This window comes from Streptomyces sp. NPDC093984, from assembly GCF_044764595.1.
GTDB classification, from domain to species: domain Bacteria; phylum Actinomycetota; class Actinomycetes; order Streptomycetales; family Streptomycetaceae; genus Streptomyces; species Streptomyces cynarae.
Window position 1 is genome coordinate 1 of sequence record NZ_JBIWIM010000012.1, and the last position, 113,949, is coordinate 113,949.

A 113,949-nucleotide genomic window follows, 5' to 3' on the forward strand; every position below is an offset into this window, starting at 1 on the left:
CCGACAGTTCCACTCCAAGGCAGCTGCGGCCAGTTGTCGCACGGGTCAGGCTCCGGCCCCCTGCGACACACCATGATCCTCACAGTTGTCGCAGATCACGTGGACCGCCAGGCCGGGATCGGTCTGGCGGTCGATCTGGTCGAGGAAGTCACGAAAATCGACTGCCCGGTGCTGCGCGGACAACTTCCCGATCACCTTGCCGGTTGCGGTGTTCAGGGCGGCGAAGAGGTCCACGGTGCCGTGCCGGACGTAGTCGAAGCTGCGGCGCTCAGGGGTGCCGGGCACCATCGGCAGCACCGGAGCAGTGCGCTCCAGGGCCTGGATCTGCGGTTTCTCATCCACCGCGAAGACCGCGGCGTTCGCCGGCGGGGCGAGATACAGCCCGACCACGTCGCGGATCTTGTCGATCAGCAGCGGGTCGGGAGAGATCTTGAAGTCCTGCGCGCGCCAGGGCTGCAGGCCGAAGGCCCGCCAGATCCGCAGCACGCTCGTCGGTGAGATCCCCACCCGCCGGGCCAGCTCCCGCTTCGACCAGTGCGTGGCACCCTCGGGGACCTCTCCAAGGGTGCGCACCACCACCTCCTCCACCTGGGCATCGGTGATGGTGCGCGGCACCCCCGGACGCGGTTCGTCGGACAAGCCGTCCAGCCGGTCTCTCAGGAACCTGGTGCGCCACCGCGCCACCGTCTTGCGGTCCATCCCCAGCCGCGCGGCAACGGCCGTGTTGTTCCCGCCCGCAGCGCAGGCGAGCACGATCCGCGCCCGTTTCGCCAGACCTTGGGCCGTGGACCGCCGCTTGGCCCAGTTCTGCAACGTCAGCCGCTCAGCCTCCGATAACACCAGCGGCTCCAGCCTGGTATCGCCCATGCCCACAGAACAGCGCGCCAGGACGTGCCGCGTCAGGCACATCCCATGATCTGAAACAGAACACGACTCACGAGGCGACCAAAGACCTCAAGACCGGATCACTAGGCGACCGCGCCCCGTACGGACCGGAGCCGCCTCCCGCGCTGATGAACAACCGGTCTCGCCGTTCTGAGGCTGCCTTCCGCTGCCACGGTGACCGCTGCTGTCACTCGTGAACGAAACCCGCGGTGAGCGAACCACCGCCGCTCAGCCGCAGCGCCAGGCGCCACGGGGCCGACGCTCACCCCAGTCGGGCGGCGAGCCCCCCGGTGCACCGCACCTCGTCCCCGGCGGTGATCAGCAGCGCCTCCACGTCCGGCAGGGACTCCAGCCAGGCCAGCCCCGCCCGCGACCCCATCGCGAACGCCGCCGTGGCCCAGGCATCCGCCCAAGTCAGGCTGGGGCCCACCACCGTCACCGCCACCAGGTCGGTCACCGCGGAGCGCCCCGTGCGCGGGTCCACGATGTGCGCGCCGCGCTCCGCGGTACCCGAGGTGGCCACGGCGAGCTCCTCCGCGCCGGCCGCGGACACCACCGCCGCCAGCCCGCCGGGCCGCAGCGGATCCGACACGCCGACCCGCCAGGGCCGGTGCGGTTCCGGCATGCCGTACATCTGCACGTCCCCGCCGCCGTTGACGCTCACCCCGCTCGCCCCGGCCGCCGCCAGACGCCGGGCCGCGCGCTCCACCGCCCAGCCCTTCACGATCCCGGTCGGATCGATCCGGCCCGCGAACCGGGTGCTGAACCAGCCGTCGCTGACCCGTTCCGCCTGCGCGCCCAGGGCGAGCACCTCGGCGACCTCCGGGTCACAGTCCTGCGCACTCACCTCACCGCGGGCGAGCCGCGATATCTGGCTGTCCTTCCGGTAGGGGCTGAACACCTCGTCCACCCGGTGGAGATGGGCGATCGCCTCCTCCAACGCGGTCTGTACCGCCTCGGGTTCGCCGCCGCGCACGTCGAAGGAGAAGACGGTGCCCATCACCTCCTCCGCGTGGCGCAGCACGGGCGGTGCCTCGGGGTCGGTCACCTGGTCCGCCACTCAGCCACCGGCCTTGTCCAGGGCCGACTGCAGGGACTGCTTGTATCCGGTGCTGGTATAGGTCGCGCCGGAGACCGCATCGATGTTCGCACTCTGTGCGCTCACCGCCTCCTGGTTGAGCTTGGGCACGGCCATGGCGGTCTTCTGGTCGCTGAGCCCGCCCTTGGGCGCCTGCACCGCCTCGGCCCTGGTGATCTTTCCGCCGCTCACGGTCACGCGGACCTGGACGGGGCCGTACTGGGTCTGCGCCACGTTACCGGTGACCGTACGCGCCTGGGCCGCCGCCCCCGAGGACCCCGCAGCCCCTGACGACCCCGACGCCCCGGAGCCGCCCGCGGACCCGGACGAGGCCGCGCCGCCGGAGGTGGCCTTCGCCTTGTCGAGCGCCGACTGCAGGGACTGCTTGTACCCCCCGCTCGTGTACGTGGCGCCGGAGACCGCGTCGATCTGCGCGCTCTGCGCGGCGACCGCCTCCTGGTTGAGTTTGGGGACGGCCATGGCGGTCTTCTGGTCGCTGAGCCCGCCCTTGGGTGCCTGCACCGCCTCGGCCTTGGTGATCTTCCCGCCGCTCACGGTCAGGCGCACCTGGACCGGGCCGTACTGCGTCTTGGCCACCTCACCGGTGACGGTCCGGGTGCCGGTCTGCTGTCCACTGCCGCCCTGCGGCGACTCCTGGGCGGCGGCGGTCTGCTGCGGTGCGGCACCGCCCGCCGCCTGGGCCGAGGCGGGACCCGAGGCCGGCTTCAGGGACAGCAGCAGCACGATCCCGGACACGGTGGCGGCGGTGGCGAGCACGACACGCCGTACGGGGTGGCTCTTCCTCATCTTCTTCCAGGCTCCTGGTTTCCCGTCGCTCACATCTCGAACGACTCGTGATGGATGCGGCGGGCGGGGACCCCCGCGCCGCGCAGTGCTTCGTACACCTGCTGCGCGAAGCCGGGCGGCCCGCACATGAAGACGTCGTGGCGGTCGATGTCCGGCAGCTTCCGGCTCAGGGTTTCCGCCGAGATGTCGGGACGCTCCCCGTCCGGGCTGTTGACCGCGTACATCAGCCGGGCGCCGCGCTCCTCCGCGATCTGCGCCAGCTCGTCCCACAGGGCCAGGTCCTGGGTGGTGTTGGCGCGGTAGAGGAGCGTGATGTCGCCGGGGGCGCCCGGCAGCGTCTCGAACAGGGCCCGCATCGGCGTGATGCCGACACCGCCGGCCACCAGCAGCACCTTGCCCCGGCTGCGCCGGTCGGCGGTCAGCGCTCCGTACGGGCCCTCCGCCCACACCCGCGTCCCGGGCTCGAGGTCCCGCAGCGCGGAGCTGTGGTCACCGATCGCCTTCACCGTGATCCGGAGCATGTTCGGGCGGGGCGCCGCCGACAGCGAGTACGGGTGCGAGCTGAACCGCATCCCGGGCGCGAGGAACCGCCAGCGGAAGAACTGCCCGGCCTCCGCACCCATCCGGTGCAGCTTCCGCCCGGTCATCAGCACCGACACCACTCCGGGCGTCTCCTCGACGACCGCCTCCACCCGCAGCCGGTGCCGCAGGTTGAGCCGGATCGGCGCGAGGATCCGGTACCAGATCACCAGCGCGGTCACCGACCCGTACAGCGCGTACCAGGCGGTCTTCGCCTCCGGCTGCACGGCGAACTCGTTGCCCGTCGACAGCTGGTGCCAGAACGACAGGTACGTGGCCGCGTAGGTGAGCAGATGGACGTGGTACCAGAGGTCGTAGGAGATCCTGCGCCGGACCGGTCCGACCGAGAGCAGGCCGATGAGGACCAGCAGGCCCGTGCCGATGGCGGCCTTGCCCACGTCCGGCAGCTGGTCGATCGAGTCGATGGTCTGCTGGACGATCCCACCGAGCCCCTTGCCGCTCTGCAGGGCGTAGCCCCACATGGTCAGGAACAGGTGGGCGAGGACCAGGCAGATGGTGTACCGGCCGGTCATGGCGTGCCAGCGGGCGACCCGGTCGGAGCCGACCCGGCGCTCCAGCGCGGGCACCCGGGCCATCTGCAGCACCACGAGGGCCATCAGATAGCCGGCGAGCAGGCCGGTGATCCGCCCCGCGTTGAGGATTCTGCTGTTGTTGTCGGCGATGGACGGCGTGTTCATCCACCACAGCCAGATGACGCCCGCCGCGCCCGCCCAGACGGCGAGCAGCAGCGGGACGGCGGGGGAGCGGCGTGGGCGGATGGCGCGCATCGTCTGGCGCCGCGCGGCGCGGCCACCGGCGATCGTGGACACGGTCTCCTCCGTGTTCCTCCATGGGACGGGTGAGGCCAGTGGCCCCCTTGGCCCAGAGGTACGCAGCGGAGGCGCCGTGCGTTCAACCCTTCACGGAGTCCAGCGCCGACTGGAGTGACTGCTGGTAACCCTGGCTCGTGTAAGTGGCACCGGAGACCACGTCGATGTTCGCGCTCTGCGCCGCCAGCGCCTCCCGGTTCAACTGCGGCACGGCGTAGCTGTTGATCTCCTGGTCCCTCGGGTTGTCCCGGGGGTATTCCACGGCGGTGACGTCGGTGAGCTTGCCGTTCTTCACCGTGATCCGCACCTGGACGGGGCCGTAGCGGGTCTGGGCCTCTTCTCCCGTGACGGTCTTTGTGCCGGTGGATCCGGCGGATCCGCTCGTACCGCCCGAGCCACTGGAACCGGTGGATCCACTGGAACCGGTCGATCCGCTGGACCCACCGGACCCGCTCGATCCGCTCGACCCGCTCGACACGCCCGCACTGCTCGACGGCGCGGGCGCGGCCACGGCGATGCCGGGCGACGAGTGCGGCTTCATCGACAGCAGCAGCACCATCCCGGAGACGGTCGCGGCGCTCGCCAGCACGATCCGGCGCAGCGGGCTCTTCCTCTTCAACGTGTGCATGACGGCCTCACAGCTCGAACGACTCGTGGTGGATACGGCGGTCGGGGACCCCGGCCGCCCGCAGCGCCTCGTACATGTCCTCCGCGAACCCGGGCGGGCCGCACAGATACACGTCGTGGTCGGCGAGCTCGGGCACCGCGCCGTGCAGCGCGCCGGGGGTGAGGCGGGGCCGCGAGCCGTCCGCACCGTTGAGGGCGTACAGCACCTTGGCGCCGCGCCACCGGGCTATGGACTCCAGCTCACCGCCGAGCGCCAGGTCCTCCGCCGAGCGCGCCCGGTACAGCAGCGTCACCTCACCCGGCAGCGTCTCGAACAGGGCGCGCAGCGGGGTGACCCCGACGCCGCCCGCGATCAGCAGGGACCTGCCGGTGGTCTGCCGGTCGGCGGTCAGCGACCCGTACGGGCCCTCCGCCCACACCCGGGTGCCCGGCCGCAGCAGGGCCACCGAGGTGCTGTGGTCCCCGAGCGCCTTGACGGTGATACGCAGCTGGGTGCGGCGGGGCGGCGCCGACAGCGAGTACGGCGTGGACGTCCAGCGCAGCCCGTCCGTGAGGAACCGCCAGCGGAAGAACTGCCCCGGCTCGGCGCCCAGTTCGTCCAGGTGCCGGCCGCGCATGACGACGGACCACACGCCCGGCGCCTCCTGGTGCACCGACTCCACCCGCAGCCGGTGCCGCAGGTTCAGCCGGACCGGGGTGAGGAGCCGGAACCACACCACCAGGGCCGCGACGCCCAGGTACAGCGCGTACCAGGCGGCCTGCGCGACCGAGTTCCCGGTGAACTCGGCGCCCAGCGCCAGCTGATGACCGAAGGCGAGGAACACCGCCGCATACGTCAGCAGGTGCACGTAGTACCAGAACTCATGGCCGACCTTGCGGCGCACGGCCCGCGCCGAGGTGATCCCGACGGCGAACAGGATGATCGTGCCGATGGTGGCCTTCAGCATCTCCGGGTAGTCCAGGACCACCGTGACCGTCTCGTGCACGAGCGAGGCCCGGTCCTGGGCGGCGTACCCGGTCAGGATCAGCACGATGTGCGCGACGAGCAGACAGACCGTGTACCGCCCGGCCATGGCGTGCCAGCGCGCCACCCGGTCCGAGCCGATCCGCCGCTCGAGAAGCGGCACCCGGGCCATCAGGCCCACGAGCACCGCGCAGGAGTACCCGCACAGCAGCCCCGCGATCCGCCCGGCCCCGGTCAGCCAGCCCGCCGTGCCCACCACCGAGCCGGTGCTCTGCCACCACAGGGCGACCACGGCGGCGGCCCCGGCCCACAGCAGGGCCAGCAGGGGGGCCGCCGGGGAGCGCCGGACGACCGGCGACAAAGGTGGCGCCTGCTGCTGGTGGACCGTGGTCATGATCTGTTCCTTTCGGGCGTTTCGACGCCGCAACTGTGCAGGCGGAACTTCTGAGGCGGCTCTGAGGAGTCTGAGCCTGCGCTGAAGACGGCGGCGGAGAAGCGCCCTGGTCAGGGAAGTCGCCCCGGGGGCGACCCGGGCACTCATAGGGAACTCAGAGCGGCCCGCGTCCTCGGCCGCCGCCGGCAGAGTGGATCCTGGTAAGCGCGATGAACACACCCCGCTCCGGTCGCCCCGCCCTCGCCCGCCCCGACGGCACGCCCCTGCGCGTCCTCGTCGTCGACGACGACCCCGACCTCGCCGAGGTGCTGTCCGGGGCCCTGCGCTACGAGGGCTGGGAGGTGCGCACCGCCGGTGACGGCGCCGCCGCCGTCGCCGAGGCCCGTGACCTGATGCCCGACGCCGTCGTCCTGGACGTGATGCTCCCCGACACCGACGGCTTCGCCGTGCTGCGCGAGCTGCACCAGGTGAAACCGGACGTCTGTGTGCTCTTCCTCACCGCCCGCGATGCCGTCGAGGACCGCATCGCCGGCATCACGGCGGGCGGCGACGACTACGTGACCAAGCCGTTCAGCCTGGAGGAGGTCGTCGCGCGACTGCGTGGCCTGCTGCGCCGGGCCGGCATGGCCCGGCAGCTGGAGGACGGGCCCCGGCTGACCGTCGGCGACCTGGTCATGGACGAAGAGGCCCGCGAGGTCACCCGGGCCGGCGAGCTGATCGAGCTGTCACCGACCGAGTTCGAGCTGCTGCGCTTCCTGATGCGCAACCCGCGGCGCGTCCTCAGCAAGGCCCAGATCCTCGACCGGGTCTGGTGCTACGACTTCGGCGGCCAGGCCCACGTCGTCGAGCTGTACATCTCCTACCTGCGCAAGAAGGTGGACGCGGGCCGCGAGCCCATGATCCACACCGTGCGCGGCGCCGGGTACGTGCTGAAGCCGGTGGTCCGGTGAGGGCCCGGCTGCGCGAAGCGGCACGGCGCCTGCCCCGGCCGCGCACCCTGCGGGCCCGGCTCACCGCCGGGCTCGTCCTGCTGCTGGCGCTCAGCTGCGCCGCCGTCGGGGTGGCCGCAGTGGTCGAGCTGAACGGTTTCCTCACCGGTCGGCTGGACCAGCAGCTGCGGGACGTCGGCCCGCGGTTCGCGGCGAGCCTGGAGCACGGCGTCAAACCGTCGGACCACGACGGCGACGAGCACGCCGACACCCGCAAACAGTCCTCCGGGACCTTCGGCGCCCGGCTGGTCGGGGGCAGGGTCACCAACGTGGGGCTGGTGCACCCCGGCAGCGACAGCACCGATCTCAGCGCCCCGCTGAACCCGGGGGACGAGCGCACGCTCGCCGCGGTGCCCGTGGACGGCAAAGGCCACAGCGTCTGCCTGTCCTCGCTCGGTGAGTACCGGCTGGTGGCGAGCGGCGGCATGGACGGTGACGTACTGATCACCGGACTGCCGCTCGAGCCGGTGGACGCCGCGGTGCACCGCCTGGAACTGGTCGCCGCGGTCGTCTTCGGGGCTGCCCTCGCGGTCACCGGCGTCGCGGGCGCCCTGTGGGTGCGATGGTCCCTGCGTCCGCTCAGCCGGGTCGCCGCGACCGCCACCCGGGTCAGCGAACTCCCCCTCGCCAGTGGCGAGGTTGCGTTGCCACCGCGCGCCCCCGAGAGCGACCCGCGCAGCGAGGTGGGCCGGGTCGCCGGCGCCTTCAACCGCATGCTCGGCCATGTCGAGGACGCGCTCACCAAGCGGCACGCCAGCGAGGAGCGGCTGCGCAGCTTCGCCGCCGACGCCAGCCACGAGCTGCGCACGCCGGTCGCCTCGGTCCGGGGGCACGCCGAGCTGGCGCTGCTGCATCCGGGTCCGGTGCCGCCGGAGGTGACCCGCGCCCTGGAGCGGATCGCCGCGGAGTCGGGGCGCATGGGCGAGATGGTCGACGATCTGCTGCTGCTGGCCCGCCTGGACGCGGGCCGCCCCCTGGAGCGGCGCCCTGTCGACCTCACCCGCCTGGTCCTCGACGCGGTCACGGACGCGCGGGCCGCGGGTCCCGGCCACGGATGGACGATGGAGCTGCCGGAGGAGCCGGTGACGGTGACGGGGGACGCGTACCGCCTCCATCAGGTGCTGGCGAACCTGTTGGCCAACGCGCGTTTGCACACACCTGTGGGCACCAAGGTGACCGTGTCCCTGGAGACGGACGGCACGGCAGCCGTCCTCACGGTCCACGACGACGGACCGGGAGTCCCCGCCGAGATCCAGCCGGGGGTCTTCGAACGCTTCACCCGGGCCGAACACCGCCGCCGCCCGGAACACCGGGGCAGCGGAGCGGGGCTGGGCCTGTCCATCGTGGCGGCGGTGAGCGAGGCGCACGGGGGGAGCGTGGGCCTGGAGAGCCGCCCGGGGGCGACGACGTTCACGGTGCGCCTGCCTGTCGGCGGCCCGGTCCGCGCTAGTAACGAGTGATCGCTGTCTCCCCGCTTGCCGTCCCGATCGCGATGTGCGGCCGGCGCCCGGGAACCGCCCACGTCAGGATCCGCTCCATCGCGTCCTTCGGCACCGAGACACAACCCTCCGTCGCCCCCTTGCCGTTGACGTGCAGGAAGATTCCGGCGCCACGGCCCCGCACCGGCAGGCGGTAGTTGAACCCGATGACGAGGGCGTAGTCGTACTGCGGGTCGTACGCGATCAGGTGTTCCGACTCCGAGGCGCGGCAGTCGGCCGGGAGGGGCTCCGTCCAGCGGTTGTACGAGAGCGAGTCGTTGTCCTGGCACCACCAGGTGTCCTGACGCACCCGCCGGTAGGGCGCCCGCGCACCCGAGGGCGCGGCCTTGATGCCGAACGCGAACGGCAGGTCGTACAGGCCCGTCGGCGTCGTGCTGGTGCCCTGGCGGCGTGAGCCGCCCTCCACGAGCCCCTTCGCCCCGAAGCGCGCGGGTGCCGAGCCCGCCTTCACCCAGCGCCCGCCGGTGCGGTCCCACCAGCTGACCGTGCCCGAGGTCGCGCCGGTCGTGGCGGCCTCCGCGGTGATCAGCTGGGTGCCGCCGCCGGTGTCCGCCATCCGCTCGGGCAGCGGGGCGTCCTCGGCGGGGTCAGGTGCGGCACCGAGCAGGAGGAGGGAGGCGGAGGCGAGAGTGGCGACGACACCGGGGCGCATGCCTCAGAACGTAGACGGAGGCAGGGGCAACGGCAGTCCCGGCAGGCCGTCCAGACTCGTTCGGACGTGTTCTTTCCTCCGGAAGTACTCATCGAGGGAGGCGTCGTCCTCGCGCGCGAAACGCTTGGCGTGCAGGTCGCGGTCCTCTTCATAGGCCATGAAGGGCACCGCGTAGCCACAGGTGTCCCGGATGAGCTCGGCCGTCACGACGATGACGGCGCGCAGACCGTGCAGGGTGGGGTCGATGTCCGGGAAACGCGCGAGCAGTTCCTTGAAGCGGGGGTCGTCGCGGAAGACCGGCTCGCCGCGGCCGTGCACGCGCACGATGTTCGGCGGGCCCTGGAAGGCGCACCACATGAGGGTGATCCGGCCGTTCTCGCGCAGGTGCGCGATCGTCTCGGCGTTGCTTCCGGCGAAGTCCAGATACGCCACGGTGCGTCCGTCGAGCACGGCGAACGAGCCCTTGAGGCCCTTGGGGGAGAGGTTGACCGTGCCGTCGGCCGACAGGGGAGCGGTCGCGGTGAAGAACACGGGTTGTGCCTCGATGAACGTGCGCAGTCTGCCGTCTATGCGCTCATAGGTCTTTCCCATGTTCCCGAGTATCGGGTCCGTATCGTTCGGCTGTCTAAGGAATTCAGGAATGACGGGGGACCGCCCTCGAAGGGCTGCGTCCGGTCGCTCGTGGCCGCCCCGGCCGGCGCGCGGGGCGGCCACGACGCCTGTCACGTCACTTGGTGAGCGTGCAGGCGGCCAGGGAGTCCAGGCCCTGCGGCTTGGCGGACGTCCGGCCGATCGCGATGGCGATGCGGTCGATGGTGGACTTCCGCTTGTCCGCCAGCGGGCCGAGGATCGCGTTCTGGACGAAGTTCGGCCCGCCCTGGCCCACCGAGGAGGCGAGGCGCTTGTCGGCCTCGGTGATCTGGGTGTCGAGCAGCTGGAGGTTGCGGTCGACCTCGGCCTGCGCGGATGCGGGGATCGCGGGCAGCTTCGACTTGACGTCGGGGCAGGAGATGGTGCCCGCGGCGCTGGTGCCGCCGGCGGCGTTCCCCTTGCCGGCGTTGCCTGCGTTCCCGTTGCCCGCGTTCCCGCTGTTGTTCTTCCCGCCGGCCTGCTGGGTCGCCGTCGCGCCCGGCGCGGCGGTGTTCGTGCCGCCGCTGCTCGCGGCTCCGCCGGCGTTGAGGGTGCACGGCGCCAGCGCGTCCAGTCCCTGCGGCTTGGCGGCGGTGCGGCCGATCGCCGTCGCGATGCGGTTGATCGTCGCCACCCGCTTGTCCTTGAGGGGACCGAGGATCGCGTTGTTGACGAAGTTGGGTCCGCCCTGGCCCACGGTGTCCACCAGGCGCTTGTTGGCCTCGGCGATCTGGGTGTCGAGCAGCTGGAGGTTGCGGTCCACCTCCGCCTGAGCGGATGCGGGGATCGCGGGGAGCTGTGACTTCACGTCCTGGCAGGTGATCGTGCCGGGCCCCGCCGCCAGGGTCCGGGCGCCGTTGCTCTTGGACGTCTCCCCGGCGAGGGCGGAACCGGCGATGACCGCGCCGGAGAGCGCCACTGCGGCGGCGCCGCCGATGATCGCCACGCGGCGCTTGTTGTACTTCGGAAGAGCCCTGGACATGAAGATGCCTCACTCGGGTCGGGGTGACTGCTGTGACGGACACGGCAGTCACGGCGTGACTGCCGTGAGATTGCCTGACTGCCGTGAAACGCGGCGCCTGCGTTCGGCGAGAGATACGGGAAAGCGATTGCTCCCGTTCAACGGATTCGCAAAGAACGGGTCGCACGGCGGGTCGCGAGCGCGTCGCATTGACGAATCATGCAGAGTTCTGCATACTCATGCATGTCAGTGAGCGCAGTGTGAGGAGAACCCCGTGACCGAGCGCGTCGTACTCGCCTACTCGGGCGGTCTGGACACCTCCGTCGCCATCGGCTGGATCGCCGAGGAGACGGGCGCCGAGGTCATCGCCGTCGCGGTGGACGTCGGCCAGGGCGGCGAGGACCTGGACGTCATCCGCAAGCGCGCGCTCGCCTGCGGTGCCGTGGAGGCCGAGGTCGCGGACGCCAAGGACGAGTTCGCCGAGGAGTACTGCCTCCCGGCGATCAAGGCCAACGCCCTCTACATGGACCGCTACCCGCTGGTCTCCGCGCTGTCCCGGCCGACGATCGTCAAACACCTCGTCGCCGCCGCCAAGAAGCACGGCGCCACCACGGTCGCCCACGGCTGCACCGGCAAGGGCAACGACCAGGTCCGCTTCGAGGCCGGCATCGTCGCCCTCGCGCCGGACCTGAAGTGCATCGCCCCGGTCCGGGACTACGCGATGACCCGCGACAAGGCCATCGCGTTCTGCGAGGAGAAGAACCTCCCCATCGCGACCACCAAGAAGTCCCCGTACTCCATCGACCAGAACGTCTTCGGCCGCGCCGTCGAGACGGGCTTCCTCGAGGACATCTGGAACGCCCCGATCGAGGACATCTACGAGTACACCTCCGACCCGGCCGCCCCGCGCGAGGCCGACGAGGTGATCATCACCTTCAAGGAGGGCGTCCCGGTCGCCGTCGACGGCAGGCCCGTCACCGTCCTGCAGGCCATCCAGCAGCTCAACGAGCGCGCCGGAGCCCAGGGCATCGGCCGGATCGACATGGTCGAGGACCGCCTCGTGGGCATCAAGTCCCGCGAGGTGTACGAGGCTCCGGGCGCGATCGCGCTCATCACCGCCCACCAGGAGCTGGAGAACGTCACCGTCGAGCGTGAACTCGCCCGCTACAAGCGCCAGGTCGAGCAGCGCTGGGGCGAACTGGTCTACGACGGCCAGTGGTTCTCCCCGCTCAAGCGCGCCCTGGACGGTTTCATCGACGAGGCCAGCCGGCATGTCTCCGGCGACATCCGGATGACCCTGCACGGCGGTCGCGCGGTCGTCACCGGCCGCCGGTCACAGGAGTCGCTGTACGACTTCAACCTCGCGACCTACGACACGGGCGACACGTTCGACCAGTCCGCGGCCAAGGGCTTCATCGACATCTACAGCCTGTCGTCGAAGATCGCGGCACGGCGTGATCTTGCAGGCGAAGCCTGACGCGGATCCGGCCCGACCGGCCCGCCGGCCCGACGACCGCCTCCTCACCGGCCGTGGGGAGGCGGTGGCACACCGACACCCTCTCTAGGAGCGACCCAAGTGAGCAGCAACACCGGTGACGTACGGCTCTGGGGCGGCCGTTTCGCCGACGGCCCCGCCGAGGCCCTGGCGAAGCTGTCCGCGTCCGTCCACTTCGACTGGCGGCTCGCGCCGTACGACATCGCCGGCTCCCGGGCCCACGCGCGCGTGCTGCACAAGGCGGGGCTCCTCACGGACGACGAGCTGACGCGGATGCTGGCGGGGCTCGACCGGCTCGAGGCGGACGTCGCCGACGGCTCCTTCACCGGCACGATCGCCGACGAGGACGTCCACACGGCCCTGGAGCGGGGTCTGCTGGAGCGCCTCGGTCCCGAGCTGGGCGGCAAGCTGCGCGCGGGCCGCTCCCGCAACGACCAGGTCGCCACGCTGTTCCGTATGTACCTGCGCGACCACGGCCGGATCATCGGCGGTCTGATCGCCGACCTCCAGGACGCCCTGATCGGCCTGGCGGAGGCCCACCCGGACGTGGCGATGCCCGGCCGCACCCACCTCCAGCACGCCCAGCCGGTGCTCTTCGCGCACCACGTGCTCGCCCACGTCCAGTCGCTGTCCCGGGACGCCGAGCGGCTGCGCCAGTGGGACGAGCGGACGGCGGTGTCGCCGTACGGCTCCGGTGCCCTGGCCGGATCCTCCCTCGGCCTGGACCCGGAGGCGGTCGCCGAGGACCTGGGCTTCGAACACGGCAGTGTGGCCAACTCCATCGACGGCACGGCCTCCCGTGACTTCGTCGCCGAGTTCGCCTTCATCGCCGCGATGATCGGCGTGAACCTCTCCCGGATCGCCGAGGAGGTCATCATCTGGAACACGAAGGAGTTCTCCTTCGTCACGCTCCACGACGCCTTCTCCACCGGCTCGTCGATCATGCCGCAGAAGAAGAACCCGGACATCGCCGAGCTGGCCCGCGGCAAGTCCGGCCGCCTGATCGGCAACCTGACGGGCCTGCTGGCGACCCTCAAGGCCCTCCCGCTCGCGTACAACCGCGACCTCCAGGAGGACAAGGAGCCGGTCTTCGACTCCATCGACCAGCTGGAGGTCCTGCTCCCGGCCTTCACCGGCATGATGGCCACGCTCACCGTGCACCGCGAGCGCATGGAGGAGCTGGCCCCGGCAGGGTTCTCGCTCGCCACCGACATCGCCGAGTGGCTGGTCAAGCAGGGCGTGCCGTTCCGGGTGGCGCACGAGGTGGCCGGTGAGTGCGTGAAGGTCGCCGAGGCCGAGGGCAAGGAGCTGGACGAACTCACGGACGAGCAGTTCGCGAAGATCAGCGCCCACCTCACCCCCGAGGTGCGCTCCGTCCTCAACGTCCCCGGCGCCCTCGCCTCCCGCAACGGCCGCGGCGGTACGGCCCCCGAGGCGGTCGCCGTGCAGCTCGCCGAGGTGAAGGCGGACCTCGCCGCGCAGCGGAAGTGGGCCACGGCCAAGCAGGCGTAGCAGGACCTCCCTCCGAAGGGCCCGGACATCGCGTCCGGGCCCTTCGTGCTGTCCGGTCCCGCTGTCCGGTCGAGCCGGGTAACAGATGGGTTTCAGCCACTGTCCGGATTCTTGACCCTCGCCTACTCGGAGGTAACTATTCCGGTTGCGGTCGGCATTGCCGAACAACGATCGGCCGGTACCGAGCACGAAAGGGACATCATGCGCGGACCAAGAGGAACAAGTAGGACACGTAGGGCACCTGCGACACGTGGACGGCGAACAGCTCGGCTTCTCGCCGCTGCCGCTACCGCGGCGCTGTGCACCATCGGTCTGGCCGCCCCGGCCGGCGCGGACACCGTCGACATCGCGCCACCGGGCGCCAACGGCTGGTCCTGCAAGCCGGACTCGGCCCACCCGCAGCCCGTGGTCCTGGTGAACGGCACCTTCAAGACCTCGTACGAGAACTGGCTGACCCTCTCGCCCGCGCTGGTGAACGCCGGTTACTGCGTCTTCTCCTTCGACTACGGCGACATGGAGACCGCCCCGATCCCGGACTCGGCGGCCCAGCTGCGGGACTTCGTGAACGCCGTGCTCGGCGCGACCGGCGCCAAGAAGGTCGACATCGTCGGCCACAGCCAGGGCGGCATGATGCCCCGCTACTACGTCAAGTTCCTCGGCGGTGCGACCAAGGTCGACGACCTCGTCGGCATCGTCCCCTCCAACCACGGGACCACCAACCCGCTCGCCCTCGCCGCCGGCGCCACCGTCTGCCCCTCCTGCGTCGACCAGACCGCCGGCTCGGCCTTCCTGGCGAAGCTCAACTCCGACCCGGAGACCCCGGTCGGCCCGGACTACACGGTGATCACCACCCGTGACGACGAGGTCGTGGTCCCGTACACCAGCGCCTTCCTGGACGGCCCGGCCTCGTACCTCACCAACGTGCTGCTCCAGGACCGCTGTCCGCTGGACACCACCGAACACGACCAGGCCCCCAAGTCGCCGCTCGTCGAGCAGTGGGTGCTCAACGCCCTGAACCGGAAGGGTCCGGCCGACCCGGCCTTCGCACCGCGCTGCGTCAGCGCGGGCTGAATCGGAGCGCCGGTAGATTGGGGCGGGTTCCCGGGGCCGCCCAGAGTGCAAGGAGCCCGCCATGCCGTTCAGCCTTCCCCGAGCTCTCGGCGTCGCTCGAGCAGGGGAGACCCCAAAGGCCGCCGCCACCACGCCCACCGCGCACATCGGACTCGGACTGGCCGCCGTCGGCCGCCCGGGCTACATCAACCTCGGCCGTGACCGGGACCTTCCCGCCGACCGCACGGTCGACGCCCTGCGCGGGCGCACGCATGAACTGCTCGACGCCGCCTACGCGCAGGGCGTCCGCTACTTCGACGTGGCCCGTTCCTACGGCCGTTCGGAGGAGTTCCTCGCCGAGTGGCTGTCCGCCCACCCCGGCATCGACGACGTGGTGGTCGGCAGCAAGTGGGGCTACACCTACACCGCGCAGTGGACGACCGACGCCGAGCAGCACGAGGTCAAGGACCACAGTGTCGCCACCTACGAGCGGCAGCGCGCCGAGACCGCCGCTCTGCTCGGCGACCGGCTCGACCTCTACCAGATCCACTCCGTCACCCCTGACAGCCCGGCCCTGACCGACAAGGAACTCCACGCCCGGCTGGCCGAGGCCGCCAGGCAGGGGCTCACCATCGGCTTCTCCACCAGCGGCCCGACGCAGGCCGACGCGATCCGCGCCGCGCTCGCCGTGACGGTCGACGGCGAGCCCCTCTTCCGTACCGTCCAGTCCACGTACAACCTGCTGGAGACCTCCGCCGAGCCCGCCCTCGCCGAGGCCCACGACGCCGGGCTCACGGTGATCATCAAGGAGGGCATGGCCAACGGACGGCTGGCGGACCCGCACGCGCCGGACGCCTTGAAGGCCGTGGCCGCTCAGACGTCCCTCGGCTGCGACGCGGTCGCCCTCGCCGTGATCCTGCGGCGGCCCTGGGCGGGCGTCGTCCTCTCCGGCGCGGCCACCGCCGGCCAGCTCGCCTCGAACCTGCACGCCGTCGCCGTCGACCTCGACGAGGGCCAGCTGGCCCGCCTCGAGACGCTCGCCGAGGACCCGCGCGTGTACTGGGAGCGGCGCGGGCAGTTGCCCTGGCACTGAGATCACGCCGAGGTCGGCCCGGGTGAGACGAGCACGCCTGTCGTGAGACAGAGATGTCTCACATGGTCTATGGTTGTCTCATGGCCGTCGATCGTGACCACGTGCTGCGCAGCGCAGCCGCCCTGCTGACCCGCAAATCCACCGCGACCATGGACGAGGTCGCCAAGGCGGCCGGGATCAGCCGGGCCACGCTGCACCGCCACTTCGCCGGGCGCGACGCGCTCGTACGGGCCCTGGAGGTGCTCGGTATCGAGGAGTGCGAGGCGGCGCTGGACGCGGCCCGGCTGGACGAGGGCTCGGCGACCGACGCCGTACGCAGGCTCGTGCGCGAGATCCAGCCCGCGGCCGGGCTGCTGGCCTTCCTCTACGGCGAGAACCAGCTGTGGGAGGGCGAGGGCCAGAACGAGGGCTGGTTGCGGATCGACACCCGGATCACCGCGGTCTTCCAGCGCGGCCGGCACAGCGGCGAGTTCCGCGTCGACCTCCCCCCGGCCTGGCTCACCGAGGCGCTGTACGGACTGATCGCCTCGTGCGCCTGGGCCGTACTGGACGGCCGTGTGGCCGCCAGGGACTTCCCCATCATGATCGCCGAGCTGCTGCTCGGCGGCGCCCTACGGAGAGAGGAACCATGACCAGCACCCTGCAGCGTGGGGGTGCCACCTGCTCGAGCGCAGCCGAGAGCTCGGGGGAGAGGACGCCGCTGGCAGAGAAGCGCCCGGGCCGGTGGCTCGCGCTCTGCGTCCTCGTGCTCGCCGTGCTGCTGGTGGCCGTGGACGCGACCGTCCTCGGCCTCGCGACCCCCTACATCAGCGAGGACCTGAAGCCCTCCGGCACCCAGCTCCTGTGGATAGGCGACGTCTACTCCTTCGTCATCGCCGGTCTGCTCGTCTCCATGGGCAGCCTCGGCGACCGCGTCGGCCGCAAGCGCATCCTTCTCGTCGGCGCCACGGCCTTCGGCGCGATATCCGTCCTGAACGCCTACGCCCGGTCGCCGGAGACGATGATCCTGGCCCGGGCGCTCCTCGGTGTCGCGGGCGCGACCCTGATGCCCGCCACGCTCGCCCTGATCCGCAACATCTTCCACGACCCGCGCGAGCGCAGCCTCGCCGTCGGCATCTGGGGCGCCACCGCCTCGGCGGGCACGGCGGTCGGCCCGATCGTCGGCGGTCTGCTGCTCGAGCACTTCTGGTGGGGCTCGGTCTTCCTCATCAACCTGCCGGTGATGGCGGTCCTGGTCCTGGTCGGCATCAGGACCCTGCCCGAGTCCCTCGACCCGGACCCGGGCCCATGGGACCTGCCGAGCGTCGCCTTGTCGCTCGTCGGGATGATCGGCGCGGTGTACGCCGTGAAGGAGGCGGCCGCCCACGGATTCACCTGGCCGGCCTTGGGCGCCGGACTCCTCGGTGCCGCCGCGCTCCTCGGCTTCGTACACCGTCAACTGACACTGCCGGTCCCGCTGCTGGACATGCGGCTGTTCCGGCGCCGGGGCTTCAGCGGTGCGGTGCTGGCGGACCTGCTGACCGTGCTCGGCATGTCCGGACTGGTCTTCTTCCTCTCCCAGTACCTGCAACTCGTCCAGGGCAGACGCCCGTTCGAGGCCGGTCTCGCCGAACTGCCCGCCGCAGTCGGCGCGGTGGCGGCGGGCCTGGTCGCGGGCGCGGCGGCCCGGCGCTTCTCGGTACGGGCGGTGGTCTCGGGCGGCCTCGCCGCGGTGGGCCTGGCGCTGGCCGGCCTCACCCTGCTCGACCGGAGCACAGGCTACTCGCTGATCGGGACCGCGCTGCTGGTCGTGGGCATCGGCGCGGGCCTGTCGTTCACCGTCACCGCGGACGTGATCCTCGCCGGTGTGCCCAAGGACCAGGCGGGCGCCGCCTCCGCGGTCTCGGAGACGGCGTACGAACTCGGCGCGGCCCTGGGCATCGCCCTGCTCGGCTCGATCGTGACCGGGATCTACCGCGACTTCCCGGCGCCACCGGGCACCCCGGCCACGGCCCACGCATCACTGGGCGGGGCGGTGGAGACGGCAGCTCACCTCCCACCGGCCACCGCCGAGACACTGCTCACGTCGGCCCGCGAGGCGTTCGTGGAGGGCCTCAGGCTGGCAACGGCAGCGGGCGCGGCGGTCCTGCTGGTGACGGCGGTGGCGGCGTGGTTCCTGCTGCGGGGCCAGAAACTCGAGGGAGAGGACGCGCCCCGCTAGGGGCGCGACCCCTCAGGGGTGCGGGGAACTGCGCGACCAGCCACAGAACACCCGCACCCGCCGGACAGCAGGGAGCCCGACGGCGAGTGGGCGCCCCAGGTTCCGGCTACGCCGCCTTCGCCTTCGTGGCGTACATGTCCACGTACTCCTGGCCCGAGAGCCGCATGACCTCCGTCATCACGGAATCGGTGACGGCCCGCAGCACATAGCGGTCCCGGTCCATCCCCTCGTACCGAGAGAACTCCATCGGCTCACCGAACCGCACCGTGACCCGCCCCGGACGGGGGATCCCCCGCCCGCCGGGCTGCAACTTGTCCGTGCCGATCATCGCGAACGGCACCACCGGCGCCCCGGTCATCAGCGTCAGTCGCGCGATACCGGTGCGCCCCCGGTACAGCCGCCCGTCGGGCGAGCGCGTGCCCTCCGGGTAGATGCCGAAGACCCTGCCCTCCTCCAGCACGCGGCGCCCGGTCATCAGCGCGGCCACACCGCCGCTCGCGCCGTCCCGGTCGACCGGGATCATGCCGACGCCCGTGAAGAACCAGGCCATCAGCCGGCCCTTGAGGCCCTTGCCCGTGACGTACTCGTCCTTGCCGATGAAGAACACCTGCCGCTTGGTCACCAGCGGCAGCACGATCGAGTCGATGAACGTCAGGTGGTTGCCGGCCATGATGACCGGCCCGTCGGCCGGGATGTGCTCAGCGCCCTCCACCTGTGGGCGGAACATCAGGCGCATGATCGGTCCGAGCACTGCCTTGATGAGCGCGAAGCGGGACAACGGGCCCTCCGGTGTCAAGGGATGCGGTATGAGTCTGTGCAGGTGAGGACGATACTCGTGACGCCCGGGGTGTCGCACACCGGGTTCACCGAGTGGATACGCGTCATTGACGAGTGTTTACCTGCGGTGGCGGTTCTGTTGCACGTTCGTCATCCGCCGGACGGGTGTGGCGAACGCCGCACCGACGGTTGACGGGCCGTCAGTCCGGGTATCCGCCAACGCCGTCGCCAATCACCCAGGAGGACGTTCCCCGTCCGCCGCGCGTTCCCGCACACGTCTCCCGGCCGTCACCCGTCCGCACCTACGATCGAGCCGCTTCGAGTAGGTGTGGCGAGAGGAACACATGGGCGCGCAGGAGTCTTACGGGCAGGGGCAGGGGCAGGGGCAGGGGCAGGGAACGGGCCGGCGGGCGCTGCTCGGGGCCGCGGTGCTCGGCGCCGGCGGAGCGGTCCTCGGACTGCCCGGTGTCGCGAGGGCGGATTCGCGGCACACGGGCGGCGGGCTGAAGGGCCTGCCCGTGCCGACGATCATCGGTCACCGCGGAGCCAGCGGCTACCGTCCCGAGCACACGTTCGGCTCCTACAACCTGGCGCTCGACCTGGGCGCCGACATCGTGGAGGCCGGTGACCTGGTGCCCACCAAGGACGGCCACGTGGTGTGCCGGCACGAGCCGGAGATCGGCGGGACCACCGACGTCGCCGACCACCCCGAGTTCGCCGACCGCAGGAAGACCAAGGTCCTGGACGGTGTCTCCACCACCGGCTGGTTCACCGAGGACTTCACGCTCGCCGAGCTGAAGACGCTGCGCGCGATCGAGCGCATCCCCGCCACCCGTCAGCACAACACCCTCTACAACGGCCGCTGGGAGATCCCCACCTTCGAGGAAGTCCTGAAGTGGCAGGACGAGCAGACCCGCAAGCGCGGCAAGCAGGTGTGGATCTACCCCGAGACCAAGCACCCCACCTACTTCCGCAAGCAGGGTCTCGACATGGAGGCGTTGCTCTCCAAGGCCCTGCGCAAGCACGGCAAGGACCGGAAGAACTCACCGGTCATCATCCAGTCCTTCGAGCCGAGCAGCATCCAGCGCCTGAACAAGCTCGTCGACAACCCGCTCGTGGTGCTCCTGTCCGCCGCGAACACCCGCCCCTTCGACTTCGTCGAGTCGGGCGACCCGCGCACGGTCGCCGACCTCATCACCCCGAAGGGCCTGAAGGAGATCGCCTCCTACGCCCAGGGAATCGGCCCCACCCTCGACCTGGTCATCCCGAAGGACGCGAAGGGCAACCTCACCAAGCCCTCCACCCTGGTCGCCGACGCGCACGCCGCGGGCCTGATCCTGCACCCGTACACGATGCGCGACGAGAACACCTTCCTGCCCACGAACTTCCAGAAGGGCACCGACCCGACGGCCTACGGCGACGTCTTCGGCGCCTTCCGGACCTACTTCGCGACCGGCATCGACGGCGTCTTCACCGACAACGCCGACACCGGCGTGCTCGCCCGCGAGGACTTCCTGCGCGGCTGAGCGGTCGACGCGCGCCACGAGTACCCCGTCGGGGTGACTCGCCTCCGCCCCGGCAACCCGTCGCCGGGGCGGACGCGTCCCGTCGCGTATGAGGCACGAGATGGTCAGCACCCTCCGTCCACTGCTTACCGCCGAGGCCTCGGCGGAGGCGCACGCGGCCGGGATGGAGCCGAGCGATCTGGAACAGGCGGTGTGGCTACGGCTCCTGGAGCGGCTGGAGGCCGACCGGCCGCTCGTCGACCCGCAGGAATGGCTGCGCCGCGCGGTGCGTCTGGAGGCACGCCGCGGCCGACGCGCCGCCCGCCTCGAACTGCCGTACCGCGGTGACCCGGCCGACGACACCCGACCCGGCCCCGAGCAGCAGGCGCTCCTCGCGGCCCGCCGCCGGGCACTGCACGCCGCCGTACGCCGCCTCCCCGGCCGCTGCCCCCGCCTCATGGCGGCGTTGCTCTCCCCGCACGACCTGACCTACCGGGAAATCGCAGGGGAGTTGGGTATCTCACAAGGGAGTCTTGGTCCGGAACGCTCCAAATGCCTGGGATGTCTGCGTCGATTGCTTGCGGCGGAGGTTGCGGCGCTCGAACCGCGGGGATAGGAGTGAGGGACGACCGGTGATCAGGTGAGCGGGAGGCGTGCGCACATGGGCATGAGCGTGACCATCTCTGTGGCGACCGAGCAGGACGCCGAGCAGATCTTCAGGCTGCAGTACCTGTGCTTCCAGAGCGAAGCCGCGCTGTACGGCAACTACCGCATCGACCCGCTCGTCCAGACCCTGGACTCGGTCCGCGAGGAGGTCGCCTCGGACTGCGTCTTCGTGGCGCGGCTGGGCGAGGAGGTGGTCGGTTCGGTACGCGGCAGCGTGACGGAGGACGGGGCCGCCTCGATCGGCAAACTCTGCGTCCACCCGCGGCTGCAGGGCCACGGCATCGGCGCCCGGCTGCTGCGCGCGGCGGAGGCGGCACTGGTGGAGCGGCACGGCGCGAAGAAGTTCCGCCTCAGCGCCGGCCACCGCAGCGAGGGCAACCTGCGCCTGTACCGCCGGGTCGGCTACGAGACGGTGGGCACGGCTCAGGGAGCGGACGGCGTACCGATGATCGTCCTGGAGAAGCCGGCGAGTACGTACGCCACGACGGCGTAGGGAAGAGCGCCCCGAAAGGGGCGCGTCCCGCCGGGCTCAGGCCGCCTCCGCCTGACGCGCGGCGCCCTTCCGCAACCAGTACATGGCCGACAGCGGCAGCAGCACCGGAATGAAGACGTACCCCATGCCGTAGTCCGACCACACGGTCGCGTCGGGAAACGCGGACGGCTCGACCAGGGTCCAGGTCCCCACGGTGAGCACACCGACCAGCTCGGCCGCACAGCACACCAACGCCGCCCGGCGGGCCCTGTCGCCGCCACGCACCAGCGAGTACGTGATGAATCCGTAGACGACGCCGGCGACCGCGGACAGGGAGTACGCGAGCGGAGCCTTGTCGAACTGCGTCGAGATCTGTACGACCGACCGCGACACCGCCCCGACCACCATCACCCCGTACAGCCACACCAGCAGCATGCCGGGCCCGCCGATGAGCCGCGTCCTGGCCGGCTTCTCCTGCGTGGCCGTCATCTCAGCCTCCCCAGATGTCATAGAGCCGCACCTCCAGCACGGCGAGGACCACACCGCCGGCCGCGACCGTCACCGAACCCCACCGTGTGCGCTCGGCCAGCGACATGAAGCCCGCCGCCGGGATGCACGCGAAGGCGCCCAGCAGATACGCCACGAAGATCGTCGTGCCCTGCGCCGGCTTCTCGCCCCGCGCCAGCTGGACGATGCCGACGACCAGCTGGAGGAGGGCCAGCAGCGTCACCACGGCCATGCCGATGAAGTGCCAGTCCTTCGTGGGCTGATCACGGTAGGCGGCCCAGCCGCACCAGGCGGCGAGCAGCAGCGCGGCGACACCGGTCGCCAGCGTCAGGGCATCAAGCATGCCGCGACCCTATTACGGGCCAAAAGCACTGATGTCCCCGCCCCCGTGGCCGACCGCGGCATCGCCCCGCCGGCCGTGGCGTTGACCACAGCCGGCGCCACTCGTCCGCTATTCGGACAGTCGTGTCAGGTCCCGGTCCGGCGTCTGCTTTACTTGCATCCATGACCACGACGAGCTGCCGCACTGTTGCGACCGAGGCGACCATGACGCCCGGTGCTCGTTGTATGTGTCGAATGTGCGCCTGCTAGAGGGCCCCCGCACCACCTAGACCTCGCGCCCCGAAGCGAGACCGCCGTGGCATGTCCGTACGCACGCGTCGTACGCGACTGACCCCCCGCGCACACGTTCTCCCCGGTTCCATCGCCCTTGCGAGAACCGTGCCGCGTTGCCATGCACGCATCCGTGCCCGGCGCACACCCACGCCCTGCACTCGACAGTGACGGAAACCCAGTGATCACCACATCGGGCCTGACGAAAATCTACCGGGCCGACCGTTCGCGCGGCCGCGAGGTCACCGCCCTCGACGGCGTCGACCTGCACGTACGCGAGGGCGAGGTGTACGGCGTCATCGGCCAGTCCGGCGCCGGCAAGTCCTCGCTCATCCGCTGCGTCAACCTCCTGGAGCGCCCCACCTCCGGCACGGTCACCGTGGCCGGCCAGGACCTGACCGCGCTCGCCGGCCGCGGACCACGCGCCGGCAGGGAGCTCCGCGCGGCGCGCAGCCGGATCGGCATGGTCTTCCAGCACTTCAACCTGCTGTCCTCGCGCACCGTCCAGGACAACGTCGAGCTGCCCCTGGAGATCCTCGGCAAGTCCGGGAAGGAACGGTCCCGTAAGGCCCTCGAGCTCCTCGACCTCGTCGGTCTCGCCGACAAGGCCAGGGCCTACCCGGCCCAGCTCTCCGGCGGCCAGAAGCAGCGCGTCGGCATCGCCCGCGCCCTCGCCGGCGACCCCAAGGTGCTGCTCTCCGACGAGGCGACCAGCGCCCTCGACCCGGAGACCACCCGTTCCATCCTCCAGCTGCTGCGCGACCTCAACCGGCAGCTCGGCCTGACCGTCCTGCTCATCACCCACGAGATGGACGTCGTCAAGAGCGTCTGCGACTCGGCGGCCCTCATGGAGAAGGGCCGCATCGTCGAGTCCGGCACGGTCGGCGAACTGCTCGCCACCCCCGGCTCCCACCTGGCCTCCGCACTCTTCCCGGTCGGCGGCCAGGCATCCGGCGACGACCGGACCGTCGTCGACGTCACCTTCCAGGGCGAGGCCGCCACGCAGCCCGTCATCTCCCAGCTGTCCCGCACCTACAACATCGACATCTCGATCCTGGGCGCCGCCATCGACACCGTCGGCGGCCTCCAGGTCGGCCGGATGCGCATCGAACTGCCCGGCCGCTACGAGGACAACGTCGTGCCGATCGGCTTCCTGCGCGAGCAGGGCCTGCAGATCGACGTGGTGGGCCGCCAGGACGCCCCGCTGGTGAAGGAAGGTGCCAAGTGACCTGGACCGACTTCTCGGAAATGCAGCCGCTGCTGTCCCAGGCCTCCTGGGACACCCTCTACATGGTCGGCTGGTCCACCCTCATCGCCGTCGCCGGCGGCCTGCCGCTCGGCGTGCTGCTGGTGCTGACCGACCGCGGCGGACTGCTCCAGAACGTCGTGGCCAACAGGGTCCTCGGGCAGGTCGTGAACATCGCCCGCTCGATGCCGTTCATCATCCTGATGGTCGCGCTGATGAGCTTCACGCGCTGGGTCACGGGGACGACGATCGGCCGCGAGGCCGCCATCGTGCCGCTCGCCATCGGCGCCGTACCGTTCTTCGCGCGCCTGGTCGAGACGGCTGTCCGCGAAGTGGACGGCGGCCTCGTCGAGGCCGTGCAGGCGATGGGCGGCAACACCTGGACCGTCGTGCGCAAGGTCCTCGTACCGGAGGCCCTGCCCTCCCTGATCTCCTCCGCGACCACCACCGTCGTCGCCCTCATCGGCTACTCCGCGATGGCCGGCACGGTCGGCGCCGGCGGCCTCGGCGACATCGCCATCCGCTACGGCTACCAGCGCTTCGAGACCCAGCTGATGTGGATCACCGTGGCGGTCCTGGCGGTCGTCATCGCGCTCATCCAGTTCGCCGGCGACTTCGCGGCCCGCGCCCTGCACCGCCGCGGCGGCCGCTCCGGACCGGCGCCGAAGCTGCGGCTGCTGAAGGCGAAGGAGCCCGCGACGGCCGATGTGAGCAAGGTCGCCTGAGCCGCGCCGCCCCGGCGTACCCCCTGAACTCCCCGTGAACCATGACGGGGTCGCACCACCCATAAGGAAAGGCACTTTTCGTGCGTAACACCGCCAAGATCACCACCGCCGTCCTCGCCGCGGGAGCCCTCACCTTCGGGCTCAGCGCCTGCGGCTCCGGCAAGAGCAGCTCCGCCTCCTCCGGCTCCGACGGCCCGCTCGTCGTCGCCGCGAGCCCCACGCCGCACGCCGAGATCCTTGACTTCGTCAAGGACAACCTGGCGAAGAAGGCGGGCCTGGACCTCCAGGTCAAGGAGTTCACCGACTACGTCACGCCGAACACGGCGACCGAGGACGGGTCGGTCGGTGCCAACTACTTCCAGAACCAGCCGTACCTCGACGACTTCAACAAGAAGAAGGGCACCCACATCGTGCCCGTCGTCACGGTGCACCTGGAGCCGCTCGGCCTGTACTCCCACAAGATCAAGAAGGCCGACGAGCTGAAGAGCGGTGCGACCGTCGCCATCCCGAACGACACGGTCAACGAGGCGCGTGCGCTCAAGCTGCTCGACGCGAACGGTCTCATCACGCTCAACAGCGGCGTGGGCAACGAGGCGACCCCGCAGGACATCGCCAAGAACCCGAAGAACCTCAAGTTCAAGGAGCTGGAGGCGGCCCAGACCCCGCGCTCCCTGGACGACGTGGACGCCGCGGTGATCAACGGCAACTACGCCATCTCCTCCGGCCTCAAGCCCGCCAAGGACGCCCTCGTCCTGGAGTCCGCGAAGAACAACCCCTACGGCAACTTCCTCGCTGTCAAGAAGGGCAACGAGAACGACCCGCGGGTCAAGAAGCTGGCCAAGCTCCTCGTCTCGCCCGAGGTCAAGAAGTTCATCGAGGACAAGTACCAGGGATCGGTCATCGCCTCCTTCTGATCCCGCCCGTCGACTGCCGTCGGCGCCGCGTGCACCGCGTATCGCCACGCACGGGGTCCGCTCCCTCACCGGGTGTGGACCCCGTGGTGCGTTTCGCCGCCCCCATGCTGCATGCTGGGCAGTTCAGCAGGCCCTGACGGTTTTTCGAAGGTTACGGAGCGGCGCAATGACGAGCACCTTCCCCAACGTCTCCATCAGCACGGAGCGTTTGGTCCTGCGCCCTCTCGACGAGGACGACGTCCCCGCGCTGGCCGAGATGATGAACGACGAACTGGTCGGCGCCTGGACCGACGTGCCCCAGCCGTTCACCGAGGAGGGCGCCCGCACCTGGATCACCGAGTACGCGCCCGCCGAACGCGCCTCGGGCCGCGGCCTCGACCTCGCCGTCACCGAGTTCCTCACCCAGCGCCTGGTGGGCGTCATCCAGCTCACCAAGACCAACTGGCATGTGCGGTCGACCGAGCTGTCGTACATCATCGCGCCCTGGGCACGCGGCGAGGGCTACGCCTGTGAAGCCGCGCTCGCGACCGCCCAATGGCTCTTCCGTGACCAGAACTTCGAGCGGATCGAACTGCGCACCGCGGCCGACAACACCGCCTCCCAGCAGGTCGCCCAGAAGATCGGCTGCATCAGCGAGGGCGTCCTGCGCAACGCCTGCATAGCGCACGTCCGTGCGGAGGACGGCACCTGGACGGACGTACGGACCGACTTCATCGTGTGGAGCCTGCTGCCGGAGGACCTCGACGGGGTCAGCGACGAGTTGGCCGACACGGGGGGTTTCACGTCGTTCTCGCACTGGAACTGACAGCGAGGGACCGCTCCCACGGGCCTGGCCCGGGGCGAGTGCACCCAGCCGAACGGGATACCCTCACGGAGCCCACCGTACGGGCTGCCCCCTGACGACCTGCGCGAAAAACCTGGAGACTGACGACGATGGCCGACCGGGTCACGGTGATCGGCTGGGACGGCTCGCCGCTGACCGCCGCGGCGCGCTCCGCCCTCGGGGCCGCCACGCTCGTCGCCGGCGCGGCCCACCACCTCGCCCTCCCCGAAGTGCCTCCGGCCGCCGAGCGCATCCGCCTCGGCAGTGTCGCCCTCGCCGCCCGCCGTATCGCCGCCCACCGCGGCACCGCAGTCGTCCTCGCCGACGGCGACCCGGGCTTCTTCGGTGTCGTACGCACGCTGCGCGCCCCCGAGTACGGCCTGGAGGTCGAAGTCGTCCCCGGCGTCTCCTCCGTGGCCGCCGCCTTCGCGCGCGCCGGGATGCCCTGGGACGACGCACAGGTGGTCGTCGCACACCGCCGCACCCTGCGACGCGCGGTCAACGTATGCCGCGCCCACGCCAAAGTCGCGGTCCTCACCTCACCGGGCGCCGGACCCGCCGAGCTCGGACTGCTCCTCGACGGCGTCCACCGCACCTTCGTCATCTGCGAGGAACTGGGCACCGAGCGCGAACAGGTCACCGTCGTCACCTCGGACAAGGCCGCCGACCACACCTGGCGCGACCCCAACGTCGTCATCGTCATCGGAGGACCGGTCACCGCCGCCGACGGCTGGATCGCCGGACGCGACCCGGGCGCGGGACCGCGCGGCTGGGCCCTGCCCGCCGAGGCGTACGGCGGGGGACTCGGCGAAGGGGAGACTGAGCTGCTGCGGGCCGCCCAACTCGCCCGCCTCGGGCCCAGGGTGGGCGACCTGGTGTGGGACATCGGCAGCGGCAGCGGCGCGTTCGCCGTGGAGGCCGCCCGCTGCGGGGCCGCCGTCATCGCCGTCGACCAGGACCCCGACGCATGCGGCCGTACCACGGCAGCCGCACGCCACTTCGGCGTCCAGCTCCAGGTCGTGCACGGCACCGCACCGCACATTCTGGAGAACCTGCCCGAACCGGACGTCGTCCGCGTCGGCGGCGGGGGAGCGGCGGTCGTCTCCGCCGTCGCCGACCGCCGCCCGCAGCGCATCGTCACCCACGCCGCGACCCGCGACGCGGCCGAACTCGTCGGCAGGGATCTCACGGAACACGGCTACGACGTCGAGTGCGCCCTGCTGCAGTCCGTCGAACTCGACACGCGGGCCTGGACGGAGAAGGAGCGGAGCGTCGCGTTCCTGCTCAGCGGCCGATTGGCCGAACGCTCCCCGTGATCCGGTTGTCGTACCGGCGCGGTAGGCTGGCCGACCGTCGTACCGTACTCGGGTGATCCGGCATTCATCAGTCAATGTCCGGAAAGCGCACCCCTTTTGGGGTGGATGCGGTACGGCCGGACCGGAGGGCGCGCAACGTGGCGCAGTCCACAGCGGGCCGTCGCGGATCACCCTGTCGCGACGGCGGAACGACCGCGACAATGCCGTTCAATGGCTTTGTCGTCATTGTGGGCGGGTCGTTCGTGCCGCTGGGCACGCACGCTCGTTCTTCACTGCGGGCGGTCGGCGTGCCGTTCCGGGCCAGCTGGTCGTAGAAGCACTAACCGATGGGCGAGGGGTACGCATGACCGACACCGGCCAGGTCCCGGGCGAGGGGCTGCCGGAGAACGCAGGCATGGTGGAGCAGCCGGGCGTCCTCGCGCCGGGCGCGTACACCTACCTCGACCCTTCCGGCAGCGCTCCCGAGGACGACGACCTGCTCCTGATGCCGGGCCAGCAGGGCGCGTGGGGCAACGAGATGCCGCAGCACGCCCCGGCTCCGGCGCCGTATCCCCACGAGCCCGGTCCGCACGAGGCGGCCGGCCGGGACAGCGGCTCCATCGACGTCGGCGCGGTCCGTACGCCGCCCCCGGCGCCCGCGCCGCAGCAGACGCCGCGCCGTCCGCTGCACCTCGGCCCGCCCATCCCGGACACCTCCGCGAGCCCGGTGCGCACGCTCTCCGACCGCGGTCCGGCGGACGCCCCGATGCGCCCCTCCGGGCCGCCCACCACCGGTCCCGAGTACCTCGACGTGCCGCAGCAGGCGGAGAACCCCCCACAGGGAGCGGTGCCCTGGGGGCCGCCGCCGCAGCAGCACACCGTGCCGCCGGTGGGCACGGAGGGGACGGCCGCAGAAACGGTCGTTCCGGCACCGGCGCCCGAGCCCGCGCCGACGGTTCAGCCGACCGCCGCGCCGGTCGCCCCGGAGGCCGCGCCCGTGACCGCCGAGGCCGCGCACGAGGCCCCGCAGGGCTACGGCCTGCTGGTCGACTCGGAGCCGCAGCAGATGCCGCAGCCGACGCCGGAGGCGCCGCAGGCCGCGCACGGCGTGCCGGCCCCGGAGGGCGCGCTCGGCATGCCCGAGCAAGGCCAGGCCGAGGCGGCCGACGACGCCGGACACGTCCTGCCGGACGGGGCGCTGAACGACGGCTCGCAAGGCGGCGCCTGGCAGCACGACGGCTCGCAGCATCCCGGAGCCGTACCGGCGCCGGATGCCGCACCGGCGCAGGACGCGACCCCCGCCGGGTTCGCTCCGCAGGTCCCGGACGTCGTGCCCGTGGCGGACACCGCCCCGGACCTCGGGGCCGTACCGCCCGTGGACGGCGAGCCGCACATCGGCGTGCCCGCGCCCGCGGCCGAGGCGGGGTCGGCCCCGCAGGCCGCGGAGGCCCACGTTCCGGCGCCCGCCGCGCACCCGACGGCTCCCGCCCAGGACCACCAACCCGTGGCCGACGCCCCGGCCGAGCAGGAGGTCCACGATCCGGGCCAGGCCCCGGCCGAGCAGGTCCACGACACCAGCCTCACCCCGGCCGAGCAGGTCCACGACACCAGCGGGACCCCGGCCGCGGCACCGGCAGCGGAGGAGCACGCGCCCCTGACGGACACCGAGGCCCAGGCCCCTGACACCCCGGCACTGTTCGCCGAGCCCGCGCCGCAGCAGGCTCCCGCCCCCGAGGAGGCGCAGCCCGCGGTCGCCGAGCCCGCGCCGGCCGTGCCGGTGGGCGGACCCGCCCAGGAGCACGGCGAGCAGGAGGCGGGCGGCGAGCCCGCCGCCGTACCCGGTGTGCCCTCCGACGCGCCCGGCGTCCCGGCCGATACCGCCGGTGTGCAGGCCGACGCGCCCGTGGAGCCCCAGGCGGACCAGTCGTTCGGCCGGTTCGTGCCCGTCGAGGGCACCGTGCCGACCACCCCGCACCTGGCCCCCACCCCGCCGCACGCGCTGACCGTGCCGCCCCTGCCCGTCCAGGAGCAGCCGCCCGCCGAGGAATCCGCTCCGGCCGCCGCTCAGCAGGAGGAACCGGCGGTGCAGGAGCCCTTCGCGATGGTTCCCGGCCCCCGCGAGGGTGAGGCGCCCGCCCCGGAGCCGGATGCCGAGGACCCGGAGCCGGTGGTCGCACAGCAGGCGGACGACCTCGACACCCGGGCCGCTGACCAGGAAGAGAGCACGGCCGCCGTGGAAGAAGCACGACAGTCCACCGGCCCGGCGGCGCCCGGATACGACGACGCCGAGCGCGAAGCCGTCCTGCGCGTGATGCGCGAGCGCCGCGACATCCGCAACGGCTTCCGCAGCGACCCGATCCCGCACGACGTGCTGCTGCGCGTGCTGGAGGCCGCCCACACGGCACCCTCCGTGGGCCACTCCCAGCCCTGGGACTTCGTCGTCATCCGCTCCGCCGAGACGCGCCGCACGATGCACGAACTGGCCATGCGCCAGCGCGAGGCGTACGCCAAGTCGCTGCCCAAGGGCCGGGCGAAGCAGTTCAAGGAACTGAAGATCGAGGCCATCCTCGACACACCGGTGAACATCGTGGTCACCGCCGACCCTACCCGGGGCGGCCGCCACACCCTCGGCCGGCACACCCAGCCGCAGATGGCGCCGTACTCCTCCGCGCTCGCCGTCGAGAACCTGTGGCTCGCGGCCCGCGCCGAGGGCCTCGGTGTCGGCTGGGTCAGCTTCTTCGACGAGCGTGAGATGGTCCGCGCCCTCGGGCTGCCCGAGCACCTGGAGGTCGTGGCCTACCTGTGCGTCGGGTACGTCGACGAATTCCCGGAGGAGCCCGAGCTGATGCAGGCGGGCTGGTCCAAGCGCCGCCCGCTGTCCTGGGTCGTGCACGAGGAGACGTACGGCCGTCGCGCGCTGCCCGGCGAGGAGCCGCACGACCTGCTCGCCGAGACCGTCGCCGGCATCCGCCCGCTGGACGCCAAGGCGCTCGGCGAGGCCTGGGAGCGGCAGAAGCGGATGACCAAGCCCGCGGGCGCCCTCGGCATGCTGGAGATCATCTCCGCGCAGCTGTCCGGTCTGTCCCGGCAGTGCCCCCCGCCGATCCCGGAGCCCGCGGCCGTCGCCATCTTCGCGGGCGACCACGGCGTGCACGCCCAGGGCGTCACCCCGTGGCCCCAGGAGGTGACGGGCCAGATGGTCGCCAACTTCCTCGGCGGGGGAGCGGTCTGCAACGCCTTCGCGGGCCAGGTCGGTGCCGAGGTCTGTGTCATCGACGTGGGCGTGGCCGCCGACCTGCCCGCCACCCCCGGCCTGCTGCCGCGCAAGGTCCGCGCCGGCACGGCCGACATGACGACCGGTCCCGCGCTCACCCGCGAGGAGGTCAAGCAGGCGATCGAGGTCGGCATCGAGACGGCCCGCGACCTGGTGGCGGCCGGCAACCGGGCGCTGCTCACCGGTGAGATGGGCATCGCGAACACGACGGCCTCGGCCGCCCTGATCGCCGTCTTCACGGATACCGACCCCTCCGAGGTGACGGGCCGCGGCACCGGCATCAACGACGAGACGCTGGCCCGCAAGACCGAGGTCGTGCGCCGCGCCATCGAACTCCACCAGCCGGACCCGGCCGACCCGATCGGCGTCCTGGCGGCGTTCGGCGGCCTGGAGCACGCGGCGATGGTGGGCCTGCTGCTCGGCGGCGCGTCCCTGCGCACGCCGGTCATCCTGGACGGCGTCAGCGCAGGCGCCGCCGCCCTGGTGGCGCGCGCCATCGCCCCCGAGGTGCTCGCGGCGTGCATCGCAGGCCACCGCAGCGCGGAGCCGGGCCATGTGGCCGCCCTGAACAAACTGGGCCTTCGCCCCCTGGTCGACCTGGACCTCCGCCTGGGCGAGGGCACGGGCGCCCTGCTGGCCCTGCCGCTGGTCCAGAGCGCGGCGCGGGCGATGCACGAGGTGGCGACGTTCGACTCGGCGGGGGTCACCGAGAAGTAGCGCCGCTCCATGTCCGCGCAGGGGCGGCTCAGCCTTCGACCAGGTGAGCCGCCCCTGACGTCCGCACCATAGAATCCGCACGTCGGGCCCCTCCAAAGCCGCAGAGGCCGCCGTCCCCCACCGCCGCACGAGGAGCCGCACCTCCATGGCCGAACACCCCCCGTACCCCGTAGGGCTCCGCCTGACCGGACGCCGCGTCGTCGTCATCGGCGGCGGCCAGGTCGCCCAGCGCCGCCTCCCGGCGCTGATCGCGGCAGGCGCGGACATCGTCCTCGTCTCCCCGGAAGCGACCCCCTCGGTCGAAGCCATGGCGGACGCGGGGGAGATCACCTGGGAGCAGCGCCCGTACGAGGACGGCGACCTCGCCGACGCCTGGTACGCCCTGATCGCCACCAGCGACCCCGAAGCGAACTCCCGGGCCTCGGCGGAGGCAGAGGCGAACCGGGTGTGGTGCGTCCGCTCCGACGACGCCGACGCGGCCACCGCGTGGACCCCCGCTACCGGCCACAGCGAGGGCGTCACGGTCGCCGTGCTCACCACCGAGGCCAGGGGCCGCGACCCCCGGCACACCGCCGCCATCCGTGACGCCGTGGTGGAGGGCCTGCGCGACGGCACCCTGGTCGCCCCGCACCACCGCACCCGCACCCCCGGTGTGGCGCTCGTCGGCGGCGGCCCCGGCGACCCGGACCTGATCACCGTCCGCGGGCGGCGGCTGCTCGGCGAGGCGGACGTGGTCATCGCCGACCGTCTCGGCCCTCGCGACCTGCTCGCCGAACTCCCACCGCACGTCCAGGTGATCGACGCGGCGAAGATCCCGTACGGCCGTTTCATGGCCCAGGAGGCCATCAACAACGCGCTGATCGAGCACGCCAAGCAGGGCAAGTCGGTCGTTCGCCTGAAGGGCGGCGACCCGTACGTCTTCGGCCGTGGCATGGAGGAGGTGCAGGCGCTCGCCGAGGCGGGCATCCCGTGCACGGTCGTCCCGGGCATCTCCAGCTCGATCTCCGTGCCGGGCGCGGCCGGCATCCCCGTCACCCACCGCGGTGTCGCACACGAGTTCACGGTGGTCAGCGGGCATGTCGCCCCTGACGACGAGCGTTCCCTGGTCGACTGGCCGTCCCTGGCCCGGCTGACGGGCACGCTCGTGATCCTCATGGGTGTCGACAAGATCGGGAAGATCGCCGAGACGCTCGTCGCCCACGGCAAGGCGCCCGACACCCCCGTCGCCCTGGTCCAGGAGGGCACGACGGCCGCCCAGCGCCGGGTCGACGCGACGCTGGCGACGGTCGCGGAGACCGTACGGGAGAAGGACGTGAAGCCGCCGGCCGTCATCGTCATCGGCGAGGTCGTGACGGTGGGGCCGCGGCCGGTCGAGTAACCCGGGGTAACACGTCCCGTTCCAGCCGTTGGCACCGCTCCCCCGACAAGGCAGTATCACCCTGTGGCCGATCTCATCACCGTTGAGGACCCCGACGACCCGCGCCTCACCGACTACACGGGTCTGACCGACGTGGAGCTGCGCCGCAAGCGCGAACCCGCCGAGGGACTGTTCATCGCCGAGGGCGAGAAGGTCATCAGACGGGCCAAGGCGGCCGGCTACGAGATGCGCTCCATGCTGCTGTCCTCCAAGTGGGTCGACGTCATGCGGGACGTCATCGACGAGCTCCCCGCCCCGGTGTACGCGGTCAGCCCGGAACTGGCCGAACAGGTCACCGGCTACCACGTGCACCGCGGCGCGCTCGCCTCCATGCAGCGCAAGCCGCTGCCGGCGGCGGACGAACTCCTCGCCTCCGCCCGCCGGGTCGTGATCATGGAATCCGTGAACGACCACACCAACATCGGCGCGATCTTCCGCTCCGCCGCCGCCCTCGGCATGGACGCGGTCCTGCTGTCACCCGACTGCGCCGACCCGCTGTACCGGCGCAGCGTGAAGGTGTCCATGGGCGCGGTCTTCTCGGTGCCGTACGCACGCCTCGACACCTGGCCGAGGAGCCTGGAGTCGGTCCGCGAGGCCGGCTTCACGCTCCTCGCGCTCACCCCCGACGAGAAGGCCAAGACCCTCGACGAGACGGCTCCGCACAAGATGGACCGGGTCGCGCTGATGCTCGGCGCGGAGGGCGACGGACTGTCCACCCAGGCGCTGGTCGCCGCGGACGAATGGGTCCGCATCCCCATGGCCCACGGGGTCGACTCCCTCAACGTGGGCGCGGCGGCCGCGGTCGCCTTCTACGCGGTCGCCACCGGCCGCCCCCGGTCCTAGGGTTCCGTCTTTCGGGTCAGCCCGGTCGTCCGCCGGTCGTCCCCTGTGCCCGGTCAGCCGTCCCGGTCGAGCTCGCTGTGGTACTGCTCGGCCATCCGGTCTCCGGTCAGGGGCGTGTACGACTGCTCCGGTCGTACGTCCTTGCGTACGTGTCCGTCGTCCATGCCGCGCGCCGGCCCCTGGCACCCCTGGGCCGCCGCGATGCCCAGCGCCACCAGCAGCGTCACCACCACGAACACGAAGATCCGCTGGCGCAGCAGCCGCGGGTTGGCCGGGCGCCGCCCCGTCCCGGTGGTACGGGGCGCGGGCCGTCCCGCGCCACTGCGCGGTGCGGGACGGCCGCCCGAGCGGGTCGAGGTGCCGCGCTGCGCGGGCGTCGGTCGCGACCCCGGCCGGGAGCCGCTGCTGCGGGGCGGGGGAGTGCCCGGCCCCTGCGGGCGGCGCACGGTGGGCTGCTCCGCGTACTGCTGCGCGAGCCGCCCCGACGGCCGGTCCGGGTCGCCGCGCCGGTCGGACGGCCGCACGTCCGTGAGGCCCTGGGTCTCCCGGGCCGCGATCTCCTTGAGCCGGAGCGAGAGTTGGAGGGTGCTCGGCCGTTCGTCGGGGTCCTTCGCGAGGCAGGCGCGGACGAGCGGAGCCAGGGCGTCCGGCACGCCGTGCAGTTTCGGCTCCTCGTGCACCACGCGGTAGAGCATCACCTCGGAACTGCCGTGTCCGAAGGGCGAGTCTCCGGTCGCCGCGTACGCCAGCGTGGCGCCCAGCGCGAACACGTCCGTGGCCGGCGTGACGGCGGCCCCCCGCACCTGCTCGGGGGCGAGGAAACCGGGCGACCCCACGGCCGTGCCGACGTGGGTGAGCGTCGAGGCACCGGTCGCCCAGGCGATGCCGAAGTCGATGATCCGGGGCCCCTTCGGGGACAGCAGGATGTTGGACGGCTTCAGATCACGGTGCACGACCCCGGCCTCGTGCACCGCCACGAGCCCCTCGGACAGGGCGGCCCCGACGGCGGCCACCTCGGCGGCCGTGAGGGGGCCCTCCTCGGCGACCTTGTCGTGCAGCGACGGCCCGGGCACGTACTGCGTGGCGAACCACGGGCGATCCGCCTCCAGATCGGCGGCCACCAGCCGCGCCGTACACCCGCCACGAATCCGCCGTGCCGCCGAGACCTCACGTGCGAACCGCGACCGGAACTCCTGATCCTCCGCGAGATCCGGCCGGATCACCTTCAGCGCGACCCTCTGGCCCCGCTTGTCGGAGCCCAGGTAGACGACGCCCATCCCGCCCGCGCCGAGCCGCCGGTGAAGCCTGAACGAGCCGACGACACGCGGGTCCTCACGCCTCAGGCGCATCATCGCCATGTCCATCCCCGCTGCCCGGTCCGTTTGACGAGCCACAGCTTACGTTTCCACGGCCGGGTGCGCGCAGAGGCCGCGCCCTCTCGCCCCGATCGATTGTCAGTGCCCCGTGGGAGACTTGAGAGGTGGTCAGGACAGGGGCCGGAAGGTCCGCAGCGCGCTGTCCATGATCCCAAACACCCGCTGGGGAAGGGGGATTGAACTCGTGAAGGGTGATCGTGTGGAGATAGTCGTGGACGCGGGGGACACGACGCGTACGTACGAGGTGGTGGCGAGCAGGGCGGGCCGCCGGGTGGAGACGGCGGTGCGCAGGGGGGTGGTGGAAGTGAGCGAAGTCACGCGTTCCGGGACGGTCGTACGGACGGCCCGCTTCATGGCGAACCGGGTGCTGGCGCTGGTGGAGCAGCCGGTCCCACGGGAAGACGGGTCGGAGCAGAAGGGGTACACCGGGCGTCCCCTCCGGGAAGACCCTGAGACGTAGGACCTCGTCTCCACCCAGGGGAGTACGCCGCAGGTCATCGCTCCTCCTCGGGGAGGCCAGGGAATCGATACGAGGGCATGACGACCGGGGATCGCCCGAAGCCTAGATTTGAGGTCAAGCGGCGGGTGCAGCACTCGTCCCCCGAGGTCAGGCACCCGCCGCTGCCAACGACAACAGCACCACGGTCAGGAGAGGGACCATGGCCCATACGGCACCGCGGACAATGATCCGCACACAGGGGCGCAGGGCGTACGCCGCGTTCGGCACCCGTCGCCAGGGCCGCCGCCACCCCCTGGTGGCGACCGCGATGGTCCTCCCCCTGGCGGCCCTGCTCGTGTACGCCTTCGGCGGCTGGGATGCAGTGGTCACACAAGCGTCGTCCGTGGGCGTGATGCTGGGGCGCTGAGCGGCGCCCCAGGCCCGGAAGAGCGGTCCGGGCGGGGACATCCACCCATGCAACCCCGTGGGGACGGGGGTCCGGCGGACGGCACCAACGCCCGCGCAGCTGGGGAGCTGCGCGGGCGTTATTTTTGCGCCTGAACCGGCGCCGCTCTCGCGGACCTGGTTGCTCGCGCCTTTTGCGCCTGAACCGGCGCCGCTCTCGCGGACCTGGTTGCTCGCCGTCGTGGTTCCTCAATTGATAGTTGTTGTGATCTTGGGTGAAAGACCGCGGGCTCCGGTGGGGTGCGTACGCTCTGGGCCGAGTGCTGTACTGCCCCAGGGAGACCCGTGACCGCCGACGTACTGTCCGCCCTCACCGCCACAGCCCGGTATGCGGCTCATCCTCGAGGAGGAGGCTGTGGGCATCCGGACGCCGTGCTGGCCGAGCGGGAGGACGGCACGGTGGTGCGGCACGGTGGCACGGTGGCCAAGGCGCATGCCCCGGGTACGGGCCTCGGGGAGCTCTCCCTCCGTCTGGCCGTCGCCGCCGACCTCCCCGAGATCTTCCTGGCGCCCCTCCGGTCCGTGCCTGCCGACCTCCACGGTCGCCTGGTGACCTTCTGGCCGTACGGCACCCCCGTGGATCCCGACGCTCCGGACGCCGCCCCGTGGGAGGCCGCCGCCACCCTTCTCGCCCAGCTGCACCTGGCCCCCGCCCCCACCGGCCTCCCCGCCATGCGCGGCCCAGCCAAGGCCGCCCGCGCCATCCAGCGTCTCCACGCCGCCGGTCCCCACCCGGCCGCCGCAAGCGTCCTCCGCGCCTGGGCCGGCCTGCCGGGGTGGGCCCGGGACGAGGCGCCCATGCCCTCCGCGCGTTCTCTCTGTCACGGCGACCTCCACCTCGGCCAGCTCGTACGCCACCCCGCGGAGATGGGTCCCTGGCTCCTCATCGACGTCGACGACCTGGGCCTCGGCGAACCGGCCTGGGACCTGGCCCGCCCGGCCGCCTGGTACGCCTGCGGTCTGCTCCCACCGGAGGAGTGGGCCCGGTTCCTCGACGCGTACCGCGGGGCGGGCGGTCCTGCGGTCCCCTCCACCGGCGACCCCTGGCCGGCCCTGGACGTTCCCGCCCGCGCCCTCACCGTGCAGACGGCCGCCCGGGCCGTCGCCAAGTCCGCCGCCGCAGGCCGCGCCTTGGACGAGGTGGAACAGGCCGTGGTCGACGCCTGCGCCCGAATGACCCCGATTCCTCCGCAGTTGGCGCAGTGATCTGCGCCCCGTCTTGCAACCGTTCCAGCCCCTACCGAGTCCCTATCAGGCGAAGCCCCACCGACCGGCGAGGAGTTGAGCCGAGCATGCAGTGTCCGAAGTGCCATGCGCCGATGCACACGTACAACCGCAACGGCGTCCAGATCGAGCAGTGCAGCGGCTGTCGCGGCATCTTCCTCGACTACGGCGAGCTTGAGGCGCTCACCCGTCTCGAGGCCCAGTGGGCACAGCCCGCCCCGCCGCCCCCACCCGCGTACCCGTCCGCTCCCGCCTGGGGCGCCCCGCACGGCGGCCACCAAGAGGGCCATCACGGGGGCCACGGTCACTACGGCCACCACCGCCACAAGAGCTTCGGTCACATGCTGTTCTCCAGCTGAGAGCTGAGCCCACGAAGAAGCCCCCGGCCGTGCGGGCCGGGGGCTTCGAGGTGTGGACGATACTGGGATTGAACCAGTGACCTCTTCCGTGTCAGGGAAGCGCTCTCCCGCTGAGCTAATCGTCCTCGGGACCGTGATCCGAAGATCACAGACGGTGCGTGCGCGATACTGGGATTGAACCAGTGACCTCTTCCGTGTCAGGGAAGCGCTCTCCCGCTGAGCTAATCGCGCGGGGGATCCGAAGATCCAGTGGACGATACTGGGATTGAACCAGTGACCTCTTCCGTGTCAGGGAAGCGCTCTCCCGCTGAGCTAATCGTCCTTGGAGGTGGAGACGGGATTTGAACCCGTGTAGACGGCTTTGCAGGCCGTTGCCTCGCCTCTCGGCCACTCCACCAGGAGTGCAGGGGCTCGGGAAGATCCCCTGGTTCCTTCGAGCGGACGACGAGGCTCGAACTCGCGACCTCAACCTTGGCAAGGTTGCGCTCTACCAACTGAGCTACGTCCGCTTGTCGTTTGTCGGTCCGCTTCCGCGTCCCGGCGACGTGTTGAACTCTAGCGGATTCCCGGGCCAGTACAAAAACGCGTTTGCGCAGCGTGCTGCCTTGCGCCTGGTCAAGGACACGGCCGGACCACCGCCAGGACACTCGCGGGCCACCCTCGTGACACCCGCCCTAGACTCGACAGCGTGCCCGACCTGCCTCCTCTCGCCCGTTTCGGCGACCGCGTAGCCACCGGTCTCCTAGATGTCACCAGTGACCCGGCCGCCCTCGACTCCACCGGTTTCTGGGCGGTCTGCGCGGATTACGAGGGGCGTGTGACCTGCGCCCGCTTCGCGGACGTACGGAAAGAGCCGGTGCCCGCGCCCGTGCCCGGCGGATGGCGGGGCCCCGAGGTCGGTGACTGGGAGTCCTCCCTCGACCGCGCCGCGTACACGGCGGGCGTGCGCCGGATCCGCGAGCACATCGCCACCGGGGAGGTCTACCAGGTGAACCTCTGCCGTGTGCTGTCCGCGCCGGTCGCGCCAGGCGCCGACGTGGACGCCCTGGCCGCCGTGCTGGCCCGAGGCAACCCCGCCCCGTACGCAGGAACGATCCGCCTGCCGGAGCACGGCGTGGAGATAGCCACCGCGTCCCCCGAGCTGTTCCTGCGCCGCGCCGGCCGCACCGTCGAGTCCGGCCCGATCAAGGGCACCGCCCGCACCGAGGCGGAGCTGCTGGAGAAGGACTACGCGGAGAACGTGATGATCGTGGACCTGGTCCGCAACGACCTCGGCCGCGTCTGCGTCACCGGCAGCGTCACCGTCCCCGACCTGTGCGCCGTCGAGAAGCACCCCGGCCTCGTCCACCTCGTCTCCACCGTCCGCGGCGAGCTGCGCCCGGACGCCGGCTGGCCGGAGCTGCTCGCCGCCGCCTTCCCGGCCGGCTCGATCACCGGCGCCCCCAAGTCGAGCGCGCTGCGGATCATCGACGCCCTGGAGACCGCGCCCCGCGGCCCCTACTGCGGCGGCATCGGCTGGGTCGACGCCGACCGGGGCGTGGGCGAGCTGGCCGTTGGCATCCGCACCTTCTGGATCGACCGGAGCGCCGAGGGCGCGGCCGTCCTGCGGTTCGGCGCCGGCGCCGGCATCACCTGGGACTCCGACCCGGAGGGCGAGTGGCGCGAGACCGAACTGAAGGCCGCCCGGCTGCTCGCGGTAGCGTCGGGGGAGTACCAGGACCTGGGGCCGGAATGACCCTTCATACGCGGCACACGTCCAGGGCCCCGCGGCTCGGCCACGGGCCCGACGACATGTCGCGCGACGCTTTCGCCACGATCTTGCGAGGTAAAGACCAGTGAAGCTCTGGCTCGACGGCGGGCTGCAGGACATCGAGTCCGCCCGCGTCTCCGTCTTCGACCACGGACTGACCGTCGGCGACGGCGTCTTCGAGACCGTCAAGGCCGTCGAGGGCCGGGCGTTCGCACTCACCCGCCACCTCGACCGGCTCACCCGCTCCGCCCGCGGACTCGGCCTTCCGGACCCGGACCTGGACGAGGTCCGCCGCGCCTGCGCCGCCGTCCTCCAGGCCAACCCGATGCCGCTCGGGCGCCTGCGCATCACGTACACCGGCGGCCACGGCCCGCTCGGCTCCGACCGCGGCGACCAGGGCCCCACCCTCGTCGTGGCCCTCGGCGCGACCACCCGGCGCCCCGACTCCACGGCCGTCATCACGGTGCCGTGGACCCGTAACGAGCACGGTGCGCTGACCGGCCTGAAGACCACCTCGTACGCCGAGAACGTCGTCGCGCTCGCCCGGGCGACCGGGCAGGGCGCGACCGAGGCCCTCTTCGGCAACACGGCCGGCCGGCTCTGCGAGGGCACGGGGTCGAACGTCTTCGTCGTCCTCGACGGCGAGATCCACACCCCTCCGCTCTCCTCCGGCTGTCTCGCGGGCATCACGCGCGCGCTCACCGTGGAGTGGACCGGCGCCAAGGAGACCGATCTGCCGCTGGACGTCCTCGAGCGCGCGGACGAGATCTTCCTCACCTCCACGCTGCGGGACGTACAGGCCGTGCACCGGGTCGACGGCCGGGAACTGGCGGGGGCGCCGGGTCCGGTGACCGCCAAGGCCATGCGGATCTTCGACGAGCGGTCCGGGAACGACCTGGATCCGTGAGCCTCGGGAAAACCGGCTGACGCGGGTCGCCGCCGCGGGTAGAACACCCGTGATGACCACGACCCTGCGGCCGACCGAGCCGCTTCAGCATCACACCGACGGGACGCGTTCACGTCGCTACCAGGTGTGCGTGAACAGCCGTCCCGTCGGTGTGATACACCTCGGCACCTCGCCCTCCCTGGGCGAGTCGGTGGCCCGCATCATCGAGCTGCGCATCGGGGAGTCCGACCGCCGGCGCGGTCGGGGCACCGTGGCCGCGCTCGCCGCGGAGGAGGTGGCGCGGGGCTGGGGCTGCGGGCAGATCGAGGCCCGGGTCCCCGCCGATGCACGGGTCGCACTGCGGCTCACCGAGACGCTCGGTTATGTCCTGCGCAACCGCGGCATGGAGAAGCGGCTCGGTGACACCCCGCCCCCGCTGCCCGAGGGCAGCCGCGCACGCCCCATGACCGAGGCGGAGTTCACGGCCTGGCAGGAGTACCAACGCGAGCACTACGCGCGCACGTGGATCGAGCGGGGCGTACCCGAGGCCGTGGCGCACGCCAAGGCACGACGCGACCACGAGCAGCTCCTGCCGCGGGGCATGCGCACCGAGGGCATGACGTTCAGCGTGCTGGAGCACGAGGGCATACGCGTGGGCACGCTGTGGCTGGCGGTGCGCGAGGACAATGCGTTCGTCTTCGACGTGGAGGCCGACGCGGCCCACCGCGGGAGGGGGCACGGCCGCACGCTCATGCTCCTGGCGGAGGTCCAGGCGCTCACCGCCGGCCGGCAGGTCCTCGGACTGAACGTGTTCGCGGGCAACACCCCGGCCGAGCGCCTCTACGAGTCACTCGGCTACCGGACGACGGAGTACGCCCTGTACAAACCCCTGTTGTAGGACCGGGCGGGATCAGGCCTCCTGCCCGGCCAGCAGCCGGTCCGCGATCTCCTCGATGCGCTCGCGCAGTCCCTCCTGGCTCTTGCCGCCGTCGAGGCGCTCACCGCCGATCACATAGGTCGGAGTGCCGGTCACCCCGATCGCCTTGCCCTCGGCCTGGTCGGCGTCGACGATCAGGATGTGCCGGCCGTCGATCAGAGCCGTGTCGAACTCCTCGGCGTCCAGCCCGAGATCGCGGGCCACCTCGATGAGGAACGCCTCTCCCTGGCGGTCCAGCTCCTCGACCCGGCCGAGCACGGCCTCCACGTACGGCCAGCCCTGCCCCTGCGCCAGCGCCTCCTCGGCGGCCTGCGCCGCGGCGAAGGCGTGCCGGTGCTTCTCCAGCGGGAAGTGCCGCAGCCGCAGCTCCAGCCGGTCGCCGTAGCGGTCGCGCAGCGCGCGCAGATCATCGAGGGCGGTGCGGCAGTCGGGGCACTGGAGTTCGCACCAGACGTCCAGGACGGGGACGGCTGCGTGGGCCGGGGAGGAGTCACTCATGGTCACAGTCTCCCAGCACCCGCGACGGCCCCCAAACGGGATCTCCGCACCCGGAGGTGGAGGCCTGGAGAGTGCCGGCGAGGTCAGGGGTGGAGACGGGGCCGCACCCTGGGGAGGAGCCGACCCCGAGATGTCCCGGAGATGTCCCTGAGGTCTGTTCGGACCGTGGCCCGCGGGGCGTGGGGCGGTGCAGGATGGAAAGGACGAACCGCCCCCCACCCGACCGATCCCCCCCACCCGACCGATCCCCCCCACCCGACCGATCTCCGCTTGGAGGACCGGATGATTGCCGAGACAGTCTGTTCCGCCGTCTCCGCGGCCGGCCTCGGCATCGCCGCGGTCACGGCCTTCCGCAAGCGTTTTCTGGCGGCGGCCCGTATCGCCGCGTACGCGCTGGTGCCCATCGGCCTGGTGATGACGGGAGTGGTGGGCTGGCTGGCCGACACCGCCTTCAGCCCCACGGCCTGGGCGGGCTTCGGCGTGCTCGGGGTCGCCTGGCTGCTGTTCATGACCACCCGGGCCGTGGAACGCAGGCGCGGCGGCACCCGCAAGGAGCGCAGGGCGGCGCGTGCCGCGCGGCGGGAGGCGACGGCTCCCTCGTCCTCCGCGCCGGCGCTCGGCGCCGGGGGCCCTCCCGCGGTTCGTCCCACGGCGGGCCCCCGGGCGGCCGACTCCGCAGACGACTTCAGCGACATCGAGGCCATCCTGAAGAAGCACGGCATATGACGCCTCGCCCGGCGCGGGGCGAAGGGGAAACGGCCGATCGGTCGGGTCACGGCTCCCTGGCGATCAAGGGTGGGCACACCTAGATCATCTTCGCTCCGCACCTCGCGGAATCGGCGATCACATCGTCATCCCGTGCGTGTTGATCGCACGGCGGGTGCGGGCTACGTCATCATCACCGCGAGATGCTGGACACAACCCAGAGCGACACCGCCGCTCCTCCCGAGGATCGTCGGGGTTGTCTCTTCGCGCTTTCCCAGCCACCGCTGATGATCTTCCTTGCGGTGATCGGCTGTCTGCTGCTCATGGCATCGCTGCACGACCTGCTGCTGCTGTGAGCCGTATGCGGAGCCCCTGGCGCCACCCGCCGAGGGCTCCGTCAGCCCACTGGGGAGCGACGATGGCGGAGCGCATGTCCGGTCACGGACGGTGAGTGTCTGCGCGTGTCCGGCTCCTCGGTGCCTCGGCCTCTCGACTTCCCCGAGCCCTCGCGGTCGGCCGCGCGTGCCTCCGGCCTCGCGACTTCTCCCAGCCCCTCGCGGTCGGCCGCGCCCGTCCCTCCGGCCTCGCGGCTTCCCCGAGCCCTTTGCGGTCGGCCGCGCCCGTCCGCCCTCGCGGTGCGAAGGCGCCTCACTCAGCCGGCCGCCTCCTTGCGGCGTGCCCGGTAGGCGGCCACGTGGAGGCGATTGCCGCAGGTACGGCTGTCGCAGTAGCGCCGTGAGCGGTTGCGGGAGAGGTCCACGAAGGCGCGCCGGCAGTCGGGCGCCTCGCAGCGGCGCAGCCGCTCCTGCTCCCCGGCCACCACGAAGAACGCCAGCGCCATCCCGCAGTCCGCGGCGATGTGGTCGGCCAGGGAGGCACCGGGGGCGAAGTAGTGCACATGCCAGTCGTAGCCGTCGTGGTCGGTCAGCCGGGGCGTGGTGCCCGCCGCCGCGACCAGTTCGTTGATGAGGCCCGCCGCGGTCCGGGCGTCCGTCGCGGCGAAGACCGCGGCGAACCGTCCGCGGATCTTGCGCACCGCCGACAGGTCGAACTCCGACAGGACCCCGAGATCGCTCACCGCGTGTCTGCGCGCGAAGTCGTCGAGGGCGGCGACATCCGGGAGCCCGTCCGGCTCGTCGCCCTCGGGTGCGGTGTTCACGAGATCCACCACGAGGTCGAGCGCGCACCGGGTGTCATGGGTGATCAGCACGTGTCGCTCCCTGGCCTGGGGTCGGGCGGACGCCCGCCGATGCTGGCCGAGCCTAGCGGCTTCCCGCCCCGAGAGGACCGCCGCAGGGTCGGCTTCGGACACGTCACACAGCGCAGGAAAAGCGTCACTCTCCGTAGTAGGCCGACGCGCCGCCTCCGCGAGGGCTCGCGGCGACGGCGCCCGGGTGTGCCGTATGCGGTTGTCCTGACCCGTGCCGTCTCCCCGAGTGGACGGCGCCGGGTGGTGTGGCTGTCTTGCGCTAGCTCTCGGCCAGGATGTGGGAGAGCTCCGTGTCGAGATCGAAATGGCGATGCTCCGTGCCGGGCGGCACGGCCGCATCGGTCCGCTTCAGGAACGACTCCAGTGCCCGCGCCGGGGCCTCGAGCAGGGCCTCGCCCTCCGGAGAGCTCAGGGCGATGCAGACGACGCCCTGACCGTGGCTGCGGGACGGCCAGACGCGGACGTCGCCGGTCCCTGTGGGCCGGTGCAGGCCCTCCGCCAGGAGGTCGCGGGCGAACACCCACTCGACGGTCTCCTCGGCTCCGGTGTGGAAGGTGGCGTGCACGGCGTAGGGATCGGCCGTGTCATACCGCAGTCCCGCGGGTACAGGCAGTGAGGACTCGCTCGACACAACGAGGCGCAGGTGCAGCTCGCAGCTGACCGTGGTGTTCATAAGCGCCAGGGCCTTTCGCTCAGTGTGCGCTCGGGGATTCGCACGTCGGCGAAATCGACATGCCACCTACGGTGCCGTTGTAAACCCCTCTGAGTGTTTTGCCTGTCTTTACGTAGCTCATCCGGCCGAGACATCGTTCGTGCGATGCGGCCATTCCGGTGACTGGTTTCTCTCGGGTAGGTTTGGCTGTATGAATACGCGGAGTGACGAGCGGGGTGAGGCCGCCGTGGCCGCCGAGGGGCCGAAGACCGAGCGGGGGCTCGGGTCCAGGGCGCCGGAATTCATCAAGTCCCGACGGGCGCTGCACCTCAGCTGGCAGGTGGCCGTTTTCGTGATCGGCCTCGCGGTGGTCGCGGGCGGCGTGCTCCTGCTTCCGCTGCCGGGCCCGGGCTGGCTGGTGATCTTCGCCGGCATGGCGATCTGGGCGACCGAGTTCGTCTGGGCCCAGCTGGTGCTGCGCTGGACGAAACGGAAGGTCACGGAGGCGACACACCGCGCGCTCGACCCCAGGGTGCGGCGCCGCAACCTCCTGTTGACGACCGCGGGCGTGGCGATCGTGGCCGCGCTGGTCGGCGTGTACGTCTGGAAGTACGGCTTCGTGACGCCCTGGAACATCAGGGAGGAGTGACCGGCCCGTGGTCGGAGGCATCCGCTGACATGCGGTAATGTTCTTCCTGCGCCCGGGCGATTAGCTCAGCGGGAGAGCGCTTCGTTCACACCGAAGAGGTCACTGGTTCGATCCCAGTATCGCCCACAAGATCAAGGGCGGCGCCGCTCAGGAGATGAGCGGCGCCGCCCTTGGCGTATGCCCGTATGGGGCCCCTTCTGCTGGGCAGCGCTTCCTCGCGCCCGTCTCCGGTGTGCCGCCGCGCGGCGGAGCCGGACGTCCGGGCCTGCCGCCGCACCGGCCGGATCCGGCGTCCGGCCCTCGGCGGCGGCACCGGCCGAATCCGGCGTCGGGCTCTCGGCGCCGCACCGGCCGACCTCCGTGGCGCCGCCCCTCGCGACCTGCGCGCTTGTCGTTCCGGGCCCGAACTCGCCCCCCTGTGATGCCTGTTACCGCCCAACCCCACTCTCACCAATTCCTGTCCGAATCATTGACGAGGCCGGAGGGCCTCCGTACCTTGTGCCAGCAAGCGCTTACTTGAAACGATTCATGAGCGGCGGCTTTGCTGCGGGGAGGGGCCTGACTGTGGGTACCGGCAATGTTGAAAGGCGCACGATCCTGAAGGCGGCGGGAGCCTCGGTGGCCACCCTCGGGCTGGCCGCGACGACGGGTTGCGGTGGGGACGGCGGCACCTCCGCCGACGGGACCGTGACGATCCGTTACTCGTGGTGGGGTGCCGACGAGCGGGCGAAGAAGATCAATCAATCCATCAAGCTCTTCGAGAAGAAGTATCCGAAGATCAAGGTCAAAACGGACTTCCAGGACTACCAGTCTTTCTGGGAGAAGTTCCAGACGCAGGCGTCCGGTGGAAATCCCCCGGACGTTTTCCAGAACGCCGTCACATTCCTTCGGAAGTACGACAAGAGAGGCGTCCTCCTCGACCTCAAGTCACAGATCGACGCGGGCGATATCAGCCTGAGCAACTTCCGCGCCGGTGTCACGAAGGTCGGCGAGGTCGACGGCAAGCAGCTCGGCATTCCCGTCGGCTCCAACACCATGGCGCTCGTCGTCGACAAGAAGGTCTTCCAGAAGGCCGGCATCGAGCCGGCGGCGGGCTGGACCTGGGACGAGTACTTCAAGGCCCTCAAGACCATCCACGACAAGACCAAGGTCCCCGGGGACACGGGCTACTTCAGCATCATGTACCTGTACGACCTCTACCTCCGGCAGAACGGCAAGGCGTTCTACACCGAGGACGGACTCGGTTTCGACAAGGCCGACCTGACGGAGTGGTGGCAGGACGGCTACAACCGCGTGAAGGCCGGGATCGTCACCGACCCGAAGATCGTCGCCCAGGACCGGCCCAAGTCCTCGCTCTCGGCCGGGCACGGGGCATCCGAATTCACCTGGGACAACTTCACGGTCCGTTACACCGCCGAGGGGAACAGCACCTACGGTCTCGCGCCGATCCCCACCATGGACGGCAAGCACACCGGCCAGTACCTCGCCTCCCTGATGCTGAGCGCCTCCGCGCGCACCTCGCACCCGAAGGAAGTCGCCCAGTTCATCAACTTCATGGTCCACGACCCCGAGGTCGGCAAGATCATGGGCTACGACCGCGGCATCCTCGCCAGCACCGAACAGTACGAGGCCTTCAAGCCGACCGACGAGGTCAACAAGGAGATCGCGCAGTACGAGGACAACACCGCCAAGGCCGGTGTCCTCGGCACGATCACCCCGCACCCCTCCGGCGCCGACACCATCGAGGCCGCTTTCCTGCGCATCGGTGGCGACCTGGGCCTGGGCAAGGTCAAGGTCGCCGACGCGGTGAAGCAGTTCTTCGACGAGTCGCAGGCCGCGTTCCAGGCCTGACCGGAACCGACCGGAACCGACCGGAACTGAAATGGGAACCCCCGTGACGCTCGTCAAGGACTCGCCTCTCGACACCCGGAAGACCCGTTCCGCCGCTCCCGCCGCCCGCAAGCGGCGGGGCCGCCGGGAGAATCTCGCCGGCTACCTCTTCATGTCCCCGTGGATCGCCGGCTTCGTGCTCCTGACCGCGGGACCCATGGTCGCCTCGTTGTACTTCGCGTTCACCGACTACAACCTCTTCAACACGCCGAAGTGGGTCGGCCTCGACAACTTCACCAGGATGTTCGACGACCCCCGGTGGCAGAAGTCGGTGGAGGTGACGGCGAAGTACGTCGTCATCGGCACGCCGCTGAAGCTGCTGCTCGCCCTCGGTGTCGCTCTGCTCCTCGCGCAGAGCCGTCGCGGACAGGCGTTCTACCGGGCCGCGTTCTACGCCCCCTCGCTCATCGGCGCCAGCGTCTCGGTCGCCTTCGTATGGCGGTCGATCTTCTCCGACGACGCCATCGTGGACCGCACGATGTCCGTCTTCGGTATCCACGTGGGCGGCTGGGTCGGCAACCCCGACTGGATCCTGTACTGCCTGGTGGCGCTCACCGTCTGGCAGTTCGGGGCGCCCATGGTCATCTTCCTGGCCGGGCTCAAGCAGGTGCCCAGGGAGCTGTACGAGGCGGCGGCGATGGACGGCGCCGGAGCCTTCCGCAGGTTCTGGAACATCACGCTGCCGTTGATCTCCCCGGTGCTCTTCTTCAACGTGCTGCTGGAGACGATCCACTCGTTCCAGATCTTCGCCTCGGCCTACGTCGTCTCCAACACCTACTGCGGTCCGGCCGACGCCACGCTCGTCTACACCTGCTACCTGTACCAGCAGGGGTTCAAGAACGCCCAGATGGGCTACGCCTCCGCGATGGCCTGGATGCTGCTGCTCGCCGTGGCCCTCGTGACGGCGGTCCTCTTCTGGTCCCAGAAGAAGTGGGTGCACTACGAGGAGGACGCCCGATGAGCACCACCACGACCACCGTTCGCACGCCGCTCGGCGGCCCCGGCCGCAGGCGCGCCGGTTCGCTCGCCTGGCACATCGGCGCCCTGCTGGTCCTCGCGGTCGTCCTCTATCCCGTCCTCTGGGTGATCGGAGCGTCGTTCAAGCCCAGCAAGGACATCATCAACAGCCTGCAGCTGTTCCCCGTCCACCCCATCCTGGACAACTTCAAGGGCCTGGCCAAAGGCATAGCCGACATCGCCATCTGGACCTTCTTCCAGAACTCCCTCCTGTACGCCGGCGGCGCCGTCGTCGGCATCCTGATCTCCTGCTCGCTGACCGCGTACGCCTTCGCACGGATCAGGTTCGCGGGCCGCAACCTGCTGTTCTCGCTCATGATCGGCACGCTTCTGCTGCCCTATCACGTGCTGCTCATCCCGCAGTACGTGATGTTCCAGAAACTGCAGCTGATCAACACCTATGTGCCGCTGCTGCTCGGCAAGTACCTGGCCACGGAGGCGTTCTTCGTCTTCCTCATGGTGCAGTTCATGCGGAGTCTGCCGAAGGAACTCGACGAGGCCGCCAGGATCGACGGCTGCGGGCACCTGAGGATCTACTGGTCGATCGTGCTGCCGCTGTGCCGTCCGGCCCTCATCACCAGCGCGATCTTCACGTTCATCAACGCCTGGAACGACTTCATGGGCCCGCTGATCTACCTCAACGACCCCGGCAAGTACACCGTCTCCCTCGGCATGATGATGTTCCGCGACTCCGACGGCGTGGCCGCCAACTACGGCGGCATGATCGCGATGTCCCTGGTCGCGCTGCTGCCCGTGCTGCTCTTCTTCCTCGCCTTCCAGCGCTACCTCATCGACGGCATGGCGACCTCCGGACTGAAGGGCTGACATGGCCACCGACCACGCCCGCCCGAAGGCCCGCCGCGAGTCGCTGCTCGCCGAGAGGTTCGCCCTCTTCGCCGAGTGTCTGCTCACCGGTGTCTGGATCGCCGTGGCCTCGCTGCCGCTCGTCACCTACCCCGCCGCCTTCGCCGCCGGCGCTCGCCATCTGCGCCGGCGCACGGCCCACGAGGGCGGCGGCTGGCGGGAGTTCGCCGCCGACTTCGGCGCGGCGGCGCGCCGGGGCTGGATCGTCGGAATGGCCGGCTGGGCGGCGGCGGCCGCGGTCTGGGTGGACGTCCAGGCCGTGCGCGCCGGACTGCCCGGGGGGCCGCTCGTCGGCGCGGTCGGCGTCTTCGCCCTGATCGGCGCCGCCGTCGCCGGGCTGCGCGCGGCGGCGGCCTGGACACCGGGCGCCTCCTGGCGGGCCCTGCTCGCGGCGGCCGGACGCCGCACCGTCCTCGACCCTGCCGGGTCCTTCCTCCTCGTCGGCGGAGCGGCCCTGGTGCTCTGCTCGGCCTGGTTCGTCGCACCGCTCGCGGTCCCCGTCCTCGGGGCCGTGGCGGCGGCCGCCGTCGCCGTCGAGGAGCGACACCGGCGTCGCTGACGCCGGCCGGCACATCCCCTCGGGTCGGCGCCCCGGCGCCGCACCTCGGCACATCCCCTCGGGTCGGCGCCCCGGCGCCGCGCCTCGCTCTGTCATGCCCCTGACCGCCCTGCATCACCCGCCAGGAAAGGAAGGCTGCATCTCCCATGTCTCCCATCCCCCGCAGGTCCCTCCTCAAGGCCGCCGCCGTCGCCGGAGCCGCCGCCCGGTTCAGCTGGGCGCTAGGGGCCAGGGACGCGCAGGCGGCGCCCAGAGCCGAGGCGGCCGACGCCGACCCGGTGACCCTCGACTGGCTCGAGGACGGCGGTCTCGGCGCCGCGCCCGGCTCCACGGTCGGCGTGCCCTGGCCGAAGGGCGCCTACCAGGAGGACCAGACGTTCGCGCTGACGGACGAGAACGGCAAGGCCGTGGCCGTGCAGTCCTGGCCGCTCGCGTACTGGCCGGACGGCTCCCTCAAGTGGACGGCGCACGCCGTGACTTCCGGCTCCGGCAAGCTCACGCTCACCGCTGGCGCGCCCGCCGCGCCCGACAAGAAGGTCACCGTCGACGAGAGCGGCGGCACCATCGCCATATCGACCGGCGTCATCACCGCCAGGATCGGCAAGGCCGGTTCCACGCTGATCAAGTCCGTCACCCGCGGCTCCACCGAGATCGCGAAGAACGGCCGTCTCGTCCTCATCCGCCAGCCGGAGATCGAGGACGAGGACCAGGGGACGGTGAAGACCGAGCGCTTCGACGGCGCGATCTCCGAGGTCACCGTCGAACAGGACGGCCCCGTCCGGGCCGTCGTCCGCATCGACGGCAAGCACCGCAAGGGCGACCGCGGTTGGCTGCCGTTCTCCATCCGGCTCTACTTCTACGCGGGTGCCGACTCCTTCCGCATGGTGCACACCATCACCTACGACGGCACGCAGGAGCCCGGCAAGGCGAGCGGGGACTTCATCCGCGGGCTCGGCGTGCGCTTCACCGTGCCGATGAGGGACGCCGCCTACGACCGGCACATCCGGATCGGCGGCGAGGGCACCGGTCTGCTGCGCGAGGCCGTGCAGGGCATCACCGGGCTGCGCCGCGACCCGGGCGCGGCGGTGCAGGCGGCGCAGTACGCCGGGCAGAAGCTGCCCGACCCCTCGACATGGGACCAACGGGTGACGACCCGGCTCCAGTACATCCCGCACTGGGGCGACTACACCCTCTCGCAGCTCTCCGCCGACGGCTTCACGCTGCGCAAGCGCACCAAGAAGGGCTACGGCTGGATCGGTGCCGGCGGTGGCAAGCGGGCTTCCGGCTTCGGCTACGTCGGCGGACCGAGCGGCGGATTCTCCTTCGGCCTGAGGGACTTCTGGGAGAAGTTCCCCGCCCAGCTCGACATCCGCGGCGCCCACACCGACGAGGCCGAGGTCACCCTCTGGCTCTGGTCGCCCGAGGCGCAGCCCATGGACCTGCGCTTCTACCACGACGGCATGGGCCAGGACACCTACGCCAAGCAGCTCGAGGGCCTCAACATCACCTACGAGGACTACGAACCCGAGTTCGGCACCCCCTACGGCATCGCCCGCACCTCCGAACTCCTCTTCTGGGCCAACGCCGCAACGCCGACCCCCGACCAGCTCGCCGACCAGGTCAAGGCCGTCCGGACGCTGCCGCAGCTCGCCGCCCCGCCCAAGCAGCTCATCAAGGCCAAGGTCTTCGGCCCGGGCCTGTACTCCGAGCCCGACCGCTCCACCCCGGCCAAGGCGAAGATCGAGGACCACCTCGACTTCCTCTTCACCTACTACAAGGACCAGGTGGAGCAGCGCCGCTGGTACGGCTTCTGGGACTACGGCGACATCATGCACACCTACGACACCGTCCGGCATGTGTGGCGGTACGACATCGGCGGCTACGCCTGGGACAACTCCGAGCTGTCGCCCGACCTGTGGCTCTGGTACGCCTACCTGCGCAGCGGCCGCGCGGACATCTTCCGCTTCGCCGAGGCGATGACCCGGCACACCGGCGAGGTCGACGTCTACCACATCGGCAAGTGGGCCGGCCTCGGCACCCGGCACGGCGTGCAGCACTTCGCCGACAGCGCCAAACAGCAGCGCATCGCCAACACCACCTACCGGCGCTTCTACTACTTCCTCACCGCCGACGAGCGGGTCGGCGACCTCATGCGGGCCAACGTCGACTCCGACGAGACGTTCCTCGTCCTCGACCCGCAGCGCAAGGTACGCACCGACCCCTACACCCCCGACCGGCACGCCCTGTCGATCGGCTTCGGCACGGACTGGAGCGGCCTGGTGTCGGCCTGGCTGACCGAGTGGGAGCGCAAGGGCCCCAAGTGGGAGAAGGCCAAGGCGCGCGTCCTCTCCACGATGGAGGGCATCGCCGCCCAGCCCAACGGCTTCGTCCAGGGCAGCGGGCTGTACGACCTCGACACCGGCAAGTTCGCCGTCGCCGACAAGCCGGTGGTGTCCGTCTCCCACCTCTCGGCCGTCTTCGGCCTCAACGAGCTGTGCGCCGAACTCAACTACCTGGTCGACATGCCGAAGTTCAAGGAGGCGTACCTGGACTACTGCCGCTACTTCAACGCCACCAAGGCCGAGCAGAAGGCCCGCTACGGCTCCGACTTCGGCAGCCTGCTGCTCTTCCAGGGCCACTCGCGCCTCGACGCGTACGCCGCCGTCCAGACCGGCGACGCGACGCTCGCCAAGCGGGCGTGGAGCAAGTTCTACAACTCCGACGGCTACAGCGAGTCCTCGCCGTGGAAGACGGAACCGCTGAGCGGCCCGGCCACGCTCGTCGCGGGCAGTGAGGCGGCCTGGGTGTCCACCAACGACACCGCGCTCTACGGTCTCGCCGCCATCGAGGTCCTGGCACTGCTCGGGGACAAGATGCCCTCGTAGGCGGCCGGTGGGGGAGCGCCGCCGCACGGGCGGCGGCGCTCGCATCCGTCAGTGTGGCGCCCGTCACGTCCTACGGCATGAGTACACGTACTCAGATACCGGGGGCCGACCCGGGAAGACTGTGCGCATGGACCGGAGCCATTACCGCTTCCGCAGCCTGTGGGCCCTGCCCGCGCCGCCCGCCGCCGTGTACGCGGTGCTGGAACGGCCCGAGGAGTACCCGCGGTGGTGGCGCCAGGTGCGCGCGGTGACCCGGCTCGACGACACGGCCGGCGTCGTCCGGGTCCGCTCCCTGCTGCCGTACGACCTGACCTTCACCGTGCGTGAGGTGCGGCGCGACCCGGCGGCCGGGATTCTGGAGGTCGCGCTGTCCGGTGACATCGACGGCTGGGCACGCTGGACGGTCGACGCGGCCGGTTCCGGCACCCTCGCCCGCTACGACCAGGCAGTTCACGTGAACAAGCCGCTGATAAGGAGGTTCGCCGTGCCGGGGCGGCCGGTCTTCCGCGCGAACCACTGGCTGATGATGCGGTCGGGTCGGCGCGGACTCGTCGCCTACCTGGAAGCGGTTTGAAGGAACCCGTCGGAGGCCTGTATTGTTCAGTGCGTTCCCGGGCGATTAGCTCAGTGGGAGAGCGCTTCGTTCACACCGAAGAGGTCACTGGTTCGAACCCAGTATCGCCCACCGGGAGAGAGCCGGTCCGCATGACGCGGACCGGCTCTTTTTGTTCGCCCGTGACCGGGATACGCTTCCGATCTTCGCGGGGGCTGGGGAGGCGCCCGCGGCGAGGGGGGCATTTCCTTGAGTGCTGCAAACGGTGGCAGGGCCAAGCCGATCGGGACCCTGACGAGGGGACGCAGGAGCTTCACCTGGCTCAAGGTCTTCTTCGTCGCGCTGCTGCTCGGCGGTGTCGTCGCGCTCTTCCGGACGGGCGGGAACGTGGAGCGCGTCACCACGATGTGGGTGGGCGCCGAGGTCGCTGCCGACGGCAGCATCCGCGTCACCGAGGTCATCGACTACGACTTCGGACACCCCGACACCACCCGGCACGGCATCTACCGCGATCTGCCGGACCTGATGGACGACCAGGAGTACGCCAAGGTCGCCGCCACCATGGACGGCCACCGGGTTCCGTGGGAGTTCGACGTCGGCGACTACTACGAGGCGCCGGACGGCCAGCGGGAGATCGCCACCCGGATCAAGGTGGGCGACCCGGGCGGCTCGGTCACCGGCCTGCACCGCTACCGCCTCCAGTACACGCTCACGGACGTCGTGAAGAAGGGCAGGATCGCCTGGGACGCCGTCGGCACCGGATGGCGGGTCGACCGTTCGAACGTGCAGATCCACGTCGTGGCCCCGTACGAACTCACCGGCACACGCTGCGTGCAGGGCGCCAACGGCTCCGAGGACCCCTGCACCGCCCGCGAGGACGGGCCCGGCCGCCTCGATGTCACCCTGGACCGGCTCAAGGGACACCAGGGCGTCACCCTGTACGCCACCGGTGGCGGGAAGCTGACCGGAGCGACGCCCGCCCTGCCCGCGCCGCCTTCCGGGAAGGCCGTCGGCACGACCGTGGGGAGCCCGTGGCGGGTGGCCCTGCTCGCGTTCGCCCTCACGCTGGTCGGCGCCGCCGCCATGATCTGGCTGCTGCGCCTCCTCGGCCGCGACCGGATCGCTGAGGAAGCACCCGACGGCACGCCCGGCCGCGTGCGGCGCGTCGCCCTCGAACGGCGCGCCGCCTCACTCACTCCGTCCCCCGTGCCCCCGGAGGGGCTCGCCCCGGCCAAGGGCGGGATCCTGCTGGCCGAACGCGTCGAGAGCCACCATCAGGTGGCCTGGCTGCTCGGCGCTGCGATCGAAGGGCGCATCGCGATCGAGGGGAGCGAGGAGCATCCCACCCTCAGACGCCGCGATCCGGCCGACGCGCCCTACGACCCGGTCGCCAGAGTCGTGCTGGGCAGCATCTTCTCGGGACGCGACTCGGTCACCCTGGGTCTGCGCGACGCCCGCTTCAGGTCGGCCTGGCAGAGCCTCCACCACGAGCTGACGGCCTGGCACGAGAACAGCGACCTGTGGGACCAGACCTCAGCGCGCCTGGCCCGGGCCGGACGCCCCGTCGGCATCGCCGCCACCCTGCTCGGCTTGGTCACGACGGCCGTCGGGGCCTGGCTGGGCGGCGGCCGGAACGCGGCCGGCTGGCCGGTCCTCGCGGCGGGCGTGATCGTCGTGGCCGTCGGCCTCGCGTTGTGGCAGTGCTCCTGGGAGCTGTACAGCCGCACCCCCCGCGGCAGCGCGCTCTGGCTCCAGGTGGAGGCGTTCCGGCGCTACCTCATGGACCCGTCCTCCCATCAGCGCGACGAGCCCCTCGACGAGGGACGACTGGAGCTGTACACAGCGTGGGCGGTGGCCCTGGGCGTGGCGTACGCATGGGACAAGGCCGTCGCCGGCTCGACGGTCGCTCCCCGGCGCCGGTCCACGGCGACGTCGGGGTTCGTCACCGGTTACGCCCTCGGCCTGATGACCGCCTCCTCGTCCTCCAGCGCCGCCCCGCCCTCCAGCAGCGGCGGCGGTGGAGGAGGCGGCGGTGGAGGAGGCGGGGACGTCGGCGGAGGCAGCGGAGGCGGGGGCGGAGGCTCCTGGTGACGTCGGCCGTGTGACGCCGGGCGCCTGTCCCCGGCAGGCGCCTTCCACTGGTTGCTACGCCGCCGCCGGCAGGTCCGGCCGCAGCGGCCACTCCGTGCTGACGACCTCCTCCGAGCCGCTGCGCGCGAACCACGCCTGAAGCCCGCGCGCCTGCGCCGCATGCCAGTTGGCCTGGAGCGTGTGCAGCTCCGCGGGGGAGAGGCGTTCCAGCCGGGTCGCGAAACGGCGGCCGAGGGCCCGCACGACCTCCATCGCGGCCAGCGCGTCCGCCGCCGCGTCGTGCGCCCCCTCCAGCGCCACCCCGTAGTGGGCGCACAGGTCGGTGAGCGTGCGGCGGCCCTTGCGGTAGCGGTCCAGGTGCTTGTCGAGCACCCGCGGGTCGAGCACACGCAGCGGCGCCGACGCGAACCAGCGCTCCAGCGAGGACGCCCGATGGCGCCGCAACTCCCGGTCCAGCAGCGTCAGATCGAACGGCGCGTTCATCACCACCAGCGGCCGGCCCCGCATCGCCTGCTCGCCCAGCTCCCGGGCTATCTCCTCCATCACCGGCGACGGCCAGCGGCCGTTGCGCTGCAGGTGCTCCTCCGTCAGCCCGTGCACGGCCGTCGCCTCCGCGGGCACCGGCACCCCCGGGTTCACCAGCCAGCGGCTCACCCGCGGCCGGGTCCCCGGAGCGTCCTGGACGACGACGGCGGCCGACACGATCCGGTCGGTCTCGACGTCCACGCCGGTGGTCTCCGTGTCGAACGCGGCGAGCGGGCCCTCGTACCAGAACGTCATGCCTACCCAACTCCTCGTTCACCCGTGGCAGCTGACGTACCGTCTTCTGCCCGTTTGGTGATACCCGGGCTGTTTGCGCCGTACGCCGGGAGGAGACAACAGGAGTACGGGTCTTTGCAGTTCAGGAGGCTCGGGCGGGGATTCACTGCGCAGGGAAGGCTGTTGGTCATGGCGATAGCGCAGCCCGAGCGGGGCGGGCTGCTGCCCGAGCGGACGGCACCCCATCGCGGCACACTCGCGACCACCGCCTGCATGGAGACACTGCAGGTGGGCTATCTGCACGCGGTCGCCGCGGCGGCCGGCTGCTCGCTGTCCCAGCCCTTCCCCGACAACGGCATCGACTGGCACGTCAGCCACAGCGCGCCCGGTCACACGGTCGACGACGAGGTCACCATCAAAGTGCAGCTGAAGTGCACGTACCAGATACCGCCGAACCCCCCGGGCCGCTTCTTCTCCTTCACGCTCGACAACGAGCACCTGCGGAAGCTCGCCCGCACCCCCGTCTCCGTGCACAAGATCCTCGTCGTGATGATCGTCCCCCGGACCCAGGACCAGTGGCTGCGGGCCGGTCACGACCGTCTGGACCTACGGCACTGCTGCTACTGGACCAACCTCGCCGGACACCCGATCACGGGCCGGCACCGCACCACCGTGCGCGTCCCGACCTCGCGCATCTTCGACGACCGCGCCCTGTGCGAGATCATGACCCGGGTCGGAACGGGAGGCAGACCGTGACACACCGTCCCCTCGACGAGCACTCCCGCACCGGCCGGCCGCACCCGGCCGAGCCGCTGTGGAACCGGCCGCCCGCCCCCGACCAGGTCGACCCGGCGGTGCTCGGCGCCCTGCTGCACCGCCACGGCTGGCAGCGCCGCGGCGGGGCCCCCGGGCGCTACGGCCGCTGGACCCCACCCGGCCCCGGCGGCAGTGGTACGAGCCTGCTGGTGCCGGAGAGCCGCGCCTTCCCCGACTGCGACGACCTGATCGGCGAGGCTCTCCTGGCTCTGACCCGCAGCGGCTCGCCCTCCGCCCGGGACGTGCTGGTCGGCCTGACCGTGCCCAGCGACGAGATCCACTGGTGGCGTGACGTGCCGACGGGACCCGTGGGTGCCGCTCCCTGGGACGTCGAGGACCACCTGCGCACCGCCGCCCGCCAGATGCTGCTGGCGGCCGCCCTCGCCACCCGCGCCCGGGCCGGCTACTACGGTGCCCGGCACCGCAGGCCCGCCGCCGCGTCGCTCGAGCACGTCCTGATCGGCGCGGCCACCGGCGGCCGCGAGCTCACCGCCTTCGTGCCCGTCGCCACCGGACGGCCGCTCGCCGTACGCCTGCACCAGGCGCTGTACGCCGCCCGCGAGGCCGTCGACTACCAGCGGGCCACCGGCGGCATGGAAGCCTTCGACACCGCCGTCGAGGCCGGCGTGAGCCATGAGCTCACCGAGGCGCTGGTCGCCCTCGTCCGCGGGTCCGAAGGCGCCCGGATCGCCGTCGCGTGGGCGCCCGCCGCCGGCGTCCCCGAGGGCGGTGCGACGCCCGCCGAACCGGTCGAGTTCTCCCCGGGCGACCTGCCCGCCCTGCGCGAGGCCGGAGCCCGCTACCTGCGCGAGGAGCCGTCCGTGCCGGTCCGGATCACGGGCGCCGTCGTCCGCCTGCGCCGTTCGGGACCGCGTGGCGAGGGCACCGTACGGCTGCGGGTCCTCGCCGGGGCCGAGGTGCCGCACGTACGGATGACCCTGGACGAGGAGTCGTACCGCATCGCGGGCCACGCCCACCTCCTCGGATTGCCGATCAGAGTGCACGGACGGCTGGAGAGCCGGGGCGGCTTCCGGCGCCTCGCGGCCGCGTCCGGGGTGGCGCCGGTGCAGGTCGACGAGGCCGAGCGGGACCGGCTGATGAAGTCGCTCCAGGAGACGGCGGAGATCACGACCTTCTTCGAGGAGGCGTGCGGCGGGGACTGAGCCCCCCGGGGCACCGGACCGTTTCGCGGTGGGCGGCCGTGGGTCGGTACGATCCCAGTCATGCGCGCGCTCCAGGTATGGCGCCGCATCCACCAGCAGTCAGGAGAGTCCGGTGTCAGACGTCCGTGTGATCATCCAACGCGATTCCGAGCGGGAAGAGCGCGTGGTGACGACGGGCACTACGGCCGCCGACCTCTTCGCCGGCGAGCGCTCGATCATCGCCGCGCGCGTGGGCGGTGAGCTCAAGGACCTCGCCTACGAGGTGAAGGACGGCGAGACCGTCGAGGGCGTCGAGATCTCCTCCGAGGACGGCCTGAACATCCTGCGCCACTCCACCGCGCACGTGATGGCCCAGGCCGTGCAGGAGATCTTCCCCGAGGCCAAGCTGGGCATCGGCCCGCCCATCCGGGACGGCTTCTACTACGACTTCGACGTGGCCGAGCCGTTCACGCCCGACGATCTCAAGCGCGTCGAGAAGAAGATGCAGGAGATCATCAAGCGGGGCCAGCGCTTCTCGCGCCGGGTGACCACGGACGAGGACGCCCGCGAGGAACTGGCGAACGAGCCGTACAAGCTCGAGCTCATCGGCCTCAAGGGCAACGCCGCGCAGGCCGCCGAGGGCGCCGACGCCGAGGTCGGCGGCGGCGAGCTGACGATCTACGACAACCTGGACGCCAAGACCGGCGAGCTGTGCTGGAAGGACCTCTGCCGAGGTCCCCACCTGCCCACCACCCGGATCATCCCGGCGTTCAAGCTGATGCGCTCGGCCGCCGCCTACTGGCGCGGCAGCGAGAAGAACCCGCAGCTGCAGCGCATCTACGGCACCGCCTGGCCGTCCAGGGACGAGCTCAAGGCGTATCTGGACTTCCTCGCCGAGGCCGAGAAGCGCGACCACCGCAAGCTCGGCGCCGAGCTGGACCTGTTCTCCTTCCCCGAGGAGCTGGGCCCCGGCCTGGCGGTGTTCCACCCCAAGGGCGGCGTCATCCGCAAGGAGATGGAGACGTACTCGCGGCGGCGCCACGAGGTCTCCGGCTACGAGTTCGTGAACACGCCGCACATCTCAAAGGAGCGGCTGTTCGAGATCTCCGGGCACCTGCCGCACTACTCGGACGGCATGTTCCCGGCCATCGAGTTCGACGAGCAGAACTACCGCCTCAAGGCGATGAACTGCCCGATGCACAACCTGATCTTCAAGTCGCGCGGCCGTTCCTACCGCGAACTGCCCCTGCGCCTCTTCGAGTTCGGGACCGTGTACCGGTACGAGAAGTCGGGCGTCGTGCACGGGCTGACCCGCTCGCGCGGCTTCACTCAGGACGACTCGCACATCTACTGCACCAAGGAGCAGATGCCGCAGGAGCTCGACACGCTCCTGACCTTCGTCCTCGACCTGCTGCGCGACTACGGCCTGACCGAGTTCGAGCTGGAGCTGTCCACCCGTGACGACTCCGACAAGTTCATCGGCTCGGACGAGGACTGGGAGGAGGCCACCGAGGCGCTCCGCCAGGCCGCCGAGAAGCAGGGCCTGCCCCTGGTCCCGGACCCGGGCGGCGCGGCCTACTACGGCCCGAAGATCTCGGTGCAGGCCCGGGACGCCATCGGCCGGTCCTGGCAGATGTCGACGATCCAGGTCGACTTCAACCAGCCGAAGCGGTTCGGCCTGGAGTACACGGCGGCGGACGGCTCGCGCCGGCAGCCCGTCATGATCCACCGGGCCCTCTTCGGGTCGATCGAGCGGTTCTTCGGCGTGCTCCTGGAGCACTACGCGGGCGCCTTCCCGGCCTGGCTGGCCCCGGTTCAGGCGGTCTGTATCCCGATCGGCGACGCGCACGTGCCCTACCTGGAGAGGTTCGCCGAGCGGGCGCGGGAGCGCGGCCTGCGCGTCGAGGTCGACTCCTCCTCGGACCGTATGCAGAAGAAGATCCGCAACGCCCAGAAGCAGAAGGTGCCCTTCATGGTCATCGCGGGCGACGAGGACATGTCCCACGGCTCGGTGTCGTTCCGCTTCCGCGACGGCTCCCAGGAGAACGGCATTCCGTTCGACGAGGCCATCGCCAAGATCGTGAAGGTCGTCGAGGAGCGGGCACAGGTCTGACGGCCGTCAGGGGCCCGACCCGAAAGACAGGCCGCAAGGCCCCCGGGGGATCCCGGGGGCCTTTGCCCTGCTCCGGCGAGGACGCCATATGCTGCACCTCATGACGAGTGAGCCGGAGCAGCAGATCGGAGTGGGGACGCAGGACGCGTTCCAGCGCCTGTGGACGCCCCACCGGATGGCCTACATCCAGGGCGAGAACAAGCCGACCGGTCCGGGGGCCGACGACGGCTGTCCGTTCTGCTCCATCCCGGCCAAGTCGGACGAGGACGGGCTGATCGTCAGGCGGGGCGAGCAGGTGTACGCGGTGCTGAACCTGTACCCGTACAACGGCGGCCATCTCATGGTCGTGCCCTACCGCCATGTCGCCGACTACACCGACCTCACCGAGCCGGAGACCGCGGAGCTCGCCGAGCTGACCAAGCAGGCGATGACCGCGCTGCGCACGGCCTCGGGGGCGCACGGGTTCAACATCGGCATGAACCAGGGCTCGGTCGCCGGCGCGGGCATCGCCGCCCACCTGCACCAGCACATCGTGCCGCGCTGGGGCGGCGACACGAACTTCATGCCGGTGGTCGGCCACACGAAGGTGTTGCCGCAGCTGCTGGCGGACACGCGGAAGATGCTGGCGGAGGCGTGGCCGACGGGCGCTGCGTAGCCGGCGTGCCCCTCAGCCTGTCCTGGGGCACCCCCTGCTCGAAGAGCTTGGGGAGATTGAGGACGAGGCCGTCCAGGCCGAAGCGGGGACCCGGGGGCGGCAGCCCCCGGCACGGCCACTGCACCAGCGGCACCGGACGGACCGCCGGAGGCACTACGCGTCGTACACGTCCGCCTTCTTCGGCGTAGGGTCCTGCACCTGCGTGCTGAGAAACGTCGACCGCGTCCCGAACGCCTCCACGTCCACCCCGTGGTCCTTCAGGACCCGGATCGCCGCCGCGTGCACCACCCGCAGCACCGGCGTGGCCGCGCGCAGGGCGTCGTCGGCCATGAAACGGTGACGCCACGGCTGGTCCGCCCAGGCGTGGCGCAGACCGAACGGCTCCGGGAGGGTCAGCGAGCCGCCGAGCCAGTTCAGGAACGGCGGATACCAGGTGAGCGGGGCGCGCGCGGCGAGCCGCACCACCTCGTCGGCGTCGACCAGCGGCAGCCTCACCTTGCGGGTCTCCCAGAACTTGACGGTCTTCGGCACCTCCTTCTCCTTGGGCTCGGGCTTCGTGGTGAAGAGGGAGTTGACGGGCCCCAGGGCGTGCCCGGTGACCTCGATGCGCAGGGTGTCGTGCAGCACCGTCACCGTGATCAGCATCGTGATGATCAGCTGGCCGTCCCACAGTGTCCACTGGACGCCGAGGTAGTGCCGGTCGCCGCTGCCGAACTGCTGCTTGTTGCAGATGTCCTGTATCGCGTGCGTCTTGATCGTGTACGCGTCCACGTCGGTTCCGCTGGGCCGGGAGACCTCCTTCGCCTTCTCACCGATCGGTGTGACGATCCAGTGCGTTATGGAAGGCTTCGGGAACCCGCCGGTGTTGATGGAGGTCCGCTCCAGCATCGCCAGGTCGCCCTGGATCGCGGTGATCACGTCCCAGCTGCGGAAGGGGTGGAAGTCCTTCCCCGGCTCCGCGGAGACCAGGTCCTCGGCCAGCTGCCAGCTGCCCCAGCGTGTGCCCATGCCGAGGATGCCCTTGGGGCCGGCGTAGAAGACGGAGTTGGACCGCTGCTCGGCGCTCAGCCGGGTGAGCTCCTTGCGCAGCTGCTCGGCCGCGTCACCGGGGTGTCCGGGCACCGCTTCGGGGATCTTGGCGCCCAGGCCGCCGCCCGCGAGCAGACTCTCCCAGCGCTCACGCAGGTCCTTCGCCGTGCGCTCGCAGATCTGCTTGGCCCAGAACCAGCCGACGACCGGCATGACGACCGCCGCGCGCGCGTACCAGGCCCAGAAGCCGGAGAATGGCATACGGATCAGGAAGATCACGGCAAGGGCGCCGACGGCGACCAGAAGGGTCGTGCCGAGCGCACCGGCGCTCCTGTCCGTCCGCCTGCCGAGGGTGGTGCGGATCTGGAACACCAGCAGCCACACCAGGAATCCCGGCAGGAACAGCACGCCGCACAGGACCGTCACCGCCGTCAGCCAGTTGTCGCGTTCCCGGCGGATGCGGTGGGCCGCCAGGCAGTGCTCGACGACGACCTGCGGCTCGGTGCCGAACGACTGGATGAGGGGCTTGCGCTCGGCGCCCAGCATGCGGTCGATCACCGCGCGGGAGTAGGCCTCACCCAGCTTGGGGCGGAAGATCCTCGCCCACGGACGCGGGGCCTTGACGGTCGACTGGTGCCACTCGTTGTCGGCCTCGAGTATCTTCGTGACCTCGTCGTCCTCCCGGTACGCCGCCGAGGCCAGGGCGTAGGTCGCCGCCGTCTGGCCCGCGGAGCCCGAAAGGGGCACCTGCGCCCCGGGGCTGAAATCGAATCCGTCCGTCACTGCCGCCCCCTCGCCGCCGAACCCGCTCCTGCGGCCTTTCCCGACTTCCTTGCTCCGCACACCTGTTGAACAGGCCGGCGTGCTGATCGTGTGTCGACTTGATCAGGACATCAGCGTATCCGCAGGCACTGACATGCGGGAGCGGACGACCGGAAGCCGCGCTTTTGAGGGTCGTTCGCCTCCGGGGCGCTTCACGCGCCCCTTCGGCTCACTCTGCCGCTCCCGCATGAAGAGGGGAACAAAGGTTCAACTACTGGGACTTCTGGGCCTCTTGACGGATCTTCTCCCCGAGCTGTGCCGGCATCGGCTCGTGCCGCGCGTAGGAGCGGCTGAAGCGTGCGGTGCCGTGCGAGAGGGAGCGCAGGTCGATCGCGTACCGGCCGATCTCGATCTCCGGCACCTCGGCCCGCACCAGGGTCCGGCCGCCGCTGACCTGTTCGGTGCCCAGCAGCCGGCCGCGCCGCGCGGACAGGTCGCTCATCACGGCGCCCACGTACTCGTCGCCCACCAGCACCGACACCTCGGCGACCGGTTCCAGCAGATGGATCGTGGCGTCGGCCGCCGCCTCGCGCAGGGCGAGCGCGCCCGCCGTCTGGAAGGCGGCGTCCGAGGAGTCCACGGAGTGCGCCTTGCCGTCGAGCAGCGTGACCCGGATGTCGATCAGCGGGTAGCCGGCGGCCACACCCTTGGCGGCCTGTGCGCGCACCCCCTTCTCGACGGACGGGATGAACTGCCGGGGCACCGCTCCGCCGACCACCTTGTCCACGAACTCGATGCCGGAGCCGCCCGGCAGCGGTTCGACCTCGATCTCGCAGATCGCGTACTGGCCGTGCCCGCCGGACTGCTTCACATGACGGCCCCTGCCGGCGGACCTGCCCGCGAAGGTCTCCCGGAGGGACACCTTGTGCGGGACCACGTCGACCTGGACGCCGTACCGGCTGCGCAGCCGCTCCAGGGCGACGTCCGCGTGCGCCTCGCCCAGGCACCACAGCACCACCTGGTGGGTGTCCTGGTTCTGCTCGAGGCGCATGGTCGGGTCCTCGGCGACCAGCCTGGAAAGGCCCTGGCTGAGCTTGTCCTCGTCCGCCTTGCTGTGCGCCTGGATGGCGAGCGGCAGCAGCGGGTCGGGCATCTGCCAGGGCTCCATCAGGAGCGGGTCGTCCTTGGCCGAGAGGGTGTCGCCGGTCTCGGCACGGCCGAGCTTGGCCACGCACACCAGGTCGCCCGCGACGGCGTGCGTGACCGGGCGCTGCTGCTTGCCGAAGGGCATGGACAGGGCGCCGATCTTCTCGTCGACGTCGTGGTCCTCGTGGCCGCGGTCGGCCAGGCCGTGTCCGGAGACGTGCACCGTCTGGTCGGGGCGCAGGGTGCCGGAGAAGACGCGGACCAGCGAGATGCGGCCGACGTAGGGGTCGGAGGAGGTCTTGACGACCTCGGCGACCAGCGGGCCCTCGGTGTCGCAGGCCTTCAGCTCGCGCGGCTTGCCGTCGATGGTGGTGACCCCCGGCATCGGGTGCTCGAACGGGGTCGGGAACCCGCCGGTGATCAGCTCCAGCAGCTCTACCGTGCCGAGGCCCTGCTTGGCGCCCTCGGCGGCGGGGGCGGCGGCCAGGACGGGGAAGAAGCTGCCGCGCGCCACGGCCCGCTCCAGGTCCTGGATCAGCGTCTTGATGTCGACCTGCTCGCCGCCGAGGTAGCGGTCCATGAGGGTCTCGTCCTCGCTCTCGGAGATGATCCCCTCGATGAGCCGGTTGCGGGCCTCCTCGATGCCCGGCAGCTGGTCCTCGCCCGGCTCGGACTCCTTGCGCTCGCCGGTCGAGTAGTCGAACAGTTTCTGGGTGAGCAGACCGATCAGGCCGGTCACGGGCGCGTGCCCGTCGGGGCCCTGAGGGCCGTGCAGCGGCAGGTACAGCGGCAGGACGGCATCGGGGTCGTCTCCGCCGAACGCCTCCGCGCAACGGCGGGTCATCTCCTCGAAGTCGGCCCGGGCCGCCTCCAGGTGTGTGATCACGATGGCGCGCGGCATGCCGACGGCCGCGCACTCCTCCCACACCATGCGGGTCGAGCCGTCCACGCCGTCCGAGGCCGAGACGACGAAAAGGGCCGCGTCCGCGGCGCGCAGACCGGCCCGGAGCTCCCCGACGAAGTCGGCGTATCCAGGAGTGTCCAGCAGGTTGATCTTGATCCCGTCCCATTCGACGGGAACCAGGGAGAGCTGCACCGAGCGCTGCTGCCGGTGCTCGATCTCGTCGTAGTCGGAGACGGTGCCGCCGTCCTCCACACGGCCCGCCCGGTTCAGCGCTCCCGCCGTCAGCGCGAGAGCCTCCACCAGAGTCGTCTTGCCCGATCCGCTGTGGCCGACCAGCACCACATTCCGTACGGACGCGGGCCGGTCGGCCGCCGTTGCCCTGCCGGCGGCTCCGGGGTGTACGTTCGCCTTGTCGCCCATGGTCCTGCCTCCCGTGCACGGTGAGGTCACTGTGGGCGCGGACATGCGGACCCGCGTGCGAGGCGGCTCCGGTGACGCCCGCGGTTCTTTCGAGCTTTGCACTCGCGTCACAATGCGTCCATACGAGGGACGTGATCCCGTTCGCGGGCCGTGCTCCACCCGGCGCGATCGCGCCGTGACCCGGGCGCCATCAGGCCGTGACACAGGGCCTTCGGTGCCCGGCCGCCGCGCCCCCGCGCGCGTGGCTACGATTGGGCGCGCCGGTGGCCAGCAGGGGCCGCGCGGCTCACCGACCGTCGGGAAGGCCATGCTGAACAAGTACGCGCGTGCTTTCTTCACGCGTGTTCTCACACCGTTCGCCGCGTTTCTGATCCGGCGGGGCGTGAGCCCCGACACGGTGACGCTGATCGGCACCGCCGGCGTGATCGCGGGCGCACTGGTCTTCTACCCCCGGGGGGAGTTCTTCTGGGGCACGGTCGTCATCACGCTGTTCGTCTTCTCGGACCTCGTCGACGGCAACATGGCCCGCCAGCTGGGCCGCTCCAGCCGCTGGGGCGCCTTCCTGGACTCCACGCTCGACCGGGTCGCCGACGGCGCGATCTTCGGCGGCTTCGCCCTGTGGTACGCGGGCAACGGCGACGACAACGTCCTGTGCGCGGTGTCGATCTTCTGTCTGGCCAGCGGCCAGGTGGTGTCGTACACCAAGGCCCGCGGCGAGTCGATCGGGCTGCCCGTGGCGGTCAACGGCCTGGTGGAGCGCGCCGAACGCCTGGTGATCTCCCTGGTCGCCGCCGGTTTCGCGGGCCTGCACAAGTTCGGCGTGCCCGGCATCCAGTGGCTGCTGCCGATCGCGCTGTGGATCGTCGCCGTCGGCAGCCTGGTGACGCTGATCCAGCGGGTGGTCACCGTGCGCCGGGAGTCCGCCGAGGCGGACGCCGCCGCGGCCGCGCAGAACGACGAGAGCACCTCGCACGGCAGCGAGGCGGCCAAGTGAGCGGCGGGAAGAGGAGCGGGGCGGCGGTATGACCAGCCTCCAGGAACGGCTCACGGACGGGCTCTACGGCCTCGGCTGGAGCACGGTGAAGACGCTGCCCGAACCCGTCGCCACCCGGCTCGGCCGCACCATCGCCGACCTCGCCTGGAAACAGCACGGCAAGGGTGTACGACGGCTCGAGAGCAACTACGCGCGCGTGGTGCCCGACGCGACCCCGGAGCGGCTCGCCGAGCTGACCCGGGCGGGCATGCGGTCGTACCTGCGCTACTGGATGGAGTCGTTCCGGCTGCCCGTGTGGAGCCCCGAGCGGATAAGGCGCGGATTCGACCCCAAGGACCTGCACTTCCTCACCGACGGGCTCGCCGCCGGCAAGGGCGTCGTGCTCGCGCTGCCGCACCTGGCCAACTGGGACCTGGCGGGCGCCTGGGTCACCACCGAGCTGCGCATGCCGTTCACGACGGTCGCCGAGCGGCTCAAGCCGGAGACGCTCTACGACCGGTTCGTCGCCTACCGCCAGGGCCTCGGCATGGAGGTGCTGCCGCACAGCGGCGGCTCCGCGTTCGGCACCCTGGCCCGGCGGCTGCGCGACGGCGGCCTCGTCTGCCTGGTCGCCGACCGGGACCTGTCCGCCTCCGGCGTCGAGGTGACCTTCTTCGGCGAGACGGCCCGGATGCCGGCGGGACCGGCGCTGCTCGCCCAGCAGACCGGTGCGCTGCTGCTGCCGGTGACGCTCTGGTACGACGACTCGCCCGTCATGCGGGGCCGTGTGCATCCCCCGATCGAGGTACCGGAGTCAGGTAGCCGGGCCGAGAAGACGTCTGTCATGACACAGGCGCTGGCCGACGCCTTCGCCACGGGGATCGCCGAGCATCCGGAGGACTGGCACATGCTGCAGCGGTTGTGGCTCGCCGACCTGGACCCGAGCAGGGACCCCCGGAAGGGCACGCCGTGAGGATCGGCATCGTCTGCCCGTACTCCTGGGACGTGCCGGGCGGCGTCCAGTTCCACATCCGCGATCTGGCCGAGTACTTCATCCGCCTCGGGCACGAGGTGTCCGTACTCGCCCCCGCGGACGACGACACCCCGCTGCCGCCGTACGTCGTCTCGGCGGGCCGTGCGGTCCCGGTGCCCTACAACGGCTCGGTGGCGCGTCTGAACTTCGGCTTTTTGAGCGCCGCGCGGGTGCGGCGCTGGCTGCACGACGGCGGGTTCGACGTGATCCACATCCACGAGCCCGCCTCGCCGTCCCTGGGCCTGCTGGCCTGCTGGGCGGCGCAGGGCCCGATCGTGGCCACCTTCCACACGTCGAACCCGCGCTCCCGGGCCATGATCGCCGCGTACTCGATCCTCCAGGCGGCCCTGGAGAAGATCAGCGCGCGGATCGCGGTGAGCGAGTACGCGCGGCGCACCCTCGTCGAACATCTGGGCGGCGACGCGGTGGTGATCCCGAACGGCGTGGACGTCGACTTCTTCGCGAAGGCCGAGCCCAGGCCGGATTGGCAGGGGGACACGATCGGTTTCATCGGGCGCATCGACGAACCGCGCAAGGGCCTGCCGGTCCTCATGAAGGCCCTGCCGAAGATCCTTGCCGCCCGGCCGCAGACACGACTGCTGGTCGCGGGCCGGGGCGACGAGGAGGAGGCGGTCGAGACGCTCCCCGCCGAGCTGCGCCCGCGCGTGGAGTTCCTCGGCATGATCAGCGACGAGGACAAGGCGCGCCTGCTGCGCAGCGTCGACCTGTACGTGGCGCCCAACACCGGCGGCGAGAGCTTCGGCATCATCCTCGTCGAGGCCATGTCGGCGGGCGCCCCGGTCCTCGCCTCCGACCTGGACGCCTTCGCGCAGGTCCTGGACCAGGGAGCGGCCGGCGAGCTGTTCGCCAACGAGGACGCCGGCGCCCTCGCCGACGCCGCGGTACGCCTGCTGGACGACGCGGACCGCCGGGCCGAACTGCGTGCCCGGGGGAGCGCCCACGTACGGCGCTTCGACTGGTCGACGGTCGGCGCGGACATCCTGTCGGTCTACGAGACGGTGACGGCGGGCGCGGCGGCGGTGGCGGCGGACGAGCGCACGGGGCTGCGGGCGCGGCTGGGCCTGGCGCGGGACTGAGTGCCGGCCGCCGGGCCCGGCGTTTCGTCGGGCCCGAGGGAGCCGAGGGAGCGGTGAGCGCGGGCCGATAACCTTCGCCCGTGACCGCAACCCTCATCTGGATCCTCGTCGCCCTCGTCGCGATCGGCCTCTATCTGAGCTGGACAGCGGGGCGGCTCGACCGGCTGCACGCCCGGATCGACGCGGCACGCGCCGCGCTCGACGCCCAGCTGCTGCGGCGGGCCTCGGTCGCCCAGGAACTGGCCACCTCCGGGGTGCTGGACCCGGCCGCGTCGATCGTCCTGTACGAGGCCGCACACGCGGCCCGGCAGGCCGAGGAGGAGCAGCGGGAGGTCGCCGAGAGCGAGCTGAGCCAGGCACTCCGGGCCGTCTTCGCGGAGGCGCAGCAGGTCGAGGCGGTGCGCGAGGCGCCCGGCGGGGAGGCGGCGGCGCGGGAGCTGACCGAGGCGGTGCGCCGGGTGCCGATGGCGCGCCGTTTCCACAACGACGCCGTACGCGCGGCGCGGGCGCTGCGCCGGCACCGCAAGGTGCGCTGGTTCCGCCTCGCCGGGCACGCCCCGTTCCCCATGGCGTTCGAGATGGACGACGAGCCCCCGGCCGCGCTGACGGACCGGTCGGCGGCCTGAGACCACGGGACGCGGACGGACACCCCGGGACGCGGACGGACACCCCGGGACGCGGACGGACACCCCGGGACGCGGACGGACACCAAGGGACATGGACGGGGGAAGCACGGGAAACGAGCCAGGGACACATGGGAAACGAGCCAGGGGACGAGGGCGTCGCGAGGAGTGACACGGGCCGCGGGCCACGGGTGTCGTTTCGCGCCAAGGCGCAAAACGATCCACCGGCTCCCCATTGGCCCTTGCAGTGGCCTGCACCCGTCCCGTTTCCTCGGTCCAGCAGAAATCCCTCTTTTTCCGAGTGAGGTCGAAACCCGTGTCCAGCGAGCTCTCCACCCCCCAGACCCCCGAGACCGGCACCGCCCGCGTCAAGCGCGGCATGGCCGAGCAGCTCAAGGGCGGCGTGATCATGGACGTCGTCACGCCGGAGCAGGCGAAGATCGCCGAGGACGCGGGCGCCGTCGCCGTCATGGCTCTGGAGCGGGTCCCGGCCGACATCCGCAAGGACGGGGGTGTGGCCCGCATGTCCGACCCGGACATGATCGAGGGCATCATCAACGCCGTCTCCATCCCGGTCATGGCCAAGTCCCGCATCGGCCACTTCGTCGAGGCCCAGGTCCTGCAGTCCCTCGGCGTCGACTACATCGACGAGTCGGAGGTCCTCACCCCCGCCGACGAGGTCAACCACTCCGACAAGTGGGCCTTCACCACCCCCTTCGTCTGCGGCGCCACCAACCTCGGCGAGGCCCTGCGCCGTATCGCCGAGGGCGCCGCGATGATCCGCTCCAAGGGCGAGGCCGGCACCGGCAACGTCGTCGAGGCCGTCCGCCACCTGCGCCAGATCAAGAACGAGATCGCCAAGCTGCGCGGCTTCGACAACCACGAGCTGTACGCCGCCGCCAAGGAGCTGCGCGCCCCGTACGAGCTGGTCAAGGAGGTCGCCGAGCTGGGCAAGCTCCCGGTCGTGCTGTTCTCCGCCGGTGGCGTCGCCACCCCGGCCGACGCGGCGCTGATGCGCCAGCTCGGCGCCGAGGGCGTCTTCGTCGGCTCCGGCATCTTCAAGTCCGGCGACCCGGCCAAGCGCGCCGCCGCCATCGTGAAGGCCACCACCTTCTACGACGACCCCAAGATCATCGCGGACGCGTCCCGCAACCTCGGCGAGGCCATGGTCGGCATCAACTGCGACACCCTCCCCGAGACCGAGCGCTACGCCAACCGCGGCTGGTAAGTCACCGCAGGAACAGCACGAGGACTGCACGAACACATGACTGACGCACCCGTCATTGGCGTCCTGGCCCTCCAGGGCGACGTACGGGAGCATCTCATCGCCCTGGCCGCGGCCGACGCCGTGGCCAGGCCGGTGCGGCGCCCCGAAGAGCTCGCCGAGGTCGACGGCCTCGTCCTCCCCGGCGGCGAGTCCACCACCATCTCCAAGCTGGCCATCCTCTTCGGAGTGATGGAACCCCTCCGCGCGCGTGTGCGCGACGGCATGCCCGTCTACGGCACCTGCGCGGGCATGATCATGCTCGCGGACAAGATCCTCGACCCGCGCTCCGGCCAGGAGACCGTCGGCGGCATCGACATGATCGTGCGCCGCAACGCCTTCGGACGGCAGAACGAGTCCTTCGAGGCGGCCGTCGACGTCGAGGGCATCGAGGGCGATCCTGTAGAGGGCGTCTTCATCCGCGCCCCCTGGGTCGAGTCCGTCGGTGCGGGCGCCGAGGTGCTCGCCGAGCACGACGGCCACATCGTCGCCGTGCGCCAGGGCAACGCACTCGCCACGTCGTTCCACCCGGAGCTGACCGGCGACCACCGTGTGCACGCCCTGTTCGTCGACATGGTGCGGGCCGATCGGGCACCGGAGTCCTTGTAGGATCTCTGGGGGTCCCCCCAGCCGTTAAGGTCTGGGGGAGTTCGTTGCAGAGATGGGTTACGCGAAGGAGACAGGCAGATGTCCGGCCACTCTAAATGGGCCACGACGAAGCACAAGAAGGCCGTGATCGACGCCAAGCGCGGCAAGCTCTTCGCGAAGCTGATCAAGAACATCGAGGTGGCGGCCCGGACGGGCGGCGCGGACCCCGACGGCAACCCGACTCTCTACGACGCCATCCAGAAGGCGAAGAAGTCGTCGGTCCCGAACAAGAACATCGACTCCGCCGTCAAGCGTGGCGCGGGGCTCGAGGCCGGCGGTGCCGACTACGAGACGATCATGTACGAGGGCTACGGTCCGAACGGTGTCGCGGTGCTCATCGAGTGCCTCACCGACAACCGCAACCGTGCCGCCTCCGACGTGCGCGTCGCCATGACCCGCAACGGCGGCTCCATGGCCGACCCGGGCTCGGTCTCGTACCTGTTCAACCGCAAGGGCGTCGTGATCGTCCCCAAGGGCGAGCTGACCGAGGACGACGTCCTGGGCGCCGTGCTCGACGCGGGCGCCGAGGAGGTCAACGACCTGGGCGAGTCCTTCGAGGTCATCAGCGAGGCCACCGACCTGGTCGCGGTCCGCAAGGCCCTGCAGGACGCCGGGATCGACTACGACTCCGCCGAGGCCAACTTCGTCCCGACCATGCAGGTCCAGCTGGACGAGGAGGGCGCCAAGAAGATCTTCAAGCTGATCGACGCGCTCGAGGACAGCGACGACGTGCAGAACGTCTTCGCGAACTTCGACGTCACCGACGAGATCATGGAGAAGGTCGGCGCGTAACGCTGCCGCTGGGTTCGACGGGCCGACGGGACGATCCCGTCGGCCCGTCGCTTTGCGGGTCGTTGTCGGTGCCGCCGGATAGCCTGGCGTCGAAGAGAGATCACCGTCCACGGGCCGCAACCATCGATCGGGGAACCCCGACGGTGTTCAGCCAGGTCCGCGAGAGCGGCGGCGGTTCAGCCGCAAAGAAGGGCAGGAGACAGGCGTGCGCGTGCTGGGGGTGGACCCGGGGCTGACGCGGTGCGGTGTCGGGGTGGTCGAGGGCGTGCCCGGGCGCCCGCTCACCATGCTCGGCGTCGGCGTCGTCCGGACGCCCGTGGACGCCGACCTCGGACACCGCCTCGTCGCCGTCGAACAGGGCATCGAGCAGTGGCTGGACGAGCACCGACCCGAGTTCGTCGCCGTCGAGCGCGTCTTCAGCCAGCACAACGTGCGGACGGTGATGGGCACCGCCCAGGCCAGTGCCGTCGCCATGCTCTGCGCGGCCCGCCGCGGCATCCCCGTCGCCCTGCACACCCCGAGCGAGGTCAAGGCGGCCGTCACCGGCACCGGACGGGCCGACAAGGCGCAGGTCGGCGCGATGGTCACGCGGCTGCTCCGGCTGGACGCGCCGCCCAAGCCCGCCGACGCCGCCGACGCCCTCGCCCTCGCCATCTGCCACATCTGGCGCGCCCCCGCGCAGAACCGGCTCCAGCAGGCCGTCGCCCTGCACGCTTCGAAGCACGTAACGAAAGGCCGTACCGCATGATCGCCTTCGTCAGCGGCCCGGTCGCCGCCCTCGCCCCGGACTCCGCGGTGGTCGAGGTGGGCGGCATCGGCATCGCCGTCCAGTGCACGCCGAACACGCTCTCCGGGCTCCGGCTCGGCCAGCAGACGAAGCTCGCGACCTCCCTGGTCGTCCGGGAGGACTCGCTGACGCTGTACGGCTTCGTGGACGACGACGAGCGCCAGGTCTTCGAGCTGCTGCAGACCGCGAGCGGTGTCGGCCCGCGCCTGGCGCAGTCCATGCTGGCCGTGCACTCCCCGGACGCGCTGCGTCGCGCCGTGGCGACCGGTGACGAGAAGGCGCTCATCGCCGTCCCCGGCATCGGCAAGAAGGGCGCCCAGAAGCTGCTCCTGGAGCTGAAGGACCGCCTGGGCGAGCCGGTCGGCGCCCCCGCGGCCGCCGCACCCGCCGCCTCCGGCTGGCGCGACCAGCTGCACGCCGCCCTGGTCGGCCTCGGGTACGCGACCCGGGAGGCCGAGGAGGCGGTCGCCGCGGTGGCCCCGCAGGCCGAGGCCGCCGGGGGCACGCCCCAGGTGGGTGCCCTCCTCAAGGCGGCCCTGCAGACCCTGAACCGAGCCCGCTGAGCCAGGAGACGTCAAGTGAACTGGGACGACACGACCGACACCCCCGCCTCCGAGCGGCTGGTGGGCTCTGTCGCCGACCGTGAGGACCAGGCCGTCGAGGTCGCCCTGCGCCCCAAGGACCTGGGCGAGTTCATCGGCCAGGAGAAGGTCCGGGAGCAGCTCGACCTGGTGCTGCGCGCGGCACGCGCGCGGGGCGCCACCGCCGACCACGTGCTCCTGTCCGGCGCACCCGGGCTCGGCAAGACCACCCTGTCGATGATCATCGCGGCCGAGATGGGCGCCCCCATCCGCATCACCAGCGGCCCCGCCATCCAGCACGCCGGCGACCTGGCCGCGATCCTCTCCTCCCTGCAGGAGGGTGAGGTCCTCTTCCTCGACGAGATCCACCGCATGTCCAGGCCCGCGGAGGAGATGCTCTACATGGCGATGGAGGACTTCCGCGTCGACGTGATCGTCGGCAAGGGCCCCGGCGCCACCGCCATCCCGCTGGAACTGCCGCCGTTCACGCTGGTCGGCGCCACCACCCGCGCGGGCCTGCTGCCACCCCCGCTGCGCGACCGCTTCGGCTTCACCGCGCACATGGAGTTCTACGAGCCCGCCGAACTGGAGCGCGTCATCCACCGCTCCGCGGGCCTGCTCGACGTGGAGATCGACCCCCAGGGCGCCGCCGAGATCGCCGGACGCTCCCGTGGCACCCCCCGTATCGCCAACCGGCTGCTGCGCCGCGTGCGGGACTACGCCCAGGTCAAGGCCGACGGAGTGATCACCCGGGAGATCGCGGCGGCGGCCCTCGCCGTCTACGAGGTCGACGCACGCGGCCTCGACCGCCTCGACCGCGCCGTCCTCGAGGCCCTGCTGAAGCTGTTCGGCGGAGGCCCCGTCGGACTGTCCACGCTCGCCGTCGCCGTGGGGGAGGAGCGCGAGACCGTGGAAGAGGTCGCCGAACCGTTTCTGGTCAGGGAGGGCCTGCTCGCCCGCACCCCGCGCGGACGGGTGGCGACACCGGCCGCCTGGGCGCACCTCGGGCTGACCGCGCCACGCGGGACGACCGGGGGAAACGGACAACAGGACCTGTTCGGGGCGTGACGGCGCGGGACTCGCACCGGCAGGAACCCGGGTGCCATGCTGAGCGTTGTTCCTTGCGTGCGGACTCGCTTAGACTCCGCCGATGCCGCCCTCGCGGGCGGCGCCCATCACACCCCCATCCACCAGGCCGCCGATCGAGCGGTCGTGCGAAGGAAACTCCGTCCCGTGAATATCGTGACCCTCCTCCCGTTCATCGTGCTCATCGGGGCCATGTTCCTGATGACCCGCTCGGCCAAGCGCAAGCAGCAGCAGGCCGCGCAAATGCGCAACGACATGCAGCCCGGCAGCGGCGTCCGCACGATCGGGGGCATGTACGCGACGGTCAAGGAGGTCAACGACGACACGGTCCTCCTCGACGCGGCCCCGGGCGTTGAGCTGCTCTTCGCGAAGAACGCGATCGGCGCCGTCCTGACCGACGACGAGTACAACCGCATCGTCCACGGCATCGAGCACGACCTGAAGGCCGACGGCGCCGTCGTGCCGGACGACGCCTCCTCCCTCACCGAGACCGACGAGCCCGCCGCCGACGCCTCTTCGGGCCCTGCCGACGACAAGGTCGACCTCGGCAAGAAGGACGCGGACGCCGCGACCGACGCCAAGGCCGACGAAGCAGAGCCGAAGAAGACCGACGGCGAGTCCGACGCGAAGTGACCGCATCCCGGGCCAGGGCGCGCGATCGGCGCGTCCCGGCCCGGGCTGTGCGGTTTCCGCGCGGAATCCCTACACAATGGCATGGCCGCCCGTGCGCTGACCCCGCGCGCGGCGGCTCGAGAGGGAGTACGAGAAGGTGGCAGCACCGAAGAAGGGCCGGAGCGCGAGCGCCCAGAGCAAGCCAGGGCGCTCGCTGGCCCTCATCCTGATCGCCATCGCGGCGCTCACCGGGGGAATGTTCGCCTCCGGGCACACCACTCCGCGTCTCGGCATCGACCTCGCCGGCGGCACCAGCATCACGCTGACGGCGGTCAACGAGCCCGGTCAGCCCAACGCGATCAACAAGACCAACATGGACACCGCGGTCGAGATCATGAACCGACGGGTCAACGGTCTGGGCGTGTCCGAGGCGGAGGTCCAGACCCAGGGCGATCGCAACATCATCGTCAACATCCCCCGGGGCACGAACTCCAAGGAGGCCCGGGAACAGGTCGGCACCACCGCCAAGCTGTACTTCCGTCCGGTCCTGCAGCGCGACGCCTCCGGCACCGGCGCCTCGGCGAGCCCCAGCCCCAGCTCCAGCGCGGGCGGCAGCGCCTCGCCCAGCCCGTCGAGCTCGGCCGGCAAGAGCAAGGCGACGTCCGGCTCCGCGAGCCCGTCGTCCTCCGCCACCTCGCAGGGCCGCCCCGTCACCGACGCGCTGAAGGCGACCTCCACGCCGTCCGCGAGCAGCTCCGCGTCCACCGCCTCCTCCACCAAGCCCTCCGCGAGCGCCTCGCCCTCGGCGAGCGCCGGGTCCGCCTCCGGTGGCGCGGCGGGGCTCCAGGCCCAGTACGCCGCCCTCGACTGCAGCAAGCCCGAGCAGCGCGCCACGGCCGGAAAGGGCGCCAAGACGGGCGAGCCCACCGTCGCCTGCGGCAAGGACGGCAAGGTCTGGAACAAGTTCCTGCTCGGCCCGGTCGCGGTCGACGGCACCGAGGTCAAGAAGGCCCAGGCCGTCTACGACACGCAGGGTGCCGCCGGCTGGCAGGTCCAGATGACCTTCAACTCCAGCGGCGCGAAGAAGTTCGCCGACATCACCGGTCAGCTGTCGCAGAAGACGACCCCGCAGAACGAGTTCGCGATCGTCCTGGACGACGAGGTCGTCTCCCACCCGTACGTCCAGACGGCCATCACCGGCGGCAACGCGGAGATCTCCGGCAGCTTCACCCAGGAGGACGCCCAGAGCCTGTCCAACATGCTCTCGTACGGCGCGCTCCCGCTCACCTTCAAGGAGTCGAGCGTCACCACGGTGACCGCCGCGCTCGGCGGTGAGCAGCTGCACGCCGGTCTGATCGCGGGCGCCATCGGCCTGGCTCTCGTGGTGATCTACCTGGTCCTCTACTACCGCGGCCTCGCGGCCATCGCCGTCGCGTCCCTCGCGGTGTCCGCGATCCTCACCTACGTGATCATGTCGCTGCTCGGCCCGACCATCGGCTTCGCGCTGAACCTGCCCGCCGTGTGCGGCGCCATCGTCGCGATCGGCATCACCGCGGACTCGTTCATCGTGTACTTCGAACGCGTCCGGGACGAGATCCGCGAGGGCCGCTCCCTGCGCCCCGCCGTCGAACGCGGCTGGCCGCGCGCCCGGCGCACCATCCTGGTGTCCGACTTCGTGTCCTTCCTCGCCGCCGCGGTGCTCTTCATCGTCACCGTCGGCAAGGTCCAGGGCTTCGCGTTCACGCTCGGCCTGACGACCCTGCTCGACGTCGTGGTGGTGTTCCTGTTCACCAAGCCGCTGCTGACGATCCTGGCGCGCCGGCAGTTCTTCGCGAACGGCCACAGCTGGTCCGGCCTCGACCCCAAGCGCCTCGGCGCCAAGCCGCCCCTGCGGCGCACCCGTCGTCCCTCCGCCCCCGTCGACCCGAAGGAGGCGTGAGAGATGTCGAAGCTCGGCAACCTCGGCGCCCGGCTCCACCGAGGCGAGGTCGGTTACGACTTCGTCGGCAACCGCAAGATCTGGTACGGCGTCTCGATCCTGATCACCATCACGGCCATCGTCGGCCTGGCGGTGCGCGGCCTGAACATGGGCATCGAGTTCCAGGGCGGAGCGGTCTTCACCACCCCGAAGACGAGCGTCTCGGTGGCCCAGGCCGAGACCTACGCCCAGGACGCCTCCGGCCATCCCGCCGTGGTGCAGAAGCTCGGCACGGGCGGCCTGCGCATCCAGGTCGCCGGAATCGACACCGGCAAGTCCGACCAGATCAAGGACACCCTGGCCAAGGACCTGAGCGTCCCCTCGGAGCAGATCAACGCCGACCTGGTCGGCCCCAGCTGGGGTGAGCAGATCGCCGGCAAGGCCTGGGAGGGCCTGGCGATCTTCATGGTGCTGGTCGTGATCTACCTGGCGATCGCCTTCGAGTGGCGCATGGCCCTGGCCGCGTTCGTCGCACTGATCCACGACATCACCATCACCACCGGCATCTACGCGCTCGTCGGCTTCGAGGTCACGTCCGGCACGGTGATCGGTCTGCTGACGATCCTCGGCTACTCGCTCTACGACACGGTCGTCGTCTTCGACAGCCTCAAGGAGCAGACGAAGGACATCACCAAGCAGACCCGCTGGACCTTCAGCGACATCGCCAACAGCTCGATCAACAGCACCCTCGTGCGTTCCATCAACACCACGGTGGTGGCGCTGCTGCCGGTGGCGGGTCTGCTGTTCATCGGTGGCGGCTTCCTCGGCGCGGGCACGCTCAACGACATCTCGCTGTCGCTGTTCGTCGGCCTCGCGGCCGGTGCGTACTCCTCGATCTTCATCGCCACGCCGCTCGTCGCCGACCTCAAGGAGCGCGAGCCGCAGATGAAGGCCCTCAAGCGCCGCGTCCTCGCCAAGCGCGCGCAGACCGCCGAGGCGGGGCCCGCCGGAGAGACGGCCGAGGACGACTCCCGCGCCGAAGAGCCGCAGGACGCCGCACCCGCGGTCGTCGGCCAGCGCAGCCAGCCCGCGTCCCGTAACCGCGGTCGCGGCCGACCCTCCGGAAAGCGCCGATGACCGAGACGACCGACATACAGGCACTGCTGCTCAGCCGTATCCGGGACGTGCCGGACCACCCGGAGCCGGGCGTGATGTTCAAGGACATCACCCCGCTGCTCGCGGACCCGGCGGCCTTCACCGCGCTCACCGACGCGCTGGCGGAGCTGACCGTACGGCACGGCGCGACGAAGATCGTCGGTCTGGAGGCGCGCGGATTCATCCTCGGCGCCCCGGTCGCCGTCCGCGCGGGCATCGGCTTCGTCCCCGTACGCAAGGCGGGCAAGCTGCCCGGAGCCACTCTGCGGCAGGCGTACGACCTGGAGTACGGCTCCGCGGAGATCGAGGTGCACGCCGAGGACCTGTCGACGTCCGACCGCGTGATGGTCGTCGACGACGTCCTCGCCACCGGCGGCACCGCCGAGGCCTCACTGCAGCTCATCCGCCGGGCGGGCGCCGAGGTCGCGGGCGTCTCGGTCCTCATGGAACTGGGCTTCCTCGGCGGCCGTGCCCGACTGGAACCGTCCCTGGCCGGCGCCCCGCTGGAGGCACTGCTCCAGGTCTGAGTTCCGCGCCGTACACCCCTGCGCAAGGCCCCGTCGGGCCGCAGGACACCGCGAGGCGGGCCCAGGAGGAATCCGGGGCCCGCCTCGTGCGTTTCTCCCATAGCAGGCCGTCCCGCGGCCTGAGGGCGAGCCCGGAGCCCGGGATCGCTACCATGGGTGCTCCGGAGCCTGACCGGGGGACCCGGATCGCGCACGAGGAGCCCTCTTGCCAGACGAGGCCCAGCCACTGACCGCCGCCAAGCCCGACCCCGCGTCGAAGGCCGCGGCCACCCCCGCGCGCAGCGCGAAGAACGCCCCGCACGGGACGGTGGAGCACGCCCAGTCGGCGCCCGCGGACCAGGCGGCCGAGCAGCCGCGCCCCAAGCCGGCCCCTCCCGAGCACACTCCGGCGGTCCGCGCGACGCCGTCCCCGCCCGCCCGCAGCGGCTCCTCCAACCGCGTCCGCGCCCGCCTCGCCCGGCTCGGCGTGCAGCGCGCCAACCCGTACAACCCGGTCCTGGAGCCGCTGCTGCGGATAGTGCGCAGCAACGACCCGAAGATCGAGAACTCGACGCTGCGCCAGATCGAGCGCGCCTACCAGGTCGCCGAGCGCTGGCACCGCGGCCAGAAGCGCAAGAGCGGCGACCCGTACATCACGCACCCCCTCGCCGTCACCACCATCCTCGCCGAGCTCGGCATGGACCCGGCCACCCTCATGGCGGGCCTGCTGCACGACACGGTGGAGGACACCGAGTACGGCCTGGACCAGCTGCGCCGCGACTTCGGCGACACCGTCGCCCTCCTCGTCGACGGCGTCACCAAGCTGGACAAGGTGAAGTTCGGCGAGGCCGCGCAGGCCGAGACCGTGCGCAAGATGGTCGTCGCCATGGCCAAGGACCCGCGCGTCCTGGTCATCAAGCTCGCCGACCGTCTGCACAACATGCGCACCATGCGCTACCTCAAGCGCGAGAAGCAGGAGAAGAAGGCGCGCGAGACTCTGGAGATCTACGCGCCGCTCGCCCACCGCCTGGGCATGAACACCATCAAGTGGGAGCTGGAGGACCTCGCGTTCGCGATCCTCTACCCCAAGATGTACGACGAGATCGTCCGCCTCGTCGCCGAGCGCGCTCCCAAGCGCGACGAATACCTCGCGATCGTCACCGACGAGGTCCAGGCCGACCTGCGCGCCGCCCGTATCAAGGCGACCGTCACCGGCCGCCCCAAGCACTACTACAGCGTCTACCAGAAGATGATCGTCCGCGGCCGTGACTTCGCGGAGATCTACGACCTGGTGGGCATCCGCGTCCTCGTCGACACGGTCCGCGACTGCTACGCGGCACTGGGCACGGTCCACGCCCGCTGGAACCCGGTTCCGGGGCGGTTCAAGGACTACATCGCGATGCCCAAGTTCAACATGTACCAGTCGCTGCACACGACGGTCATCGGGCCCAACGGCAAGCCGGTCGAACTGCAGATCCGCACGTTCGACATGCACCGGCGCGCCGAGTACGGCATCGCCGCGCACTGGAAGTACAAGCAGGAGGCCGTCGCCGGCGCCTCCAAGGTGCGCACGGACACGCCGCGTTCGAGCGCCAAGGACAAGGACGCCATCAACGACATGGCGTGGCTGCGGCAGTTGCTGGACTGGCAGAAGGAGACCGAGGACCCCAGCGAGTTCCTGGAGTCCCTGCGCTTCGACCTGTCCCGCAACGAGGTCTTCGTCTTCACCCCGAAGGGCGACGTGATAGCGCTGCCGGCCGGCGCCACCCCGGTCGACTTCGCCTACGCCGTCCACACGGAGGTCGGCCACCGGACGATAGGAGCCCGGGTCAACGGACGCCTCGTCCCGCTGGAATCCACCCTGGACAACGGCGACTTGGTGGAGGTCTTCACCTCCAAGGCGCCCGGCGCGGGTCCCTCCCGCGACTGGCTCGGCTTCGTGAAGTCGCCGCGCGCCCGCAACAAGATCCGGGCGTGGTTCTCCAAGGAGCGGCGTGACGAGGCGATCGAGCATGGCAAGGATGCGATCGCGCGGGCGATGCGCAAGCAGAACCTGCCGATCCAGCGCATCCTCACCGGCGACTCGCTGGTCACCCTCGCCCACGAGATGCGCTACCCGGACATCTCGTCCCTGTACGCGGCGATCGGAGAGGGCCATGTCGCGGCCCAGAACGTCGTGCAGAAGCTGGTGCAGGCACTCGGTGGCGAGGAGGCGGCCACCGAGGAGATCGACGAGGCGGTTCCGCCGTCGCGGGGCCGTGGCCGCAAGCGGCGCGCCAGCAGCGATCCGGGTGTGGTCGTCAAGGGCGTCGAGGACGTCTGGGTCAAACTGGCCCGCTGTTGTACGCCCGTCCCCGGCGACCCGATCATCGGGTTCGTCACACGTGGTAACGGCGTATCGGTACACCGCAGCGACTGCGTCAACGTGGAGTCACTGTCGCGTGAGCCGGAGCGCATCCTCGACGTGGAGTGGGCGCCCACCCAGTCCTCCGTCTTCCTGGTCGCCATCCAGGTGGAGGCGCTGGACCGCTCGCGACTGCTCTCCGACGTCACCCGGGTCCTGTCCGACCAGCACGTGAACATCCTCTCGGCGGCCGTCCAGACATCCCGCGACCGCGTCGCCACCTCCCGCTTCACCTTCGAGATGGGCGACCCGAAGCACCTGGGCCACGTCCTGAAGGCGGTGCGGGGCGTGGAGGGCGTCTACGACGTCTACCGCGTCACCTCGGCCCGCCGGCCGTAACCGGACGCCACAGCGCACGAAAAGGGGCTCCCCTACCGCGAGGTACGGGAGCCCCTTTTCAGCCGGCTGTCAGGCTGTCAGCCGCCGAACTCCTGCAGGCCCTTCAGAGCCTGCTCCAGGAGCGCCTGACGGCCCTCCAGCTCCTTCTCCAGCTTCTCGGCCTTCGAGGTGTTGCCCGCCGACCGGGCCTGCTCGATCTGCCCCCGCAGCTTGTCCACGGCCGCCTGCAGCTGACCGGTCAGGCCCTCCGCACGCGCCCGCGCCTCCGGGTTCGTACGCCGCCACTCGGCCTCCTCGGCCTCCTGGATGGCCCGGTCGACCGCGTGCATCCGGCCCTCGACCCGCGCCCGCGCGTCCCGCGGCACATGCCCGATGGCCTCCCAGCGCTCGTTGATCGAGCGGAAGGCGGCCCGCGCGGCCTTCAGGTCCGTGATCGGCAGCAGCTTCTCCGCCTCCTCGGCCAGCTCCTCCTTCAGCTTGAGGTTCTCGGCCTGCTCGGCGTCCCGCTCCGCGAAGACCGAGCTGCGCGCGGCGAAGAACACGTCCTGTGCCCCGCGGAACCGGTTCCACAGGTCGTCCTCGTGCTCCCGCTGCGCGCGGCCGGCGGCCTTCCACTCGGCCATCAGCTCGCGGTAGCGCGCCGCCGTCGGCCCCCAGTCCGTCGAACCGGACAGCGCCTCGGCCTCGGCGACCAGCCTCTCCTTGGTCTTTCGGGCCTCCTCGCGCTGCGCGTCGAGCTGCGCGAAGTGCGCCTTGCGGCGCTTGGAGAACGCCGACCGCGCGTGCGAGAAGCGGTGCCACAGCTCGTCGTCCGACTTCCGGTCGAGCCGCGGCAGCCCCTTCCAGGTGTCCACCAGCGACCGCAGCCGCTCACCGGCCGCCCGCCACTGGTCGGACTGCGCCAACTGCTCCGCCTCCGCGACCAGCGCCTCCTTGGCGTGGCGGGCCTCGTCGGACTGCCGGGCCCGCTGCGCCTTGCGCTCCTCACGGCGCGCCTCGACGATCTCCACGAGCTTGTCCAGGCGGACGCGCAGCGCGTCCAGGTCACCGACCGCGTGATGGGCGTCCACCTGCTCCCGCAGGTGGTCGATGGCGGCCATGGCGTCCTTCGCCGACAGGTCGGTGGTCTTCACTCGCTTCTCGAGGAGGTCGATCTCGACCACCAGGCCCTCGTACTTGCGCTCGAAGTAGGCCAGCGCCTCCTCGGGGGAGCCGGCCTGCCAGGAACCGACGACCTTCTCGCCATCGGCCGTCCGCACGTACACGGTCCCCGTCTCGTCGACGCGGCCCCACGGGTCGCTGCTCACAGCGCCTCCTCCACATGATGCCTGCGGGGAGCCTCAGCGCCCCCGAGCATCGTCCACAGTTTCGTCACGGCCAACATAGGCGACCGGCGGGGCGGCTGTCCGCATCCCGCGCGACCGAAATTCACCTGTTGACGTTCAGGATTTCGTCACCGTCGCCTTGTTGATCACGACAGTCGCGTTCGGCGCTCCGTCGCCCTGGCCGGTGCTCTCGCCGGCGGCGGCGATTTTCTTCAGCACCTTCATGCCGGCGGCGTCGATGGTGCCGAACGGGGTGTAGTTGGGCGGCAACTGGCTGTCCTGGTAGACGAGGAAGAACTGGCTGCCGCCGGAGTTGCGGCCCTGGTTGGTCGAGGCGTCGTACTGGTTGGCCATGGCCACGGTGCCCGCCGGATAGACGTTGCCCTTCAGGCTTTTGTCCTTCAGGTTCTCGTCCGGGATGGTGTAGCCGGGACCGCCCGTGCCGTTGCCCTTCGGGTCGCCGCACTGCAGCACGTAGATGCCATTGGTGGTGAGCCGGTGGCACTTGGTGTGGTCGAAGAAGCCCTGACCTGCGAGGAAGTTGAACGAGTTCACCGTGTGCGGGGCCGCTGCCGTCTTCAGCGCGATGTCGATGTCACCGCACGTGGTCGCCAGCTTCATCGTGTACTTCGCCGACGTGTCGATGGTCATCGCCGGCTCCTTCTTCCAGCTCAGCGACTTGGCCTTGCTCGGGGCGGGCTTCGTACAGGGGTCCGGCGCCTTGCTGGGTGCCGAGGCGCTCGGGGACACCTCCGCGCCCGCGTTCGCCTTCTTGTCGTCGCTCTTGAAGACCCCGGCCGTGTACGACACCACGCTGCCGACCAGCAACACGCCGAGCACCGAGGCGATCACGGAATTGCGCATCCGCGCCTTGCGCCGGGCATCCGTACGCCGCTGCTGCTGCCGCAAGAACTTCTCCCGGGCGAGCTGTCGCCGCCGCTGTTCCTGGCTGACCACGGGGTTTTCTCCTCATGCGTCTCGTCCGCCGACCGGTACGCGTGCGTCTGGTGTGCCGACCGCATGCGTGTGCCCCGTACCGTATATGGGTTCGCTGAGGAATCGGCAGCGCCGGTAGGCTCTGACCGACAGCCAGTGACGCCCGTACGACACAACGAAGGACGATCGTGCTGATTGCCGGGTTCCCCGCCGGGGCCTGGGGGACCAACTGTTACCTGGTCGCCCCCGCCGCGGGTGAGGAGTGCGTGATCATCGACCCCGGCCACCAGGCCGCCCGGGGAGTCGAGGACGCGCTCGAGAAGCATCGGCTCAAGCCCGTGGCGGTCGTCCTCACCCACGGCCACATCGATCACGTGGCCTCGGTCGTCCCGGTGTGCGGCGCGCACGACGTACCGGCGTGGATCCACCCCGACGACCGGTACATGATGAGCGACCCGGAGAAGGGCCTCGGGCTGTCCATCGGGATGCCGCTGATGGGCGAGCTGACCGTGGGGGAGCCGGACGACGTCAAGGAGCTGACCGACGGTACGACCCTGCGGCTGGCCGGTCTGGAGCTGTCCGTCGCGCACGCGCCCGGCCATACCAAGGGGTCGGTGACCTTCGGCCTGCCCGAGGCGGCGGACATCCCGCCGATCCTCTTCTCGGGCGACCTGCTGTTCGCCGGCTCCATCGGACGCACCGACCTGCCCGGCGGTGACATGGACGAGATGCTCGACTCGCTGGCCCGCGTGTGCCTGCCGCTCGACGACTCGACCGTGGTGCTGTCCGGCCACGGCCCCCAGACGACCATCGGCCGGGAGCGCGCCACCAACCCGTATCTGCGGCAGGTGGCCGCCGGCCAGGGAGCCCAGGAGGCTCCCCGACGAGGAATGTGACGAGAGACCTTCCGTGAGCACCTTCAAGGCCCCCAAGGGTACGTACGACCTGATCCCGCCGGACTCCGCCAAGTACCTGGCCGTCCGCGAGGCGATCGCGGCGCCGCTGCGCAACTCCGGCTACGGCTACATCGAGACGCCGGGCTTCGAGAACGTGGAACTCTTCGCGCGGGGCGTGGGCGAGTCCACCGACATCGTGACGAAGGAGATGTACGCCTTCGAGACGAAGGGCGGCGACAGGCTGGCCCTGCGCCCCGAGGGCACGGCGTCCGTGCTGCGCGCCGCCCTCGAGGCCAACCTGCACAAGGCGGGCAACCTGCCGGTCAAGCTCTGGTACTCGGGCTCGTACTACCGCTACGAGCGCCCGCAGAAGGGCCGCTACCGCCACTTCTCGCAGGTGGGCGCGGAGGCGATCGGCGCCGAGGACCCGGCCCTCGACGCCGAACTGATCATCCTGGCGGACCAGGCGTACCGCTCCCTGGGCCTGAGGAACTTCCGCATCCTCCTGAACAGCCTGGGCGACAAGGAATGCCGCCCGGTGTACCGCTCCGCGCTCCAGGACTTCCTGCGCGGCCTGGACCTGGACGAGGACACGCGCCGCCGCGTCGACATCAACCCGCTGCGGGTTCTCGACGACAAGCGGGAGTCGGTCCAGAAGCAGCTGGACGGCGCGCCGCTGCTGCGGGACTACCTGTGCGACGCGTGCAAGGCGTACCACGAGGAGGTCCGTGAGCTGATCACCGCGGCGGGAGTGGCCTTCGAGGACGACCCCAAGCTGGTGCGCGGACTGGACTACTACACGCGGACGACGTTCGAGTTCGTGCACGACGGCCTGGGCTCGCAGTCCGCGGTGGGCGGCGGAGGCCGCTACGACGGCCTGTCCGAGATGATCGGCGGCCCCGCGCTGCCGTCGGTGGGCTGGGCACTGGGCGTCGACCGTACGGTGCTGGCGCTGGAGGCGGAGGGGATCGAGCTGCAACTCCCGGCCAGCACCAGCGTGTTCGCGGTCCCGCTGGGCGAGGAGGCCCGTCGCGTGCTGTTCGCCAAGGTCACGGAGCTGCGCAAGCTCGGTGTCGCGGCGGACTTCGCGTACGGCGGCAAGGGGCTGAAGGGCGCGATGAAGAACGCCAACCGCAGCGGTGCCCGCTTCACGATCGTCGCCGGTGAGCGCGATCTCGCGGAGGGCGTGGTGCAGCTGAAGGACATGGAGTCCGGAGAGCAGGTGGCGGTCGGCGTGAACGAGATCGTGGCGGAACTGGAGTCCCGCCTGGGGTGACCCTTCCGGGGGCGGGGGCCGTGCGGGTCTCGCCCCCCGCCGCCCCTACCCTTCCCGTCCCTGGGGCTGCCGCCCCCAGACCCCCGCCGTCGGCCTTGCGGCCTCGTCCTCAAACTCCCCCAAGCTCTTCGAGCAGGGGACCCCCAGACGTGCTGAGTAATGCCGACCTGGCGCTGACACAGCAGCCCCGGAAATTCAGCCCCTCCGGCGTTTGAGGAGCGGGGGTCCGGGGGCTGGCCCCCGGAAGGGGGTCTGGGGCGGAGCCCCAGCCGGGGTGCGGCGGCTGAGCCTCGCGAGGGGTGCAGGGGAGGCGCTCCCCGCCCGGGGGTTCCGGGGGCGGAGCCCCCGGTGGGGTCGAAGGGGCGGAGCCCCTGGAGGTGGGACGGGTAGGGGCGGCGGGGGCGAAACCCCTCAGTCGAGCAAGCCGTGCCGCATCGCACTCGTGACCGCCGCCGTCCGATCGTCCACGCCCAACTTCCCGAACACCCGCAGCAGGTGCGTCTTCACCGTCGACTCCCCTATGAACAGCCGCCGCCCGATCTCCGCATTCGTGCACCCCTGCGCCACCAGCCGCAACACCGCCGTCTCCCGTTCCGACAGCCGTGGCCGCTCCGGCCTGGCCCGCAACCGGTCGACCAGGCGGGCCGCGACCGACGGCGCCAGGACCGTCTCGCCGCGCGCCGCGGCACGGACCGCCTCCGCCAGTTCACCCCGCGGCAGATCCTTCAGCAGATAGCCCGCCGCCCCCGCCTCCACCGCCCGCAGGATGTCCCGGTCCGTCTCGTACGTCGTCAGCACGATCACCCGGCAGGGCAGCCCGGCCTCCGCCATCCGTTCGATCGACTCCACGCCCCCGCCGCCCGGCATCCGCAGGTCCATCAGCACAATGTCCGGCCGGAGTTCCGCCGCCAGCGCCTCCGCCTGCGGCCCGCTCGACGCGTCCGCGACCACCTCGAGGTCGGGCTCCGCGCTGAGCATCGCGCGCAGCCCTTCCCGTACGACGGGATGGTCGTCGGCGAGGACGATCCGGATCATGAAGCACCCCCGAGTACCGGCAGGACAGGCAGCCGCACCGTCACGATCGTGCCCTCGCCCGGCGCGCTGCGGACCTCCGCCGTGCCGCCCACCCCGGCGGCCCGCGCCCGCAACCCGCTCAGACCGTAGCCCCCGGTCGGCGCGGACGGGTCGAAACCGCAGCCGTCGTCGCTGACGGACAGGGTCAGCGTCTCGTCCGCGTACGTCAGCGCTATCGCCAGAGAGGCGGAACCCCCCGCGTGCTTACGGGCGTTGGCCAGCGCCTCCTGGCAGGACCGCAGCACCACCACCTCCGGTCCGGCCGGCAGTGCCCGCACCGGCCCCGTGACCTCCACCTCCGCGTCGTGCCGCGCCGCCAGCCGCCGCAACGCGTCCGGCAGCGAGGCCCCCTCCAGGTCGGCCGGCGTGCCCCCGGCCACCAGCGCCCGCGCCTCGGCGAGGTTCTGCCGGGCCGTCTCCGCCATCAGCGCCAGATGGCGCCGGGCCTGCGGTACGTCGTGCTCCAGCTCGGCCTCCACCGCCTGCACCAGCATCAGCAGGCTGGTGAAACCCTGCGCGAGCGTGTCGTGGATCTCTCGGGAGAGCCGCTCCCGCTCGGCGAGCGCCCCGTGCGCCGCGGAGAGCCGGGAGACCTCGTGCCGGCTGGCCTCCAGTTCCGCGATCAGCTCGGCCCGCTCCCAGCTCTGCTCGATGATCCGGATGATCCAGCCGCCGATGACCACCGAGAACACCAGGGTGACCGAGGCGAAGAGGGAGCTGGAGAACAGGTCCTCCCCACTGGGGTGCCGCAGCAGTGCCCAGCCCACCAGCGGCACGAGATTGATCACCGTCACCGCAGTCAGCGCCCAGCGCGTCCGCAGCGTCATGAAGCACTGCGGGATCAGCGCGAACGACACCAATCGCATTCCGTCGGCCAGGATCGCCGACGGCAGGAACAGCGCCATCGCCCCGCCGAGGTACACAAGGGCCCGCCGCTCGTCGGGCGGGTCCTCCTGGAGCAACTTGCGTCCCAGGATCACGTACCAGGGCACGAGTGCCACCAGCAGCCCGCCCGCCACGGTCCGCGCGGGCGCACCCGGATGGTCCGCGGCGCACACGAACGCCAGGGTGGCCGTCCAGGCGACCGCGAAGTACGCGTCCCACAGCCCGATCGAACGGTCCCACGCGTGCGCGTCCAGCGCCCGGCGCAGTTCCGTCATCCGTCGCGCCGGCTCTTCCACCGGAAGGTCAGCAGACACAGCGCCAATCCTCCGATGCACCAGGCCCCGAGCACCAGGGCGATCCGCCCGAACTCCCAGCTCCCCGCCTCCTCGAGGACCCGCGCCGAATCGGGCAGGAACACGCCCCGCAACCCCTGGCACAGCCACTTCAGCGGGAACAGGGCACCGATGTTCAGCATCCAGTGCGGGATGGTGGCGATGGAGATGTACACCCCGGAGACGAACTGCAGTACCAGGAAGGGCAGGACGACCACTGAGCTGGCGCTCTTGCCGGACTTCGGTACCGAGCTGATCGCGATGCCGAGCAGTGCGCACGCCGTCAGCCCGAGCACGAAGATCCAGCCGAAGTCGAGCCACCTGCCGGGGTCCGACGGGAGGTCCACGTCGTACAGCGTGGTGCCGACGAGCAGCAGGATCGCCGTCTCCAGGACGCCGGTGAAAAGGACCAGCCAGATCTTCCCCAGGAAGTACGCCGCCGGCGGCATCGGCGTTCCGCGCAGTCGGCGCAGCACCTTCTCGTCGCGCTCCACCGCGATCGAGATCCCCAGGGACTGGAAGCTCGTCGACATGATCCCCGAGGCCATCATCGCGGGCACGTACAGCTGGGAGGCGGTGAGTCCCTTGACGCCCACGTCGTCGTGGAAGATCGACGCGAACAGGAACAGGAAGACGACCGGGAAGGCGAAGGTGAACACCACCTGGTCGCGCTGCCGGAAGAACTGCCTGATCTCCAGCACACCCCGGTGCAGCCCGAGGGTCCGGGCCCCGGGCAGCCGCTCGGCGGTGGTCCCGGTCCGGGGTCGTACGGCCGTCGTGGTCATCGCGCGTCCTCCTGTCCGGTGAGGCGCAGGTACACGTCCTCCAAGGTGGGGCGGCCGACCCGCAGCCCCGGGATCTCACCGTCGAAGCGCCTGGCCAGCTCGGCGACCGTCCGGGTCGGCGTGTCGGTGCGCTCGCGGCGCTGGGTGCCGTCCGCCTCCGTCCACTCGACGACGGCTTCGCTGCCGAAACGGTCCCGCAGTGCGGTCGCGGTGCCCTCGGCGACCACCCGGCCCCGGGCGACGACCGCCAACCGGTGCGCCAGGGCCTCCGCCTCCTCCAGGTAGTGCGTGGTGAGCAGGATGGTCGTGCCCTCGTCGGCGAGCAGACGGATCAGCTCCCAGAACTGGCGCCGGGCCGCCGGGTCGAAACCGGTCGTCGGCTCGTCCAGGAGCAGTAGCTCGGGGCCGCCGATCACACCGAGGGCCACGTCGAGGCGGCGGCGCTGGCCGCCGGAGAGCGCCTTGATCCGGCTGGTCGCCTTCCCCTCGAGACCCACCAGTTCGAGGACCTGCTCCGGGTCGCGCGGTCGCGGGTAGTAGCGCGCGAAGTGCCGTACCGTCTCCCGGACCGTCAACTCCGCGGGCGCCGATTCGTCCTGCCAGACGATTCCCACTTTCGAGCGCCACGCGCGCGTGCCACGCGCCGGGTCCACCCCGAGCACGGACACCTCGCCCCCGTCCCGGCCGCGGTTGCCCTGGAGGATCTCCACGGTGGTGGTCTTGCCCGCTCCATTGGGCCCGAGCAGGCCGAACACCTCTCCCCGCCGGATCCCCAGATCGATTCCGTCGACCGCGGTCACGTCCCCGTACTGCTTGCGCAGCCCCCGTACGTCCACCGCGAGTCCGTTCGCGTGTGTGGTCATATGACGAGCCTCGGCCGGAACCGAACGCTTCGGGACCACCGTGCGTACTTCCTTATGTCCATCGAACGGTGGACACACGCGCGCGTGCGGCACAATGACCCCAACCCCGCAGGCCCACCTCTCGAGCATCGGAAGCGGCGTGATGAGCAAGACGACAGTCAAGGACGTCTCCACCGGATCCACCGAGCCGGCAAGTACGCACACGCCCGGCACAGTGGGCGGCAGCCGCGCGTTCGGCCTGCTGCTGGTGATCACCGGTGCGGCCGGTCTGCTCGCCGCGTGGGTCATCACGATCGACAAGTTCAAGATCCTCGAGGGCAAGGTGAGCGGCAAGACGTTCACCCCCAGCTGCAGCATCAACCCGATCGTGTCCTGCGGCAGCGTGATGGAGAGCAAGCAGGCCGCCGCCTTCGGCTTCCCCAACCCGATGCTCGGCCTCGTCTGCTACGGCATCGTCATCTGCGTCGGGATGAGCCTGCTCGCCCGCGCCCGCTTCCCCCGCTGGTACTGGCTGACCTTCAACTTCGGCACGCTCTTCGGCGTGGGCTTCGTCACCTGGCTGCAGTTCGAGTCGCTGTACCGGATCAACGCGCTGTGCCTGTGGTGCTCGCTTGCCTGGGTCGCCACGATCACCATGTTCTGGTACGTCACCTCGTTCAACGTCCGCAACGGCTTCCTGCCCGCCCCGCGCCCGGTGAAGAACTTCCTCGGCGAGTTCACCTGGGTGGTGCCGGTCACGCACTGCGGAGTCATCGCCATGCTGATCCTGACCCGGTGGGGCAGCCAGCTCTGGGCCTGAGCCCCGGGCCCGGAGGCGTTGTCAGTGCCGTGACTTAGGGTTTCCCTCGTGGAGCCCGACCTGTTCACCGCCGCCGCAGAAGAACGCCAGGAGAAGGACCCGAGCGCCAGTCCCCTGGCCGTCCGCATGCGCCCGCGCACCCTCGACGAGGTGGTGGGCCAGCAGCACCTGCTCAAGCCGGGGTCCCCGCTGCGCAGACTGGTCGGCGAGGGCGGCGGCGGCCCCGCCGGCCCCTCCTCGGTGATCCTGTGGGGCCCGCCCGGCACCGGCAAGACGACACTGGCGTACGTCGTCTCCAAGGCCACCAACAAGCGGTTCGTGGAGCTGTCGGCGATCACGGCGGGCGTGAAGGAGGTCCGCGCGGTCATCGACGGCGCCCGCCGCGCGAGCGGAGGCTTCGGCAAGGAGACCGTCCTGTTCCTGGACGAGATCCACCGCTTCAGCAAGGCCCAGCAGGACTCCCTGCTCCCCGCCGTCGAGAACCGCTGGGTGACCCTGATCGCGGCGACCACCGAGAACCCGTACTTCTCGGTGATCTCCCCGCTGCTGTCCCGCTCCCTCCTGCTCACCCTCGAACCGCTCACGGACGACGACGTCCGCGGCCTGATCCGCCGGGCCCTGACCGACGAACGCGGTCTCAAGAGCGCCGTCACGCTCCCCGAGGACGCGGAGAACCACCTGCTGCGGATCGCCGGCGGCGACGCCCGGCGCGCCCTGACCGCCCTGGAGGCCGCCGCCGGAGCCGCCCTGGACAAGGGCGAGACGGAGATCGGCCTCACGACGCTGGAGGAGACCGTCGACCGGGCCGCCGTCAAGTACGACCGCGACGGCGACCAGCACTACGACGTGGCCAGCGCCCTCATCAAGTCCATCCGCGGCTCCGACGTGGACGCAGCCCTGCACTACCTGGCCCGGATGATCGAGGCCGGGGAGGACCCCCGCTTCATCGCCCGCCGCCTGATGATCTCCGCCAGCGAGGACATCGGCCTCGCCGATCCGAACGCGCTGCCGATCGCCGTCGCCGCCGCCCAGGCCGTGGCCATGATCGGCTTCCCGGAGGCCGCGCTCACCCTCAGCCACGCCACCATCGCCCTCGCCCTGGCCCCGAAGTCGAACGCGGCGACCATGGCGATAGGCGCGGCCCTGGAGGACGTCCGCAAGGGACTGGCCGGACCCGTGCCCCCGCATCTGCGCGACGGCCACTACAAGGGCGCGGCCAAGCTCGGCCACGCCCAGGGGTACGTCTACCCGCACGACCTGCCGGAGGGCATCGCCGCCCAGCAGTACGCCCCGGACGCCCTCAAGGACCGCGAGTACTACACCCCGACCCGGCACGGCGCCGAGGCGCGGTACGCGGACGCCGTGGAGTGGACCCGCAAGCACCTCGGTCGCAGACAGTCCTAGCGGGCCTGTAGACTTGCTCGAAGCGCTGCGTCCCGTGTTCGGCACCTCAAAAGGGTCCGGCACCACCAGAGCGGGACATCCAGCCGGAACCCCACCGCCGTACGGCACGGGGATCCAGGAGCGTCGCGCACCGTCGAACGGTGTCGCGGGCAGCCCACCACCACCCGGAGCCCGGGAGCGGTCGGTGGGCCACTCGCGTGGTGCACGTATGTGCCCAGACCAGGGGAGCGGCTGCCCGGCAGGTCCCACGCGGACCCGCAGGGTTTCCCCGGCTGCGGATGCGACCTCCCCTAACCCTGGTGAAGCCGATTACACACAGAAACACGAGGTGTTTGGTTCATGGCGAACCAGTCCCGCCCCAAGGTCAAGAAGTCGCGTGCGCTCGGTATCGCGCTGACCCCGAAGGCCGTCAAGTACTTCGAGGCCCGCCCCTACCCGCCGGGTGAGCACGGTCGCGGCCGCAAGCAGAACTCGGACTACAAGGTCCGTCTGCTCGAGAAGCAGCGTCTGCGCGCGCAGTACGACGTGTCCGAGCGCCAGCTGGTGCGCGCCTACGAGCGTGCCTCCAAGGTTCAGGGCAAGACCGGTGAGGCCCTGATCATCGAGCTCGAGCGCCGTCTCGACGCGCTGGTCCTGCGTTCGGGCATCGCCCGCACGATCTACCAGGCCCGCCAGATGGTCGTCCACGGCCACATCGAGGTCAACGGTCACAAGGTCGACAAGCCGTCGTACCGCGTCCGTCCCGACGACGTCGTGATGGTTCGCGAGCGCAGCCGTGAGAAGGCGCTCTTCCAGGTCGCCCGCGAGGGTGGCTTCGCCCCCGACGGCGAGACCCCGCGCTACCTCCAGGTGAACCTCAAGGCCCTGGCGTTCCGCCTGGACCGCGACCCGAACCGCAAGGAGATCCCGGTGATCTGCGACGAGCAGCTCGTCGTCGAGTACTACGCCCGCTGATCACTTTCCGGCGGACGTAGCACTCCCACCCCCGCAGAGCCCGTCGTCTTCCCGCCCCTCGAGGGCGGGCGGACGGCGGGCTTTCGCGTATCGGCTCCCCTCGAGTCCGTCGGCTGTGGGGGAGTGCGTGCCAGGCCCCGCGAGCCCGGCATGATCCAAACGAGAGGCCCTAATCCGGTACGGAGCGGCCGCCCGGGCGCGATAGGCTCGGGGAACCGACTTTTCGATGTTCAGGCACGTTCCAGGGAGCGGGTGCACAACAGTGTCCGGTGGAGAAGTGGCCGGGATCCTGGTGGCCGTCTTCTGGGCGATCCTGGTCTCCTTCCTCGCCGTGGCGCTGGCGAGGCTGGCCCAGACGCTCAGGGCGACCACCAAGCTGGTGGCGGACGTGACCGACCAGGCCGTCCCGCTGCTCTCCGACGCCTCCGCCGCGGTGCGCTCCGCGCAGACCCAGATCGACCGGGTCGACGCCATCGCGTCGGACGTCCAGGAGGTCACCTCCAACGCGTCCGCACTGTCGACGACCGTCGCGTCGACTTTCGGCGGCCCCCTGGTCAAGGTCGCGGCCTTCGGCTACGGCGTGCGCCGGGCGATCGCCGGCCGCCGGGAGGACGTGCCGGCCAAGGCCCCCCGACGTACCGTGATCGTGGGCCGCACCGTCCCGTCGCCGCGACGGGCGAAGCGGAAGAAGGACTAGCGAATGTTCCGCCGTACGTTCTGGTTCACGACAGGCGTCGCCGCCGGTGTGTGGGCCACCACCAAGGTCAACCGCAAGCTGAAGCAGCTGACCCCCGAGAGCCTGGCCGCGACAGCGGCGAACAAGGCGATCGAGGCCGGCCACCGGCTCAAGGACCGCGCGGTGGAATTCGCCCTCGACGTCCGCGACAACATGAACCGGCGGGAGGCCGAACTCGGCGACGCGCTCGGTCTGAACGCCGCCGTCGATCCCGAACTCCCCGGACCCCGGCGGCACGCCGCCATCGAGAACCGCAACAGCCCGAAGTACGTCGAGACCACGACGTATTCGTACAACCGGAATGAGGACCACTGATGGAGTCGGCTGAGATCCGCCGCCGCTGGTTGAGCTTCTTCGAGGAGCGCGGTCACACCGTCGTCCCTTCGGCGTCGCTCATCGCGGACGACCCGACTCTGCTGCTCGTCCCGGCCGGCATGGTGCCCTTCAAGCCTTACTTCCTGGGCGAGGTCAAGCCGCCCTACCCGCGCGCCACCAGCGTGCAGAAGTGCGTGCGCACGCCCGACATCGAAGAGGTCGGCAAGACCACGCGGCACGGCACGTTCTTCCAGATGTGCGGCAACTTCTCCTTCGGCGACTACTTCAAGGAAGGCGCCATCAAGCTCGCCTGGGAGCTGCTCACCTCGCCCCAGGACAAGGGCGGTTACGGCCTCGAGCCCGACCGGCTGTGGATCACCGTCTACAAGGACGACGACGAGGCCGAGCAGATCTGGCGTGACGTCGTCGGCGTCCCCGCCGAGCGCATCCAGCGCCTCGGCATGAAGGACAACTTCTGGTCCATGGGTGTCCCCGGCCCCTGCGGCCCCTGCTCCGAGATCAACTACGACCGCGGCCCCGAGTTCGGCGTCGAGGGCGGCCCCGCCGTCAACGACGAGCGGTACGTGGAGATCTGGAACCTCGTCTTCATGCAGTACGAGCGCGGCGAGGGCACCGGCAAGGACAACTTCGAGATCCTCGGTGACCTGCCGAGCAAGAACATCGACACCGGCCTCGGTCTCGAGCGGCTCGCCATGATTCTGCAGGGCGTGCAGAACATGTACGAGATCGACACCTCCATGGCCGTGATCGACAAGGCCACCGAGCTGACCGGTGTCCGCTACGGCGACGCCCACGACTCGGACGTTTCGCTGCGGGTCGTCACCGACCACATGCGTACCGCCACCATGCTCATCGGCGACGGTGTCACCCCCGGCAACGAGGGCCGCGGCTACGTCCTGCGCCGCATCATGCGCCGCGCCATCCGCAACATGCGCCTGCTCGGCGCCACCGGTCCGGTCGTCAAGGAGCTCCTCGACACCGTGATCGAGATGATGGGTCAGCAGTACCCCGAGCTCGTCACCGACCGCGAGCGCATCGAGAAGGTCGCCCTCGCCGAGGAGTCCCGCTTCCTCAAGACGCTCAACGCCGGCACGAACGTCCTGGACACCGCCGTCGCCGAGACCAAGGCCGCCGGTTCGTCCGTGCTGCCCGGTGACAAGGCCTTCCTGCTCCACGACACCTGGGGCTTCCCGATCGACCTCACCCTGGAGATGGCCGCCGAGCAGGGCCTGTCCGTGGACGAGGACGGCTTCCGCCGCCTGATGAAGGAGCAGCGGGAGCGCGCCAAGGCCGACGCCCAGGCCAAGAAGACCGGCCACGCCGACCTCGGCGCCTACCGCGAGATCGCCGACACCGCCGGCGAGACCGACTTCATCGGCTACACCGACACCGAGGGCGAGTCCACGATCGTCGGCATCCTGGTCGACGGCGTGTCCTCCCCGGCCGCCACCGAGGGAGACGAGGTCGAGATCGTCCTCGACCGCACCCCGTTCTACGCCGAGGGCGGCGGCCAGATCGGCGACACCGGCCGTATCAGGATCGACTCCGGTGCCGTCATCGAGGTCCGCGACTGCCAGAAGCCGGTCCCGGGCGTCTACGTCCACAAGGGCGTCGTCCAGGTCGGCGAGGTCACCGTCGGGGCCAAGGCCCACGCCACCATCGACGCCCGCCGCCGCAAGGCCATCGCCCGCGCCCACTCGGCCACCCACCTCACCCACCAGGCCCTGCGCGACGCCCTCGGCCCGACGGCCGCCCAGGCCGGTTCCGAGAACCAGCCGGGCCGCTTCCGCTTCGACTTCGGCTCCCCGTCGGCCGTACCGACGGCCGTGATGACCGACGTAGAGCAGAAGATCAACGAGGTGCTGGCCCGCGACCTCGACGTGCACGCCGAGATCATGGGCATCGACCAGGCCAGGAAGCAGGGCGCCATCGCCGAGTTCGGCGAGAAGTACGGCGAGCGCGTCCGCGTCGTGACCATCGGCGACTTCTCCAAGGAGCTGTGCGGCGGCACTCACGTGCACAACACCGCCCAGCTGGGCCTGGTGAAGCTGCTCGGCGAGTCCTCCATCGGCTCCGGTGTGCGCCGTATCGAGGCCCTGGTCGGCGTGGACGCCTACAACTTCCTCGCCCGCGAGCACACGGTCGTCAACCAGCTGACCGAGCTGCTCAAGGGCCGCCCGGAGGAGCTGCCCGAGAAGATCTCCGGCATGCTCGCCCGGCTGAAGGACGCCGAGAAGGAGATCGAGAAGTTCCGCGCCGAGAAGGTGCTCCAGGCCGCCGCGGGCCTCGCCGAGTCCGCCAAGGACGTCCACGGCGTCGCCCTCGTCACCGGTCAGGTCCCGGACGGCACCACGCCCGACGACCTGCGCAAGCTGGTCCTCGACGTGCGCGGGCGCATCCAGGGCGGCCGGGCCGCCGTGGTCGCCCTGTTCACCGTGAACAACGGCAAGCCGCTCACGGTCATCGCCACCAACGAGGCCGCCCGCGAGCGCGGCCTGAAGGCCGGTGACCTGGTCCGCACCGCCGCCAAGACCCTCGGCGGCGGCGGTGGCGGCAAGCCGGACGTCGCCCAGGGCGGCGGCCAGAACCCGGCCGCCGTCGGCGAGGCCGTCGACGCCGTGGAGCGCCTGGTCGCCGAGACCGCCAAGTAAGAACCGGTCAAGAAACGGTCGTGAAGATGAGAAGAGGACGCCGACTCGCGATCGACGTCGGTGACGCCCGAATCGGGGTCGCCTCCTGCGACCCCGACGGGATCCTCGCCACCCCGGTGGAAACGGTCCCCGGGCGGGACATCCCAGCGGCCCAGCGGCGACTCAAGCAGCTCGCCGAGGAGTACGAGCCGATCGAGGTCGTAGTCGGACTCCCTCGCTCCCTCAAGGGGGGCGAGGGTCCGGCGGCGGTCAAGGTGCGCGGTTTCGCCCAGGAGTTGGCGCGCATGATCGCTCCGGTTCCGGTCAGACTGGTGGACGAGCGCATGACCACGGTGACGGCCAGTCAGGGACTGCGCGCCTCCGGCGTGAAGTCCAAGAAGGGCCGCTCCGTGATCGACCAGGCGGCCGCCGTCATCATCCTGCAGCAGGCGCTGGAATCCGAACGGGTGTCAGGGAAATCTCCTGGCGAAGGCGTCGAAGTGGTCATCTGATCGCGATACGGTAACGTTCCGCGCGATGCGATGGTGTTCGAACAGCCACCGCACAGAGAGAGGCGGGACGGGAGCCGGGTCACAGCGCCGAGCAACCTGAAGCCTCGCGGCTCTAGGGGATCGATGACTGAGTATGGCCGGGGCCCAGGCTCCACACCGTGGCATCCGGAGGACCCGTTGTACGGGGACGGCGGATGGGAAGGACACGAGGGCCACGCTGCCCCGTCCCCTCACGGCGGCCAGCACCACCCGGAGCAGCCGCAGCAGCACTACGGCGACTGGGGAGGCGGCCGCCAGGGCTCGCACGACCAGGGGCAGCAGCAATACCAGCAGTACGCGGACCAGCAGTACCAGCAGCCGGGACAGCATCCGGACGGACGGCGGTACGACGCGCAGGCGCAGTACGAGCAGCAGTACCCAGGCGGGCAGGGACAGCAGCACCAGCCGCAGTACCCGGGCCAGCCGGGGCAGCACGAGCAGCAGTACCCCGGTCAGGGACAGCAGGACTACGGTCAGGGGCAGCAGGACTACGGCAACGGCGGCTGGGACAGCGGTGGGCAGGCCCATGTGCCGTACCCCCCCGACCCGGCGGACCCCTACGGCGCCCAGCCCGGTGCCTACGGCGGCGAGCAGCCCGACTTCTACCAGACGCCCGACGCGTATCCGCCGCCCGAGCCGCCGAACCGGCGGCGCGCCGAGCCGGAAACGAAGACCGACTGGGACCCCGACCCCCAGGAGGGCGAGCACGCCTTCTTCGCGGACGGCGACGACGAGGACGACGTCGACGACGAGCCGGACGGCCGGCGTGGCCGCGGTGACCGGCGGGGACGCGGCGGCAAGACCGCCAAGGGCAAGAAGCGCCGCAACGGATGCGCCTGCCTGGTGGTCGTGCTGGTCTTCGGCGGCGGTGTCGGCACAGTCGGATATTTCGGGTACCAGTTCTACCAAAATCGTTTCGGCGCGGCGCCCGACTACGTGGGCGAGGGCGACGGCGAACAGGTCACGGTCACCATTCCGAAGGGCGCCGGCGGTTACACCATCGGCCAGGTGCTGAAACAGGCCGGTGTCGTCAAGAGCGTCGACGCGTTCGTCGCGGCACAGGAGCAGAACCCCAACGGCAAGAGCATCCAGGCGGGCACGTACACGCTGAACAAGCACATGTCCGCGGCCGCCGCCGTGCAGCTGATGCTCAGCCCGAAGAGCAAGAACAACCTGATCATCGCCGAGGGGTGGCGCAACACCAAGGTCTACGCGGCGATCGACCAGCGGCTGCAGCTCAAGCCGGGAACCACCGAGGACGTCGCCAAGAAGGAGTGGTCGACCTTCGGTCTGCCCGACTGGGCCAACAGCAGCAAGGAGATCAAGGACCCGCTGGAGGGCTTCCTCTACCCCTCCGCCTATCCGGTCTCCAAGGGCATGAAGCCCGAGGACGTCCTGAAGCAGATGGTCGACATGGCCAAGGAGAAGTACGCCGAGTTCGGCATCCAGGCCAAGGCCAAGAGCCTCGACCTGCAGAACCCGCTGCAGGTCCTCACGGTCGCGAGCCTCGTGCAGGCCGAGGGCAAGTACAAGCACGACTTCGAGAAGGTCGCGACGGTCGTCTACAACCGGCTCAAGCCGAACAACACCGAGACCTACGGCCTGCTCGACTTCGACTCCACGGTCAACTACCTGCGCGGCCAGTCCAAGCTCGACACCGGGTCGGTCAACGCACTGCGCCAGATCAGCGACCCGTACAACACGTACAAGATCAAGGGTCTGCCGCCCGGGCCGATCGACAACCCCGGGGAGGTGGCGATCAAGGCCGCCCTCAACCCGGCCAAGGGGAACTGGTACTACTTCGTCTCGATCAACGAGAACGAGACGCTCTTCGCCGAGACGAACGAGGAGCAGAACCGCAACCGCGAGAAGTACCTGCAAGAGCAGAAGAAGGGTCAGTAAGGCTCATGACGGGCACCGCCGGCAAGCGCCGGGCCGCCGTCCTCGGCTCCCCGATCGCCCACTCCCTCTCCCCGGTGCTGCACCGCGCCGCCTACCAGGAGCTGGGGCTGAAGGACTGGTCCTACGACCGGTTCGAGGTCGACGAGCAGGCGCTGCCCGGCTTCCTCGCGGACCTCGGACCCGAGTGGGCGGGGCTGTCGCTGACCATGCCGCTCAAGCGGGCCGTCATCCCGCTGCTCGACTCGGTCAGCGACACGGCGGCCTCGGTGGAAGCCGTGAACACCGTCGTGTTCACCGAGGACGGGCGGCGCGTCGGGGACAACACCGACATCCCCGGCATGGTCGCCGCCCTGCGGGAGCGCGGCATCGAGCAGGTCGACTCCGCCGCGATCCTCGGCGCGGGCGCCACCGCCTCCTCCGCGCTGGCCGCGCTGGCCCGGATCTGCACCGGCCCCGTGGTCGCCTACGTCCGCAGCGGGGCCCGGGCCGCCGAGATGCGGCAGTGGGGCGAGCGGCTCGACGTCGACATCCGCACCGCCGACTGGGCGGACGCCGACCGAGCGCTGCGCGCGCCGCTGGTCGTCGCCACCACACCGGCCGGGACGACGGACGCGCTGGCCGCCGCCGTCCCTGAGCGCCCGGCGACCCTGTTCGACGTGCTCTACGACCCCTGGCCCACGGCCCTCGCGGCACGCTGGTCCGCCTACGGCGGTGCCGTCGTCAGCGGCCTTGACCTGCTGGTGCACCAGGCCGTCCTCCAGGTCGAACAGATGACGGGCCGTGCCCCGGCCCCGCTGGACGCCATGCGCAAGGCGGGGGAGCACGCCCTGGCGGCCCGGTAGAAGCCGGCTCCCGGCCCGTCCGCCTGATGGACCCGGGGCCGGTCACGCCGCCGGACGTGGGAGGATCGGAGGTGGCGGGACAGGGGCCGCGCACCCGGTCGCGCCGTCGCCGTACGCGAGGACGCGCGTACGCAGGGCAGTACCAGGGCGCGAGCACTGAGGAGCATCGTTGAGCAGGTTGCGCTGGCTGACCGCGGGGGAGTCCCACGGTCCCGCACTTGTCGCGACGCTGGAGGGCCTTCCCGCCGGCGTGCCGATCACCACCGAGATGGTGGCGGACCACCTGGCGAGGCGGCGGCTGGGCTATGGACGCGGTGCGCGGATGAAGTTCGAGCGCGACGAGGTCACGTTCCTCGGCGGTGTCCGGCACGGTCTCACCCTGGGCTCTCCGGTGGCGATCATGGTCGGCAACACCGAGTGGCCCAAGTGGGAACAGGTCATGGCGGCCGATCCGGTGGACCCGGAGGTGCTGGCGGGGCTGGCCCGCAATGCGCCGCTGACCCGGCCGCGTCCGGGGCACGCGGACCTGGCGGGGATGCAGAAGTACGGGTTCGACGAGGCGCGCCCGGTGCTGGAGCGGGCGTCGGCGCGGGAGACGGCGGCGCGTGTGGCGCTGGGTGCGGTGGCGCGGTCGTACCTGAAGGAGACGGCCGGGATCGAGATCGTCTCCCATGTGGTGGAGCTGGCCTCCGCCAAGGCCCCCTATGGCGTCTACCCGACCCCCGCCGACGTCGAGAAGCTGGACGCGGATCCGGTGCGGTGCCTGGACGCGGACACGACGAAGGCGATGGTCGCGGAGATCGACCAGGCTCACAAGGACGGCGACACGCTCGGCGGTGTGGTCGAGGTCCTCGCGTACGGCGTCCCGGTCGGGCTCGGGTCGCACGTGCACTGGGACCGGCGCCTGGACGCGCGGCTCGCGGCGGCCCTGATGGGCATCCAGGCGATCAAGGGTGTGGAGGTCGGTGACGGGTTCGATCTGGCGCGCGTGCCGGGCTCGAAGGCGCACGACGAGATCGTCACCACTCCCGACGGCATCAAGCGGGCCACGGGCCGCTCCGGCGGGACCGAGGGCGGTCTGTCCACGGGTGAGCTGCTGCGGGTCCGCGCCGCGATGAAGCCGATCGCGACGGTGCCGCGGGCGCTGCAGACGGTGGACGTCTCCACCGGTGAGCCGGCGCAGGCCCACCACCAGCGCTCGGACGTGTGCGCGGTCCCGGCGGCCGGGATCGTCGCCGAGGCGATGGTCGCCCTGGTCCTGGCGGACGCGGTGGCGGAGAAGTTCGGCGGTGACAGCGTGACCGAGACCCGCCGCAACGTACGGGGCTACCTCGACAGCCTGGCGATCCGGTGAGTGCGGTGCCTGTGGTCGTGCTGGTCGGCCCGATGGGGGTCGGCAAGTCCACGGTGGGACAGCTGCTGGCCGAGCGGCTGTGTGTCGGCTACCGGGACACGGACCAGGACATCGTGGCCGAGCAGGGCCGGTCCATCGCCGACATCTTCGTGGACGAGGGTGAGCCGGCCTTCCGCGCTCTGGAGAAGGCGGCGGTCCACAAGGCCCTGTCCGAGCACGACGGCGTCCTCGCCCTGGGTGGCGGAGCGATCCTCGACGACGAGACCCGCGCGCTGCTCGCCTCCCACCGCGTGGTCTACCTCTCGATGGACGTCGAGGAGGCGGTCAAGCGCACCGGGCTGAACACGGCCCGTCCGCTGCTGGCGGTCAACCCGCGCCGGCAGTGGCGGGAGCTGATGGAGGCCCGCCGTCACCTGTACGAGGAGGTCGCGACGGCCGTCGTGGCCACCGACGGGCGCAGCCCCGAAGAAGTCGCCCAAGCGGCCCTTGACGCACTGGAGTGGAAAGAAGCATGAGCGAGGCAGTCACCCGGATCCAGGTCGGCGGCACGGCGGGCACCGACCCCTACGAGGTCCTGGTCGGCCGCCAACTCCTGGGCGAGCTGGCCGGGTTGATCGGGCACAAGGCCAAGCGGGTCGCGGTGATCCACCCCGAGGCGCTGGCCGAGACGGGCGAGGCGCTGCGCGGCGACCTGGCCGAGCAGGGCTATGAGACCGTGGCCGTCCAGGTGCCCAACGCGGAGGAGGCCAAGACCGCCGAGGTCGCCGCCTACTGCTGGAAGGCGCTGGGCCAGTCCGGTTTCACCCGCACCGACGTCATCGTCGGGGTCGGCGGCGGAGCGACCACCGACCTGGCCGGTTTCGTGGCCGCGACCTGGCTGCGCGGGGTGCGCTGGATCGCGATCCCGACCACCGTCCTGGCGATGGTGGACGCGGCGGTCGGCGGCAAGACCGGCATCAACACCGCCGAGGGCAAGAACCTGGTCGGCGCCTTCCATCCGCCCGCCGGCGTGCTGTGCGACCTGGCGGCGCTGGACTCCCTGCCGGTGAACGACTACGTCTCCGGGCTCGCCGAGGTCATCAAGGCCGGTTTCATCGCCGACCCGGTGATCCTGGAGCTGATCGAGGCGGACCCGCAGGCCGCCCGCACCCCCGCCGGCCCGCACACGGCGGAGCTGATCGAGCGGTCCATCAGGGTCAAGGCGGAGGTCGTCTCCTCCGACCTGAAGGAGTCGGGCCTGCGGGAGATCCTCAACTACGGGCACACGCTCGGCCACGCGATCGAGAAGAACGAGCGGTACAAGTGGCGTCACGGCGCCGCCGTCGCCGTCGGCATGCACTTCGCGGCCGAACTCGGGCGTCTGGCGGGCCGGTTGGACGACGCGACCGCCGACCGGCACCGCACGATCCTTCAGGCGGTGGGACTGCCGCTGCACTACCGCTACGACCAGTGGCCCAAGCTGCTGGAGACGATGAAGGTCGACAAGAAGTCCCGCGGCGACCTGTTGCGCTTCATCGTCCTGGACGGCCTGGCCAAGCCCACCGTGCTGGAAGGCCCCGACCCCGCGGTTCTGCTCGCCGCGTACGGCGAAGTCGGGCAGTAACCCGGTACCGGGAAGTAGGGCAGTGGCTCCATCCACTCCGGGCGGCGGGCGACTCGTTCCCCTCGGGACCGGTTGCCCCGATTCGCCTGCGGGGATGGGCACTTCGGGCCGCTCCCGGCCGTTCACACAACGGCGGCCGGGGACGGTACCGTTCGGTAGGGAGCGGGGGTCACCCCCGCTGCCAGTGTCGAACGCCTGTGAGCCCCAACACGAGACGGAGTGGCCACCGGATGCAGCACGCAGTGGGAGCTCCGCTGCCGCCGCCCCACCAGCCGGGGCACGGCCCGGCGACCACCTGGTCACCGGCCGCACACCACCCGGGACAGCCGGGCGCCCACCCGGGCCCCGCACCGCGGACCACGCCCACGCCGGGCTTCACGACGCCACCGGTACCCCCCGGAGCACCTCCCGCCCACCGGCCGCCGCAGCACACGCCCGTCCCGCCCCCGCCGGACCCCACCGGGCAGATGCGGCTCCCGCCGGGCGCCCCGGTCGGTGTGCCGAGCACACCGCCCGCCGCCGGCGCGCCCGACCCCGCGTCCGCCACGCTCGCCGTGCTGCTCATCGGCCCCGCGGGCGCCGGCAAGACCAGCGTCGCCAAGTACTGGGCCGACCACCGCCGGGTCCCCACCGCCCACATCAGCCTGGACGACGTCCGCGAATGGGTCCGCTCGGGCTTCGCCGACCCGCAGTCGGGGTGGAACGACAACTCGGAGGCGCAGTACCGTCTCGCCCGCCGCACCTGCGGCTTCGCGGCCCGCAACTTCCTGGCCAACGGCATCTCGTGCATCCTCGACGACGCCGTCTTCCCGGACCGCCCGGTGGTCGGCCTCGGTGGCTGGAAACGGCATGTGGGCCCGGGACTGCTGCCGGTCGTCCTGCTGCCCGGACTGGAGATCGTCCTGGAGCGCAACGCGGAGCGCACGGGCAACCGCCGGCTCACCGACGAGGAGGTGGCCCGTATCCACGGCCGCATGGCCGGCTGGTACGGCTCCGGTCTGCCGATCATCGACAACTCCCAGCTCGATGTGGAGGGCACGGCCCGCGTCCTGGACGAGGTCCTGGCCCGCGCCATCGCGAGCCCGCCGAAGTGGTGACGCGGTAGCGCGGCAGACGTCCGCGTCCACGGAGCGTCGTCCCCGCCGCCCGTCCGGCCCTCTGGACCGGCGATATTCGGCCACCGCTCGTAGGCTCGGGTCATGTCAGAGGTGTACGCGGCCCGCCGGGAGCGGCTCAGGGAACGCTGCAGCGCCGGTGGCGGTGGGACGGCGTTGGTCTCCCGCCCCGCCAACGTCCGCTATCTCGCGGGCGCCGCGCCCAAGGGCGCCGTCCTGCTGCTGGGCATGGGCGAGGACGTGCTGGTGTGCGCCGGACCGCCGGACGATCACCCCGCCGACGGGCGGCCCGACGAGGCGCTGCGGCTGCGCGTTCTGCCGGTGACCGGCGGCGACCCCGCCGTCGCCGCCGCCGACCTGGCCGCGGCACAGGGTGCCGAGTCCCTGGCGGTGGAGGAGCACCACCTCACCGTGGCCCGGCACCGCTCCCTGAGCTCGGTCGCGCCGAGGCTGCGGCTCACGGACCTCGGCGGCGCGGTCGAGCAGTTGCGGGTCGTCAAGGACGAGGAGGAGATCGCCCTTCTCAGGATCGGCGCGGAGATCGTCGACCAGGCTCTGAGCGAGCTGCTGGAGTCGATCCTCGTCGGCCGCACCGAGCGCCATCTCGCCCTCGAACTGGAGCGCCGCCTCGTCGACCACGGCGCCGACGGACCCGCCTTCACCACCTCCGTCGCCACCGGTCCGAACGCCGGCCGCCGCGGCCACCGCCCCACCGACCGGCGTGTGGAGGAGGGCGACTTCCTCTCCGTCTGTCTCGGCGCCGCCTACCGCGGCTACCGCTGCGAGATCGGTCGCACCTTCGTCATCGGCACCTCGCCCGCCGACTGGCAGATCGAGCTGTACGACCTGGTCTTCGCCGCCCAGCGGGCCGGACGCCAGGCCCTCGCCCCCGGCGCCGCGTACCGCGACGTGGACCGGGCCGCACGCCAGGTGCTGGACTCCGCGGGGTACGGCGGGGCGCTGCCGCCGCTGACCGGGCACGGTGTGGGACTCGAAATCGACGAGGACCCTCAGTTGGCCCCCGCGGCCATGGGTAAACTGGACGCTTGCGTGCCGGTCACCGTCGAACCGGGGGTCCACCTCCCGGGCCGGGGCGGTGTCCGGATCGATGACACGCTCGTCGTACGCCCCGAGGCGGACGGCGGACCCGAGCTACTCACCATCACGACCAAGGAGCTGCTGGCGCTGTAGGTGCCTGCCCCGGGGTCGTACGTCAGTCCAGGAGATTCCGCAACCGTGGCTTCCACGAACGACCTCAAGAACGGCATGGTGCTCAAGCTCGAAGGCGGCCAGCTCTGGTCCGTCGTCGAGTTCCAGCACGTCAAGCCCGGCAAGGGCCCCGCCTTCGTGCGCACCAAGCTCAAGAACGTGCTCTCCGGCAAGGTCGTCGACAAGACCTTCAACGCCGGTGTCAAGGTCGAGACGGCCACTGTCGACAAGCGCGACATGCAGTTCTCGTACATGGACGGCGACTACTTCGTCTTCATGGACATGGAGACGTACGACCAGCTGCACGTCGACCGCAAGGCCGTCGGTGACGCCGCCAACTTCCTCATCGAGGGCTTCACGGCCACCGTCGCCCAGCACGAGGGCGAGGTTCTCTTCGTCGACCTGCCGGCCGCCGTGGAGCTGACCGTCGCCGAGACCGAGCCGGGCGTCCAGGGCGACCGCTCCACCGGTGGCACCAAGCCCGCCACCCTGGAGACCGGCCACCAGATCCAGGTCCCGCTCTTCATCACCACCGGTGAGAAGATCAAGGTCGACACCCGCACCAGCGACTACCTCGGCCGGGTGAACAGCTAACCGTGGCTGCCCGTAACACGGCCCGTAAGCGCGCCTTCCAGATCCTCTTCGAAGGCGACCAGCGCGGGGCCGACGTCCTGACGGTCCTCGCGGACTGGATCCGGCTGTCGCGGACCGACACCCGGCAGCCGCCGGTGAGCGAGTACACCATGCAGCTGGTCGAGGGCTACGCGCAGCACACGAAGCGCATCGACGAGCTGATCGCGCAGTACGCGGTCGGCTGGACGCTGGACCGGATGCCAGTGGTGGACCGCAACATCCTGCGCCTCGGTGCCTACGAACTGATCTGGGTCGACGAGACGCCGGACGCCGTGGTGCTCGACGAGATGGTGCAGCTCGCCAAGGAGTTCTCCACGGACGAGTCCCCGGCGTTCGTCAACGGCCTCCTCGGCCGTCTGAAGGACCTGAAGCCGTCGTTGCGCCGTGACGAGAGCTGACGAGAAGTACCCGAACACGCCGGAGGGCCCGCAGCGCGTGTTGCTGCGGGCCCTCCGGCGTTCTCAGCGGGATGGCCGTGCCTGGCCGAAAACGCCGCCGGGGTGGCCGGAACCAAGAGGTTCCGGCCACCCCGGCGGCACGTTTCTGCTGGGACCTGGGCGGTCAGCTCTCCTCGTGGGAGGCCACCGCGCGGCGCGCGTCCGCGTCCAGGACTCCCCAGCTGATCAGCTGCTCGGTCAGGACGGAGGGCGACTGGTCGTAGATGACTGCGAGCGTGCGCAGGTCGTCCTGGCGGATCGACAGCACCTTGCCGTTGTAGTCACCGCGCTGCGACTGGATCGTGGCCGCGTACCGCTGGAGCGGGCCCGCCTTCTCCGCCGGCACGTTGGCCAGGCGCTCCAGGTCCAGAACCAGCTTCGGCGGCGGCTCGGCGGCTCCACCGGGGGTGGTGCCGGGCAGCAGCTCCTGCACCGGGACCCCGTAGAAATCCGCCAGCTCGGCCAGGCGCTGCACGGTGACGGCGCGGTCGCCACGCTCGTACGAACCGACCACGACCGCCTTCCAGCGTCCCTGGGACTTCTCTTCCACACCGTGGAGGGAAAGGCCCTGCTGGGTGCGGATCGCCCGGAGCTTGGCCCCGAGCTGTTTGGCGTATTCGCTGGACATATAGCTCCCCGGACACGGTGTCGACGTGCGGCTCGGCCGCGCGGCTGGTGACTCACTGTGAGGTTACGCAGCGTGACTCTTCTCCGTCAAGCCGAATGGTCCGGACCGACCCTTCCGTGGTAGACGGCGTGCGGGACCGCCGGACGGGTGACGCAGTGCGCCAGGGGGGTGACCGGGCTCCGCCCGCGGCCTGGTACCGTGTATGGCGCAATTCCGACGTCCTTTAAGGTCCGTCCCGTGAGGCGGAGAAGGAGGTCCGTTTCGTATGGACACGCGGCATTCCGATGCTCGACCCGTCCTCGAAGGTCCTGACATCGCGCGGGTACTGACCCGCATCGCCCACGAGATCGTCGAGCGCGCCAGGGGCGCCGACGACGTGGTGCTCCTCGGCATTCCCACCCGGGGCGTCTTCCTCGCCCGGCGGCTCGCCGACAAGCTCGAGCAGATCACCGGCCGCAAGGTCCCGGTCGGCTCCCTCGACATCACCATGTACCGCGACGACCTGCGCATGCAGCCGCCGCGTGCGCTGGCCCGCACCGAGATCCCCGGTGACGGCATCGACGGCCGCCTCGTCGTCCTCGTCGACGACGTGCTCTTCTCCGGCCGCACCATCCGCGCCGCCCTCGACGCCCTGAACGACATCGGGCGTCCCCGCGCGGTCCAGCTCGCGGTCCTCGTCGACCGCGGCCACCGCGAACTGCCGATCCGCGCCGACTACGTCGGCAAGAACCTCCCCACGTCGCTGCGGGAGACGGTCAAGGTCCAGCTCGCCGAGGAGGACGGTCGCGACACCGTGCTGCTCGGTGTGAAGCAGACCGTCCACGGCGCGCAGCACTAGCGCTCCGGCGTACGGCGAGCCGCCGTAGGTCCCGCGTGTGTGCCCCGACGCGCGCCCGTCTGTACCAAATCTCCCGAATGAACAGCCTTACGGAGCCTGAAAGATGCAGCGTCATCTCATCTCGGCCGCCGACCTCACCCGCGACGACGCCGTCCTGATCCTCGACACCGCCGAGGAGATGGCACGGGTCGCGGACCGGCCGATCAAGAAGCTGCCGACCCTGCGCGGCCGCACCGTCGTCAACCTCTTCTTCGAGGACTCCACCCGCACCCGGATCTCCTTCGAGGCCGCCGAGAAGCGTCTGTCCGCGGACGTCATCAACTTCTCCGCCAAGGGGTCCAGCGTGTCCAAGGGGGAGTCCCTGAAGGACACCGCCCAGACCCTGGAGGCCATGGGTGTCGACGCCGTCGTCATCCGGCACGGCGCCTCCGGGGCCCCCTACCGCCTGGCCAACTCCGGCTGGATCGACGCCGCCGTCATCAACGCCGGCGACGGCACCCACCAGCACCCCACCCAGGCCCTGCTCGACGCCTTCACGATGCGCCGCCGCCTGGTCGGCCGGGACGCCGGTATCGGGCGTGACCTGGCCGGCAAGCGCATCACGATCGTCGGCGACGTGCTGCACAGCCGGGTCGCCCGTTCCAACGTCGACCTGCTGCACACCCTCGGCGCCGACGTCACGCTCGTCGCCCCGCCCACCCTGCTGCCGGTCGGCGTCGGCTCCTGGCCGTGCGAGGTCTCGTTCGATCTCGACAGCACCCTCCCCAAGTCCGACGCGGTGATGATGCTCCGCGTCCAGCGGGAGCGCATGAACGCCGCCTTCTTCCCGACCGAGCGCGAGTACTCCCGGCGCTACGGCCTCGACGCCGACCGCATGGCGAAGATGCCGGAGCACGCGATCGTGATGCACCCCGGCCCGATGGTCCGCGGCATGGAGATCACCGCCGAGGTCGCCGACTCCGACCGCTGCACCGCCGTCGAGCAGGTGGCGAACGGCGTCTCCATCCGCATGGCGGTCCTGTACCTGCTGCTGAGCGGGGCCGCGTTCGACCCCAAGACCGTGCCCGCCGTCACCGACGCCCGCCCGCCCGTCTCCCACCACCACCCTTCCAACGAGCGCTCCGCGCACCCCCTTTCCGCGGCCGAGGAGAACCAGAACCGATGAGCAAGACCCTGATCCGTGGTGCGAAGGTGCTCGGCGGCGAGCCGCAGGACGTGCTGATCGACGGTGAGGTCGTCGAAGCGGTCGGCACCGGTCTGTCCGCCGAGGGAGCGGAGGTCGTCGAGGCCGGCGGCAAGGTGCTGCTCCCCGGCCTGGTCGATCTGCACACCCACCTGCGCGAGCCCGGCCGCGAGGACTCCGAGACCGTCCTGACCGGTACGCGGGCCGCCGCCAAGGGCGGCTACACCGCCGTGTTCGCGATGGCCAACACCTTCCCGGTCGCCGACACCGCCGGTGTCGTCGAGCAGGTCTGGCGGCTGGGCCGCGAGCACGGCTACTGCGACGTGCAGCCCATCGGCGCCGTCACGGTCGGCCTGGAGGGCAAGAAGCTCGCCGAGCTGGGCGCCATGCACGAGTCGGCGGCGGGCGTCACGGTCTTCTCCGACGACGGCAAGTGCGTCGACGACGCGGTGATCATGCGCCGGGCGCTGGAGTACGTGAAGGCCTTCGGCGGCGTGGTCGCCCAGCACGCGCAGGAGCCGCGGCTGACCGAGGGCGCCCAGATGAACGAGGGCGTCGTCTCCGCCGAGCTGGGCCTCGGCGGCTGGCCGGCCGTCGCCGAGGAGTCGATCATCGCGCGCGACGTCCTCCTGGCCGACCACGTCGGCTCCCGCGTCCACATCTGCCACCTGTCGACCGCCGGCTCCGTCGAGATCGTCCGCTGGGCCAAGTCCCGCGGCATCGACGTCACCGCCGAGGTCACCCCGCACCACCTCCTCCTCACCGACGAGCTGGTGCGCACCTACAACCCGATCTACAAGGTCAACCCGCCGCTGCGCACCGAGCGCGACGTGCTGGCGCTGCGCGAGGCGCTCGCCGACGGCACGATCGACATCGTCGCCACCGACCACGCCCCGCACCCGCACGAGGACAAGGACTGCGAGTGGGCCGCCGCCGCCATGGGCATGGTCGGCCTGGAGACCGCGCTGTCCGTCGTCCAGGAGACGATGGTCGACACCGGGCTGCTCGACTGGGCGGGCGTCGCGGAGCGCATGTCCTTCAAGCCCGCGCAGATCGGCCGGGCCACCGGCCACGGCCGTCCCGTCTCGGCAGGTGAGCCCGCCAACCTCACGCTGGTCGACACGGCATACCGTGGGCAGGTGGACCCCGCGGGCTTCGCCTCGCGCAGCCGCAACACCCCCTACGAGGGCCGTGAGCTGCCGGGCCGTGTCACGCACACCTGGCTGCGGGGCAAGGCCACGCTCGTCGACGGGAAGCTCACGTGACACCTGTACTCCTGTTCGCGGCCGAGCAGAGATCGGCCCAGGTCACCGACTGGACCGACCGCATCGGCTGGCTCGTCGGACTCGCCCTGTTCGTCGCGCTCGTCTACTGGCTGATGCGCGAGGGCTGGAAGTGGCGCGGCACCCTGCAGAGCGACCTGCCGGAGCTGCCGACCGCTCCCGAGGAGCCCGGCGAGGCGAAGCTCACGATGAGCGGCCGCTACCACGGCTCCACCACCGCCGGGCAGTGGCTCGACCGCATCGTGGCCCACGGCCTGGGCACCCGCAGCCGCGTCGAGCTCACGCTGACGGACGCGGGCCTCACCGTCGTACGCCCCGGAGCAACGGACTTCTTCGTCCCGGCCGAGCGGCTGCGCGAAGTCCGGCTCGACAAGGGCATCGCCGGCAAGGTCCTCACCGAGGGCGGACTGCTGGTGGTGACCTGGGCGCACGGCGACAAGCTGATCGACTCGGGCTTCCGCTCGGACCGCGCGGCCGAGCACAACGACTGGGTCGACACCCTGAACCAGATGATCCACAAGACGGAAGGCGCACGATGACGACCTCCACCAGGGGAGCCGACAAGTCTCCCGCCGTACTCGTCCTGGAGGACGGCCGGATCTTCCGCGGCCGCGCCTACGGGGCCGTGGGGGTGACTTTCGGCGAAGCCGTGTTCTCCACCGGCATGACCGGCTACCAGGAGACCCTCACCGACCCGTCCTACCACCGCCAGGTCGTGGTCATGACCGCTCCGCACGTCGGCAACACCGGCGTCAACGACGAGGACCCCGAGTCCAAGCGGATCTGGGTCGCCGGCTACGTCGTACGCGACCCCGCGCGCAAGCCCTCCAACTGGCGGGCCAAGCGCTCGCTCGACGACGAACTGCGCGCGCAGGGCGTCGTCGGCATCAGCGGCATCGACACCCGTGCCCTGACCCGCCACCTGCGCGAGCGCGGCGCCATGCGCGTGGGCATCTTCTCCGGCGACACGCTGCCCGACGAGGGCACGATGCTCGCCGAGGTGCGCCAGGCGCCGGAGATGAAGGGCGCGGACCTCTCCGCCGAGGTCGCCACCACCGAGCCGTACGTCGTCCCCGCGATCGGTGAGAAGAAGTTCACGGTCGCCGCGGTCGACCTGGGCATCAAGGGCATGACCCCGCACCGCATGGCCGAGCGAGGCATCGAGGTCCACGTGCTGCCGGCGACGGCGACCGCCGAGGACGTCTACGCCGTGGGCCCCGACGGCGTGTTCTTCTCCAACGGCCCCGGCGACCCGGCCACCGCCGACCACGCCGTCTCGGTCATGCAGGCCGTCCTGGAGCGCGGCACGCCGCTGTTCGGCATCTGCTTCGGCAACCAGATCCTCGGTCGCGCCCTGGGTTTCGGCACCTACAAGCTGAAGTACGGCCACCGCGGCATCAACCAGCCGGTGCAGGACCGCACGACCGGCAAGGTCGAGGTCACCGCGCACAACCACGGCTTCGCCGTCGACGCCCCGCTCGACAAGGTCTCCGACACCCCCTACGGCCGCGCCGAGGTCTCTCACGTGTGCCTCAACGACAACGTGGTGGAGGGCCTCCAGCTCCTCGACAAGCCGGCCTTCAGCGTCCAGTACCACCCCGAGGCGGCCGCCGGTCCCCACGACGCCGCGTACCTGTTCGACCGCTTCGTGAAGCTCATGGAGGGCCAGCGTGCCTAAGCGCACCGATATCCAGTCCGTCCTGGTCATCGGCTCCGGCCCGATCGTCATCGGCCAGGCCGCCGAGTTCGACTACTCCGGCACCCAGGCGTGCCGCGTCCTGAAGGCCGAGGGCCTCAGGGTCATCCTCGTCAACTCCAACCCGGCGACGATCATGACCGACCCGGAGATCGCCGACGCCACCTACGTCGAGCCGATCACCCCGGACTTCGTCGAGAAGATCATCGCCAAGGAGCGCCCCGACGCGCTCCTGCCCACCCTGGGCGGCCAGACGGCGCTCAACACGGCGATCTCGCTGCACGAGAACGGCGTCCTGGAGAAGTACGGCGTCGAGCTGATCGGCGCCAAGGTGGAGGCCATCCACAAGGGCGAGGACCGCGACCAGTTCAAGGAGGTCGTGGAGGAGGTCCGCAAGAAGATCGGGCACGGCGAGTCCGCCCGCTCGGTGATCTGCCACTCCATGGACGAGGTCCTCGCCGGCGTCGAGGAGCTGGGCGGCTACCCGGTCGTCGTCCGCCCCTCCTTCACCATGGGCGGCGCCGGCTCCGGCTTCGCGCACGACGAGGAGGAGCTGCGCCGCATCGCGGGCACCGGCCTCGCCCTCTCGCCGACCACCGAGGTGCTCCTGGAGGAGTCCATCCTCGGCTGGAAGGAGTACGAGCTGGAGCTGATGCGCGACAAGCACGACAACGTCGTGGTCGTCTGCTCCATCGAGAACTTCGACCCGATGGGCGTGCACACCGGCGACTCCATCACCGTCGCGCCGGCGATGACCCTGACCGACCGCGAGTACCAGATCCTGCGGGACATCGGCATCGCCGTGATCCGCGAGGTCGGCGTCGACACCGGCGGCTGCAACATCCAGTTCGCGGTGAACCCCGAGGACGGTCGCGTGATCGTCATCGAGATGAACCCGCGTGTGTCGCGCTCGTCGGCCCTCGCCTCCAAGGCGACCGGCTTCCCGATCGCGAAGATCGCGGCCAAGCTCGCCGTCGGCTACACCCTCGACGAGATCCCGAACGACATCACCCAGGAGACCCCGGCCTCCTTCGAGCCGACCCTCGACTATGTGGTCGTCAAGGCGCCGCGGTTCGCGTTCGAGAAGTTCCCGAGCGCCGACAGCACGCTGACCACCACCATGAAGTCGGTCGGCGAGGCGATGGCGATCGGCCGCAACTTCACCGAGGCGTTCCAGAAGGCGCTGCGCTCGCTGGAGAAGAAGGGCAGCCAGTTCACGTTCGTGGGTGAGCCCGGGGACAAGGACGAGCTGCTGCGTGAGGCCGCCCGCCCCACCGACGGCCGGATCAACACCGTCATGCAGGCCATCCGCGCGGGCGCCACGCCCGAGGAGGTCTTCGAGTCCAGCAAGATCGACCCGTGGTTCGTCGACCAGCTCTTCCTGATCAAGGAGATCGCGGACGAACTGGCCGCCGCCGACCGCCTGGACGCCGCCCTGCTCGCCGAGGCCAAGCGGCACGGCTTCTCCGACCAGCAGATCGCCGAGATCCGGGGTTCGCGCGAGGACGTGGTGCGCGAGGTGCGGCACGCCCTCGGCGTACGCCCGGTGTACAAGACGGTCGACACCTGCGCCGCCGAGTTCGCCGCGAAGACGCCGTACTTCTACTCCTCCTACGACGAGGAGAGCGAGGTCGCGCCCCGCGAGAAGCCCGCGGTGATCATCCTGGGCTCCGGCCCCAACCGCATCGGCCAGGGCATCGAGTTCGACTACTCGTGCGTTCACGCCTCCTTCGCGCTCTCCGACGCCGGGTACGAGACCGTGATGGTCAACTGCAACCCGGAGACGGTCTCCACGGACTACGACACCTCCGACCGCCTGTACTTCGAGCCGCTGACGCTCGAGGACGTGCTGGAGATCGTCCACGCCGAGCAGCAGGCCGGGCCGGTCGCGGGCGTCGTGGTCCAGCTGGGCGGCCAGACCCCGCTCGGCCTCGCGCAGGCGCTGAAGGACAACGGCGTGCCGATCGTGGGCACCTCGCCCGAGGCGATCCACGCCGCCGAGGACCGCGGCGCGTTCGGCCGCGTGCTCGCTCAGGCCGGTCTCCCGGCCCCCAAGCACGGCACCGCCACCACCTTCGAGGAGGCCAAGGCCATCGCGGACGAGATCGGCTACCCGGTCCTCGTCCGGCCGTCCTACGTCCTCGGCGGGCGTGGCATGGAGATCGTGTACGACGAGGCCCGCCTCGCCGCGTACATCGCCGAGTCGACCGAGATCAGCCCCTCCCGGCCGGTGCTGGTCGACCGCTTCCTCGACGACGCGATCGAGATCGACGTCGACGCCCTGTACGACGGCGAGGAGCTGTACCTCGGCGGCGTGATGGAGCACATCGAGGAGGCCGGCATCCACTCCGGCGACTCGGCGTGCGCGCTGCCCCCGATCACCCTGGGCGGCTTCGACATCAAGCGCCTGCGCGCCTCCACGGAGGCCATCGCGCGGGGCGTCGGCGTCCGGGGCCTGATCAACATCCAGTTCGCGATGGCGGGCGACATCCTCTACGTCCTCGAGGCCAACCCGCGCGCCTCCCGCACGGTCCCCTTCACCTCGAAGGCGACGGCGGTGCCGCTCGCGAAGGCCGCCGCCCGCATCTCGCTGGGCGCGACCATCGCCGAGCTGCGCGAGGAGGGCCTGCTGCCGAAGAACGGCGACGGCGGCGAGCTGCCGCTGGACGCGCCGATCTCCGTCAAGGAGGCCGTGATGCCCTGGTCGCGGTTCCGCGACATCCACGGCCGCGGTGTCGACACCGTCCTCGGCCCGGAGATGCGCTCCACCGGCGAGGTCATGGGCATCGACTCCGTCTTCGGCACGGCGTACGCCAAGTCGCAGGCGGGCGCC

The 113,949-nt window shown here is 71.0% G+C and carries 105 protein-coding genes and 7 tRNA genes (1 of these 112 only partly in view); 81 read left to right on the forward strand and 31 right to left on the reverse strand.

The features are described 5' to 3' along the window. Window positions 1-45: 45 nt before the first annotated feature. From ACIRC0_RS31830 to ACIRC0_RS31855, 6 genes are all read right to left on the reverse strand, one after another. The gene (locus tag ACIRC0_RS31830; RefSeq protein ID WP_403623044.1) at window positions 46-909 is read right to left on the reverse strand and encodes an IS630 family transposase; all 864 of its coding nucleotides are present in this window, start codon (window positions 907-909) and stop codon (window positions 46-48) included. A gap of 238 nt (window positions 910-1,147) precedes the next feature. Further along, entirely contained in the window at window positions 1,148-1,885 is a 738-nt protein-coding gene (locus tag ACIRC0_RS31835) for an FAD:protein FMN transferase (protein WP_403623538.1), read from the reverse strand. Between the two features lie 60 nt (window positions 1,886-1,945). Then, window positions 1,946-2,770 (reverse strand): FMN-binding protein, encoded by an 825-nt coding sequence (locus tag ACIRC0_RS31840; RefSeq protein ID WP_403623047.1) that lies wholly within the window; start codon window positions 2,768-2,770, stop codon window positions 1,946-1,948. A 29-nt stretch (window positions 2,771-2,799) separates the two neighbouring features. Next, a complete protein-coding gene (locus ACIRC0_RS31845) occupies window positions 2,800-4,137 on the reverse strand; it encodes a ferric reductase-like transmembrane domain-containing protein (protein WP_403623541.1) in 1,338 nt (445 codons plus the stop codon). Window positions 4,138-4,261: 124 nt separating this feature from the next. Continuing rightward, window positions 4,262-4,807 (reverse strand): FMN-binding protein, encoded by a 546-nt coding sequence (locus tag ACIRC0_RS31850; protein WP_403623050.1) that lies wholly within the window; start codon window positions 4,805-4,807, stop codon window positions 4,262-4,264. A 7-nt stretch (window positions 4,808-4,814) separates the two neighbouring features. Beyond that, a complete protein-coding gene (locus ACIRC0_RS31855) occupies window positions 4,815-6,164 on the reverse strand; it encodes a ferric reductase-like transmembrane domain-containing protein (RefSeq protein WP_403623053.1) in 1,350 nt (449 codons plus the stop codon). Between the two features lie 209 nt (window positions 6,165-6,373). On the opposite strand from ACIRC0_RS31855, the gene ACIRC0_RS31860 reads away from it, so the two are divergent. Together ACIRC0_RS31860 and ACIRC0_RS31865 are read left to right on the forward strand one after the other, a co-directional pair. Next, the gene (locus tag ACIRC0_RS31860; RefSeq protein ID WP_403623056.1) at window positions 6,374-7,114 is read left to right on the forward strand and encodes a response regulator transcription factor; all 741 of its coding nucleotides are present in this window, start codon (window positions 6,374-6,376) and stop codon (window positions 7,112-7,114) included. Continuing rightward, the gene (locus ACIRC0_RS31865; protein WP_403623059.1) at window positions 7,111-8,613 is read left to right on the forward strand and encodes a sensor histidine kinase; all 1,503 of its coding nucleotides are present in this window, start codon (window positions 7,111-7,113) and stop codon (window positions 8,611-8,613) included. Before ACIRC0_RS31860 ends, ACIRC0_RS31865 begins: the two co-directional genes overlap by 4 nt. Here ACIRC0_RS31865 and ACIRC0_RS31870 read toward each other — a convergent pair. The 3 genes from ACIRC0_RS31870 to ACIRC0_RS31880 all read right to left on the reverse strand — a co-directional run bounded on the left by ACIRC0_RS31870 (window position 8,600) and on the right by ACIRC0_RS31880 (window position 10,916). Further along, window positions 8,600-9,304: a L,D-transpeptidase gene (locus tag ACIRC0_RS31870; RefSeq protein ID WP_403623062.1), complete on the reverse strand. Its 705-nt coding sequence runs from the start codon at window positions 9,302-9,304 to the stop codon at window positions 8,600-8,602. The two genes, ACIRC0_RS31865 and ACIRC0_RS31870, sit on opposite strands and share 14 nt — an antisense overlap. 3 nt (window positions 9,305-9,307) lie before the next feature. Then, window positions 9,308-9,895: a pyridoxamine 5'-phosphate oxidase family protein gene (locus ACIRC0_RS31875; RefSeq protein ID WP_403623064.1), complete on the reverse strand. Its 588-nt coding sequence runs from the start codon at window positions 9,893-9,895 to the stop codon at window positions 9,308-9,310. A 136-nt stretch (window positions 9,896-10,031) separates the two neighbouring features. Beyond that, on the reverse strand, window positions 10,032-10,916 hold the full coding sequence (locus ACIRC0_RS31880) for a hypothetical protein (protein ID WP_403623067.1): 885 nt from the start codon (window positions 10,914-10,916) through the stop codon (window positions 10,032-10,034). Between the two features lie 253 nt (window positions 10,917-11,169). On the opposite strand from ACIRC0_RS31880, the gene ACIRC0_RS31885 reads away from it, so the two are divergent. The 6 genes from ACIRC0_RS31885 to ACIRC0_RS31910 all read left to right on the forward strand — a co-directional run bounded on the left by ACIRC0_RS31885 (window position 11,170) and on the right by ACIRC0_RS31910 (window position 18,245). Continuing rightward, window positions 11,170-12,372: an argininosuccinate synthase gene (locus tag ACIRC0_RS31885; protein ID WP_403623071.1), complete on the forward strand. Its 1,203-nt coding sequence runs from the start codon at window positions 11,170-11,172 to the stop codon at window positions 12,370-12,372. Between the two features lie 99 nt (window positions 12,373-12,471). Then, complete coding sequence (argH, locus tag ACIRC0_RS31890; RefSeq protein WP_403623074.1) at window positions 12,472-13,902, forward strand: argininosuccinate lyase; 1,431 nt, start codon at window positions 12,472-12,474, stop codon at window positions 13,900-13,902. Window positions 13,903-14,307: 405 nt separating this feature from the next. Continuing rightward, window positions 14,308-14,973: an alpha/beta fold hydrolase gene (locus tag ACIRC0_RS31895; RefSeq protein ID WP_403623077.1), complete on the forward strand. Its 666-nt coding sequence runs from the start codon at window positions 14,308-14,310 to the stop codon at window positions 14,971-14,973. A gap of 61 nt (window positions 14,974-15,034) precedes the next feature. Continuing rightward, window positions 15,035-16,045: an aldo/keto reductase gene (locus ACIRC0_RS31900; RefSeq protein ID WP_403623080.1), complete on the forward strand. Its 1,011-nt coding sequence runs from the start codon at window positions 15,035-15,037 to the stop codon at window positions 16,043-16,045. 80 nt (window positions 16,046-16,125) lie between these two features. Continuing rightward, complete coding sequence (locus ACIRC0_RS31905; protein WP_403623083.1) at window positions 16,126-16,677, forward strand: TetR/AcrR family transcriptional regulator; 552 nt, start codon at window positions 16,126-16,128, stop codon at window positions 16,675-16,677. Beyond that, window positions 16,674-18,245 carry an MFS transporter gene (locus ACIRC0_RS31910; RefSeq protein ID WP_403623086.1) on the forward strand — a complete coding sequence of 524 codons (1,572 nt, stop codon included), beginning with the start codon at window positions 16,674-16,676 and terminating at the stop codon, window positions 18,243-18,245. Before ACIRC0_RS31905 ends, ACIRC0_RS31910 begins: the two co-directional genes overlap by 4 nt. 106 nt (window positions 18,246-18,351) lie before the next feature. Here ACIRC0_RS31910 and ACIRC0_RS31915 read toward each other — a convergent pair whose 3' ends face one another. Continuing rightward, entirely contained in the window at window positions 18,352-19,041 is a 690-nt protein-coding gene (locus ACIRC0_RS31915) for a lysophospholipid acyltransferase family protein (RefSeq protein WP_403623089.1), read from the reverse strand. 325 nt (window positions 19,042-19,366) lie between these two features. Between ACIRC0_RS31915 and ACIRC0_RS31920 the strand changes: the two genes are divergently transcribed. The 3 genes from ACIRC0_RS31920 to ACIRC0_RS31930 all read left to right on the forward strand — a co-directional run bounded on the left by ACIRC0_RS31920 (window position 19,367) and on the right by ACIRC0_RS31930 (window position 21,686). Next, window positions 19,367-20,548, forward strand: a complete 1,182-nt coding sequence (locus ACIRC0_RS31920) for a glycerophosphodiester phosphodiesterase (RefSeq protein WP_403623091.1) — start codon at window positions 19,367-19,369, stop codon at window positions 20,546-20,548. 88 nt (window positions 20,549-20,636) lie between these two features. Beyond that, window positions 20,637-21,143 (forward strand): sigma-70 family RNA polymerase sigma factor, encoded by a 507-nt coding sequence (locus ACIRC0_RS31925; RefSeq protein ID WP_403623094.1) that lies wholly within the window; start codon window positions 20,637-20,639, stop codon window positions 21,141-21,143. A 45-nt stretch (window positions 21,144-21,188) separates the two neighbouring features. After that, window positions 21,189-21,686, forward strand: a complete 498-nt coding sequence (locus ACIRC0_RS31930) for a GNAT family N-acetyltransferase (RefSeq protein ID WP_103840837.1) — start codon at window positions 21,189-21,191, stop codon at window positions 21,684-21,686. Between the two features lie 36 nt (window positions 21,687-21,722). Here ACIRC0_RS31930 and ACIRC0_RS31935 read toward each other — a convergent pair whose 3' ends face one another. Next, window positions 21,723-22,154, reverse strand: coding sequence for a hypothetical protein (locus ACIRC0_RS31935; protein WP_403623097.1), 432 nt, complete (start codon window positions 22,152-22,154; stop codon window positions 21,723-21,725). A 1-nt stretch (window position 22,155) separates the two neighbouring features. Further along, window positions 22,156-22,515 (reverse strand): hypothetical protein, encoded by a 360-nt coding sequence (locus ACIRC0_RS31940; protein ID WP_403623100.1) that lies wholly within the window; start codon window positions 22,513-22,515, stop codon window positions 22,156-22,158. Between the two features lie 450 nt (window positions 22,516-22,965). Here ACIRC0_RS31940 and ACIRC0_RS31945 point away from each other — a divergent pair, with 450 nt between their 5' ends. The 8 genes from ACIRC0_RS31945 to ACIRC0_RS31980 all read left to right on the forward strand — a co-directional run bounded on the left by ACIRC0_RS31945 (window position 22,966) and on the right by ACIRC0_RS31980 (window position 34,038). Further along, window positions 22,966-24,012: a methionine ABC transporter ATP-binding protein gene (locus tag ACIRC0_RS31945; protein WP_403623103.1), complete on the forward strand. Its 1,047-nt coding sequence runs from the start codon at window positions 22,966-22,968 to the stop codon at window positions 24,010-24,012. Beyond that, window positions 24,009-24,755 (forward strand): methionine ABC transporter permease, encoded by a 747-nt coding sequence (locus ACIRC0_RS31950; protein ID WP_403623106.1) that lies wholly within the window; start codon window positions 24,009-24,011, stop codon window positions 24,753-24,755. Before ACIRC0_RS31945 ends, ACIRC0_RS31950 begins: the two co-directional genes overlap by 4 nt. 80 nt (window positions 24,756-24,835) lie before the next feature. Then, window positions 24,836-25,669: a MetQ/NlpA family ABC transporter substrate-binding protein gene (locus tag ACIRC0_RS31955; RefSeq protein WP_403623109.1), complete on the forward strand. Its 834-nt coding sequence runs from the start codon at window positions 24,836-24,838 to the stop codon at window positions 25,667-25,669. Window positions 25,670-25,835: 166 nt separating this feature from the next. After that, window positions 25,836-26,474 carry a GNAT family N-acetyltransferase gene (locus tag ACIRC0_RS31960; protein WP_403623112.1) on the forward strand — a complete coding sequence of 213 codons (639 nt, stop codon included), beginning with the start codon at window positions 25,836-25,838 and terminating at the stop codon, window positions 26,472-26,474. Between the two features lie 128 nt (window positions 26,475-26,602). After that, window positions 26,603-27,808, forward strand: a complete 1,206-nt coding sequence (gene cbiE / locus ACIRC0_RS31965; protein WP_403623114.1) for a precorrin-6y C5,15-methyltransferase (decarboxylating) subunit CbiE — start codon at window positions 26,603-26,605, stop codon at window positions 27,806-27,808. A 343-nt stretch (window positions 27,809-28,151) separates the two neighbouring features. Further along, window positions 28,152-31,778 carry a nicotinate-nucleotide--dimethylbenzimidazole phosphoribosyltransferase gene (gene cobT, locus ACIRC0_RS31970; protein WP_403623117.1) on the forward strand — a complete coding sequence of 1,209 codons (3,627 nt, stop codon included), beginning with the start codon at window positions 28,152-28,154 and terminating at the stop codon, window positions 31,776-31,778. Between the two features lie 145 nt (window positions 31,779-31,923). Beyond that, window positions 31,924-33,156 carry a uroporphyrinogen-III C-methyltransferase gene (cobA, locus tag ACIRC0_RS31975; protein WP_403623120.1) on the forward strand — a complete coding sequence of 411 codons (1,233 nt, stop codon included), beginning with the start codon at window positions 31,924-31,926 and terminating at the stop codon, window positions 33,154-33,156. A 63-nt stretch (window positions 33,157-33,219) separates the two neighbouring features. Further along, window positions 33,220-34,038: a TrmH family RNA methyltransferase gene (locus ACIRC0_RS31980; RefSeq protein WP_403623123.1), complete on the forward strand. Its 819-nt coding sequence runs from the start codon at window positions 33,220-33,222 to the stop codon at window positions 34,036-34,038. 53 nt (window positions 34,039-34,091) lie between these two features. Here the strand turns inward: ACIRC0_RS31980 and ACIRC0_RS31985 are convergent, their stop codons facing one another. Next, the gene (locus ACIRC0_RS31985) at window positions 34,092-35,402 is read right to left on the reverse strand and encodes a serine/threonine-protein kinase (protein ID WP_403623544.1); all 1,311 of its coding nucleotides are present in this window, start codon (window positions 35,400-35,402) and stop codon (window positions 34,092-34,094) included. Between the two features lie 196 nt (window positions 35,403-35,598). Between ACIRC0_RS31985 and ACIRC0_RS31990 the strand changes: the two genes are divergently transcribed. From ACIRC0_RS31990 to ACIRC0_RS32005, 4 genes are all read left to right on the forward strand, one after another. Continuing rightward, the gene (locus tag ACIRC0_RS31990) at window positions 35,599-35,874 is read left to right on the forward strand and encodes a hypothetical protein (protein ID WP_200421248.1); all 276 of its coding nucleotides are present in this window, start codon (window positions 35,599-35,601) and stop codon (window positions 35,872-35,874) included. Window positions 35,875-36,073: 199 nt separating this feature from the next. Continuing rightward, the gene (locus ACIRC0_RS31995; protein ID WP_403623126.1) at window positions 36,074-36,280 is read left to right on the forward strand and encodes a hypothetical protein; all 207 of its coding nucleotides are present in this window, start codon (window positions 36,074-36,076) and stop codon (window positions 36,278-36,280) included. Between the two features lie 323 nt (window positions 36,281-36,603). Then, window positions 36,604-37,524, forward strand: coding sequence for a phosphotransferase family protein (locus ACIRC0_RS32000; protein WP_403623129.1), 921 nt, complete (start codon window positions 36,604-36,606; stop codon window positions 37,522-37,524). Between the two features lie 86 nt (window positions 37,525-37,610). Beyond that, window positions 37,611-37,901, forward strand: a complete 291-nt coding sequence (locus tag ACIRC0_RS32005) for a zf-TFIIB domain-containing protein (protein WP_403623132.1) — start codon at window positions 37,611-37,613, stop codon at window positions 37,899-37,901. A gap of 53 nt (window positions 37,902-37,954) precedes the next feature. Here the strand turns inward: ACIRC0_RS32005 and ACIRC0_RS32010 are convergent. From ACIRC0_RS32010 to ACIRC0_RS32030, 5 genes are all read right to left on the reverse strand, one after another. Then, window positions 37,955-38,026: transfer RNA gene (locus ACIRC0_RS32010), tRNA-Val, on the reverse strand. Between the two features lie 34 nt (window positions 38,027-38,060). Next, a tRNA-Val gene (locus ACIRC0_RS32015) sits at window positions 38,061-38,132 on the reverse strand. Between the two features lie 19 nt (window positions 38,133-38,151). Further along, window positions 38,152-38,223, reverse strand: a tRNA-Val gene (locus ACIRC0_RS32020). A gap of 1 nt (window position 38,224) precedes the next feature. Then, a tRNA-Cys gene (locus tag ACIRC0_RS32025) sits at window positions 38,225-38,298 on the reverse strand. 39 nt (window positions 38,299-38,337) lie between these two features. After that, window positions 38,338-38,410 (reverse strand) — tRNA-Gly (locus tag ACIRC0_RS32030). Window positions 38,411-38,589: 179 nt separating this feature from the next. On the opposite strand from ACIRC0_RS32030, the gene ACIRC0_RS32035 reads away from it, so the two are divergent. The 3 genes from ACIRC0_RS32035 (at window position 38,590) to ACIRC0_RS32045 (ending at window position 41,435) form a co-directional block, all read left to right on the forward strand. Beyond that, complete coding sequence (locus ACIRC0_RS32035) at window positions 38,590-39,636, forward strand: chorismate-binding protein (protein WP_403623135.1); 1,047 nt, start codon at window positions 38,590-38,592, stop codon at window positions 39,634-39,636. A 100-nt stretch (window positions 39,637-39,736) separates the two neighbouring features. Further along, window positions 39,737-40,558, forward strand: a complete 822-nt coding sequence (locus ACIRC0_RS32040) for an aminotransferase class IV (protein WP_403623138.1) — start codon at window positions 39,737-39,739, stop codon at window positions 40,556-40,558. 52 nt (window positions 40,559-40,610) lie between these two features. After that, window positions 40,611-41,435 (forward strand): GNAT family N-acetyltransferase, encoded by an 825-nt coding sequence (locus tag ACIRC0_RS32045; RefSeq protein WP_403623141.1) that lies wholly within the window; start codon window positions 40,611-40,613, stop codon window positions 41,433-41,435. Between the two features lie 12 nt (window positions 41,436-41,447). On the opposite strand, the gene ACIRC0_RS32050 is transcribed toward ACIRC0_RS32045, so the two are convergent. Then, on the reverse strand, window positions 41,448-41,972 hold the full coding sequence (locus ACIRC0_RS32050) for a DsbA family protein (RefSeq protein ID WP_403623145.1): 525 nt from the start codon (window positions 41,970-41,972) through the stop codon (window positions 41,448-41,450). 282 nt (window positions 41,973-42,254) lie between these two features. Between ACIRC0_RS32050 and ACIRC0_RS32055 the strand changes: the two genes are divergently transcribed. After that, a complete protein-coding gene (locus tag ACIRC0_RS32055) occupies window positions 42,255-42,698 on the forward strand; it encodes a hypothetical protein (protein WP_403623148.1) in 444 nt (147 codons plus the stop codon). 182 nt (window positions 42,699-42,880) lie between these two features. Further along, on the forward strand, window positions 42,881-43,033 hold the full coding sequence (locus ACIRC0_RS32060; RefSeq protein ID WP_200421241.1) for a hypothetical protein: 153 nt from the start codon (window positions 42,881-42,883) through the stop codon (window positions 43,031-43,033). A 296-nt stretch (window positions 43,034-43,329) separates the two neighbouring features. Here ACIRC0_RS32060 and ACIRC0_RS32065 read toward each other — a convergent pair whose 3' ends face one another. Together ACIRC0_RS32065 and ACIRC0_RS32070 are read right to left on the reverse strand one after the other, a co-directional pair. Continuing rightward, complete coding sequence (locus tag ACIRC0_RS32065) at window positions 43,330-43,887, reverse strand: CGNR zinc finger domain-containing protein (RefSeq protein WP_403623151.1); 558 nt, start codon at window positions 43,885-43,887, stop codon at window positions 43,330-43,332. Between the two features lie 259 nt (window positions 43,888-44,146). Then, the gene (locus tag ACIRC0_RS32070; protein ID WP_003959770.1) at window positions 44,147-44,560 is read right to left on the reverse strand and encodes an SsgA family sporulation/cell division regulator; all 414 of its coding nucleotides are present in this window, start codon (window positions 44,558-44,560) and stop codon (window positions 44,147-44,149) included. Between the two features lie 190 nt (window positions 44,561-44,750). Here ACIRC0_RS32070 and ACIRC0_RS32075 point away from each other — a divergent pair, with 190 nt between their 5' ends. From ACIRC0_RS32075 to ACIRC0_RS32120, 10 genes are all read left to right on the forward strand, one after another. Further along, window positions 44,751-45,188: a TIGR02611 family protein gene (locus ACIRC0_RS32075; RefSeq protein ID WP_403623154.1), complete on the forward strand. Its 438-nt coding sequence runs from the start codon at window positions 44,751-44,753 to the stop codon at window positions 45,186-45,188. Window positions 45,189-45,242: 54 nt separating this feature from the next. Beyond that, window positions 45,243-45,314: transfer RNA gene (locus tag ACIRC0_RS32080), tRNA-Val, on the forward strand. A gap of 438 nt (window positions 45,315-45,752) precedes the next feature. Then, window positions 45,753-47,039: an ABC transporter substrate-binding protein gene (locus tag ACIRC0_RS32085; protein WP_403623157.1), complete on the forward strand. Its 1,287-nt coding sequence runs from the start codon at window positions 45,753-45,755 to the stop codon at window positions 47,037-47,039. A 31-nt stretch (window positions 47,040-47,070) separates the two neighbouring features. Then, window positions 47,071-48,039, forward strand: coding sequence for a carbohydrate ABC transporter permease (locus ACIRC0_RS32090; protein WP_403623160.1), 969 nt, complete (start codon window positions 47,071-47,073; stop codon window positions 48,037-48,039). Next, complete coding sequence (locus tag ACIRC0_RS32095; protein ID WP_403623167.1) at window positions 48,036-48,920, forward strand: carbohydrate ABC transporter permease; 885 nt, start codon at window positions 48,036-48,038, stop codon at window positions 48,918-48,920. The genes ACIRC0_RS32090 and ACIRC0_RS32095 overlap by 4 nt, the downstream gene beginning before the upstream one ends. Before the next feature lies 1 nt (window position 48,921). Beyond that, window positions 48,922-49,518 carry a hypothetical protein gene (locus tag ACIRC0_RS32100; RefSeq protein WP_403623170.1) on the forward strand — a complete coding sequence of 199 codons (597 nt, stop codon included), beginning with the start codon at window positions 48,922-48,924 and terminating at the stop codon, window positions 49,516-49,518. Between the two features lie 146 nt (window positions 49,519-49,664). After that, window positions 49,665-52,403: a Tat pathway signal sequence domain protein gene (locus tag ACIRC0_RS32105; RefSeq protein WP_403623173.1), complete on the forward strand. Its 2,739-nt coding sequence runs from the start codon at window positions 49,665-49,667 to the stop codon at window positions 52,401-52,403. Between the two features lie 127 nt (window positions 52,404-52,530). Then, window positions 52,531-52,977, forward strand: coding sequence for an SRPBCC family protein (locus ACIRC0_RS32110; RefSeq protein ID WP_403623176.1), 447 nt, complete (start codon window positions 52,531-52,533; stop codon window positions 52,975-52,977). Between the two features lie 39 nt (window positions 52,978-53,016). Further along, window positions 53,017-53,088, forward strand: a tRNA-Val gene (locus ACIRC0_RS32115). A gap of 117 nt (window positions 53,089-53,205) precedes the next feature. Further along, complete coding sequence (locus ACIRC0_RS32120) at window positions 53,206-55,047, forward strand: DUF2207 domain-containing protein (protein ID WP_403623179.1); 1,842 nt, start codon at window positions 53,206-53,208, stop codon at window positions 55,045-55,047. A 54-nt stretch (window positions 55,048-55,101) separates the two neighbouring features. On the opposite strand, the gene ACIRC0_RS32125 is transcribed toward ACIRC0_RS32120, so the two are convergent. Continuing rightward, window positions 55,102-55,827, reverse strand: a complete 726-nt coding sequence (locus tag ACIRC0_RS32125) for a 3'-5' exonuclease (RefSeq protein ID WP_403623182.1) — start codon at window positions 55,825-55,827, stop codon at window positions 55,102-55,104. Window positions 55,828-55,995: 168 nt separating this feature from the next. Here ACIRC0_RS32125 and ACIRC0_RS32130 point away from each other — a divergent pair, with 168 nt between their 5' ends. The 4 genes from ACIRC0_RS32130 to ACIRC0_RS32145 all read left to right on the forward strand — a co-directional run bounded on the left by ACIRC0_RS32130 (window position 55,996) and on the right by ACIRC0_RS32145 (window position 60,532). Continuing rightward, the gene (locus ACIRC0_RS32130) at window positions 55,996-56,562 is read left to right on the forward strand and encodes a DUF4365 domain-containing protein (protein WP_103842605.1); all 567 of its coding nucleotides are present in this window, start codon (window positions 55,996-55,998) and stop codon (window positions 56,560-56,562) included. Continuing rightward, a complete protein-coding gene (locus tag ACIRC0_RS32135) occupies window positions 56,559-57,785 on the forward strand; it encodes a hypothetical protein (protein ID WP_403623184.1) in 1,227 nt (408 codons plus the stop codon). The genes ACIRC0_RS32130 and ACIRC0_RS32135 overlap by 4 nt, the downstream gene beginning before the upstream one ends. A 112-nt stretch (window positions 57,786-57,897) precedes the next feature. Beyond that, the gene (thrS, locus tag ACIRC0_RS32140; protein WP_403623187.1) at window positions 57,898-59,877 is read left to right on the forward strand and encodes a threonine--tRNA ligase; all 1,980 of its coding nucleotides are present in this window, start codon (window positions 57,898-57,900) and stop codon (window positions 59,875-59,877) included. 88 nt (window positions 59,878-59,965) lie between these two features. Then, the gene (locus ACIRC0_RS32145; protein ID WP_403623190.1) at window positions 59,966-60,532 is read left to right on the forward strand and encodes an HIT family protein; all 567 of its coding nucleotides are present in this window, start codon (window positions 59,966-59,968) and stop codon (window positions 60,530-60,532) included. 153 nt (window positions 60,533-60,685) lie between these two features. Here the strand turns inward: ACIRC0_RS32145 and ACIRC0_RS32150 are convergent, their stop codons facing one another. Further along, entirely contained in the window at window positions 60,686-62,344 is a 1,659-nt protein-coding gene (locus tag ACIRC0_RS32150) for a hypothetical protein (protein WP_403623193.1), read from the reverse strand. 250 nt (window positions 62,345-62,594) lie between these two features. Then, window positions 62,595-64,793: an elongation factor G-like protein EF-G2 gene (locus ACIRC0_RS32155; protein WP_403623195.1), complete on the reverse strand. Its 2,199-nt coding sequence runs from the start codon at window positions 64,791-64,793 to the stop codon at window positions 62,595-62,597. A gap of 307 nt (window positions 64,794-65,100) precedes the next feature. Here ACIRC0_RS32155 and pgsA point away from each other — a divergent pair, with 307 nt between their 5' ends. The 15 genes from pgsA to ACIRC0_RS32230 all read left to right on the forward strand — a co-directional run bounded on the left by pgsA (window position 65,101) and on the right by ACIRC0_RS32230 (window position 80,611). Continuing rightward, on the forward strand, window positions 65,101-65,787 hold the full coding sequence (gene pgsA / locus ACIRC0_RS32160) for a phosphatidylinositol phosphate synthase (protein ID WP_200421491.1): 687 nt from the start codon (window positions 65,101-65,103) through the stop codon (window positions 65,785-65,787). Between the two features lie 28 nt (window positions 65,788-65,815). Continuing rightward, window positions 65,816-66,739: a phosphatidylinositol mannoside acyltransferase gene (locus ACIRC0_RS32165; protein ID WP_403623198.1), complete on the forward strand. Its 924-nt coding sequence runs from the start codon at window positions 65,816-65,818 to the stop codon at window positions 66,737-66,739. Then, window positions 66,736-67,896: a glycosyltransferase family 4 protein gene (locus ACIRC0_RS32170; protein ID WP_403623200.1), complete on the forward strand. Its 1,161-nt coding sequence runs from the start codon at window positions 66,736-66,738 to the stop codon at window positions 67,894-67,896. Before ACIRC0_RS32165 ends, ACIRC0_RS32170 begins: the two co-directional genes overlap by 4 nt. An 80-nt stretch (window positions 67,897-67,976) precedes the next feature. Continuing rightward, window positions 67,977-68,522 carry a hypothetical protein gene (locus ACIRC0_RS32175; RefSeq protein ID WP_403623203.1) on the forward strand — a complete coding sequence of 182 codons (546 nt, stop codon included), beginning with the start codon at window positions 67,977-67,979 and terminating at the stop codon, window positions 68,520-68,522. 313 nt (window positions 68,523-68,835) lie between these two features. Then, window positions 68,836-69,747: a pyridoxal 5'-phosphate synthase lyase subunit PdxS gene (gene pdxS / locus ACIRC0_RS32180; RefSeq protein WP_403623206.1), complete on the forward strand. Its 912-nt coding sequence runs from the start codon at window positions 68,836-68,838 to the stop codon at window positions 69,745-69,747. Between the two features lie 36 nt (window positions 69,748-69,783). After that, entirely contained in the window at window positions 69,784-70,392 is a 609-nt protein-coding gene (gene pdxT, locus ACIRC0_RS32185; RefSeq protein ID WP_403623209.1) for a pyridoxal 5'-phosphate synthase glutaminase subunit PdxT, read from the forward strand. Window positions 70,393-70,470: 78 nt separating this feature from the next. Next, window positions 70,471-71,223 carry a YebC/PmpR family DNA-binding transcriptional regulator gene (locus ACIRC0_RS32190; protein ID WP_388999312.1) on the forward strand — a complete coding sequence of 251 codons (753 nt, stop codon included), beginning with the start codon at window positions 70,471-70,473 and terminating at the stop codon, window positions 71,221-71,223. A gap of 205 nt (window positions 71,224-71,428) precedes the next feature. Further along, the gene (ruvC, locus tag ACIRC0_RS32195) at window positions 71,429-71,971 is read left to right on the forward strand and encodes a crossover junction endodeoxyribonuclease RuvC (protein ID WP_403623212.1); all 543 of its coding nucleotides are present in this window, start codon (window positions 71,429-71,431) and stop codon (window positions 71,969-71,971) included. Further along, window positions 71,968-72,573, forward strand: a complete 606-nt coding sequence (ruvA, locus tag ACIRC0_RS32200; protein ID WP_403623215.1) for a Holliday junction branch migration protein RuvA — start codon at window positions 71,968-71,970, stop codon at window positions 72,571-72,573. The genes ruvC and ruvA overlap by 4 nt, the downstream gene beginning before the upstream one ends. A gap of 15 nt (window positions 72,574-72,588) precedes the next feature. Beyond that, a complete protein-coding gene (ruvB, locus tag ACIRC0_RS32205) occupies window positions 72,589-73,659 on the forward strand; it encodes a Holliday junction branch migration DNA helicase RuvB (RefSeq protein WP_403623218.1) in 1,071 nt (356 codons plus the stop codon). 165 nt (window positions 73,660-73,824) lie between these two features. Further along, on the forward strand, window positions 73,825-74,310 hold the full coding sequence (yajC, locus tag ACIRC0_RS32210; protein WP_403623221.1) for a preprotein translocase subunit YajC: 486 nt from the start codon (window positions 73,825-73,827) through the stop codon (window positions 74,308-74,310). Window positions 74,311-74,446: 136 nt separating this feature from the next. Beyond that, a complete protein-coding gene (gene secD / locus ACIRC0_RS32215) occupies window positions 74,447-76,228 on the forward strand; it encodes a protein translocase subunit SecD (RefSeq protein ID WP_403623224.1) in 1,782 nt (593 codons plus the stop codon). Window positions 76,229-76,231: 3 nt separating this feature from the next. Further along, window positions 76,232-77,344, forward strand: a complete 1,113-nt coding sequence (gene secF, locus ACIRC0_RS32220; protein WP_403623227.1) for a protein translocase subunit SecF — start codon at window positions 76,232-76,234, stop codon at window positions 77,342-77,344. After that, on the forward strand, window positions 77,341-77,889 hold the full coding sequence (locus ACIRC0_RS32225) for an adenine phosphoribosyltransferase (RefSeq protein ID WP_403623230.1): 549 nt from the start codon (window positions 77,341-77,343) through the stop codon (window positions 77,887-77,889). Before secF ends, ACIRC0_RS32225 begins: the two co-directional genes overlap by 4 nt. 205 nt (window positions 77,890-78,094) lie before the next feature. After that, the gene (locus ACIRC0_RS32230; RefSeq protein WP_403623233.1) at window positions 78,095-80,611 is read left to right on the forward strand and encodes a RelA/SpoT family protein; all 2,517 of its coding nucleotides are present in this window, start codon (window positions 78,095-78,097) and stop codon (window positions 80,609-80,611) included. A gap of 77 nt (window positions 80,612-80,688) precedes the next feature. Here the strand turns inward: ACIRC0_RS32230 and ACIRC0_RS32235 are convergent, their stop codons facing one another. Continuing rightward, entirely contained in the window at window positions 80,689-81,918 is a 1,230-nt protein-coding gene (locus ACIRC0_RS32235; protein WP_403623236.1) for a DUF349 domain-containing protein, read from the reverse strand. A gap of 135 nt (window positions 81,919-82,053) precedes the next feature. After that, entirely contained in the window at window positions 82,054-82,893 is an 840-nt protein-coding gene (locus ACIRC0_RS32240; protein WP_403623239.1) for a peptidylprolyl isomerase, read from the reverse strand. A gap of 167 nt (window positions 82,894-83,060) precedes the next feature. Between ACIRC0_RS32240 and ACIRC0_RS32245 the strand changes: the two genes are divergently transcribed. Then, window positions 83,061-83,768, forward strand: coding sequence for an MBL fold metallo-hydrolase (locus ACIRC0_RS32245; RefSeq protein ID WP_403623242.1), 708 nt, complete (start codon window positions 83,061-83,063; stop codon window positions 83,766-83,768). Window positions 83,769-83,781: 13 nt separating this feature from the next. Continuing rightward, window positions 83,782-85,044, forward strand: a complete 1,263-nt coding sequence (gene hisS / locus ACIRC0_RS32250) for a histidine--tRNA ligase (protein WP_403623245.1) — start codon at window positions 83,782-83,784, stop codon at window positions 85,042-85,044. A gap of 411 nt (window positions 85,045-85,455) precedes the next feature. Here the strand turns inward: hisS and ACIRC0_RS32255 are convergent, their stop codons facing one another. Genes ACIRC0_RS32255 through ACIRC0_RS32270 form a run of 4 tightly spaced genes read right to left on the reverse strand, consistent with a single transcriptional unit; the run spans window position 85,456 to window position 88,983 of the window. Continuing rightward, window positions 85,456-86,079, reverse strand: a complete 624-nt coding sequence (locus tag ACIRC0_RS32255; protein WP_403623248.1) for a response regulator — start codon at window positions 86,077-86,079, stop codon at window positions 85,456-85,458. Beyond that, on the reverse strand, window positions 86,076-87,278 hold the full coding sequence (locus tag ACIRC0_RS32260; protein ID WP_403623547.1) for a sensor histidine kinase: 1,203 nt from the start codon (window positions 87,276-87,278) through the stop codon (window positions 86,076-86,078). Before ACIRC0_RS32260 ends, ACIRC0_RS32255 begins: the two co-directional genes overlap by 4 nt. Further along, on the reverse strand, window positions 87,275-88,120 hold the full coding sequence (locus tag ACIRC0_RS32265) for an ABC transporter permease (protein WP_403623251.1): 846 nt from the start codon (window positions 88,118-88,120) through the stop codon (window positions 87,275-87,277). The genes ACIRC0_RS32260 and ACIRC0_RS32265 overlap by 4 nt, the downstream gene beginning before the upstream one ends. Beyond that, entirely contained in the window at window positions 88,117-88,983 is an 867-nt protein-coding gene (locus ACIRC0_RS32270; protein ID WP_403623253.1) for an ABC transporter ATP-binding protein, read from the reverse strand. Before ACIRC0_RS32270 ends, ACIRC0_RS32265 begins: the two co-directional genes overlap by 4 nt. A 142-nt stretch (window positions 88,984-89,125) precedes the next feature. On the opposite strand from ACIRC0_RS32270, the gene ACIRC0_RS32275 reads away from it, so the two are divergent. The 16 genes from ACIRC0_RS32275 (at window position 89,126) to nusB (ending at window position 105,449) form a co-directional block, all read left to right on the forward strand. Then, on the forward strand, window positions 89,126-89,782 hold the full coding sequence (locus ACIRC0_RS32275; RefSeq protein WP_403623256.1) for a vitamin K epoxide reductase family protein: 657 nt from the start codon (window positions 89,126-89,128) through the stop codon (window positions 89,780-89,782). Window positions 89,783-89,830: 48 nt separating this feature from the next. After that, window positions 89,831-91,186 (forward strand): replication-associated recombination protein A, encoded by a 1,356-nt coding sequence (locus ACIRC0_RS32280; protein ID WP_403623259.1) that lies wholly within the window; start codon window positions 89,831-89,833, stop codon window positions 91,184-91,186. A gap of 339 nt (window positions 91,187-91,525) precedes the next feature. Continuing rightward, entirely contained in the window at window positions 91,526-92,140 is a 615-nt protein-coding gene (gene rpsD / locus ACIRC0_RS32285) for a 30S ribosomal protein S4 (protein ID WP_263228921.1), read from the forward strand. A gap of 226 nt (window positions 92,141-92,366) precedes the next feature. Beyond that, window positions 92,367-92,837: a DUF948 domain-containing protein gene (locus tag ACIRC0_RS32290; protein WP_403623262.1), complete on the forward strand. Its 471-nt coding sequence runs from the start codon at window positions 92,367-92,369 to the stop codon at window positions 92,835-92,837. Window positions 92,838-92,840: 3 nt separating this feature from the next. After that, window positions 92,841-93,191 carry a hypothetical protein gene (locus ACIRC0_RS32295; protein ID WP_403623265.1) on the forward strand — a complete coding sequence of 117 codons (351 nt, stop codon included), beginning with the start codon at window positions 92,841-92,843 and terminating at the stop codon, window positions 93,189-93,191. Beyond that, the gene (gene alaS / locus ACIRC0_RS32300) at window positions 93,191-95,863 is read left to right on the forward strand and encodes an alanine--tRNA ligase (RefSeq protein ID WP_403623268.1); all 2,673 of its coding nucleotides are present in this window, start codon (window positions 93,191-93,193) and stop codon (window positions 95,861-95,863) included. Before ACIRC0_RS32295 ends, alaS begins: the two co-directional genes overlap by 1 nt. A gap of 26 nt (window positions 95,864-95,889) precedes the next feature. Next, window positions 95,890-96,354 carry a Holliday junction resolvase RuvX gene (gene ruvX, locus ACIRC0_RS32305; protein WP_403623550.1) on the forward strand — a complete coding sequence of 155 codons (465 nt, stop codon included), beginning with the start codon at window positions 95,890-95,892 and terminating at the stop codon, window positions 96,352-96,354. Between the two features lie 123 nt (window positions 96,355-96,477). Next, the gene (mltG, locus tag ACIRC0_RS32310; protein WP_403623271.1) at window positions 96,478-98,295 is read left to right on the forward strand and encodes an endolytic transglycosylase MltG; all 1,818 of its coding nucleotides are present in this window, start codon (window positions 96,478-96,480) and stop codon (window positions 98,293-98,295) included. 5 nt (window positions 98,296-98,300) lie between these two features. Further along, a complete protein-coding gene (locus ACIRC0_RS32315) occupies window positions 98,301-99,137 on the forward strand; it encodes a shikimate dehydrogenase (RefSeq protein ID WP_403623274.1) in 837 nt (278 codons plus the stop codon). 169 nt (window positions 99,138-99,306) lie between these two features. After that, a complete protein-coding gene (aroC, locus tag ACIRC0_RS32320; protein WP_403623277.1) occupies window positions 99,307-100,491 on the forward strand; it encodes a chorismate synthase in 1,185 nt (394 codons plus the stop codon). Window positions 100,492-100,523: 32 nt separating this feature from the next. Further along, a complete protein-coding gene (locus ACIRC0_RS32325) occupies window positions 100,524-101,006 on the forward strand; it encodes a shikimate kinase (protein ID WP_403623553.1) in 483 nt (160 codons plus the stop codon). Continuing rightward, entirely contained in the window at window positions 101,003-102,094 is a 1,092-nt protein-coding gene (aroB, locus tag ACIRC0_RS32330; protein WP_403623280.1) for a 3-dehydroquinate synthase, read from the forward strand. Before ACIRC0_RS32325 ends, aroB begins: the two co-directional genes overlap by 4 nt. Window positions 102,095-102,324: 230 nt before the next feature. Next, the gene (locus ACIRC0_RS32335; protein WP_403623282.1) at window positions 102,325-103,191 is read left to right on the forward strand and encodes a Pro-rich N-terminal domain-containing protein; all 867 of its coding nucleotides are present in this window, start codon (window positions 102,325-102,327) and stop codon (window positions 103,189-103,191) included. Between the two features lie 102 nt (window positions 103,192-103,293). Further along, window positions 103,294-104,400 carry a M24 family metallopeptidase gene (locus ACIRC0_RS32340; protein ID WP_403623285.1) on the forward strand — a complete coding sequence of 369 codons (1,107 nt, stop codon included), beginning with the start codon at window positions 103,294-103,296 and terminating at the stop codon, window positions 104,398-104,400. Between the two features lie 45 nt (window positions 104,401-104,445). Next, the gene (efp, locus tag ACIRC0_RS32345) at window positions 104,446-105,012 is read left to right on the forward strand and encodes an elongation factor P (RefSeq protein ID WP_366027960.1); all 567 of its coding nucleotides are present in this window, start codon (window positions 104,446-104,448) and stop codon (window positions 105,010-105,012) included. A 2-nt stretch (window positions 105,013-105,014) separates the two neighbouring features. Beyond that, window positions 105,015-105,449 (forward strand): transcription antitermination factor NusB, encoded by a 435-nt coding sequence (nusB, locus tag ACIRC0_RS32350; RefSeq protein WP_403623288.1) that lies wholly within the window; start codon window positions 105,015-105,017, stop codon window positions 105,447-105,449. 163 nt (window positions 105,450-105,612) lie between these two features. Here nusB and bldD read toward each other — a convergent pair whose 3' ends face one another. Then, on the reverse strand, window positions 105,613-106,116 hold the full coding sequence (gene bldD, locus ACIRC0_RS32355) for a transcriptional regulator BldD (protein ID WP_103844821.1): 504 nt from the start codon (window positions 106,114-106,116) through the stop codon (window positions 105,613-105,615). Between the two features lie 265 nt (window positions 106,117-106,381). Between bldD and pyrR the strand changes: the two genes are divergently transcribed. The 6 genes from pyrR to carB all read left to right on the forward strand — a co-directional run. Further along, window positions 106,382-106,954, forward strand: a complete 573-nt coding sequence (gene pyrR, locus ACIRC0_RS32360; RefSeq protein WP_366027958.1) for a bifunctional pyr operon transcriptional regulator/uracil phosphoribosyltransferase PyrR — start codon at window positions 106,382-106,384, stop codon at window positions 106,952-106,954. Window positions 106,955-107,057: 103 nt separating this feature from the next. Then, window positions 107,058-108,119, forward strand: coding sequence for an aspartate carbamoyltransferase catalytic subunit (locus ACIRC0_RS32365; RefSeq protein ID WP_403623293.1), 1,062 nt, complete (start codon window positions 107,058-107,060; stop codon window positions 108,117-108,119). After that, window positions 108,116-109,402, forward strand: a complete 1,287-nt coding sequence (locus tag ACIRC0_RS32370) for a dihydroorotase (protein ID WP_403623296.1) — start codon at window positions 108,116-108,118, stop codon at window positions 109,400-109,402. The genes ACIRC0_RS32365 and ACIRC0_RS32370 overlap by 4 nt, the downstream gene beginning before the upstream one ends. Further along, window positions 109,399-109,959, forward strand: a complete 561-nt coding sequence (locus ACIRC0_RS32375; RefSeq protein ID WP_403623299.1) for a hypothetical protein — start codon at window positions 109,399-109,401, stop codon at window positions 109,957-109,959. Before ACIRC0_RS32370 ends, ACIRC0_RS32375 begins: the two co-directional genes overlap by 4 nt. After that, on the forward strand, window positions 109,956-111,098 hold the full coding sequence (carA, locus tag ACIRC0_RS32380) for a glutamine-hydrolyzing carbamoyl-phosphate synthase small subunit (RefSeq protein WP_403623301.1): 1,143 nt from the start codon (window positions 109,956-109,958) through the stop codon (window positions 111,096-111,098). Before ACIRC0_RS32375 ends, carA begins: the two co-directional genes overlap by 4 nt. Further along, on the forward strand, window positions 111,091-113,949 hold the 5' portion of the coding sequence (gene carB / locus ACIRC0_RS32385) for a carbamoyl-phosphate synthase large subunit (protein ID WP_403623304.1). It continues 450 nt past the right edge of the window; only the first 2,859 of its 3,309 coding nucleotides appear in the window; the start codon lies at window positions 111,091-111,093; the stop codon falls past the right edge of the window. Before carA ends, carB begins: the two co-directional genes overlap by 8 nt.

Coding starts and splice junctions, on each gene's coding strand:
- ACIRC0_RS32070 (WP_003959770.1), bottom strand. CDS start 44,560: ATGAACACCACGGTCAGCTGCGAGCTGCACCTGCGCCTCGTTGTGTCG.
- ACIRC0_RS31925 (WP_403623094.1), top strand. CDS start 20,637: ATGAGGCACGAGATGGTCAGCACCCTCCGTCCACTGCTTACCGCCGAG.
- alaS (WP_403623268.1), top strand. CDS start 93,191: ATGGAGTCGGCTGAGATCCGCCGCCGCTGGTTGAGCTTCTTCGAGGAG.
- ACIRC0_RS31875 (WP_403623064.1), bottom strand. CDS start 9,895: ATGGGAAAGACCTATGAGCGCATAGACGGCAGACTGCGCACGTTCATC.
- ACIRC0_RS32340 (WP_403623285.1), top strand. CDS start 103,294: ATGTCAGAGGTGTACGCGGCCCGCCGGGAGCGGCTCAGGGAACGCTGC.
- pyrR (WP_366027958.1), top strand. CDS start 106,382: ATGGACACGCGGCATTCCGATGCTCGACCCGTCCTCGAAGGTCCTGAC.
- ACIRC0_RS32265 (WP_403623251.1), bottom strand. CDS start 88,120: ATGACCACGACGGCCGTACGACCCCGGACCGGGACCACCGCCGAGCGG.
- ACIRC0_RS31930 (WP_103840837.1), top strand. CDS start 21,189: ATGGGCATGAGCGTGACCATCTCTGTGGCGACCGAGCAGGACGCCGAG.
- ACIRC0_RS32005 (WP_403623132.1), top strand. CDS start 37,611: ATGCAGTGTCCGAAGTGCCATGCGCCGATGCACACGTACAACCGCAAC.
- ACIRC0_RS32255 (WP_403623248.1), bottom strand. CDS start 86,079: ATGATCCGGATCGTCCTCGCCGACGACCATCCCGTCGTACGGGAAGGG.
- ACIRC0_RS32055 (WP_403623148.1), top strand. CDS start 42,255: ATGATTGCCGAGACAGTCTGTTCCGCCGTCTCCGCGGCCGGCCTCGGC.
- pgsA (WP_200421491.1), top strand. CDS start 65,101: ATGCTGAACAAGTACGCGCGTGCTTTCTTCACGCGTGTTCTCACACCG.
- ACIRC0_RS31845 (WP_403623541.1), bottom strand. CDS start 4,137: ATGCGCGCCATCCGCCCACGCCGCTCCCCCGCCGTCCCGCTGCTGCTC.
- ACIRC0_RS32110 (WP_403623176.1), top strand. CDS start 52,531: ATGGACCGGAGCCATTACCGCTTCCGCAGCCTGTGGGCCCTGCCCGCG.
- ACIRC0_RS32275 (WP_403623256.1), top strand. CDS start 89,126: ATGAGCAAGACGACAGTCAAGGACGTCTCCACCGGATCCACCGAGCCG.
- ACIRC0_RS32100 (WP_403623170.1), top strand. CDS start 48,922: ATGGCCACCGACCACGCCCGCCCGAAGGCCCGCCGCGAGTCGCTGCTC.
- ACIRC0_RS32050 (WP_403623145.1), bottom strand. CDS start 41,972: ATGAGTGACTCCTCCCCGGCCCACGCAGCCGTCCCCGTCCTGGACGTC.
- rpsD (WP_263228921.1), top strand. CDS start 91,526: ATGGCGAACCAGTCCCGCCCCAAGGTCAAGAAGTCGCGTGCGCTCGGT.
- ACIRC0_RS31900 (WP_403623080.1), top strand. CDS start 15,035: ATGCCGTTCAGCCTTCCCCGAGCTCTCGGCGTCGCTCGAGCAGGGGAG.
- ACIRC0_RS32370 (WP_403623296.1), top strand. CDS start 108,116: ATGAGCAAGACCCTGATCCGTGGTGCGAAGGTGCTCGGCGGCGAGCCG.
- ACIRC0_RS32155 (WP_403623195.1), bottom strand. CDS start 64,793: ATGGGCGACAAGGCGAACGTACACCCCGGAGCCGCCGGCAGGGCAACG.
- ruvX (WP_403623550.1), top strand. CDS start 95,890: ATGAGAAGAGGACGCCGACTCGCGATCGACGTCGGTGACGCCCGAATC.
- ACIRC0_RS32090 (WP_403623160.1), top strand. CDS start 47,071: ATGGGAACCCCCGTGACGCTCGTCAAGGACTCGCCTCTCGACACCCGG.
- ACIRC0_RS32315 (WP_403623274.1), top strand. CDS start 98,301: ATGACGGGCACCGCCGGCAAGCGCCGGGCCGCCGTCCTCGGCTCCCCG.
- cbiE (WP_403623114.1), top strand. CDS start 26,603: ATGGCCGACCGGGTCACGGTGATCGGCTGGGACGGCTCGCCGCTGACC.
- ruvA (WP_403623215.1), top strand. CDS start 71,968: ATGATCGCCTTCGTCAGCGGCCCGGTCGCCGCCCTCGCCCCGGACTCC.
- ACIRC0_RS31935 (WP_403623097.1), bottom strand. CDS start 22,154: ATGACGGCCACGCAGGAGAAGCCGGCCAGGACGCGGCTCATCGGCGGG.
- carA (WP_403623301.1), top strand. CDS start 109,956: ATGACGACCTCCACCAGGGGAGCCGACAAGTCTCCCGCCGTACTCGTC.
- secF (WP_403623227.1), top strand. CDS start 76,232: ATGTCGAAGCTCGGCAACCTCGGCGCCCGGCTCCACCGAGGCGAGGTC.
- ACIRC0_RS32105 (WP_403623173.1), top strand. CDS start 49,665: ATGTCTCCCATCCCCCGCAGGTCCCTCCTCAAGGCCGCCGCCGTCGCC.
- ACIRC0_RS32225 (WP_403623230.1), top strand. CDS start 77,341: ATGACCGAGACGACCGACATACAGGCACTGCTGCTCAGCCGTATCCGG.
- ACIRC0_RS32075 (WP_403623154.1), top strand. CDS start 44,751: ATGAATACGCGGAGTGACGAGCGGGGTGAGGCCGCCGTGGCCGCCGAG.
- ACIRC0_RS32365 (WP_403623293.1), top strand. CDS start 107,058: ATGCAGCGTCATCTCATCTCGGCCGCCGACCTCACCCGCGACGACGCC.
- ACIRC0_RS31860 (WP_403623056.1), top strand. CDS start 6,374: ATGAACACACCCCGCTCCGGTCGCCCCGCCCTCGCCCGCCCCGACGGC.
- ACIRC0_RS31880 (WP_403623067.1), bottom strand. CDS start 10,916: ATGTCCAGGGCTCTTCCGAAGTACAACAAGCGCCGCGTGGCGATCATC.
- ACIRC0_RS31850 (WP_403623050.1), bottom strand. CDS start 4,807: ATGCACACGTTGAAGAGGAAGAGCCCGCTGCGCCGGATCGTGCTGGCG.
- ACIRC0_RS31995 (WP_403623126.1), top strand. CDS start 36,074: ATGGCCCATACGGCACCGCGGACAATGATCCGCACACAGGGGCGCAGG.
- ACIRC0_RS32060 (WP_200421241.1), top strand. CDS start 42,881: ATGCTGGACACAACCCAGAGCGACACCGCCGCTCCTCCCGAGGATCGT.
- ACIRC0_RS32335 (WP_403623282.1), top strand. CDS start 102,325: ATGCAGCACGCAGTGGGAGCTCCGCTGCCGCCGCCCCACCAGCCGGGG.
- ACIRC0_RS31985 (WP_403623544.1), bottom strand. CDS start 35,402: ATGGACATGGCGATGATGCGCCTGAGGCGTGAGGACCCGCGTGTCGTC.
- aroB (WP_403623280.1), top strand. CDS start 101,003: ATGAGCGAGGCAGTCACCCGGATCCAGGTCGGCGGCACGGCGGGCACC.
- ACIRC0_RS32295 (WP_403623265.1), top strand. CDS start 92,841: ATGTTCCGCCGTACGTTCTGGTTCACGACAGGCGTCGCCGCCGGTGTG.
- ACIRC0_RS31905 (WP_403623083.1), top strand. CDS start 16,126: ATGGCCGTCGATCGTGACCACGTGCTGCGCAGCGCAGCCGCCCTGCTG.
- ACIRC0_RS32095 (WP_403623167.1), top strand. CDS start 48,036: ATGAGCACCACCACGACCACCGTTCGCACGCCGCTCGGCGGCCCCGGC.
- ACIRC0_RS32270 (WP_403623253.1), bottom strand. CDS start 88,983: ATGACCACACACGCGAACGGACTCGCGGTGGACGTACGGGGGCTGCGC.
- ACIRC0_RS31855 (WP_403623053.1), bottom strand. CDS start 6,164: ATGACCACGGTCCACCAGCAGCAGGCGCCACCTTTGTCGCCGGTCGTC.
- ACIRC0_RS31835 (WP_403623538.1), bottom strand. CDS start 1,885: ATGGGCACCGTCTTCTCCTTCGACGTGCGCGGCGGCGAACCCGAGGCG.
- ACIRC0_RS32045 (WP_403623141.1), top strand. CDS start 40,611: ATGACCACGACCCTGCGGCCGACCGAGCCGCTTCAGCATCACACCGAC.
- ACIRC0_RS31870 (WP_403623062.1), bottom strand. CDS start 9,304: ATGCGCCCCGGTGTCGTCGCCACTCTCGCCTCCGCCTCCCTCCTCCTG.
- ACIRC0_RS31920 (WP_403623091.1), top strand. CDS start 19,367: ATGGGCGCGCAGGAGTCTTACGGGCAGGGGCAGGGGCAGGGGCAGGGG.
- ACIRC0_RS32325 (WP_403623553.1), top strand. CDS start 100,524: ATGGGGGTCGGCAAGTCCACGGTGGGACAGCTGCTGGCCGAGCGGCTG.
- pdxT (WP_403623209.1), top strand. CDS start 69,784: ATGACTGACGCACCCGTCATTGGCGTCCTGGCCCTCCAGGGCGACGTA.
- ACIRC0_RS32145 (WP_403623190.1), top strand. CDS start 59,966: ATGCTGCACCTCATGACGAGTGAGCCGGAGCAGCAGATCGGAGTGGGG.
- ACIRC0_RS32125 (WP_403623182.1), bottom strand. CDS start 55,827: ATGACGTTCTGGTACGAGGGCCCGCTCGCCGCGTTCGACACGGAGACC.
- ACIRC0_RS32190 (WP_388999312.1), top strand. CDS start 70,471: ATGTCCGGCCACTCTAAATGGGCCACGACGAAGCACAAGAAGGCCGTG.
- ACIRC0_RS32260 (WP_403623547.1), bottom strand. CDS start 87,278: ATGACGGAACTGCGCCGGGCGCTGGACGCGCACGCGTGGGACCGTTCG.
- bldD (WP_103844821.1), bottom strand. CDS start 106,116: ATGTCCAGCGAATACGCCAAACAGCTCGGGGCCAAGCTCCGGGCGATC.
- ACIRC0_RS31840 (WP_403623047.1), bottom strand. CDS start 2,770: ATGAGGAAGAGCCACCCCGTACGGCGTGTCGTGCTCGCCACCGCCGCC.
- mltG (WP_403623271.1), top strand. CDS start 96,478: ATGACTGAGTATGGCCGGGGCCCAGGCTCCACACCGTGGCATCCGGAG.
- cobA (WP_403623120.1), top strand. CDS start 31,924: ATGGCCGAACACCCCCCGTACCCCGTAGGGCTCCGCCTGACCGGACGC.
- ACIRC0_RS32290 (WP_403623262.1), top strand. CDS start 92,367: ATGTTCAGGCACGTTCCAGGGAGCGGGTGCACAACAGTGTCCGGTGGA.
- cobT (WP_403623117.1), top strand. CDS start 28,152: ATGACCGACACCGGCCAGGTCCCGGGCGAGGGGCTGCCGGAGAACGCA.
- ACIRC0_RS31960 (WP_403623112.1), top strand. CDS start 25,836: ATGACGAGCACCTTCCCCAACGTCTCCATCAGCACGGAGCGTTTGGTC.
- ACIRC0_RS32130 (WP_103842605.1), top strand. CDS start 55,996: ATGGCGATAGCGCAGCCCGAGCGGGGCGGGCTGCTGCCCGAGCGGACG.
- ACIRC0_RS31910 (WP_403623086.1), top strand. CDS start 16,674: ATGACCAGCACCCTGCAGCGTGGGGGTGCCACCTGCTCGAGCGCAGCC.
- ACIRC0_RS31940 (WP_403623100.1), bottom strand. CDS start 22,515: ATGCTTGATGCCCTGACGCTGGCGACCGGTGTCGCCGCGCTGCTGCTC.
- ACIRC0_RS32165 (WP_403623198.1), top strand. CDS start 65,816: ATGACCAGCCTCCAGGAACGGCTCACGGACGGGCTCTACGGCCTCGGC.
- ACIRC0_RS31830 (WP_403623044.1), bottom strand. CDS start 909: ATGTGCCTGACGCGGCACGTCCTGGCGCGCTGTTCTGTGGGCATGGGC.